This is a genomic window from Pelagicoccus sp. SDUM812003 (assembly GCF_031127815.1).
In the GTDB taxonomy this organism is placed as follows: Bacteria; Verrucomicrobiota; Verrucomicrobiia; order Opitutales; family Opitutaceae; genus Pelagicoccus.
The window spans coordinates 230,687-346,029 of record NZ_JARXHY010000005.1; the positions used below are offsets into that span (position 1 = coordinate 230,687).

Consider the following 115,343-nt stretch of genomic DNA (forward strand, 5'->3'; position numbering starts at 1 on the left):
GGACTGATCTGCGTCATCATCGCTGGCTGGACCACCGCAAACCCCACCATCTACCGAGCGGGTCTGGCCTTCCAGGCGATCGCCCCGAAAGCCAGCCGATTCAAGGTGACGTTCATCACCGGCATGATCGCCGCGGTCGCCGGCACCTTTCCCGCCATCGCCATGCAGCTGCTCGATTTCGTCGCCCTGTACGGTCTTCTTCTGATGCCCATGGGGGCCGTGATCTTCTGCGACTTTTGGCTCATGCCCAAACTGGGCCTGAGATCCAGCTTCGCCCGCGAGCGCGGTCTCGGCATCAACTGGGCGGCGGCGCTCGCATGGGGCGTGACCCTCGGCCTTTGCTGCTACTTCGTGCTCACTGGTCGCATCGGCATTTTCTTCGTCAGTCTGCCAGGCTGGTTCCTTGCAAGCGCCATCTACCTGGGCGCCAGCAAGCTGGTGCAATCCCAGTCAGCCAAAGCCCTTCGATAGCCCTCAACCGATTCACCCCATGAAGTTCGTTCTCCCCGCTGTTTCCTACCTGGCGCTCGCCACTATCTTCGTATCCACTTTGTCTTACCTTTTCGGAGCCATCGATCGCGACCTGCTAGAACGAAGCCTGCTCACCGCCACCATCGCCTGGTTCGCCACCGCCCCTTGCTGGATGGGACGCAGCAACGCGTAGCCCGCTTCGCTGATCAGTCGACCTGAGCGACGAAACGCGTAGCAGCGTTTGCGTTTTTTCAGCTCAATCAGGCGAAGAGACGGCGCTCTCGGCGGCCTATCGGAGTAGAGAGAGCGTTCTTACATTCGTAACGCAAATCTCACCTGTTTTGCGTCATGTTCACGCGGATACACGAAAACTACGCGGACACCCTTAATAGCTTGTTGCAATCGAGAACAAGGGTTTAACCAGCCACTCGTAGCATGGTCCTGCAAATGCCGTTCTAGCGTCCCTCAAGCCCCTCGCTACCGGCGGGTTAAGCGCTTCCTATCTTACTGTCAGAGTGCGCCTGCGTTGGAAATTGGAACAATTGATTTACAGCTAAAGGAAATATTCTCCCCGACTATTTTCCCCAATCAAGACCGACCAAGTGACCTATATCCCCACGCTGTTTCCGCGGCCCCAAGACCCCGCATAAAACACGCCCACAACAGACGTTCCCCGCCTACGGACGATGCTGCGTTCCCCTACCCTGTCAGGACGCCGCCCAGTCTTTCTTTATCCATAAACTACTACTCGAATGAATAGAAAAAACACCCCTAACTATCCCCGGTTTCGTACCGCGCTCGCGCTAGCATTGCTACTGCAGGCAGGTTCGACCGGCTTTGCCCAAGAGGAAGACGACGAAGAGATCTTCGAACTCTCTCCTTTTGAGGTAACCTCATCGGACGACGATATCGGTTACCACTCGGAAAACACCCTGATGGGTACGCGCCTCAACAGCAATATCGGCGACCTTGCAGCGTCGATCACGCTGGTCACCAAGCAGCAGATGGAAGACACTGCGGCGGTCGACATCAACGACGTGTTCCTTTACGAAGCGAATACAGAAGGCGCCCACAACTACACTGCTTACCACGTCAACCGCGGCTACCTTAAGGATGAAGCTGCCGGTATTTCGCAGGACAACGGTACGGTCTACTCTCACGCCACTTCCAACCGTATCCGCGGTCTCGGAGCGGCTGACACCTCGCTGAACAACTACCCGACGATCAGCAGAGTTCCGTTCGATACCTACAATACCAACTCGGTAGAAATCAACCGTGGTCCGAACTCCATGCTCTTCGGTATGGGTAGCCCAGCAGGTATCGTCAATCAGACCACCGCTTCCGCTATCATCGGCCAGGAGAGCTCGGAAATCAGCGCTCGCGTGGACAGCTTCGGTGGCTGGAGAGCAAGCGCTAGCCACAACCAAACCATCATCGAGGACAAGCTCGCCGTATTCGTGGCAGCCCTACATGATGAGCGTGGTTTCGAACGCAAGCCTTCCTACGACAAGACCGATCGTCAGTACCTCGCTTTCAGGTTCCAGCCAGCTGAGAACACCACCTTCCGCGCTAGCTTCGAAAACTACGAAAACGAGAGCCGTCGCCCGAACACCATCGCTCCTCGCGACACCATCACACCATGGCTCCAGTCCGGACGCCCTGTATGGGACAGCCGCCGCAAGATGATGGTCTATCTCGACAGTGGCAAGGAAGTCGGCCCGTACCTCTTCAATCGAGACGGCTGGGACTCCGAAACTGGGCCCTACGCAGGATACTCGGACGCCAACGTTACGAATCCAGACGGCGCCTACTACTATGGAGACAACGACCTCTGGAGAACCGATTCCGCACTATTCATTGGCACAATTGGTCCGATGTCTGGAACCGCTACGATTCATGTTCAGCCAGACGGAACATACTCCGCGCGTGAAACGAATCTCTGGCGGGATCGCCCTGCGCCAGCTGATGTCGCTGAGGCCAATCTAGACGCCTACTGGAACACGCGTGAAACGCGCATGATGCAGACTATCGTTCCTTGGACGGACGAGTTCTATCCAGGCGCCAGCACCATGAACCCCTTCTACCCAACCGGTCTCATCAATCCCGATGTGTACGATTGGTCCGAAGTCAATATCACCGCTCCAAACTTCCAGAGCCTCGATAACAAGACCTACAACTTCGAGTTCGAGCAAAAGCTTGCAGAGAATCTCTACTTCTCCGCCGGCTGGTTCCGTCAAGACGCTGATTCCCTCGAGAACAACCCGATCTCGAACACCAGCCCGACCACGGTCTCGCTCGACGTGAACATGTACCTGCCGGACGGTTCGGAGAATCCGAACTACCTGAAGCCGTTCATCGACGACTACCGCGCCGACGCCTTCACTCACCCTGAAGAGAACGAAACGCTTCGCGCCCAGATCGCCTACCAGTTCGACTTCACCGATAGCGACAACTGGACCAAGTGGCTCGGTCAGCATCAGCTGATGGGACTGTACAGCGACAACGAACGCAACCGCTACGGCACACGCAGTCGTATCGCCTACTTCGATGAGCCAAACGGCGGCTACCACTACGCCCACAGCCCTGAGCGTCGGGCGGAAATCAACGCCAACTACAGCCTTGGCGCCGACAACTCCGCGATCCGTCGCTACTACTACATCGGTGAGAACGCAAAGGTGACTCAAGGCAACTCGGGTATCGGAGCGGCAGGCTCACTCGAAAACTGGGGTACCGGAGGTCCAACCGACTTCAACTTCGACACCTTCTTCTGGGAAAGCGATACCGGCGGCACCTGGAGAGACGTCCCGGTTGAAATCGGAACGGCGCTTTGGTGGCCAAGCACCAGCCGCAGCCAAATCGAAGTCGAATCGACCAGCGCGGCCCTGCAGAGTCGCTTCTGGGAAAGCCGCATCGTCACTACCCTCGGATTCCGCGAAGACAAGTACGTCGGAAACTCCTACTGGGGCGGACGCGAGGAGCCAGGTTACGAAAACGGTCTTCCGATTGGTGGAACTGACTACTACTTCAACAACAACACCGGCACCGAAGAGCTCTCTGGCAGCACCTCGACCCGCGGTATCGTGTTCAAGGTCACTGAAAACATCAGCTTGACCTACAACGAATCGGACAACTTCAACCCGCCAAATGGAAACTCCACCGACTTCTACGGCAATCCGCTCCCGAAGCCGACTGGTGAAGGCAAGGACTACGGTATCCGCTTCAAGCTGCTGGAAAACAAGCTCCACGCCAGCTTCAACTGGTTCGAGACCACCTCGGCCAACGCTCGTGGCGTTCCAGGCGTATTCGTAGACCGCACCAACCGTATCGACTACAAGTTCATGTTCGCATGGGCCGAAAACGTCGTTCGTATCCGCGACGGCCAAGACCCAACGTCCGAAGATTGGCGCGATGGAGACATCTACCCGCTGACCGACGATCAGAGAGCTCGTATCTGGGACATCATCGGATTGGAAGAAGACTACTTCGACAATATCAACGTCCAGGGTACTCAGGACACCGAGGCCAAGGGCTTCGAGTTCCAGATGGTATACAACCCGATCCCGAACTGGACCATGAAGCTGTCCGGAGGCAAGCAGAACACTTCCTTCAACAACGTCGCTCCACAATGGGAGCCATGGGCCAGCGCTCGCGAGGCCGTTTGGGCCAACGCCACTGCGACAGATATGGCTGAATCCTACACCCTCTTCAATGGAGAGGAGCTCAAGATTCGCAACTTCTGGACCGGCACGAACTACATCAGCGAACTAGACCCGGCCAGCAACAACGGCTGGTTCACCACTGCTGACTACTACCGTCTGACCGTTACCAACGAAATCGCGACTATCCGTAACAAGGAAGGTCAGATCGTTCCAGGTCAGCGCGAATGGCGCGCCAACTTCCTCACGAACTACAAGTTCACCGACGGCAAGCTCAAGGGCTTCGGTATCGGTGGCAGCGCTCGTTGGGAAGAAGCGGCCGCGATCGGCAACTACGGAATCGTTGAGGAGGATGGCGTCATGCGCCAGCCGGACATCAGCCGTCCGATCTACGGTGACTCCGAGTTCCACGTGGACTTCTGGGCTTCCTACGAAATGCCAATCGGCGAGGACAAGAACCTCAAGCTTCAGCTCAACGTTCGCGACGCCCTCGAAGACGGTGGTTTGCAGAAGGTTGCTGCCAACTTCGACGGTTCCGTCTACGGCTACCGCTACCTCGATCCACGTCAGATCTTCCTGACGACCACGCTCGAGTTCTAGCACGATCCTCGTTTACGCACTATTGTTTGATTAGATTTGTTCATTGCCCCTCGCTTCGGCGAGGGGCTTTTTTTGTCGTCGAAATGCGTCCGCGCCGTTGCTCGGATCTTCTGCAAGGCGGCGCGCTGAACCGCCGATTTCGACTCGGCCCGATCGAGTGTCGACTCGGCGCGGCGACCTGCAGCCAGCGCAAAAAAAAGCCCGACGGTTCACGCCGGGCTTTTCGCTTATAAACTCTTATTTGGACTATCGATACAGCGGACCGTAGTTCGCGCAGGCACGGAAATCAGCGCCTTCCAGGTCGGCTGTACCAAATGCCTTCCAGCTGCTTGGCCGCAAGATGCGTTCCTCATCCACGTTGTGCATGTACACGGGAATTCGCAGGATGCTGGCAAGGGTTATGAATCGGTGGCCGACATGGCCGCTGCAGAACGCTCCGTGGTTGGCGCCCCAGCTGTTCATCACTTCATAGCAACTCCGAAACGCGCCTTCGCCTGTTAAACGTGGAGCGAACCAAGTGGTGGGCCAGGTCGGATTCGTGCGCTCGTCCAAGGCAGCGTGAGCAGTCTCAGGCAACTCAACGGTCCAGCCTTCCACAAGCTGCAGCGCCGGGCCAAGCCCTTTGATCAGATTGATCCGCGCCATGGTCACCGGCATGCCTCCTCGCGTGCAGTAGCGCGTGCTCCAACCACCGCCCGGAAAGTACTCCGTGATCGATGGATGCCAGGTGGTCGCTTTCAGACAAGCCTCCACCTCGCTGTCATCGATTTCCCAATACGGCTTCATGGTGGGGTTTCCATCCGCGTCGCTTTGCTGGCCACTGCCATCCAAGGCTGCCGGCCCCGAGTTGATGAGATGCAAGATGCCGTCGCTTGCTTTTCCGTCCAAGACATACCCCGTCACCCGCTTCACCGCCTCCGGGCTCCAGTAGGTGCGCACGTCGGCGAAGACTTGAGCGGTATTGGTGAGCAAGTGACCGAACAGCATCGTGGCTCCGTTCAAAGCATCGTTTTCGGTGGCCACGATATACGGAGCGCGCCTGCCGTTCCAATCGAAGGACGTGTTTAAGATAGCCTCCATGAAATCGCCGTTTGGGAAATAGTCGGTCCACTGGCGCTGTCCTTGAAAACCGCTCGCAATGGCCCCGTGTCCTTGGGCTTGCTCCGGAAAGCCGAGTTTCGCGAGACGAGGATTCCCCACCATCAGATCACGCGCGATCAGCGCCATCTTGACCGAATCCTGCCATTCGCTGTCGAGGGCTTCGCGACTTCTGGTTTTATCGGGCGCGTTGTAGTCGGCGCCTTCGAGGCAGTTTTCTTTCGCCCAAGCAAGAGCCCGTTCGTATTCATCCTGATCATACAATCCAACCTTCATGCGACCGGCGAACTCCGCCATGTCAATCGTCTCCACCCGCATGCCCAGATAGGACTCCCAGAAGTCGGAATCGACCATCGATCCCGCAATGCCCATGGACGTGCCTCCCATCGAAAGATAAGAGCGCCCTCGCATCAGGGCCACCGCCAGGCCTGCTCGGCAAAACTCGACGATCTTGTCCTTCACATCATCCGGAATGCAGTCGTCGCTCGCTTCCTGCACCTCCCGTCCATAGATGCCAAAGGCGGGCAGGCCCTTTTGAGCGTGGCCCGCAAGCGTGGCGGCTAGATAAACCGCTCCCGGCCGCTCGGTGCCATTGAAGCCCCAAACCGCCTTGGGCAGGGTGGGATCCATGTCCATGGTTTCCGAGCCGTAGGCCCAGCAGGGCGTGACGGTGAGTGAAACGCCGACCCGCTCCTTGCGAAAGACTTCCGCGCAGGCCTGAGCCTCCGCCACCCCACCGATGCAGGTGGGAGCGATCACGCACTGCACAGGAGAGCCGTCCGGATAGCGCAGCTCTTCACTCAACAGCTTCGCCACGAGCTCAGCCTGTTTCTGGGTTTGCTCTTCCAGGCTTTCCCGAACGCCGCCATAGCGACCATCGATCGCTGGGCGGATGCCGATACGGGGCAGATTCTGAAAAGCGTTCACGGTTGGGGATGCTTCAAGGGGCATGTCAGGAGTTTCTCAAATTGATTCGAAATCAGGAATAGTCATTCCTTGCATACCTGCCAATTTCTGATCTTTCTTGCTTTGTGCTTCTGACCAAAGGCCAACGCAGCCCCGTCGAGTTCGCGACCAAGGTCGCGGAGTCCCGGTATTTCTGCGTCCCTAGCAAACACAGCCGCGACGAGTTCGTCTACCTTGGAGGATTCGAGAAATGCGAGCGCGACTTTCTGCTGGAACGCGATACCTTTCCATTCTTAACCTTGGAGCTCATCACCAGCGGCAGCGGATCACTTTCCTTGGGGGATAGAAAACACCAGGCGAGCCCTGGCATGTGCTTCTGCGGCGGTCCGGACATCGCCTTCCAGCTTCAATCGGACAACAAGGATCCACTGGAGAAGTTTTTCATCGTCTTCGGTCGCGACGCCTTCCCAGCGCGCACCCACCCTAAAGAATTGTATCCAGGTTGCGTATACCAGGGCGTGGATCCGATGGTGCTTCGAAAATGGGGCGAGCTCATATTGGAGGAAGGCATCTCACAATCCTCGCGCTGCTCGGAAAACGTCTCCTCGCTGATCGACGTGCTTATCCGCAAGATCAGCGACGATGCTGAGGAATCGCTGCCCGCCCAAGGGACCGACGCTCTGGTCGCGAAAGCCCTACGCGTCATCGACAGCGGCTTTCAAACCATTCGCAGCGCTCAAGAGCTCGCCGACCTGCTCGGCGTCTCCCCCGAGCACCTTTGCCGCGCCTTTCGCCGCAGTCAGCACGCCACTCCCTATCAGGTGCTGACGCGGCGCAAGATGGCCCATGCCTGCACGTTGCTCAAACTCAGCCCGCTCACCATCCAGGAAATCGCCGACTCTGTGGGCTTCAGTGACGCCTTTCATTTCTCGCGGGCCTTCAAGAAGCAATACGGCATGCCGCCCAGCGGGATGCGCCGCAGTGTGAAATAGAGATCCCCGCCGAAAACAATCCCCTTCTGTATGGCGGGGCGTTGACCCGCCACTCTGGCTTGTCACCTCAATGCGGCGACCCTCAGAGCCTCATTTGCAATCGTAGTTATTTCTCGCCTACGCGACCGGCGTCACACCCTTTTTTACCAGAATGTTTCCGTACTTCGCCAACTCGCCAGTCATGACCACTGCGAACGCGCTCTTGGCTCGTTCGTAAAATGCGAAGCGATCGATTCGCTCCGGAGCCAAGGCGTTGGGATGGCTTTTTCTCACCGCGGCAAGGTAGCGCGCTTCCACCGCTGGCTCGAGCTGGTCACCCTCCACAGCGCTCATCATGGCCAGCGGGCGTTCCACGTATTGGTCCAAGGCCAGCAATGGCATTACTCCCTCCAGCAGCGCGGCGATGGGCAAGCCATCCGCCCTCAACACCGGGGGCCCCAAGCTGTGCCCGGGGAAATGGGCGTCCGCGAAGACGATTTCATCGCCATGCCCCATGCGATGCAGGGCGGCCAGCAATTCGGGAGAAACGAGCGGAGAGATTCCTATCAGCATTTTGAATACAATAGCTAAAGCTAAGCTGCGCTTCGATTGGCGCTCTTGCCAATCAACCGCTGGGCGAAGAAGCCGTAGAGAGCGATGATCACGAAGCAAACCAAGGGCAAGACGAAGGAAACGCGAACCGACTCCAGCATACGCCCCCCGATCTCCATTCCCTCGCCATCGATCAAGGCTCCCTGCCAATTCGGCATGAGAGCTCCCCCCACGATCGCGAAGATCAGGCCTGCCGAGCCGAGCTTGGCGTCATTGGGCGTCAGCCCGTCCAAGGCGATGCCGTAGATGGTGGGAAACATAAGCGACATGCATCCCGAGACGCCCACCAGACAGTAGAGGCCCGGCATTCCATGAAGAAAGATGGCTCCGAGAATCAAGCAGCAGGCGCCGACGGCCAAGCAGCCGAGCAGCAAGCCAGGCTGCAGGAAGCGTAGCAAAAAGGTGCAGATGAATCGGCTGGTGAGAAACAGCACCATGGCCACGATGTTGTAGTTTTGCGCTTGGGCCGCAGACAGTCCCACCAAGGTCATCCCGTAGTGGATGATGAAGGTCCAGCACATGATCTGCGCCCCGACATAAAAGGTCTGGGCGACCACTCCTCCGAGATACCTGAAGTTGCAGAGATGCCGCACAAGAGGACCGAGGGCCAACTGCTCCTTCTCCTCGCCCATGTCAGGCAGTTTGGATACAGCGAAAATCGCGAAGATGATCGCCACGACGCAAGCGATGGCGATGTACGGCATGGTGACGACGCCCAAGTCGTGCGACACGATTTCCTGATAGGCTTCCGGGTTCGCTTGGGTGAAGGTTTCCCACGCCTCGTTAATTCTTCCATCAACCTCGCTAGGCAGCATTTCAGCGTACTCCGGGTGGGCTTCCCGTTCCACGTTTCGAAATTCCGCCACCTGCAGGCTGGGCAGCACGAACATGCTCGCGACCACCATGCCGGTGAGCGAACCCATCGGGTTGAAGGCTTGGGCGAGGTTCAAGCGCTGCGTGGCGGTGCGGGAGTCTCCCAAGGCCAAGACGTACGGATTGGCGCTGGTCTCCAGAAACGCCAGCCCGAAGGTCAGCACGTAAAAACCCACCAGGAATACGTTGAAGCTCATGAAATGGCTGGCCGGCAAGGTCAGCAACGCCCCGATCGCGTACAGACCCAGGCCGATCAGGATGCCGGATTTGTAGGAGATTTTACGAATCACCAAGGCCGCTGGGATGGCCATGGTCGCGTAGCCCCCGTAAAACGCCCGCTGCACCCAGGCGCTTTGCTCGTTGCTGATGATGAAGATCTCCTTGAAGGCCCGCACCAAGGGGTTCGTCACGTCGTTGGCGAAGCCCCATAAGGCGAAGAGCGTGGTGACCAGGATAAATGGGTAGATGAATTGGGCAGGCACCACGCGAGGCTTAGCTGCAGTTTCTGCGTCAGGACGAGGCGGAGGGGCGATCGACATATCGGTATTTCGGGGCTTCTTGGTGGTAGGGAAAAGGGACTTTCGCGATCCCAGCGGGATGCTGCGTCGGGGCGAGGGCGAAAAGCGGGGGGTCCTCCGCGAGGGCAACTGGGAAAACGATTAAAAAAAAGGGGGGGCGACGCTCCATCAAGACTATCCGAATTGCCCCGCGAATGGAATAGCCGCTTTTGACCTGGGCATGGACAAATTTGCTTCCGCGAGCTTTGCGCCATTATGTAGAAGAATGCCCCGATAGGCGCTATCCGCTCTTGCCAAACGAAGAAACTCGCTGCATTCGTTGCCGCTTTTGCCACCAAGGACCATCCATGAAACGCAACGACGACATTCGCAACATCGCCATCATCGCCCACGTCGACCACGGGAAAACCACGCTCGTCGACCGGCTCATGCAGGAAGGCGGAGTCTACCGCGAAAATCAAGCGGTGGCGGAGCGGGCCATGGACTCCATGGACTTGGAGCGCGAAAAAGGCATCACCATCAAGGCCAAGAACACTTCCGTGCACTGGCGTGGCAAGACCATCAATATCGTGGACACCCCGGGGCACGCCGACTTCGGCGGCGAAGTCGAGCGCGTGATGAAGATGGTGGACGGCGTGCTGCTACTGGTGGACGCCAAGGACGGACCGCAGGCTCAGACCCGTTTCGTGCTGCGCAAGGCCCTCAGCCACGGGCTCAAGCCCATCGTGGTCATCAACAAGCTGGACCGCGAACACGCCGACCCGCACCGCGTGCACGACCTGGTGCTGGAGCTCTTCCTCGCTCTCGACGCGGACGAGGACCAGTTCAACGCTCCCTTCATCTACGGCTCCGCCAAAAACGGGTTCGCGGTTCGCGATCTTGACGACGAGCGCAAGGACATGACTCCACTTTTCGAGACCATTCTCGAACACATTCCCGCCCCCGAAGCGGACACCGACGGCGAGTTCAAGATGCTGGTTTCCAACATCGACTGGGACGACTACGTAGGCCGCGTGGCCATCGGCAAGATCCTCAGCGGCAAGGTCGCGAAAGGCAACACCATCTACCGCGTGAAGGAAGACGGCTCCCGCGAGCGCATCAAGGTCACCAAGGTGTTCGAATACAGCGGCATGGCCTCCAGCGAGTCCATCGAGGGCTTCGCCGGCACGATCGTGGGCGTGGCGGGATTCGAGGAAGTGGATATCGGCGAAACGCTCTGCAAGACCGAATCCCAGGAGCCCCTTCCCTTCATGGAGATCGACCCGCCGACCATCATGATGCAATTCGCGGTCAACGATGGTCCATTGGCAGGCCGCGACGGCAAGCTTGTCACTTCCCGCCAGATTCGCGAGCGCCTGATGCGCGAGATGAAGACCAATATCTCCATCCTGGTGGAAGACGGCGAGACCAGCGGCGTGTTCAACGTTTCCGCCCGCGGCGCCATGCAGATCGCGGTGCTAGTCGAAACCATGCGCCGCGAAGGCTACGAAGTGCTGGTTTCCCGCCCCACCGTCATCACCAAGAAGGTCGACGACGTGACTTGCGAGCCGTTCGAAACCCTCTGGATCGAGCTGCCGGAAGACTGCATGGGCGGCATCATGGAAAACCTCAACAACCGCCGCGGCATCATGACCAACATGGAGACCCGCAACGGCATCGTCTTCATCGAGATGGAAATCCCCACCCGAGGCATCATCGGTTTCGAAATCGACCTGGTGAACGCCACCAGCGGACACGGCATCATGTCGCATCTTTTCCTCGAGTACCGCCCCATGGTTGGCGAAATCGTCACCCGCAAGACCGGCACCCTCGTCTCCATGGACAACGGAAAAACCACCGCCTACTCGCTGGCGGCCCTGGAAGACCGCGGCAAGCTCTTCGTCGGCGCCGGGGCCGAAGTCTACGAAGGCATGATCGTGGGCGAAAACCCGCGCCAGGGCGAGATCCCGGTCAATCCGACCAAGGCCAAGCAGCTGACCAACTTCCGCTCGCAAGGCGAAGGAAAGGGCATCCAGCTCAGCCCGCCGATCCAGTTTTCGCTGGAACGCTCCATCGAATACATCGCTAACGACGAATTCGTGGAAGCGACGCCCAGCCACATCCGGCTGCGCAAGCGCATCCTCAACGCCACCCTGCGCAAGCGGGCAGCGCGCTAGAGTAGCGCAAGGCAGATTAGCTACATAGCTGCGTTCGAGAGCGACGCCGTCAGGGAAGGCGCGTCTCCATCGATTTCCATAGCGGCGTTGTCTTCGAGTGTCGTCGAGCACTCGCTCCTCGGTACTGCGAAACGCGCTCAATCCTCTGCGGCTGGGCAGGCGAGCGTCTCGCTCGACTTCGCTAACGGGAGATTTGGCGGGTCGGCGCCCCGCCCTACAGAAGGCGATTTAGCAGGTCGGCGCCTCATCCTACAGATGGCGATTTGGCGGGTCGGCGCCCCGCCCTACAGAAGTCCAAGAATCTGTAGGTCGCCGCGTCGAGGCGACATCCTACCCTAGCGGATCTCCTTGGCGATCAGGGAGTCCTCGGCGGAGTAGTTGAAGGTTTTTCCGGCATATTCCGGCGGCGGATTCTTGCGGTACCATTCCACTGATTCGGCGAGCCCGTCGTAGTAGTCGCCTACTTCCTTGTATTCGAGCTCGCTGCGAATGAGGTGGGAATCGATCTCCAGGTCCTGAGCGAAATCGCCAGGCGTTTTCATGTAGTCGGGCAACTCCTCGTCGGAAACCACACCAACGCGCCCTTCCCAGCCAAACACGGTGCCGAGGTGCTCGATGCGCTCCAACATGGTGGGCGTTTTCAGCTCCGCCACATTGTAGATCCGCTTCTTGTCGCTTACGCTGGCGGCCGCCAAGGCCACCGCTCGGGCCGCGTCCTTCACGAAAAGATGACTCCATTTCCAGTTGGCCTGGCAGGCCCCTACGATGACGTGCGGCCGCTCGTCGATCATGCGAACCAACATCGGGTAGAAGCGGCGTCGAAAGTCGTTTGGCCCATAGAGCGGCGCCAACCGCAGGATGGTGCTGGGAATGCGACAGTTTTTGATGATCTTTTCCACCGCCAGCTTGTCGCCGGAGTCTTCCTCCTTCAAGGGCGCCGTGCGCAGCGGAGAGCTTTCGTCGATCGGCACCGCCACCGAAGGTCCGGGCTCGGTTTCCCGCAGTCGGGCGTGAGCGAGATAGACGTTGGTATTGCTGGTGACGACGATCTGCGAAACCACGCCATCAAAGGTCTCCACGAAGGCACGAGCCTCGTCGGCGTTGTTGGCGGAAAGATGAATCGCCACGTCCGGTTCGAACTCGACGCACTCTTCCCGATAGAAACCCAAGGAGGCCTTGTCGCCCATGATATGCGTCACATTCGGCGCCACACCAGCGGGAGGAGGATTGTTATCGAGGAAAGCGACCTCGTGCTTGGCGTACACGAGCTCTTCGACGACTTTGGGACCGAGGAATTGTCCACTACCGATTATCAGGCACTTCATTCGCGGGGTGTCACTGTTGGAGTAATGCTTTGGTAAAGTGCAGCGGGGGGCACGCTATCGCAACTTCATATTTCCCCTTATCGACCAGCTTTCTCGTTGAATAAGGCCCCGACCCGATTATCTCCCACCAAATGGCGAAATTCCCCAAATCAATCTCCCTCATCATCTTGTCGAGCGCCTTGCTCGCTCTCCTCTCCGGCTGCGCCAAGAAGGAAACCCAGCTGCATGCCACCATCGAAACCAGCATGGGCGACATCGTGGTAAAGCTGCTCGACCAGCAGGCCCCAAAGACCGTGGCCAACTTCGTAGGCCTGGCGGACGGCACGCGATTGCTGGAGGATGGACAGCCGGTTTCCGAAGCGGAGCCCTTCTACGACGGACTGATCTTCCACCGCGTCATACCCGACTTCATGATCCAAGGCGGTTGTCCGCAGGGAAACGGCATGGGCGGCCCGGGATACACCTTCGAGGATGAGACCTATACCGAAGGCGAGCCCATCACCGGCCCCATCCCCGACATCGACACCGCGGAATACGTTTTCGAACAACTCGTGGTGCCGCACCTGCGTCAGCATCAGGGCAACAGCCCCATACCGGAAATCGCCGAGCTGTTTGGAAAACTCCGTGAAGCCCAGTCTTTCGAGCCGATGGTCGGGATGGAAATGGCGGACATCGCCAAGCCGCTCGGCTTCGAGGGCGAGCTCAAGACCCGAGGCGAGCTCATCGACAGCGTGCGCTACGGCACCCTTTGCATGGCCAACGCCGGTCCCAATACCAACGGCTCCCAGTTCTTCATCGTGACCAAGGAAGGCGGCGCCCCGTGGCTCGACGGCAAACACACCGTATTTGGCGAGGTCATCTCCGGCATGGACGTGGCTCTGGCCATCCAAAACGTGGAGCGCGGTCCCCAGGACAAGCCGCTGGAAGACGTGGTCATCAAGAGCATCAGCGTGGAAACGGTCAAAGTGAAGGTCGAGGAGCCCGAGAAGGAATAGGATCTCACCCAGGTTCGCCGCCTCAACGCGGCGACCTACAGATTTCCCCCAAACGCCGCCTCAGCGCGGCGTTCTACCCCCCTGTAGACCGGGGCGTCGACCCGGCCAATCCATCGTCAAGCCCCACCCACACGCCTGCTCGCTAGAACAGCTCGTCTCCGCGGTTCCTGTTTCGTCGCTGAAAGCGGCGGTCGATTTCCCCTGCCCCGATCTCGATAAGCGACGGGCGTCCGTCGGGATCGGTCAGAGGTTTCTGGCAGGCGAAGAGCCGCTCCAGCAGCCGGTCGAGATCCTCAGAGCGCGGCTCCTCCCGCAGGCGACGCACCTTGGCCGCAGCCCGCTTGGCGATCAGATCCACCGCCACGCCTTCCTTATCCGGCGAAAGCGAGCCTTGACGCAGCATGGCGACCAGCTCCTTGAGAAACTCCTCCGCATCCTTCTCCTCCAGCCAGGTCGGCACGCCTTCGATACGAAAGAAATTTCGCCCGAAGGGAGCCACCTCGAAGCCGAGGCGCTCGAAGAAGGGCAAGGCCTCCTCCAAGGCTGCCGACGAAACGGGATCCAGCTCCACGGGCTGAGCCAAGAGCAATTTCTGGCAGTGAACCTTGTGGGTTTCGAAGTCCGTCAAGAGCCCTTCGTACAAGACGCGCTGCTGAGCGGCCTTCACGTTGAGTAGCACCACGCCAGAGCCAGTGTCAAAAACTGCGAATTCACCCTGAGCCCACCCCAAATAGCTCCAGTTTCTTTCCTGGCGCACGGATTCCGCTTCGCTCGGCGACTCGACTTTCCGGTCCTTTCCAAGCGACGGCTGGGGGGCCGCAGGCGGCTTGTTCCCTTCCGGAGCTTTCTTCGCTGGAGCGGGCGGGTCCGATTGAACTAGGCGACGGCGAGCGGGAGGTGGCGAAGACGACGCTTTTCGGGCTGGCGTTTCGGAGGAGGTCACGTCGCGCGCCTCGTCCAGCCTCTTCGGCAGTCGCGGCGCCGCCGGCTTGGTTTCGACCCTCGTGAAGTCTCCCAAGCTCTCGGTCTCGTCCTTGAGAGCGTTCAGTATGGTCCGCACCGCGAATCCGCGAGCTTTGGCCTCCTCGCGAAAACGGATTTCCTTTTTGGCCGGATGCACGTTCACATCGACCCGCTCCGGCGCGATCTCCAAAAACAGGAACGCCACGGGGTAGCGGCCTTTGGGAATGTGACCGTAGTAGGACTCCACCAAGGCGTAGCTTAACGTCTTGTTTTCCACCGGCCGATTGTTGACGAAAAACAGCATCTCGTGGCGACTGGAGCGTGAAAAGTTCGGCTTGCCGATCAGTCCGCGCAGCCGCATCCCATCCTCCTCCGCGTCGATCTCCAGCACCGAATTCGCGATCTGCCTGCCAAAGATCGCTCCCACCCGACTCTTGAGGCTGTCCCCTGCAGCGGATTCGAACAGGATCCTCCCATCGTCCAGCAAGGTGAATCCAACATTTGGATGCGCCAGCGCGTAGAGACGCACGCAATGAACGATGTGGGCAGCTTCGGTAGCCACGCTTTTCAAGAACTTTCGCCGAGCAGGAACAGTGTTGAAAAGCTTGCTGATCGACATGCGAGTCCCTTGCGGCATGCCGCAGTCACGGGTGTGCAGCATCCGCCCCCCATCGATCAGGATCTCCGTCCCTGCCTCGTTCTCCGCATCTCGCGTCTGCATCTGAAATCTGGATACGGACGCGATAGAGGGAAGAGCTTCGCCGCGAAACCCCATGGTGGTCAGGCAGTCGAGATCTTTCGCCAGGCGGATCTTGCTGGTGGCATGGCGCTCGAGGGACAGCAAGGCGTCCTCGCGGCTCATGCCGCAGCCGTTGTCTTCGATGCGCATCAAGCTGGTGCCGCCATTGCGAAACTCCACCTCGATGCGCGTAGCCCCTGCGTCGATACTGTTCTCCACCAGCTCCTTCACCACCGAAGCCGGGCGCTCGATCACCTCGCCCGCCGCGATCTGGTTGGCTACCTGATCTGGGAGTACCTGTACTTTAGCCATCTAAGCGAAAGCGTTTCTCTTGGGTAAAACGACGTGAGCGGGAGGAGCTCGGGCCTAGCCGAGACTCTTCTTCCACTTGGCAAGCTGCTTGCGGATCTGCTTGGGACCTGGCATGCCAGCGCCTTCGCGGGCTTTCATGGCGCGCTGCAGATCGAAGACCTCCATCCAGTCGTCGCCCATCTTCGGGTGCAAAGCCTTGGCTTGATCGTTGGGAATCTCGTTCAGCGGGCAATCCAGCTTCTCGCCCAAGGCCACCAGAGCGCCGACCACGTGATGCGCCTCGCGGAACGCCACTCCCTTGTTGACCAGATAGTCCGCGAGATCCGTAGCGAGTAGTGCCGGATCGGATACGGCAGCAGCGCACTTTGCCTCGCGAAACTCCATGCCCTCGACCGTGCCGGTGAGCACGTCCAGAGAGATGGAGAGCTGATCGAAGCTGTCGAAGACCTGCGGCTTGTCCTCCTGCAGGTCGCGATTGTAGGTCAGCGGCAAGCCCTTCACCATGACGAAGAGGCTTTGCTCGTTGCCGATGATGCGGCCAGACTTGCCGCGCAAGAGCTCCAGAGAGTCTGGATTCTTCTTCTGCGGCATCAGGCTGGAGCCCGTACAAAAGGCATCCGGGAGAGAGACGTAGGAAAACTCTGACGAATTCCAGATGATCACGTCTTCCGCCACGCGTGAGATGTGAGTGGCCGTCACCGAGCAGGCATGAGCGAAATCGAGAAACAGGTCGCGATCCGCCACCGCGTCCATGCTGTTTGGGGTCACCTGCGGCTTGCCGCGAGCGTCGACGAAGCCGAGGGCCTTGGCGGTGAACTCGCGATCGATAGGCAAGGTAGTGCCCGCGATGGCTCCGGATCCGAGCGGGCACCAGTTGGCATTCTCGTAGACGCGCACGAAACGCCCGATGTCGCGGCCGAACATTTCCACGTACGCCAGCAAGTGATGAGCGACTGATACCGGCTGAGCGCGTTGGAGATGCGTGTATCCAGGTATGAATACATCCTGATTCTTCTCGGCGATGGTCAGCAAGGCCCCGAGGAGCCGTTCCAGCTTAGCCACCATTTGGCCGCAGGCATCCTTGAAGAACAAGCGAACATCCGTAGCCACTTGATCATTACGACTGCGAGCGGTATGCATCTTCGCCGCGGCGGGAGTGATCTTGGTCAGCAGCTGCTCGATGTTCATATGAACGTCCTCGAACTCCGCCTTCCACTCGACCTCGCCCTTGGCGATCCTTTTCGCCAGAACCTCGAGTCCCTTGTGAATATCGCGCAGCTCCTTCTTGGTAAGCAGGCCGATGCTTTGCAGCATCGCGGTGTGAGCCTTGTTCACCTCGATATCGTAGGGAGCCAATCGCTTGTCGAACGACACGGATTCGCCGAAGGCCAGCATCAATTCCGCTGGCCCTTTCGAAAAACGTCCACCCCAAGTTGCTTGAGCTTTCTTCGCCATGCAGCACAGGCTTCGAATCGCTCCACGTTTAGCAACAGGAAAGTTTCGCTTAACTCGCCGTGCCCGAGCTCAGTCCGTGGCGAAGCTCACCGATTCCAGGCCCGCCATCGCGCAGGCGTCCAAAACCTTGACCACGCTCTGGTGCGGCGTCTGGTCCGCGGGAGCTAGCGTGACTTTCGCCTCCGCCCCTCCCAATTCGGAGGCTTCGCGAAAGCGACTCAGCATTTTCGCCAGCTCCCAATAGCGAGCTGCGTCGGCGCCGTCGTAGGGGTAGCCATTCACCCAGGCCCGCCCTTCGGCGTCGACCTCCACCACCTGATCGTCCGGAAAATCGATCGGTTCGCTTGCAGCCACTTTAGCCGGGAGAGCGAAGCCCACGTCCGCCTCCTGCCGCTGGATGCTGGAACTGACCATGAAATAGACCAGCAGGAGGAAAACCACATCGATCATGGGGGCGATAGGCAGCTCCCCGAGGCTGGCCCGTGTCCGTTTTCCTTTGATCGATACCGCCATCGCTCTGCTCACCCCTCTCCTTGATAGGTGGCGTAAAGGTAGTGTTCCACGCCCGCCTCCGCAGCCCGCTTCATGGCCGACTTGATGTGGAGAAACGGCGTGTCCTTGGCCGCCCGGATGCGCAGTTTCGCCGCAGGCGTCTCTTGGCGAAACCGAACCAGCAGCTGGTCCAGCTCCTCCTCGGCCAACGGTTTTCCGCCCAGGAAGTAGCGCCCTTGCGAATCGATGCTCAAGATGAAGCGATGCGAAAGGTCCTTCGGCACTTCGCTGCTGGGCGATTCCGGCAGATCGAGCTCGAGCTTGCTGCCGGCCTGCGACATGGCGCTAGCCGTCATGAAGAAGACCAGCAAGAGAAACACCATGTCGATCATGGGAGCCATGGAAACGCCGGCGATGCCTCGGGAGCGCTTACGATTTCGTATCCGGACCGCCATGACAATAGCCTACCAAGGCAGCGGCTCGCCGTTGTAGTCGATGAAACGTCCGCTGTCTTCAAGCGTCAGCTTCTCGAAGCTGGCCCGCAGGGAGCTGACCGACTCCTCGACATCCAGAGCGGCTTCCTGACCGCCCATGTCCGTCTTGACCCAACCGGGATTGAAAGCCACCACCGTGATCCCCTTCTCGCGAAATCGCGGAGCCATCTGGGCCACCACCATGTTCAGACCGGCTTTGCTCGCGGCGTAGGTCCCAGTGGGGCCGCCAAAGTCGATTCCCATGCCGAAAGAGCCGAGACCGGACGAGATGTTCACTACCTTCGCCCCTTTCGCTAGCAAGGAGGCGAAGGACTGCATGACCATGGCAGGTCCCACCACGTTGGTGCGCAGGGTGCGGGTGAAGGTTTCGCATCCCCATTCCCCTACTGGCTCCGGATATAGCACGCCTGCGTTGTTGATGAGCAGATCGATGGATACGCGACGCTCCTTCAGCAAGGATACCAAGGAAGCGATCGAAACCGGATCGGTCACGTCCAAGGCGGCGATATCCACCCCCTGATGGCTTTGCTTGAGGTGCAGAAGCGCGTTGGCGGCTTCGGGTTCGCGACAGGTGGCGATCACGTAATCTCCAGCTTCCACATACTGGCAAGCCAACTCCAGGCCAATGCCGCGATTGGCCCCGGTTACAAGAATGGTTCCCATGTCGCTCACGCTAGAAAACTTCGCCTCGGCATGAAAGCATTTTCTTGGGGACAACCCTCAACTAAGCGGCTCATTTGCCCGGTACCCAAAAATCCTTCCAGCCCAGCTCGGCCGCTTGAATGGACTCCAGGCGACGACGAAGCACTGACGGCTCCAACTCCTGCGATCCGCCTGAGCTAAAGACGATCTTCGCTCCCGCGGAGCTGGCGTTTCGCAGGGCCACGGTCGACGGGAGCGTGGTGTCATCCGTCACCAACAGCAGGAGCGGCGGAGCTTCGGCAAGATCCGCGTCGATCAGCGAAACTCCGTATTTGCGAGCTTGATACAGGCTGACTGGATTCAGTTCCACCCCGATATCGATCAATGGAATGTTATCGTTGGAGAAACGCGTTATCAGTTCATCGAGTTCCGAATCCTGCAGAGCTTGACCAGCGGAAGAGAGGTCGTCGGGCAGCAATCGAACCTCGATGGTTCGATAGCGGACCACGCTGCCGGGATCGTGAGCCTGCAAGGCGAACGTCCCCTCTCCCAGCAAACGCCGTTTCTTATCGTCCGGACGCCAGGGGCTTTCCGGCTCAGTGTATTCGCAAATCAGGGCGCCGTCGATGTAGGTCTGGATGGTTTTTCCCTGCACGCGTATGCGGTAGTCGAACCACTCCCCGTCGCGAGCGGGGCTTTGCCAGGTGTTTCGCACAGCGTAGATGCTGCCGGTCATCTTGTGCTCGATGTAATTGCTCGGTCCCTCCGGGTTGGAGTTCGCGACCTGGCACTCGTACCCGTCGGCAGGCCAGCCTGCGTCTTGAAACGTAGTGTGAATGTAGATACCGGAATTCGATCCCGGCTCGGTCATCACTTCCGCGCGCAGCTCGAAGTTCTTGAAATTCGCCTCCGCGACCTCCCCGGCGTAGAACAGGTGGGAGCGATTTCCGCGCGTGACGATCGCCCCCTCTTCGATCGCCCACGAGTCGGGGTTCTCATTGGCTTTCCAGCCAGCAAGGCTCGTCCCGTCGAATAGAGGGATCCATTTCGATTTTGGCTTGGCGATGAGCGAAGTCGATGCGGCGCACAGGCAAGCAAGCAGAAGCAAGGGGAGCGATTTCATGATTTGGGGCAGGTTAGGAAAAACGATGTCAACGGTCTACTCGGAGCGAGGCAATTGCAACCTCTCAAGGCGCTGGGACGGGAAGCGCCCAAAAAAACGCCGCCTATCGGCCAAACGCCGCCTTTGCCGCGGCAAGCCCGGCCGAATAAAGCTCGACAAGCCGATCATAGGTTTCGTTTGCCGCCTCGTCGATCTCACGCTTCGCAGGGTCCGCGTCGAAGGCTGCGATGGTCTGGCGAATGCCCTGCTCGAAGCGAGTGGTCGCCATGAAATCCGGCACAAAGCGTTTTATCTTGCTGTTGTCCATCACCACCGACGTGACCTTGTCGCCCAGCAGAGTGCCCTCCATCTCAGGCAAGCAGGCGATCAGGAAATCGCTCGCGATGTGCACTAGCTTGGGTTCGTCCACCCCAGCCGCTCGGGCCGTGGCGCGGTAGATTTGATCCCAGGTTAGCACCTCGTCCGAGGTGATGTGAAAGGCGTGCCCGATCGCGGAATCGTTTCCGAGCAGCCCCACCAACCCTTTGGCGAAATCGGTGTTGTGGGTGATGGTCCACAGCGACGTGCCATCGCCCGGCACAATCACCGGTTTTCCCTTTCGCATGCGATCGACCACCGTGTAGGATTTTTCCCAACTGTTGATCGCGAGCGGGATGACGGTGTCTCCAAATGTCAACGACGGTCGAACAATGCTCGCTGGAAAGCGTCGCTCGCGAACCGCCTTCATCAGCGCCTCCTCGCAAGCGATCTTGTTTCTCGAGTAGCTCCAAAACGGGTTGTCGAGAGGCGTCGACTCGGTCACACGAAAATCCCTCACCGGACGCTGGTAGGCGCTGGCAGAGGAAATGAAAACGTAGTGGCTCGTCCTGCCCGCCAACAAATCCATTCGTTGCGCCATCTGCGACGGCTCGAAACAGACGAAGTCCACAACCGCATCCCAACGCCGCCCCCTCAAACCCTGCTGCGCCGCCGATGGGTCGTTGACGTCGCACACGATTTGCTCAGCGCCTTCGATCTCGAAGCGACGCCCACGATTGAGAACGGCGACCTCGTGCCCCTTCGCCACCGCCAACTTAACGCACGCGGCGCTGATGATTCCCGTCCCTCCGATAAAAAGCGTTTTCATGTTGAGCAGGACGATAAACCAGTTTCGGTCGTTTAGAAACCTTCTCAAACGCTCGCCCTAATGAGAACGAAGACGCTTTACACGCAGGCGGCACCTTTTAGAACGATCATACTATGAATGCGGTCTTCCAGCAGACGATCCGAGTGGACGCCTCGCACATCGACGCCAACGGCCACGTGAACAACGTCACCTACCTGCAGTGGATGCAAGACGTGGCCCATGCCCATTCCATCGCGGTTGGATACGACGATGCCAAGCTGGAGCAGATGAACGCCACTTGGTTCATCCGCTCGCACTTCGTCAAATACCACCGTCCTGCGATGGAGGGAGATACGCTGATCGCCTACACCTGGCCCAGTCGGGCTCGCCATTTCAACGCCCTGCGCAAGTACAAGTTCGTGCGCCAATCCGATGGGGCCACTATCGCCAGCGGAGAATCGGATTGGGTCTATATCGACCGCGGCACCGGCCGGCCTCGAAAGATCGAGCAGGAGATGCTGGATCGTTTTCCAATGGTGCCAGCTGAACGTGAGCCCTAAGCTCGAAGTCAAGCGACCGGAACGGAACGTCCGCAACCTCGCTCTCTTTCTAAAAACGAAAAAGCGAGCCCCCGCAAGAGGCTCGCTTTGAAAGTCTAGGCTTCGGTTCGGATCGCCGTCCCTACCAGAACACCACGTAGAGACCGATGGTCGCTACCACGACCACGACGCCCCAGAACTTGGCGATCGGGGAGGTCTCGAGAGCGATCTCCTTGTTTTCCGGCATTTCGACGGGCTTTGCCATTGGGCTCACTTTGGTGAGGATGGCGCCGACGATCAGCACGATGAAGAAGCAGACCGCCATGCGGTCGAGGAAGGCCATGGAGTCTGAGTACCACCAGCCATTGGAGACCAGCCAGGGACCAAGGGCCCACTTGAACAGACCGTAGGCCACTACATTGGTGGCTATGCCCACGGCGCCGAAATAGCGCGGCGTGCGCGGCGAGAAGAAGCCAAAGATGAAGACCGCGAGAATGCCCGGCGAGATGAAGCCCTGAAACTCTTGGATGTAGGCGAAGATGCTTCCGAAATTATCGAGTTTCGGGGCGACCAGCCCTGCCAGTATCACGAATACGACTACGAAGAACCGTCCGACCTTCACCAGCTTCGACGGATCCTTCTGTCCGGAGAACTTGGCATAGAGGTCCATCGTCGCGATGGTCGAAGCGGAGTTGAGCATGGACGCCAGCGAGCTGATCACCGCTCCACAGAGAGCCGCCAGCACGAACCAGGAGATCCATGGATACGGGCGAATCAGATTGCGTACCAAGACCGGAAAGGCGGAGTCGTAGTCGTAGCCAACGAGCTTGTTCGCCACGGTGACGCTGCTGTCCTTTTTCGTCGCGGCAATCGCGAGCTCGTTAATTTTGCTCGCGAGTTCATCCGGAGGTAGCGAGCTGAAATCGACATCAGACGCCCCTGCCAATGTGAGGTTCTTGGCAGCGGCCTTCATGGCGAGATCCGGCTGGAGTTCCACAAACGCTTCATCCACCTCGAAAACCACGCTCGCTTCCGCCGACGAAAACGTTCTCAGATTTCGCTCCGCAGCCGACTCGTGCAAGTCGCCGCTAAACAAGTTGAAAGCGAGTATCCCCGGAATCACTACAACGAAGGGAATGATCAGTTTCAAGAAGGCCGCAAACACGATTCCCTTTTGCCCTTCCGCCAAAGACTTGGAGCCGAGGGTTCGTTGAACGATGTACTGGTTCAGTCCCCAGTAGAAAAAGTTCGGGATCCACAGGCCGATCAGCAATGCTGTCCATGGAATGTCGGAGTCCTCCTTGGGGCGAACCATGTGCACCTTGCCACCGGAGCCATTGGGACCGTTTTTCGCCACGGCCTCCCCGTCCACTCCATCGTTGAGCAACATGAAGCGCTCCCATGGACCGGCCGCTTCCAGATCTTGCACCGTCGCGTTGGAGTTCGCCACCTTGGTCGCGATCAGCTCCTCAGCAGGCGTTTCCGAGAGCACGCTGAAAGCGAAAAACGCGACGACCACGCCGCCCAAGACCAAGGCCACGCCCCAAATCAGGTCGGTCCAAGCGCAGGCCTTCAAACCGCCGATGAATACGTAGACCGCCGCGAAGATGGCGATCAGCCAGCACATGGCGGTGAGATTGCTGATCACCGGAACGTCGTTGTAGTATTCGGAAACGAACTTCGCACCGGAAAAGATGACCGACGAGGTGGTCACGAACACCAGGGTCACGATGGCCGGGATGGCCATGGCCATGCGAGCGACGCCGTCGAAGCGGTATTGGAGAAATTCGGGGATGGTGTAGAGACCCGCTTTTAGAAAACGAGGCAGGAACCAGAAGGCCACCACGATCAGGGTCAAGGCAGCCATCCATTCGTAGGAAGCGATGGCCATGCCCAACCAATTGGCCGATGAGCCGGACATGCCGACGAATTGTTCGGTGGAAATGTTCGCCGCGATCAGCGAAAAACCGACCAGCCACCATGTCAGCCCGCGTCCAGCGAGGAAATAGTCGCTAGCGCCTTTTTCGCCGCTGGTGTCTTCGTCCCGGCTTTTCCAAATGCCGAGTCCGATGACGCTCACGACTCCGACAATGAATAGAGTTACTTCAAGTGCAGCCATAGTAGAGGGTATCGATTGATAGGGATACGGGGTTCTTGTTGAGGGTAGGAATGAGAAAATGCAGCCTAAGGGGAAGCGATTTAACCTTAGACCGGGCGGCATACTCTCGCAAAGCTTGGGAGAGCTGAAGGAAATTTTTTGTAGAATTTAGGTCATTTCGACGAGTTTTTGCTTCGGTGCCCGCCGGCGCCCAAATAGGCGATCGTTTCCAATCGCTCTCCGCTCACTCGATAGGCCTTGCCAAAGCCGAGCACCAGTCGCCCTTCACTGGCGCGCAAGCGAAACAAATCGAAGTCCGACAGCTCCTTCAAATATCCCATCGTCTCGCCTCCTCGCCGCTGCAAACCTGCCGTTCCTTCCAGCCAAGCCTCGCTATCGCGTTCAACCAACGCGACATCGCAATCCACCGTGAGACGCTTGCGAGCGAAGAGATTTTCCGAAGCGGACTCGTCGTCGATCATGCTCAAGCTGGCCTTGCCGCTCCGCTTGAGGTGACCGTAGTGCTTGGCGATGGCGCTGACGAAGACATAGAAGCGTCGCTCCTCGTCGACGAAGACAGGGGCGTAGCTAGCGAGGGGCGAACCGCTGGAGGAAACCGTCGCCAACTGGCAGCACCGCACGCGCTGCAGCAAGGCTTCCATCTCTTTCGCCGCCCATTCGAATTCCTTTTCCTCGTCCGTATCCATAATATCCTTTCCGCTACTCGTCGACCAGACGGCAGGCGAACAACTCGCGCCCGACGCCTGTCACCGCGGCGCCGATGGCGAAGAGCTCTCCCCCATCCTTCAGTTTTAGCTTCTTGCGCATTTCCTCGGCGCTCATTCCGCTGTTGCGCGAGATCACATTGGCTTTTCGTTTGGGAAACAAAGCCTTGGCGGACTTCGGCTCCAGCGAGCCGCGTCCTATGATTTCAAATACACGACCGGGGAAACCGCGAAAAAGCTCGTAGGACCCGTAGAGGCGGGTCCGCGGATTCAGGGCGGCCAGCCCGATTCGCTCGGAGAGCGTCTTGAAGGCGCCGGCCTTCATGATCGCCGCGTTGGGCTCGTAAAGGTAGCGCTCAGGTCGGTCGAACTTCCCTTCCAACGCGCCCTCCTCCGCAAGCGTGAAGCTCAGCGTATCGATTTCCTCGAGACTCGGGCCGATATTCACGCAGTGGATACGAGCATCCCCGCTGAACCCTTCCTCCCCAATCAAAAGCAGCTCCTTGCAATCATTTTGCACCGCTACCACATGGACCTCGCAGACCGATGGCAGCTGCTCGAGGGCTCGCGAAATGTCCAAGCCTGGAGACGCCTTAATCATGACCCGACCGGACCGAGCCAGCAAATCGCTCCAGTACTCCAGCACGTTCGGCTCGCAATCCTCCAGCGCGGAGACCTTGAGACTACGCTGGTCGCGCCGGGCAGGGTCGAGATAGGTCAGATCGTAGCGAACGCTCGGGTCGCGAAACCGCTCCAATCCCGACTCCGGGCAAACCTGCAACGTGCTTTCCAATCCGAAGACGCTCGCGTTCCAGCGTACCAGCTCCGCCAGCTCGGCATCTCGTTCGAAATAGTCCAAACGCTCGAACCGCTCCGCCAAGAAACGAGCGTCCACTCCGAAACCGCCCGTCAAATCGCAGGCCGTTTTTCCAGCCTGCACGATGCTGGCCTTGTACCGAGCCGCGATTTCCGAAGAGCACTGCTCCAGAGAAAGACTGGGAGGAAAGGCCACGCGCGGCTCCGCCAGCCACGAAGGCAGTTTCTTGCCCATTCGCTGGCGGGCCTTGATCTGCTGGGCGGCGAACTTCGGGCAGACGCCATCGGGCAGATTCTTCATCAGCACGATTTCGCTCGGCGAGCGGCCAGCGTTTTCCACGACGAAGCGCTGAAGCGTTTCCGTGACGATCTCTTGCGACATCCCGGTCAGCATTCACGTCAGGACGAGCATGCCGAGCAAAAAGACTGGCTCCGAGCGGACGGTGGTCGAAAGTGTGAACGATCTCGCCACTCGGGATCTCAAGCAAAGGGTTGCCGTATTCGCTAATCGAACTAGCTTCCCGTTTTCAGACCTCCCAATTATGAAATCTCTCCCCCTTCTAACCCTCCTCGCCTGCTTGCTTCTGGCAGGTGACGTGTTCGCTCAACGCGCAGTGCAACCCATCCCCCGCGGCACCGAATTCGAATGGATGTCCATCGCGGAGTGGTACCGCCGCCACGCCGACGACGTCGAAGCCGCCAAAAAAGGCGAAGCGGCCATCGTCTTCGCGGGTGACTCCATCACCCAAGGCTGGGAATGGGCTCCCGCGTGGGAACGCGACTTCGCCCCTCTGCAACCCGTCAACATAGGGATCGGAGGCGACAAGACTGAGAACCTGCTCTGGCGCCTGCAAAATGGAGCCACCGGATCGCTGCGTCCCAAACTGGTCGTGCTGCTGATCGGCGTTAACAATTTTCTGCACAACGACGATTCCGCCCAAGAAGTTTTCGCCGGCGTGAAAGCCAACCTAGAGCAGCTTCGCACCTCCTTTCCCGAAGCCAGGATTCTGACGCTTGGCGTCTTCCCCTACGGACAGGAGCCCGGCACCAGAAATCGCGAGCGTGTCAAGGTTGTGAATACACTGATCGAAACCCTTGCCGACGACACCGTGACCATCCTCGATATTGGCGACGCCCTGCTCGAAGACGACGGCACCATCTCCAAGGAGATCATGGGGGACTTTCTTCATCCAACGCCGGAAGGCTACGAACGCATCAACGCCGCCATCCTGCCTACCATCAAAGCGCTGATCGAAGAGAACTAACGTAGCCACATCTCCCCTCCTAGATAACTCACCGCCTACCCTATACTGTAGATGATTCAAAACCCGATTCTCCCCGGATTCAATCCCGACCCATCCATCGTGCGCGTGGGCGAGGACTACTACATCGCCACCTCCACCTTCGAGTGGTTTCCCGGCGTGCAAATCCACCATTCGCGCGACCTGGCAAACTGGCAGCTGGTCGCCCGCCCGCTGGATCGTATCAGCCAACTGAATATGATCGGCAATCCCAATTCCGGCGGCATCTGGGCCCCTTGCCTCAGCCACTGCGACGGCACGTTCTATCTCATCTACACCGACGTGAAGCAGTGGGCGGACTCGCGCTACAAGATCACCCACAACTACCTGACCACCGCCCCGACTATCGAGGGCCCATGGTCCGAGCCCATCTACCTCGACTCCAGCGGCTTCGACGCTTCGCTCTTCCACGATGACGACGGACGCAAATGGTACCTGAGCATGATCTGGGACCATCGGGTGGGCAAAAACCAATTCGCCGGCACCTTGCTTCAGGAGTTCGACGAAACCACCGGCAAACTGGTCGGGCCACGCAAAAACATTTTCCGTGGTACCGAGCTCAAACTCACCGAAGGTCCGCATCTCTACAAAAAAGACGGCTGGTACTACCTGCTCGTCGCCGAAGGCGGCACCTGGTGGGAGCACGCCGTCACCATGGCCCGCTCCAAAACCATCGACGGCCCCTACGAGGTCGACCCCGAAAATCCCTTTCTGACCTCCCGCTACAACCTCGACGCCCCGCTGCAAAAAGCGGGTCACGCCTCGCTGGTGGAAACGCAATTTGGCACCTGGTACGCGGTTCATTTGTGCAGTCGCCCGCGCAAGGAACGCCGCTGCATGCTCGGCCGCGAGACCGCTATCCAGAAATTCGAGTGGAGCGACGATGGCTGGCCACGTCTCGTTCAAGGGGGACGCGTGCCCGCAACCGAGGTCGACAACTCCGAATTCGAGGGCATCTCCTCGCCCGCCATGGACCGCAGCACGCGCCGTATCGAATTCGACACGACGCAGCTCGATCCACACTTTCAAAGTCTGCGACGACCGGTGGACTCCAGCTGGCTGGACCTCGAAGCGCGGCCGGGCTGGCTGCGCCTATATGGGGAGGAGCCGACCACCTCCAATTTCCGTCAGAGCCTGATCGCTAGGCGTATCCAAAGCTTCACCACACGCGCCACGACCTGTCTGGACTTCCAACCGGACAGCTTCAAGCAGATGGCTGGACTCGTCGCCTACTACGATACCAAAAACCACTACTATCTTCGCGTATCCATGGACGAAGGACTGGGCCGCCACATCGGTATCATCCGCTCCGACTCCGGACAGGATGGAGAAATTCCAGAGTGCGAAACCTCCCTCCCCAACGAGGGATCCGTCTATCTCCGCGCGGAAATCAAAACCGACGATCTCCAATTCAGCTACTCCCTCGACGGCGAATCCTGGCAGGAAATCGGGCCGGTTCTCGACGCCAGCATCCTTTCGGACGACTATTTCACCCTTGGCTTCACCGGGGCGTTCGTTGGACTCTGCGCCCAGGACCTGACAGGAAGGCGCGCCCCCGCGGATTTCGATTTTTTCCACTACGAAGAAATATAGCAGACCCACGTACTTAGTTGCTTGCAGTCCCATGCCCGGCGAACAGCCTGCGTGGGCATGGCTGCTCGTCCTAAGCTTTGCCTAACCCTCCTCATTGCCCTGGCGATCGCCTTGGGTGGATCCTTGATAGGGAACTACTTTCTCTTCAACAAGGCCATCGACTTCTACACCCGCGAAGCGGCCATTCGCATCGACCCAATCGACCTGAAACGGTACGCTCAGGAAAACGCCGAAGTCAGCTCGCGAGAGAAACAGAAGCCGCGCATCATCGTATTCGGCGAATCGCGGGCGAACATGTGGAGAACCGCAATCCCCGAAAATTGGGGCGACGTGGAAATCATCAATCGCGGCATTGGCGGCGAAACGACCCCTCAGATCAAGGCCCGCCTGCGGTCGGACGTGCTCGCGCTCGATCCCGACCTCGTCATCATGCAAATGGGCGACAACGACCTAAAAGCCATGGCCATGATGCCGGAACGCAAATCCGAGATCGAGCAGCAGACCTATCAAAACATCCTGCAAATCGCCCGCGCCATCCGCAATTCGGGAGCGGAGGCGCTGATCACGACCATCTTTCCACCAGCCCCGATCGAGCTGCTCAGGACGCCGCTCTGGTCCGACGAGGTCAATCCCGCCATCGACGCCTTGAACGAGCGTCTCCTGGCGCTAGACGAGCCGGCCATCACCGTGGTGGATTGCGACGTTTTTCTCCGCCAAGGCGACTACATCAAGCCGGAGTTTGCCATCGACACGCTGCACATGAAACCGGTCGGCTACCAGGCCTTGAACGAGGGCCTGGAAGAGACCGTAAAAGGCCTGCTGGCGAAATAGTCCGCACCCGCCAAGCTGCAGCCGGCCGTCACTCGCGCTCAGCTCCATTCTGTAAAATCTGGCAAACGGCCTGAAAAGCGTCGGTTTCCTTAACAAGGAAACCCTCTAGTTTCAAAATGAACGGCACTACTCAACGGCTTATAAGCCGATCGGAATCAATAGCTTGCGGAGTGTAAAAAAACTGCTAAGGATAGTGGCGCATCTGATGCATTTCTACGGCCCGAGAACGCCAGTTCTCAGTGTGCTTAGAGAAATATCATGCGTACCGCATCCATCAGTCTCTCCCTCAACAAGCTGTTCAGCCTCGCGCTCATCGGTCTTTCGCTCGTGCCCGCCCTTCGCCTCGAGGCTCAGGTCAAGTACGAGCTGATCGTTCCCGACGTATACGGCAGCCTGCCGACTCAGACCCAAATCCGCGGCAACGAGATCAACGAGCAAGGACAGACCCTGCTCAATCGCCTCGCCACCTTCGCTATTTGGGAAAACGGCAGAACCACCGCAATCGTCGACGCTCGCAGCGATTTCCCCGCCACCCTGTCCCGCCTCACCGCTTCCTCCATCAACAGCTACACCCAGGTCGTAGGCTCGAAGACCTACCTGGTTCGCGGCGAAAGCGGCATGAACTACCAGACGTTCCCCTTCTACTGGGACTCCACCAATGGGCTGGTCGACCTCGAGGACATCGGCGACCATGACGAAAACGGCGCCGGCTACACCACACTCTACGGCATCAACGAAAAGGGAGCGTCCATCGGCGTCACCCGCAGCTACCTCGATGGCGCTCCCATCGCCACCCGCGGTTTCGTGTGGTCCTTCGAAACGGGCCGCGTAGATATTCAGCCGCTCGACACGGTGGGCTTCGCGTCCTGCACCACTCCGAGCGCCATCAACGATCAGGGCACAGTGGTAGGCATCTACAACCGCTACTTCAGCGACTCCCCTGACCACTACTACGAAAATGGCTTCATCCACAGCGAAGCCTTCGGCACCCATTCGCTCGACGAACTGGACGCCGCGTTCTTCTCCACCGCCAACCACACCGCTCGCGACGTCTCGAACGCGGGCCTCATCGTCGGAGAGCGCGGGCGCGAAGCCTACGTTTACAACATGAACACTGCCCAAGGAACCGTGATCCCGGGCTTCGATGGCGGTCGCGGTCAAACCCGAGCCTACGCGATCAACGAACAGGGCGTGGTCGCTGGCTACGGTGAGGTATTCGACCAAAAGGGCAAAATCGGCTACGCTCCCCTGCTCTGGACCGAGACGACCGGATCGATCGATTTAAGCGTCTTTCTCGCCAACCAGCCGAGCGAAGCGCTGCCGCAAGGTCTCGACCTTCTCGACTGCATCATCGCTCCCAAAAGCGTCAACCAGCAGGGACAGATTTCCGCTCAGCTCAGGGCGACCAGCGGCGACAGTTTCAGTCGCGAAGTAGTGCTCACGCCCACCTCCGCCTTCAAGTGGACCGAGATGCGGCGCGCCACCGAAGACGGCAAGCCCGGCATGCTGCTCTTCTACGACAAGGCCTCGCAGCAGGATACCATCCCAGCAGCCGCGATCGGACTCGAGCTGGAGTTCTTCTGCAGCGACGATATGAAAAGTTGGCAGCCACTGGACCTCGACGGAAGCGCTATTCGCTACGTCGAAAACGACAGCTCCATCGAGCTCTTCGTACCCTTCGAGACCTGCCTCTTCATCAAGACCGGCCTCAAAGCCTCGTCCGCCACCAACAGCGTCTTCTAGAACCGAACGAGCTCCGGATTGCGCTCGCATTGGCTCGCTCGCTCTCCTAGACAGCGGGTCACACTGGTGCCGTGAAATTCCGAACGATCGTCGACATTCCCCCCCACCCCAAGCCCATCGCCCTGTCCGAACAGGGTCTGGCCCTCGGTTCGTGCTTCGCCGAATCGATCGGACAGAAGCTCCAAGAGGCGCTCTTTCCCATTTGTATCAACCCACTGGGTACGCTCTACAATCCGATCAGCCTCGCTGGACTGGTGAAACGAGCCCTCGAGCAACGTCCGTTTCAGGAGCAAGAGTTCTTCCTCTATCAAGAGCTCTGGAGACACTTCTCCATTCACAGCAACTTGGCCCGCACATCGCGCGAAGCGGCGCTTTCCCTGGCCAACCGCCAACTTTCCGAGCTCGGCCAGCGCCTTGCAGACGCCTCGTATTTGATCCTCACCCTAGGTTCCGCTTGGGCCTACTGGCATCAATCAACCCAGCAATTCGTCGGGCACAACCACCGTCTTCCGCTTGAGGGTTTCGAAAAGCGTCTTCTCAGCGTGGAGGAGATCACCGGCGAGCTCGGGTCGATGCTGGCCCATCTCTCCACTGCGAATCCGCGCCTTCGAATCATCTGCAGCGTTAGTCCCGTCAAACACACGCGAGACGGATTGCGTCAGAACAACCTCAGCAAGTCCGCGCTGCTGCTCTCCCTACATAAACTGGAGATCTCGTATCCGAATATCTACTACTTTCCTGCCTACGAAATCCTTATCGACGAGCTGCGCGACTATCGGTTTTTCCGCGAAGACCTTGCCCACCCTTCCGATGCTGCGATCGACTACATCTGGGAACGCTTTATCCAATCGTCCGTAGACGAATCGACCCACTCCACAATCCAAGAAGCGCAAGCCATACGGGCCACGTTTTCCCACCGTACCCAACATCCAGATACGATCGCCCACGCTCGCAGCCTAAACGCACTGCGAAGCCGGATCGACCGCCTCGCGGCTGCAGGGATAGATGTCGACGCGCTGCGACAAGAATTGAAGCGTTTCGAAACATGAATCCCTTGCTGCCAGAGGCAATCGCGAAACTGATCGACTGGTCTCTCGCTCGCACCACTCGATTCCACCAGCTCCCTAGCGGACTGACATATATCAAACGCGAGGACGAGTTAAGCTCCGGCGTCACCGGCTCGAAGCTGCGCAAATACGCCAGCTTGCTTCCGTATCTAGATCGGAACGAAATCAGGACCGTTGGCCTGATCGGCGGCCCCAATTCCAACAACCTCGTAGGGATCCTTCAACTACTGAAGGAAAAAGGCGTCGAGCCGCTTTTGTTCCTTCGCGAAGCGGCGGATGCAAGGAAGCGTGGAAACGCCCTTTTCCTATCGATGCTAGCCCCGCCGAATTCGATCCGACGCATCCCGCGATCCGAGTGGCAGTCCGTGGAAACCGTGGCGCAAGAACTGTTGCCCAAGGAAGCGAGCTTCCTCATTCCAGAAGGGGCTCTATGCTTTGAGGCTCTGCCCGGTGCCATGAGCCTCGCCAGCGATCTGTTGCGCAACGAAGCCGAAGACGACACCTTCTTCGAGCGCATCTTCATCGACAGCGGGACGGGCATGAGCGCCATCGGCTTGCTGCTCGGATTGAGGCTGCTCGATCCACGCTGCCGACAAAGGGAAATCGTCATCACGCTCATCGCCGGCGAAGCAGAGAACTTCTTGGAACAACTGAGGCGATTCGAGCAGCGATTCGAAGGGAAGTTCTCACTGCCTCTGGGCGAGCGACCGAAATTCGTTTTTCTCGTTCCCCCAACTGCAGCCAAGTACGGCGCTACCAATGCCAGCGTATTGCAAGCCTGCCACCGCATCGCCCAAACGGAAGGCCTATTGATGGATCCGATCTATTCGGTGAAGCACTACCTCGCAGCGGAACAGTTCCTTCATGAGAACGATCAATCAACGCCTTCCCTTTTCATCTACAACGGAGGATCTCTAGGGATTTGCGGATTTCTGGACAGGCTATCGGACTCTTTGGACGGTGAGCAATAGGAGCTCCTCCAATCCAATGCCAATCTAGAGTATCAGGCAATCCCCTACAACCGGCACGAGGGCACCGATCTTAGACAGAAACACCTAAGACCTGTTGTAATAAGATACCTGATACTTGGGTAAAAGAGTTATCAATTTGTAAATTTTTGTTCACAAACGGCTTAGGAGAGAGTAAGCTATTCTTTTGCAGAGAGATGCGCACAGACTCCAAACAACAAGGCGGGTCCCTCTTGAAACTGTTCGCTGCAGGCCTAGCCCTGGCGATCGTCCCACTGTCCCCGGCATCGCCGACTCCCAGTCAAACCGAACAGCTTAGAGATTGGCTCCCGTACCAAAACGCTCAGTTCGAGCTCCTTTTCGGCTACTATCCCGATGGTGGCGAGGATGGGGAGCCGCTCGATTCCGTCGACCTGCATCGGGCCGTAGACAAGGCGGGCCCGACCGTCACTATCCTGAGCGTCAAAGCTCCCTACGACCGGCAGTCCAGAGTTATCGGCGGTTACAATCCGCACAATTGGAAGTCCTGGTTCGGCAAATACGAAAGCAACGCTGGGCGCTTCATATTCGATCTGGGGCGGGGGCTCAAATGGGAGAGGACTTCGGGCTCAGGGCCTTCCTACCATCGCGACCCTTCAGAGTACGGCTTGGAATTCGGACAGGGCGACCTAGTGATCAATCCCGATCTACGAAGCGGTTCCGCCCGCAATCACAGCTTCGGCGCAAAGAACCAGAGCTCTTCGCTGCTGGGCCAGTCCGGACCCTTTCAGATCGAAAGCATCGAAGTCTACCGCGTACGGCGAGGGCCAGCGCCGCTTTCGGATCAACCCATGGTGTGGAACGTGACCCCTCCTGAAATTTCCCCGCCGCCGCCATCCGTTGTGGTTCCCGACGACTCCCATTTAGTCTTCGAACTACTGATCGTCACCATCAGCCTCGCCCTTTTCAAGCGCTTGAAGCGCTAGGCTCGTTCGGCTGGCGTCACCAAGCGAACTGAATGAAGCCCATCTTGCGCGATCGGCGCGGGAGACGGATGAGCCGCGGCGCTCCTGATTTGAATGGAGAGCGACTAGAAAAAAAAGGAGCGACCCTCTTTCGAGAGTCGCTCCAAATCGAATAGAAAACGGTGTATCGAGGCTAGGCTTACATCATGCCGCCCATGCCACCCATACCGCCCATGCCGCCCATGTCCGGAGCGCCGCCACCAGAAGACTTTTCTTCCGGAATGTCGGTGATCATGCACTCGGTAGTGAGAAGCAGACCTGAGATGGAAGCAGCGTTCTGCAAAGCGGAACGAGTCACCTTGGTCGGATCGACCACACCAGCCTTAAGCAGGTCTTCGTAGGTGTCGGTAGCAACGTTGTAGCCCATGTTGCCTTCGCTCTCGAGGATCTGCTTGACCACTACGGAACCTTCCACACCTGCGTTGGCGCAGAGCTGACGGATCGGACCGCTAACCGCGGTCTTGATGATCTGAGCGCCGATCGCTTCGTCGCCTTCGAGCTTGAGAGAGTCGATGGCCTTAGCGGCACGGATCAGAGCGACACCGCCACCTGGGACGATACCTTCTTCAACCGCAGCGCGAGTAGCGTGCAGAGCATCCTCCACGCGGGCCTTCTTTTCCTTCATGTCAGGCTCGGTAGCGGCGCCGACGTTGATCACAGCTACACCGCCAGCGAGCTTTGCCAGGCGCTCCTGCAGCTTTTCGCGATCGTAGTCCGAAGAGGTTTCTTCGATCTGACGACGGATCAGCTTCACGCGGCCTTGGATCTCGTTTGCGGATCCGGCGCCTTCAACGATGGTCGTGCTTTCCTTGTCGACGGTGACGCGCTTGGCGGTACCGAGATCGCTAACCTGGACGTTTTCAAGCTTGAGACCGAGGTCTTCAGTGATGCAGCGACCACCAGTGAGCACAGCGATGTCTTCGAGCATTGCCTTGCGGCGGTCGCCGAAGCCAGGAGCCTTGACGGCGCAAACGTTGAGCGTGCCGCGGATCTTGTTAACCACCAGCGCTGCGAGGGCTTCGCCTTCGATGTCCTCAGCGATGAGGAGGAAAGGCTTGCCGGTCTTCGCTACGGCCTGGAGCAGCGGAAGCAGGTCATTGAGGTTGGAAATCTTCTTTTCGTGGATGAGGATGTATGCGTCCTCAAGCACTGCCTCCATGGTCTCCGCATCGGTGGTGAAGTATGGAGAGAGGTAGCCCTTGTCGAACTGCATGCCTTCGACCACGTCGAGAGTGGTTTCGATGGACTTGGCTTCTTCGACAGTGATCGTTCCGTCCTTGCCCACCTTGTCCATGGCGTCGGCGATGATGTCGCCGATGGTGGCATCCCAATTGGCGGAAACGGTAGCGACCTGCTTGACCTCTTCGCGAGACTCGACCGCCTTGGAGATCTTGGCGAGCTCGGCGACCGCAGCTTCAACAGCCTTGTCGATACCGCGCTTCAGATAGATCGGGTTGCTGCCAGCAGTTACGTTCTTGAGGCCAGCGCGATAGACCGACTCGGCGAGAACGGTCGCGGTCGTGGTGCCATCACCAGCGGAGTCGGACGTCTTGGAAGCGACTTCGCGTACCATCTGGGCGCCCATGTTTTCGTAAGGATCGGGAAGTTCGATTTCCTTAGCGACCGTGACACCGTCCTTAGTTACGTTCGGAGAGCCGAACTTCTTGTCGATCACGACATTGCGACCCTTCGGGCCGAGCGTTACCTTAACCGCCTTCGCGAGGGTTTCCACACCGCGAAGAACGCTTTGACGTGCCTTGTCATCAAAAAGCAGTTGTTTAGCCATTGTATCTTAAAATTGGTTACGTTTTTTTGCAGTTACTAGTTTATCTGGAAGCGACTAGCTTTCGATAACGCCGAGGATGTCGTCCTCGCGAACAAGCAAGTAGACTTCGCCGTCGATCTTGACTTCGGTGCCACCGTACTTGCTGGTGAGAACGCGGTCGCCAACCTTCACGTTGAACTCGATAGCCTTGCCATCGCTGTCCTTCGCGCCAGTGCCTAGGGCGATTACTTCCGCTTCCTGCGGCTTTTCCTTGGCGGAATCCGGGATGTAGATGCCACCACGCATTTGCTCGTCTTCTTCGATGTGCTTGATAAGCACGCGATCACCTAGAGGTTTTACTTTCACTGATGTTGATGCGCTCATTTTTGAGTTTTCGGTTTGTTAGAGATTACAATTGGTTGAGCAGGCGAGACGCTGCGCGAAAACCACGCAGCGTCTCTAAATTTTGAATACTAGTCCTTCTTGTCGTCGTCGACCACTTCGAAGTCGGCGTCCACGACATCGTCTTGCTTGGAGTCCTTCTTCGAGCTGGCGCCGGCGTCGGCTCCACCTTGAGGAGGAGGCGCTCCAGCTCCGCCCATGTCCGGACCGGCTCCCGCTGCAGCCGCTTGCTGGTACAGCTCGGCTCCGAGCTTCGAGAGCTTTTCCAAGGCGGACTTGATCTCGTCCGGATTGCCCGATTCGAGAGCCTTCTTTCCGTCGGCAATCGCGCCTTCGAGAGGAGCCTTCTTATCAGCCGGCAGCTTGTCGCCCGCTTCGCCCAGCATCTTTTCCATCTGATAGATGGAGGAGTCGAGCTGGTTGCGGTTTTCCACAGCTTCCTTCTGCTTCTTGTCCTCTTCGGCGTGAAGCTCGGCGTCCTTGGTCATCTTTTCCACTTCGTCCTCTGAGAGTCCGCCGGAGCCAGTGATGGTGATTTTCTGGTCCTTGCCAGTACCCTTGTCCTTAGCGGAAACGTTGAGGATGCCGTTAGCGTCGATGTCGAAGGTGACCTCGATCTGCGGCGTGCCGCGCGGCGCGGGTGGGATACCGTCCAGGTGGAAGGTTCCAAGCACCTTGTTGTCCGCCGCCATGGGACGCTCGCCCTGCAGCACCTTGATTTCCACAGACGGCTGGTTGTCCGCGTAGGTGGAGAAGGTCTGAGACTTCTTGGCTGGAATTGTGGTGTTTCTCGGTATCATCGCAGTGGATACACCGCCAGCGGTCTCGATACCGAGCGTGAGCGGAGTCACGTCCAGCAGCAGCACGTCGCGCACGTCGCCCTTGAGCACCGCGCCCTGAATAGCTGCGCCGATGGCGACCACTTCGTCCGGGTTCACTCCCTGGTGCGGCTTCTTGCCCGCAAGCTCGGTCGCGATCTCTACCACTTTGGGCATGCGCGTCATGCCGCCAACGAGGACAAGCTCGTCCACCTCTGAAGACGACAGGTCCGCGTCGCGCAAACAGTTCTGGAAAGGAACCTTGGTACGGGCGAAAAGACTGTCTGTGATCTGCTCGAGTTTCGAGCGGGTGATCTGGATGTTGAGGTGCTTGGGCCCGGAAGCATCCGCAGTGATGAACGGAAGATTGATGTCGTAAGTTGTCGCGGAGGAAAGCGCGATCTTGGCCTTCTCCGCTTCTTCCTTCAAGCGCTGCAACGCCATCGGATCGCCCTTCAGGTCTATGCCGTTCTCCTTCTTAAATTCGTCGACCATCCAATTGATGATGGCTTCGTCCCAGTTGTCGCCACCCAGCATGGTGTCGCCATTGGTGGACTTGACCTCGAAAACGCCGTCTCCGATCTCGAGGATCGAGACGTCGAAGGTACCGCCACCAAGGTCGAACACGGAAATCTTCTCTTCCGACTTCTTGTCCAGTCCGTAGGCGAGCGAGGCCGCAGTCGGCTCGTTGATAATGCGAAGCACGTTCAGGCCAGCGATCTTGCCCGCGTCCTTGGTCGCCTGACGCTGGCTGTCGTTGAAGTACGCCGGAACGGTGATCACCGCTTCAGTGATCGATTCGCCGAGGTAGGCTTCCGCGTCGGCCTTGAGCTTGGCGAGCACGAACGAGGAGATCTGCTGCGGGGCGAAACGCTCCGTCTTGTCGCCGACCTGACACTCGATGTAGGCGTCGCCGTTGTCCGCCTTGGTTATCTTGTACGGCAGGCCGGAAGCCTCTTCCTGGACCTCGTCGTACTTGCGGCCAATCAAACGCTTGGCCGAGAAAATGGTGTTCTTCGGATTCGTGATCGCCTGCCGCTTAGCAGCCTGACCGACAAGTCGTTCGCCGGTTTTGCTGAACGCGACAATCGACGGCGTCGTGCGAGCACCCTCCGCGTTTGGCACTACGACTGGCTCGTCGCCATCCATCACTGCCATGCAGGAGTTTGTTGTTCCTAAATCTATACCTAATACACGTCCCATGACATCGCCCTGTGCAATCCACGTACCACAACCCTAAAATCAATCCGCTAGTCATTGATAATGTATGACTTAAAATTTTACATCCCCCAAACCGCCTACAGGTCGCCCTTGAAAATCCGGCCATTTTGTCTCACCCGATGTCCCACTTTTTACATTTGGCCGCCAAAATCGTGTCACGCCCGCACACCTCGTGTAAATACTCCCCCGGGCATTTGCCTCTGCGGGAAAACCAAATAGGATAGCTCAACCCGATCTATGCAAATTCCATTGCCAGAGGCGCTCCCAGTGATGGAGCTGAGTGGCACCGTTCTTCTTCCGAATACTGTGGTACCGCTCTACATTTTTGAGAAACGGTATCGACGCATGCTTGCCGACGTCCTGGCGAGCCACCGCATGTTCGCGCTGGCGAACAGCGACGCCGAAGCCACGTATCCATCGAAAGAGGACAAGACCCGTCTCCTAAGAATCGCGACCGCTGGCATCGTTCGCATGAGCGCCCTAAATAGCGATGGCACTTCCACGCTCATGCTTCTCGGGGCGAAACGAGTCGCTATCGAAGCGAATCTCTCATCCGCGCCCTATCCGCTTGCCAGGATTTCCGAAGTTCCGAGCCAAGGGGCGATTCCTACCGAAGCGGCCGAGTTCTTGAAAAGAAGGCTTCTTCGACTGCTCTCCAAGCTCGAGGAGTTGAGCGGTCTGGAACGGAATTCCATGATCGAGATTTGCCAGGCGGCTCCCGACCTCGAGACCATGGTACACCTCGCCATGCAATGCGGCTGTCCCAGCTCGTTTGTGAATCAAAGGCTTCTCGAGACCCGCGATCTAGCAGCCCGAGTCGACATCGCGCTGCGCTATTTCGAGCGGCAGATTTCCTCGATCCAGCTGAACTCGGAGGCGAGCAAGCCATTCGGTTCCTCCGGGACCATGGAAAACTGATCGACGTATCGCCTCCCCCGGCCGCTTCAGCGCGACGATCAGGTCTTCAAGTGCGGTCGCTTGCGCGACAAAAACGCCGTCACTTCAGCCAGCGACCGAGTGTTCAGCACGCTCTCAGCCGTAAGCCAGCCTTTACGGGCGGAGTTCACGCCGGCTTCCACAAACTGAAAATGTTCGGTCCGATGCGCGTCGGGGTTGATGCTCGTGATCAACCCCTTTTCAGCGGCCCGCCTCCAGTAGCGCCAATCCATATCGAGCCTGCGTGGATTCGCGTTGAGCTCGACGACAACATCGTTGGCTATGGCCGCGTCTATGATTTTGGATACATTGGCCTTATAGCCTTCTCTTCTGAGAAGAATGCGGCCCGTCAAATGGCCCAGCATCGTCGTGGCCGGATGCTCGATCGCCTTGATGATGCGCCGGGTGATCTCGTCCTCTGGCTGCGTCATGGAGATGTGGATGGAGGCGACCGTGTAGTCCAATTTCATCAACACGGACTCATCTAGATCGAGGCTGCCATCGCTCAGAATATCGCACTCAACTCCCGAAAAGACGCGCGCGTCGTAGCGTTTGCTCGCATTCAGCTTCCGAATGCTTTCCAGCTGAGCGAGCACCCTATCTTCGTCGAGTCCGTTGGCTTGAAAGCTGGCTTTGGAGTGGTCGGCGACGCCCCAATACTCCCAACCTAGCTCCTGAGCGGCGGCGGTCATCTCCTCCAAGGTATTGCGTCCGTCGGACGCGGTGGTGTGATTGTGAAACGCTCCCTTAAGCTCGCTCGCTTCGAGAAGCTTTGGAAAACCGTCGCCCTCCGCCGCTTCCAGTTCGCCCATGCCCTCGCGAAGCTCCGGCGGGATGTATTCCAGATCCAACAATGCGAAAAGCTCCTTTTCCGAAGCCGCGCTTTTTCCGTTGTCGAACGACTCTTCCTCCACCGGCTTCAAGCCCCACTCGCTCAGGCTAAGCCCTCTGCCAAGCGCTCGCTGACGCATCATCACGTTGTGATCCTTGGATCCAGTGAAATGGTGCAAAGCGAAAGCGAACTGCTTGGGAGGCACTACCCGCAGATCCGCTTGCAAACCGTTTTCGAAACGCACGCTAGACTTGGTCTTGCCCGCGGCGGTGACCTCTCTCACCCCCTCCTGCCCGACGAACCAATCCATGATCGGGGCGGGGTCGTCCGAGCCAACGATGAAATCCAGGTCGCCCACCGTCTCCCGCTTGCGACGCAGGCTGCCCGCATGGGAAGCTTTCGCCACCTGCGGCAGCTTTCGAAGCCCTTCGAGAATGGGCTCAGCCACCTGAAAAGCGTCCCACCAAAGATGACGTTTCCCGTACGCTTCGCGATTGGCGATTCCCTGAAGTATCTTTTCCTCCGACTTCTTGCCGAAGCCTTTCAAGGCTGCGACCTTGCCTTCCTCGCAAGCCAGTTTGAGCTCTTCGACCGACGTCACACCCAGCTCCTTGTGAACCGCCTTGATCTTTTTCGCTCCCAGGCCAGGTATTTCCAGCATGGATACAAGGCCCGGCTCCACGGAGGCTTTGAGCTTCTCGTAGAACTCCAACCGACCGCTGGTGTAAAGCTCGGAAATCTTCTGCACCAAAGCGTCGCCAAAACCGGCGACTTCCTTCAACCGGCCGTTTTCGACGAGCTCCCCCAAATCTCCCTCCAGCGTCTCCAGCTTTCTGGCTCCATTCTGGTAGGCGCGGATCTTGAACGGGTTCTCCCCTTTCAACTCCAGCAAGGTTCCGATCTCGTTCAATACGTCTGCTATGTCGCTCTTGTTCATTCGATGTCCTCGGTTTGCCGCTGCAAGGATCGAGCTTCTAGCTGGCCGCCGACGACTGCAAGTCCGCAAGTATGGGCTTGCCCGCTTCGTTCCTCGGGATCCGCTCCAATCGAATCCACACTTTCGGGATCTTGAAGCTAGCCAGCTCCTTCATCAGGGACTCGCGTATCGCCTTTTCCGTTACAAACGCAGCTTTCGGCACGTAGGCCAAAGCGAGCTTCTGCCCCCACTCCACATCGTCCATTCCGAACGCGACTGCGTCGCGAACGAGATCCGTACCTTCGACAGCGAGTTCGATCTGACGCAGGTTCACCTTCTCCCCACCGCTTATGATGACGCGATCGATGCGCCCCAGCACAGTGAGATTTCCCTGCTGGTCGAAGCGTCCCAGATCGGAGGTCACGATGGCTGGCTCGCGCTTGGATGGATCCTCTCCTGCGTATCCGCGAAACAACGACCCGCCACCGATTCGTATCCGCCCGATTTCGCCTGGGGCCACACGTTCGCTCGGGCTTTCCTCCGCCACAATGTCGATTCGAGCATGCGGCAACGGTTTCCCTTGGCTGAGCTCTCCTTTCAGAAACTGGGAGGGAAGCAGCGTCGCCACCTGGGCCGCGGTCTCCGTCATGCCGTAGGTGGGAGCAAGCGGGATCCCCTTTTCCCGACAGTCCTCCAATAGCCCGACGGGAGCTGGGCCGCCCCCGACGAAGATGGCGCTGTAGGAGCGCAGAAGGTCGCGCTTCGCCTCATCGCGCATCACGCGTTCGAGCTGAGTGCTCACCAACGAAAGAAATCGATTTCCATGCGGGACCGAGAGCAGGCAGCGATGCGTCTCCTCGAAGGACTCCAATCTGCCAAAAGCGATCTTACCAACAGTCAGCAAGGCTCGAACCAGCTGCATGAAGCCACTGACATGATAGAGCGGCAACACGCAATGAGCGGCCATGCCCGCGCAATTCATGTGCTGCTGAAATCCGTAGGTCGCGGCTGCCAGGCTGCTCCAATCGTGTATGGCAAAGCGGATACGCCCTGTGGTTCCACCGGTCGGAATCATCACCCGGAGCTTGTTGGCTCCCATCTCGATCCGCTCGCCGCCGGGCACGCCCATGGGTACGGGCTCGCTCGCGAAGCTTCCCGATCGGAATTCCCCGATCAGGGCATGCGGTCTCGCGATTCGCATCGCCGTATCCAGTTCTCCACGACCCCAGGTCGGATTGAAGAGATAAAGATCCACCTCATGCCGACAAAAGGCCAGAAAAAGGGCGGAAAACGCTTGCGGGTCCACCAGTTTCAAGGCGATGCGAGGCCGGGTGACCGCCCCGCCAAGGCTTCGATCGACCCATTCGGCCGCGGCAGCGAACTCGTTTTTCCATGAGGTTTCGAACTGCGGAAAAAGCCCGCCGCCGGATTCGAAGTCGAGAAGTCTGTCTAGATCTGGTTCCACAAGCGTTCGAGTGAATCGATACCCGGCAGATCCCCATTTTGCAAGAAGGGTCCCAACGCTAAACCAACGTTTCTATCCGCGAACAGTTTCTCCACTCCAAATCCCAGAGCGCGGCGCTGGCTGGCGTTGCGGATGGCGAAATCGATCGCCGCCCCGGCGCCCACCATGGTTTCCAGCGCGGAAGAGAATACGCAGTCGCAGTCTCCCTGGCCCAGCTCCTGACGCAGGTCTTCAAAGCCGCCGCTCAGCGAGGCCTTGACCACGAAGACGCCCGGCCATTGCTCGTCGCGCCATCGCTTGAGATCGTCCACCGAGCAGACCGATTCATCCAAGGCGATCGCGGTGGGGAAGTCGCCCGCGAGCCGCCGCATTTCCTTCTCTTGCCCCTTGGGCAGCGGCTGCTCGAGAAACTCCACCGGCAGCTCCGACACCGCCTCCATCCACGCCCGAGCCTGGGACAGAGTAAGGGACGCGTTGGCATCGAGGCGCAGCTGCACGCTTTCGCCGGCCAGGTCGATCACCCGCTCCAAAGCTCGTCGCTCCTCCAAAAAGGATCCTTTGCCGATCTTGAACTTCAGACAGCGGTAGTGCATCGCGAGGCGTTGCTCCAGAGCTTCGTTCGCTTCCAGGTCGCTCATCAGCCCGCACACCGGCCACGGTTTTTCCAGCTTGGGCCGATCGCCCTCCCTCTTCAGGAAATCGATAGCGCTTTCCAAAGCCCAGCGGAGGCAGGGGCAGCCAGCCAGCTCTCGCGATTGAAGCTGCTCGACCGACACTCTCTCACCGAGGGCCTGAGCCGCGGCGAGGGCCGAGACGAAGCTCTCCGAACCGAAGGACGGGATCGGAGCCGCTTCCCCAAAACCGACCCGCCCATCGCGGTCCTCCATCCGGACCAACAAGCCCTCTCGCGTGGCGAAGCTCTCCCGCGCGTTCGCGAACGCCTTGGCGAACGGCCGCCGATACGCCTTGTAATCAAAACGATACATAGAAGCGACGATTTGATTTTCCTCCCCCGGCGAAGGCAAAATATTTCACCCGTAGCGATCAAAATTCTTGATTCAAAACACCCCCCTCCCTATGCGGGACTATGGCAACTCCAAGTCCAGAAGAGTTTAACGAGAACAACTATTATCTCCACGCGGACGTATTTTTCGATGCCCAGAAAGGGACCGCGCTCACCTACGACGACGTTTCGCTGGCCACCAACTATTCGGAAGTCCTGCCGCGCAACGCCTCGCTTGCCACGAAGCTTTCCGATCGGCTGAAGCTCAATCTCCCGATCCTTTCCTCGGACATGGATACCGTCACCGAGTACGAGATGGCCATCAACATGGCCCTCTGCGGCGGGATGGGCCTGATCCACTACAACATGCCGCTCAAGGAGCAGGTATCGCAGGTCACCCGGGTCAAGTACCACATCAACGGATTGCTGCCCAACCCGATCACCATCCCCGAACACCTCTACGTGGGCGACGTGCTGGCCATGATCGAGGAAAAAGGCTACAAGTTCCGCACCTTCCCGGTGGTCAACAGCAAGGGACAGCTCACCGGCTTGCTCAGCAGCCGAGTGGTCAAGGAACGCTATCGCCACCTCAGCTTGAAGGAGGCCATGGATACGGGCGAGACGGTACACACCATCAATCAGAAAGACATCCTGCACGACCCGATTTCGGTGGCCGACGCCTTCTTCAGCAAGCACTTGGGCATCAACAAGCTTCTGGTGGTCGACGACGACATGAAGCTGAAGGGCCTAGTCTCCCTCTCCGACATCGAGCGCATCATGAGCGACTCCCAGTCGGTGCTGAAACCGGCTCGCGATTCCGACTTCCGCCTTCTGGTCGGCGCCGCCATCTCCACTCTGCGCAAGGAGGACGGCAGCCTCGACAAGGACGCCATCGCCGAACACGTCACCAATCTGGTAAACGAGCGCGTGGACGCCATCGCCGTTTCCACCGCCCATGGCCATAGCGCCGGAGTGGGCGATTCGGTGAAGTTTCTGCGCGAGCAATTCAAGGATCTCACCATCATCGCGGGCAATGTCACCTCCGCCAGCGGCGTGGAGTACCTGGCCGACTGCGGAGCAAACGCCATCAAGATCGGCCAAGGGCCTGGCTCCATCTGCACCACCCGCGTAGTGGCCGGCGTAGGCATCCCGCAGCTCAGCGCCCTGTACGTGGCGGCTCAGGGAGCGAAGAAAAAGGGGGTTCGCATCATCGCCGATGGCGGCATCACCAAATCCGGTGACATCGTGAAAGCTCTCACCCTCTCCGACTCGGTCATACTCGGCGGCATGCTGGCCGGCTGCCGCGAGGCGCCTGGCGAGATCATCGAGATCAACGGCAAGCTCTATAAGCAGTACCGGGGCATGGGCAGCCTAAGCGCCATGAAAAAAGGCTCCGCCTCCCGCTACGGACACGACAAGAAGGACACCACGCGCAAGCTCACCGCGGAAGGCATCGAAGGCATGAAGGAAGTGCAGGGATCCGTCGTCAACACCTTGGCGGAGCTGGCTGGCGGCATCCAATCCGGCATGGGCTACTTGGGAGCCTCCAGCATCGCGGAGCTGAAGCAGAAGGCGCGCTTCGTGCGCATTTCGAGCGCCGGCATGAAGGAATCCGCCCCTCACGACGTGATCGAAGTCTCGACTCGCAAATAGCGACGCTTCCGGAAATCAGGTTTCACACGAAAGGCGAGATCCGAGGATCTCGCCTTTTTTCCTACACAAAAAAAGAGGTTCGAAGACGAACGGCGTCGCTAAAGCTTGGCCTTTTCTCCATCCGGCTTGGCGACCTTCGATCGATAGACTTCCTTCCAGACCGCCCGCATCACCCAGAGGCCAAAAAGGCAAGGAGCGAGGGAAATCAGGGCGCTGGTGAAATCCGTTGGTCGGATGAGCTCCAGACTGGTTGGGATGATCATGAAAAACGCGAAACGCGAGCACCAGATCGCTCGGGCGTTCAAGCGCTCCGGAGAGCCCTGCACCTCAACCTGCTCCAGCTTCGGCTTGAGGCGGCTCGCCATGTGGCGAAAGTATCGCGCATAGAAAAACGCGTAGAAAATCCAGATTCCTCCCCAAAGCCAATTCGACTCCGCTATCCCATTCGTCTCGTTCATATCAGCTCGTTTGATAAGGCCTGCGCTTCGCGGAGCGACCCAGCAGGAGAGCGCTCCGTACAAACAACATCGGCTACATAGCTAAGAACCTAAGCGCTAGGCTTTGTTCCGCCCTCCCCATCCTGCCCGGCCGCTCGAACTTTTTGCTGGAACCGTCCCTCGCCCCTCGCCAACGTTCCGCACATGCAATCCTCTCAGGAAGAAGTTCTAGACATTTTCAAGCGTACCAAGGCTCTGCTCCAAGGGCATTTCATCCTCCGCTCCGGCCTACGCAGCGAGTACTTTTTCCAATGCGCCCAAGTCTGCCAGCACATGAGCGAAGTCACGCGCCTGATCGAATTGCTCAGCCCGAAACTCAAGGATCTGGAGTTCGAAACCGTGCTGGCTCCCGCCATGGGGGGGCTGGTGGTCGGACAGGAAGTCGCTCGTCAGTTCGACAAGCGCTACATCTTCGTGGAGAAGGTTGACGACAAGCTGGAGCTGCGTCGCGGCTTCAAAATCGCGGATGGCGAGAAAATCCTGGTGGTGGAGGACGTGGTGACCCGCGGCGGCCGGGCCAACGAGGCGGTGGAAATCGTGAAGCGAAACGGTGGCGAGGTGGCCGGCATCGCCGTGCTGGTAGACCGTAGCCAGGGCAAGGCCACCTTCGACGCTCCTCTGATTTCACTGCTGGAAATGGGATTTCCGACCTACGACCCGGACAACCTTCCCGACCACTTGAAGGACGTGCCTGCCGTCAAGCCAGGCAGCTAGCGGCGCTCAAAAGCGACAAGGAACAGCAGACGCGAGCGGCAATCTCGAGCCCTGCTCCTCAACCTCCCTCCGATCTTCCAAAAGCTCCGTATCCACAATCTGGATTCGGAGCTTCGTATTGCTGGTCAGATGCGTATGATGACGCCGCCCGAACGAGGCGGTGGCGGAGGTGGAGTCGGATAGCGGTCTCGCGATTCGCGGTCGATATCGTCCAAGCTTCCATGATCGAGGGCGATGAATGCTCCTCCGTGCTCGTAGGTCAGATCGTGCATCAGCTTGGCGAACTTCAAGCCTGACTGCCCGAGGAACATGCCGCCTGATTGGATCACATTGGGAAAGCCGATCGCGTTGATGCGGGCGATGCGGTTGCCCTCCTTGTCCTTGTTGAGCTTGCGAATCTCCGCGATCACCGGCTCCGGCTTGCCAGTGAACTCGTCGCCGAAAACATAGATGCCAAACTTCAAGTCCTCCGCGTTGGGATCGTAGAGCGTGCGAATGGCGCGCTTGATGCCGGGCACCGGGTTGCTCTCGCTCTCGAAGGGATAGAGTCGGACTTGACGCACCATGGCCTCTCGCATCTCGGGAGAATCCTGCAGCCAGCGACCGCCCATGCGCGATCCCATGATAAAGTGCCCGCTCGCATCCAGAAGCTGGATACCTTTCACCTCTGGGTAGGAAGTGATGACTTCCTCGAACTTTCGCACCACGTGAGTGCGGATGAGATTGGTGCTGGTTTCGCGCATGCTGCCGGAGGTGTCGATGACGAAGGCGATCACGTTGCTCTCCACCGGCACGCCGATCGGCGTGGGCTGGATGACCTTCTGCTCGATCTCCGGATCGGTTTGCATCACCGCCATTTCCTCCTCGAGCGACTCGAGATCGCTCACGAACAGCTCCTTGGCCTTTTCCTTGTCCGAGATCTGCTGCCTCAGCTTCGCCAGCAAGGCGTCAAGCGTCTGGCGATCGCGCTCCAGGCGCTTGCGCTTGGTCTTTTCCAAATCGAGCATCACGTTCAGCTCGTCCTGCTTGATCTGGTAGTCCGCCAGCTTGAGCTTACGCTGCAGGACCGTGTTTTCCAAAATGCGCTGCAGCTTGTTGATCTCCCGAGTCTGCACGCCCATGGAAACGATAAACAAGAGGATGATCGCTCCGAAACCGCAGCAGATGCAGTCCAGAAACGACAAGCTGAACACCTCGGTCTTTCTTCTGCGCTTCATAGGTCAGGCCAGTTCTCCGCTGGGCTAATCATGGCCCCGCCCGACGAGTTGGCGAGTCTCCAGAAATGCACTGCGGAACCCGGGTCGGGCATCAGCGGATACATGATAGTGTTGACAGGCAGCCTCAGCTGCAGGGCGTTCTGAGCGGCCCGAAGCATCGCTACGCGGTCCTCGTAGACGATCTGCCCTCCAGACGGATATTGCTCGGAAAGCGTGGGCAATCCGTCGCAGATGAGCACCAAGCGGTCCGGCTCGATCGGCAGTTCGTTCACGATAGCGAAGGCCTTCTCAAGATTCGCTCCGTCGGTTGGGGTGATGTCGTCGATGGCGTTCAGGACCTCGACCGTCAAATCGTTGTCCATGGGGTCGAACCAGTCGCGGCCGAATCCGGTTTCCAGGGGCACCAGGTCCCGGTTGAAGAAAATGATCTTGTAGCGAGCCCCTTCCTTCATGTTGGCGATCAGCCAGCGCAAGGCCAGTTTCACCCGCTTCCACTTCGGGGCCTCGCGACGCTCCTTATCCGATTTGCTGGAGTAGTCGACCGCTTCAGCGATGGTGTCCGCGGTCATACCAGCGGAGGCCTCCACCAGAAACAGCACATGGTCTCCGAGGATGTCGAAACCGGTCAGGTACTGGCGGCGCACCGGATTGGGAATCGGTATCGGCGCCTTCTCCTCCTGCGTGGGCATGTTCTCCTTCTCATCGATCAAGCGACCGATTTCGCCCTCGATAGCGGCCAGCTGCTGCAGCAGCAGCTTCAGCTTCTCCTCAAGCTCCGTTTGCAGCTTCTCCTTCTCGGTGAGCCGCGCCCCGGTATCCTCGTTCTTCTGGCGGGTCGAGGCCAAGGTGAGCTTGAGGTCCTCCAGCTCCTTGTCCTTCAGGGCGATGTCGTTGTCCATCTCCCCGATCACCTCCATGATCTGAGCCTGCAGCTTCTCCATCACATCGGCGCGACGGCTAGCGGTCAGCACAAACAGCAGCAGCACCGCTCCGAACCCGCAGCAGATGCAATCGAGAAAGGAGAGGCTGAAAACTTCGGTGTCTTTTCGCTTGTGACGCATTCAGTCGATTCGAGATGTAGTCAACTATTGGAGACAGTGAATGAGCAGCAGTTGCTTGCGCCTGCCCGGCAGGGCGACCTCCAGCGAGTCGCCGGCTTTCAAGGTCGAGATCGACACCGCCTCCACGATGGTGCTTTTCGACTCCGCGAGCACCCAGCGGTCCTCCTCCGGCTTCAGTCGACACAGCTCCGCGGGCGATGGCGTCAGGTTGCTCTCCACCACCAGGTCGAAGGATTCGGACTCTCCGAAACCGATGATGAACTCCTCCTCGCCTAGCTCGTAGGCCAAGCCGTCGCAGACGATGTGGGTGGGATTGAGCGACTTGCCCTGGCGCACCAGTCGAATGGCTCCGATGGGCACGATCGAGGCTCCCGCTTCGCCATCCTTGCCGCTCGGCGCTTCCAGCACGATGCCGGTTTCCACGCGGACGTCTTCGATGGACTCTGGCACCGTCCAGGATTTGCCGAGATTGGCCGCCCCGAAAGCGGCGCTTTCCGCTGGCAGCTGCTTGACCGCTCCGACCCCCTGGGCCGCGATCGCTTCCTTCAGCCCGTGCACCGCCGCCGCCCGCTCGGAGAGCAAGATCTGCACCGGACCTTCACCGGCCCCGAAGTCGTTGATCGCTCGCAAAAGCATTTGAGCCAGCACCTTGACGTAAGGAGCGAGATCCATGGCCGCCAGGTCCCTCGTGATGGTCATCTGGCGGGATTTCTCGCGGGTGGAAACCTCCAGGCTCGCTTCGCCGGACTTGCCCAAGTGGAAAAGCATGTCCCGCGTCTGGGAGTGAAACGCCTGCTCGATGCGACGATCCTCAGTGATGTCGAACGAGGTATGCTTGAGAAAACGGTTGGCCAAGGCGTGCACGAACTTCTCCTGCATCTTGCTGAAGCCGTGCTGTGGCTGACGGGAGAAGTAAACCCGTTCCAACCCGTAGTGCTTGTTGAATACAGTGATGTGCGTAGCGTGGAGCAGCAGGTCGATGTGAAACAGGCGCTCGCCTTCCGCCACGTTCCACAGCCCTTCGCTGTACAAAGAGGCGGCTGCCATGTCGACCACGCCCGCCACGGGAATCTGCAGGTCCTTCAAGATGCCGAGCAGGATGCCGATGCGCTGGGCCGCCAGCTCGTTGTCCTCCATGTAGTGCCCGGGCACCGCGATGATCACTCTCTCGATGTTGGAATCGTCCTCCCTGATGCGCTCGACCAGCTTGGAAAAGAAGTGGTAGGCGATCTGCGAATACGCGGTGCGGGTTTGGTTTCCTCCGAAACTCGTCGCCTGCAGCGAGAGATCGTCGATGAACGAGGAGTTCACTCGACGCGGGTAGACCTGCCCCAGCTCCTGCGCTTCCGAGCCGAACACCAGACCGTCGCCAGCCGAACCCGAAAACGCGTAGGCAGGCAGGCGCTCCGTGCGGTCGCCGAGCTTCACGGTACGCGACGAGCCGTCATCTTCAATCAGGACGCCATGCACGCCCACGTCACTAAGTTCCAATCCTAAAGTGGCCATCGGTTTTGAAAACGTTTAGACTCTTACGAGTAGGTGATCGGGCTATCCTCGTTCTCCGGAGTCTTCATCAGGCCGATGATTCGCTTGGTGGCGAACTCCTCCAGATCGATCAGCAGCTTCTCCTGCTTGGATTGCAGCAGGTGAACGAAGAACATCAACACGATGCTCAGCAAGAGAGCGATCAAGGTCGAGTTGAAAGCTAGACCCAAGGCCGCCGTCACCCCTGAAATGTCGCCTCGGATGGCTTCGTCCGCCAACGCCAGCGCCTCGCCGATACCGCGAACGGTGCCGATAAACCCTACCGAAGGGATGGCCCAAGCGATGTAGCGCACCAGCGACAGCTCCGACTCCAGCTGGTCGTAGGCCATTTCGGTTCGCTGCTGGACGGCGTGGGATGCGTCCTGGATGGAGCGCGTCGAATCGAAGCGGTGCAAGGCGGACAGAATGACGTCCGGCAGGATCTTGTCCCTCAGTCGCCCGTTGCGCGACACCTCGTTGCCCAGCTCCTTGTAGTGGGCCAAGGCCTCGTCGGGGAGGATGCGCTCGCCTTTGGTGATTCTCAGAAACTGGAAACCCGTCACGCTTCGTTCCCCGTAGATGCGCAGAAACTTGTAGGAGATGATGATGCAGGCCCAAAGCATCAGCATGAGACAGAACATCTGCTCCATGTCCTTCAAGATCATCACCACCGAACGGTTAGCGACGATGGGCTGGTCCGGATTCTGGCTAGCTTCCACCCTGCTGGCGATCTCGATGTCCTCCGCGATGGGCCATACGTAGTAGCGGTAGATCGAGCCGACGAACAGGATCGAGAAAATCAGGCCTAAGGTTAATACGATAAACTCACGGGAAAAGAACCCTTTTTTCTTCATACGATACTTGGATAAAACGGATTATGCTGGCGGGAGTTGGGAGCGATTTCCGGTCGAAGCCTGACGCGCGTTCGCAGTGGATAAAGTATACGAAATATGAATCAGGATAGTTTCATTGAAATTCCGTAGGAATGAACTCATTGTTTTAACCAGAGAACGCTAAGCGCCCGCAAAAAAAAGTTTCGCGGGAATCCAATCAATACTCACTCACCGTAGTTTACAATAGCATGAAGCGGAAGAACGCCATTTTAACAACACCTGTCGCCATTCTGGCCCTCGCGGCCCTCGTTTTCAACACTGGCTGCGCCGGACCAGCCGCTTCCAAAACCGTCAAGGGCGGCGCCATGGGCGGCATGGTAGGAGCCGCAGGGGGAGCCATCGCTGGCGAAGACGCGGCCGGCATCGCCACCGCGGGTCTCGCTGGAGCGGCGGTGGGAGCCGTCATCGGCGGAGTCGCCCAAGCCCGCGAAAACAAGCGCCAGGACAACCTAGCCCAGCAACGCGCCTACAACCAGGCCATCGCCATGCAGAAGCGAGCCCAGGAAAAGGAGAAGGCCGAACTGAAAGAGGAACTTGAGATCGCCGAAGGTTTCAGAATCACCCAGGAGGAGATCGACGAAATGACCACTCGGGCTGAAGCCGCCGAAGCGGAGCTCGCCCAGCTGCAAAAGCGACGCGACGCCGCCATCGAGCGCAAGCGCACGCTTGAAGAGCTCGAGGAGCGCGAGCAGGAAGCCCTCGCCGAAGCGGCTCGCCTCGAACGCGAGCTGGCCGAGCTGGAAGGCGGCGAATCCACCGCTTACAACGAAACCACCACCGAGGAGATCGATAACACTCCTCAACTATAGAGCTTATAACAAGAATCCAACGCAACGAAGCGATTGAAGTCCGATGAATAGCAAAGCCAAGATTTTCTGCCGAGCCGTGGCGGGCTTGGCTCTCGCATTGTTCCTGCACGGTTGCTCCACAACCTACGAGATGCAGGTCGACGCCATCAAAAACCCCGTGCCTGTAGCGCCCGACGCCGATTCCTACGTGATCGTGCCGCGCGACCCCTCGGTCGACACCAACGACCTCCGATACAAGGAAACGGTCAACTGGATCAAAACCGCTCTTTCCGCCAAAGGGATGTACGAAGCGCTCGACCCGCTGGAGGCGGACATGGTGATTGAAGTCGACTACGGCATGGAGGCCCCTCGGCAGGAGGTTACGGTGGTGGAGGAACCCGTCTACCGCACTCGCCGCGAGCCAGGCACCTACGTCACCCGCTCCGTGCGCGACCCCGAAACGGGGAAGGTGCAGACCATTCGCATCTACGTCCCTGGCCGCGCCGTTTCCGAGCTGATCGGCTACCAGGAACGGGCCATCACCCGCATCGTCAACGAAAAGTACCTCGTGCTGACCGCGAAGGAGAACACCCTTGGGGAAGGTGGAGACAAGGCAGCGCAGGAGCTCTGGAGCGTCACGGTGACAAACGAGGACGAAAGCAACGACTTGCGCGAATACCTGCCGATCATGGCCTCCGCCGCGACGGACTACATCGGCGAAGACACTCAGGACGGAAAGACGGTTCGCCTCAAGAGCGACGACGAGGTCGTGGCTTTCGTCAAGAAAGGTCTCGCGAAGGAACGCCTCGAAAATACCCCGCCGCCAGCTTCACTATAGACGACACCGAATCGGGTTTGTATCCAAGCTTTCGATTCCTCTCGGCTATCTCGAAGATCAGCCTCCAGGTACGTATCAGGCACCTCCATCCATGCCAAGCCGAGTGCTTGGGGTCGTACATGTGCGTCGGTTCAGAGGTCAACCCGTTGAGCTCGATCACGCGTATCCCTTCGCCTAGACGCAGCGCTTCAGCTGATGGAACCCGAAGGTCATAGCGGCCGAAATGAAAGCCCTCCACCGGCGCCGTAAACCGATCGACCTCGTCGCGTAACCGCTCCGTGAGCAAGTGAGCGCCATCCAGAAACAGGGCTCCGCGACAATGCGTTCCGACCGAGGCCAGCCAGAAGCGCTCGCCAGCCGCTACGATTTCAGCTAAGCGCGCCTCATATTCGCTCAAGAAGAAGGGCGCCATGCGTACCGCTCTCGGATCCTTGAGGATCAAGGTCTCCAAGGTCGACTCGCCATCCCCCGTGACATAGGTCATACGCTTGTCGGTGATGGAGAAGATCTCGCCCTTCTTCCGGTCGGGGAAACGAAAGTAAAACACTCCGTACTCGCTTCCTGAAACATATTCCTGCGCGATCGTATCCTCTTTCTGATTACGCAAGAACGCCTCAGCCTCGATCCGGTCCTTCACGATGGTCACTCCCTGGCCGCGCTGGCCGACGTCCGGCTTCAGCACCACGGGAAAACCTAGGGACTCCGCCTCCATGAAGTCATCGAGCGCCTTCAGTCGAGCCTGGATCGGCTCGGCAAGCGACAGGATCGAAAACCGGGCCACCGGTACGCCGAAGCGTTGCAGGTGGGTCAAAATCTGCCCCTTCGATTCGTAGACCAGTCCGCTCGCCGGCATGCAGGGATTGACGATTGACGGCAAGGTCAGAGATCGGTGTCTCACCATTCGCCAAGCGATGTAGGGAAGGATCGGCCCGTAGACCGCCCAGACCGGCCAATATTCCCAGCGAATCAAACGCTGGAACTTGCAGACCAGCAAGCGGCGCCCTTTCCAAGTGATACTCGCCACCAACAGCCTGCTTCCAAATACGAAGAGCAGCAAGAACAGCACCACTCCGAGCCAGGCCCAGGCTCCCATGCCCTCCACCAGAGCCAGTACTGGCTGCCCAAAAACGAACGACAGACCGACCAGGATCGGCGTCCAAATGCTGGCGGCCACCAGCAGGGCGAAGGCGAAACGCCAAAACCCTATTCTCAGAACGCCTGCGGCGAAATAGGTGGGCACTCGGCTGCCGGGGAAAAAACGAGTCAGAACCACCAGCATAATGCCTTTCTTCTCGAACCAACGCATCCCGCTTCGCAGCTTGGTGGGTGACGCGAGCCGACGCAGCCCGGGCAGTTCCAGCGCCCGCGCTCCCAAGAAACGTCCGATGAGGTAGATGCCTAGATCGCCCACGAAGATTCCCAGCAAGCAACCGGCGATCGCCACCCAAAGCGAAACGGTTCCAGCCGAAGCGAGCAGTCCCCCTCCAATGCAGGCGAGGTCTTCGCTCGCGAAGGTGGCGATGCCCAATAAAAGCCCCCCCATCCAGTGAGCGATCGGCTGAACCTCGACCGCGGAAAACGAAACTCTGTCCTCATCGCCTCCTTCACCCGACCTGTCTTGAAAACCGGATACGAACGCCTCAACTCCAGCTACCGTTTGCTCCAGACGGTTTCCACGCGTCACCTTCAGCGTAGCGGCGTCTGGCCGGACCGCCTCCACCGCGCGAAGAAAGGAAGCCCGACCCAACTGCGGTGGACGGGCGCGAATCGCTAGCAAAGGCAGGTCGCTACGCTCCAAAAACCTCGAGCTCGCAAATAGATCCGCATCATGGATACGACGCCACCGGTCATCTCCCCAACCAGATCGATCCAAGAATCCAAAATCGGGCGCGACCCACTCAGCCAGCCATGTGGCCGCTCGAGCGAACGTTTTCAGAGCGGCGTTCAAGGCGCGATCGCCCAGCAGCTCCGCCTGAGGCGGTAGCGGGGCATCCACCAACACGATCGATCGGAGCTCTTCGCTCGAGGTCTCGGCGAACGCGGTCGCCTCCGCAGCGCCATACCCGATCCCCACCACGCTTACGCTGGCCCACTGCCCGGCGCCTGGAACCTCAGCGTCGCTCAACTCGGATGGGCTCCACTGCTCGCCCAGAAACGAGCTGGCCGAGATCCAATCGGTAGGACCGCCACCGGACCCGTTTCCTCTGGATACCAGACGCGAAGCTCGTGCTTCGTCAGGGGAAAACACGATTATCAAATGACGTGCCGGCGAGACGCTCATCGAATCCATCGCAAACGAATTCGCCTCATCCCAAATGCCCGACCACTCAACGAGATGGGAAAGCAATAGGACGGATAGATAGATAAGCAAGAGCTTGCTTTTCATAGACGGAACCAGTGCCGGACCTCCCTTATTCTCGCAGCTCAGGGGCTGCGCGCTCGAGCTCCATCTCCTGCCCGCCTTCGAAACCGTCAACCTCGAACGGACGCGTTTGCAGCCTCATCAGAGTCGAAGTCTTCCGTATCGAAACCATGGTGACACATTGGGTTTCAGATTCCTCCCGTCTCATGAGCGGATTGTAGGCCGAACTCGGATGAGCCGTGTCGAAATGATAGGATATTCGACGTCTCAGGGAGCAGAGGCTGGCATCGTCGCCGCAGATCTCTATGTATCTGTTTTTTCGGTACGCCTCTACTTCCTCCGTTTGAAACGAGGAGGTAGTGAGAAATCGGATATCGCTAGCAAGGCGAACGATCCGACACCCATCCCATGAGAGTACGACCGAATTCCCCAAGGACATAAGCCCTAAGAGAAACGGCTTGTATGAATCCAAGTCCAGACTCCGCAACCATCGCTCCGCCCCCGGCAGGCTGGCCTGCTGGCAGCAGCCAATGGTCAGGTCTCCCCTGCTCCGACCTCCGGAAAAACGCTTTCGCTGCAAAGCGAGCTTTGCCGTAGCCCCGTAGTTGTTGAGCAGAAATGAGCACAATCCAGCTTCGTTCGCGCAGAGCCACGTGCCGCCGCCCTGTGGATCGCGAGCGAAGAGCAGTTTCCCGTTTTCCGATTCGTGCGCGGCGAGCGCCTCGGCTTCAGGGCGGATCTTTCGCTCGTCGCGATTGAAGCAAAGCGTCGCCTCGGTCGCCGATACGCTCCACGATGCGGTGCACATCAGTTTCCAACCGACTTCAGGTATTTCAGGGTCGAAGGCGCCACGCCGAAGGACTCGTCCGGAAAGATTCCCAGCATACGGCTCGCGATGGCGATCAACGCGTAGTGATGAACGGTGTGCGATACCAGAAACTGCAACTCCCGTCCCACGGAGGACTTGGAGTGCACGTCCTCGCCTTCCGTCGACGCGCTCACTTTCACCCTGATAGCGCGGCCGATATCGAGCTCCAACGAGCTAAGCTGATCGCGAACGCGCTCCAGAACCTGCAGGCTCAACTCTACGCTTCGCTCCTGATTCGTGTTTCGCACCCGAGCGTCATAATCGATCAACCCCGAATCCAGCCCCTTGACGAAAGACAAGTAGTGGTCGAGCACGTGTCGAAAGTGAACTCCGATGCCCGAACCGTAGCTGGCCGGATCGCCCGCCACAAAACTTTGGTCATCGTGGCGTGACAGTAGAGTTCGTCCCTGTTCCAGGAGTTCGCAGTTCGCGAGGATCAGATTCATACAAAAATAGGGGGATAGCCAAACCACAACTAAGACAGGGACCCCTTGAGTAAACGCTCTTTTTGAGAAAATTCCGCTCTCCCCTTCGAGCTCGCTTCTGGGAACGCCAAACGCAGCTGCACTGGACCTAGTTTCAACGATTCAGTCGGACAGGCGCCTGCATTTTGGCGAGGAAACGCTGCCTGGGAGCGAAGACAGCGCAGGGCGCGTGACCGCGCTGTCGCGTTTTCCACACCTCCCGTAGATACTTGGCTAGCAGCATAAAATGGCTTTGACCTCGCGACGCCGCTAAGCAATCTACGCCATTGCTCACGAGCAGTCACCGACGTTCCGCAGCCCCCTCATGCTTTGAGATCCTCCGACACAGAGCCACCCTCTCCCCGCCCCTCCCCACTTCACGCGTCCCCGGAACAGTCCGGCGAGACCTCCCTCCACTCCGTCGCGCTGCGCGGGCTTCCCGAGAAATTGCGCCACGCCCTTAAGACGGAGCTCGAAGAGACGCATCACATTCGCTGCGATTCGACCCCAAGCGACAAGGTCCAGCTGGCCTGCCTTTGGACGGAATCGCGCCACCCGCCCTCCCTCTATCGCGAAGGGGTCGACTGCATCGTGCTGGGCGAGTCCATTCCCTTCACGGAAATCAGCGCCTACATCGAAATGGGGGCTCTCGGGGTCTACGACCTGAGGCTGGTCCCAATCAAGGTCGCCGCGGAGTTGATCAAGTCCCACCTGCGTTCGCCTCGAAAAAAGGCCCCGCAGACCACCACGCCTTCCTCCCGGTTCGCCATCCTGGAGTGGGACAGGGATTTTCGCATCGCTCGCTGGTCCGACGACGCTGAAACGCTCACCGGCCTCTCCCGCAACCAAGCGCTCAACCGCAGCATCGGCGAATGGCTCATACCGGAAGAAGAGATCGGGCCCTTCATCGCCAGTTGCCATTCCGTCATCAAAGGAGAGCTGCCGGAATTCAAAGGGCAATGGAATATCATCACCGCCGACGAACAGACCCTACCCACCTTCTGGAAAGTCGTGCCAAAGGACCATCGAGCCCAATCCTTCATCGGCATTTTCGAGCTCGCTAGCAGCGCCGAGCTCTCGCCGCGGGCCACCCCCCTGTCTCCCCACACTGGCCCGGACGCGACCCCGCCGGTCCACGACGAGCTGCCGGATCTGCTCACCGAGGCCTTCGCCCAAGACTCCAAGGTGGAATTCCTCGCGACCGCGGTGGAACACCTCGCTATCGGCGTCTACGTCACCGACGAGACCGAAGACTGCGTCTTCACCGTGTGGAACAAGGAGATGCAACGCCTCTTCCAAAAGAAGAAATCAGAGGTTCTCGGCAAGCGACTTTCCGAGGTATTCACCGACCCACTACTCCGCTCCGTGCTCAGCGAGGTCGCTCCACCTCGCACCCGAAACCGCGCCATCATTCCCCAGATGGCGACCCCCAAGCGACCGGACGCCCACTTCATCGCCGACATCAACAAGACCGTGCTCTTCGACGATTCCGGCGCCAAGAGCTCGATCGTCGGCGTGGTTCACGACGTGACCGACCGCATCAAGTCGGAAAACCGCCTGGTCGCGGCCTTCAACGAGTTGGAAGCCTCCAAGGAAAAGCTCGAGCAGAGCAACCTGGAGATCCGAAAAGGCATCGAAAAAGCCAAGAAGCTCGCCGTCGCCGCCCAGTCCTCCAACAAGGCGAAATCCTTTTTCCTCTCCAATATCAGCCACGAGCTGAGAACGCCGCTCAACTCCATCATCAGCCTCACCCACGCGCTGCTGGAAAAGACCTTCGGTCCGCTCAATCCCATCCAAACGGAAAACATGGAGATCGTTTCCGACAGCGCGCGACACCTGCAGGCGCTGATCACCGACATCCTGGACCTCTCGAAAATCGAGCTGGGAAAACTCAACCTGAAGATCGCCCGAGCGAACGTCGTCGAAATCGCCCAGTCATCCATCCGCATGGTGGAGCAGCAAGCCGCCCTCAAGGAAGTCACCTGCAAGCTGGACAATCGCGCCGCCATCGATCTCATCGACGCCGACTCCAAGCGACTGCGTCAGATCCTGCTCAACCTCCTGGTGAACGCGGTCAAGTTCACCCGCCCGAAAACGCAGATCACCCTGGAGATCGACTCGCCACCGGGCAGCAACTCCATCTACTTCACGGTGCGCGATCACGGCATCGGGATCCAGGAGTCGGATTTCCACCGCATCTTCTCCCCGTTTACCCAGCTCGACGACTCCCTCGCTCGCCAGTACGAGGGCACCGGTCTCGGCTTGGCCATCGTGTCGAAACTTGTGGAACTCCACGGTGGAGGGCTCCGGGTGCAGAGCAGGCCAAACGAAGGGGCCCAGTTCCGCGTCGAGCTGCCCTGCGCTCAGCACGAGGGAGCTCCACCCGGGGAATCCTTGCCGACTCTAGCCGAGATCGCCCTGAAATCGAAACGGGTCGACAACCTGGTGCTGATCGTCGACGAAAACGACCGCAGCACCGCCCAAGCGCTCGCTGCCTCGAGAGCCAATCCTCAACTGACCACCGTGGCCGCCATGCCAAACGAGATCTCCGCTTACCACGACCAGATCGCCCCGAAGGCCATCATCGTGGACCTCAGCACGCTCTCCAGCCACGGCCACGACTGGATGCAGATCTCCCGAGCTCTGCCCAGCTGGAAAAACACCCATTGGATCGCCACCTGCTCGCTCGATATCGCCACCAGCCACGAGTCAGCCAAGCAGCATTCCTTTCACGAATTTCGCTGCAAACCCCTCAAACAGGAAACATTCGCCAACCTAATCCCTAGCTGAATCCCCCCCACGAGACCATGCCTTTAGGAGCGATCAATACGATCCTCGTCGTCGACGACAACCTCGGAGCCCGCCGCTCCATCGAAGCCCTGCTATCACACGAGTCCTACGAGATACTGCTGGCCGAAAACGGCCTCTCGGCCATCGAAATCGCCAAGGCTCGCACCCCGGACATCATCCTGCTCGACGTCATGATGCCCGGCATGAGCGGCTTCGAAGTCTGTCAGGAGATTCGCCGAGACCAGCGCCTATCCGAAATACCGATAATCATGATCACCGCCTTGGACGACGAGGAGTCCATGATCCAAGGCATCGAAGCGGGAGCCGACGACTTCCTCCCCAAGCCGATCAGCAAGATAGAGCTGCGCTCCCGCGTGAAAGGCATTCTCCGCCTCAATCGCTTTCGAAAGCTCTGCGACGAGCGCCAGAAGTTCGAACTGGTGGTGCGCCAGTCCAATTTCGGGTACATCGTAATGAATCCGCAACTACAGATTCTTTTCGCGAATCCCGCCGCTCGCAAGTTTCTCGCCATCCCGGAGCCCAGCCCGAGCAATCTCGACTTTTTCGACATCGCTTCCGATCAGTACGCCGTCCAGCCGCGCGACGCCAAGCAACAGCTTCTCGGATCCACCTCGCTTCCCGATCCTCCACCGTTCATCCTCGTCAAATCAAACGTCATCGACGGGGAGTCCCAATGGGTGCAGGCGACCGTGCAATCGCTGGGCTCCGCCTCCTCGAACCAGCTGCTGCTCAAACTCGAAGACATCACCGAGAAGATCATTTCCTTCCAGGAAAAGCACACCTTCTCCCGCATGATATCCCACAAGCTGCTGACTCCGCTCAACGCCCTCAAGGCGGCGAGCCAGCTGATGGACACCTTCAAGGGCGAGAGCGCCCAAGGGACGCGATTGGACAAGGTCCTGGACCTGCAGCGCCAGGGCATCTCTCGTCTCGAGTACGACGTGCAATCCATTCTGGCCTTCCTCGAAAGTAGTTCCCACGCGAATACAGACCATCCTCGTGCTTCCGTCGGCGAAACCCGCGAGCTCATGAACCGCATCGCGGAAAACCCGAATTTCGACCTGAGCCTATCGATGGATGACACCACTGATGAAGCTCCTCGGATCGGCATCTCCATCCACGCGTTCGAAGCCTGCGTGCGCGAAATCGTGGAAAACGCCATAAAATTCAAGAACGGTCCGCGAGCTCGCATCAACTGCTTCGTGGATACGCTATCGAGCCCTGAGGTGGTGACCTACCGCTTCCAAAACAACTCAAAACCGCTATCGGAGGTCGAGCTTGCCAACGTCTGGAAACCCTACTGGCAAGCGGATCGCTACTCGACTGGCGAAATTCAAGGCATGGGTCTCGGACTCTCGCTTATCGCCACCAACGTCTGGTCGGCTGGCGGTACCTGCAAAATCGAAAACTGCCCCATTGGAGACGGCGTGCAGCTGTCGCTCAGTTTCCCCATCACCAAATGATTCCACACCCCACTCTCTACGCCTTCGCTGGCTGTCGCGTCTTCCTAGCTGCGACAGCCGCTTTTGTTTCCGCCCTCGCCGCCGTGGCGGAAACGCAGCTGGAAAACGCGGGCGCCGCGCTCGACTTCGAGGATAGCGACATCGTGGTCTCCAAAGCGGGCGACCCGATCCTGCGACTGATATCGATCCGATTCGACTACCACGACCCGATATCCATGCGCCTGGTCTCCCGCGACGAATCAAGCCTCATCCTAGAAGCCCTCTATCCCTCCGCCGTCGAATTCAACAACGACCCGAACGACCAAACGCCGCGCCCGGCCACAATCGAAATTCGCGAAGTCCCAGGTGGATTTCGTATCCACAGCTCCCCTACCTGGGCCGACCAATGCACGCTCGTCCTACAGGATCTGGGCGATCACTTCTTCGGTCTCTCCGAGCCGCTGCAGCCCGACAACCAAAAGTCGCCCGACCTTCGCGGCTCCTCCATACGCGTGGAAGTCGCCAGCGAAGGGCAAAGCATCGTGGAAAACTACGCTTCCGCCATGTCCTCCTTCTACTTAAGCTCCTTCGGCTACGGAGCGTTTTTCGACACCTTCGCTCGCGGACGCTACGACTTGGCGGTCAACGGAGCGAATCGCATCCACCACGATACAGGGGAGCTCGATTGGTATCTGTTTTTTGGCGACGATGGCGTCGAGGTGCACCGCCACTACTTCGCTCTGATCGGAGATCCTAAGCCGCTCCCCCTTTGGGGACTAGGACCGGTCGCCTGGAGGGATCAAAACGACGGCGGTTCGAAGGAAATCCTCGGCGACATTTCCCGCATGAGCGACCTGCGAATCCCCCTCACGTCGTGGTTCGTGGACCGCCCCTACAGCGACGGCCACCACGCATGGTCCGAGATGAACTTCAGCAAGTCCTTCGCCCACCCAAAAAAATGGATACAAACGATCCGAGAAGATTTCGGCCTCGAGTTCATGACCTGGACCTCGACCGCTATGTTCGGCAGCGAACGTTTTCCCAAACACCTCGCTGGAGCCTTCACCTACCTCGACCTCAGCCACCCGGAAACGGTCGAGCAGTTCCAAAGCGAACTGGCGAAAAAGCAGTACGCGCACGGCGTCAAGGGCCACAAGATGGACCGGGCCGACGAAGTGTTTCCCTTGTACGAGCATTGGCATGACAGATCCATCGGTCCTGCCGAGCGACGCAACCGCTACGTGTACCTCTTTACCAAGGTTCACCATGAAGCCCTTCAAGAGGCGTGGGGCGACGACCAGGTCAACTTCGCCAGAGCAGGCATACACCGAGCGCAGCCCTACCTGAGCGCCTTGTGGGGCGGCGATCCGCGATCGAACTGGCAGGGCCTGCAGTCGAATATCGCAAACGGCATCCGCTGCTCCTTCATGGGCTTTCCTGTCTGGGGAACCGATGTGGGCGGCTACCTCGGAGAGGGATTCATCGATGAAGAGCTCTACATTCGTTGGCTTCAAGCTGGCAGCGTAAACGGCCTATTCGAAATCAAGCTGGATGGGGCTGGCGGCGACGGCGAGGATCGGATGCCCTGGCGCTACGGCAAGCGGCTCCAATCGGCTTTCAGGACGGTATGCGAAGAACGCATGAGCATGCTCCCCTACTTGTATTCAATTTCTCACAACGCCCGCGAAACTGGCGCCGTCATGCAGCCCATGGCATACCGTCACCTCGACGATCCTCGAACCTACGCCATCTGGGATCAATTCTACTTCGGTCCCAATATTCTAGTGGCTCCTGTGCTCGAAAAAGCGGTCAAGCGATCGGTCTACTTCCCCGCAGGGACTTGGATCGACTTCGACGACCCAAGCCAACGTCTCCTTATAGACACGCCTCAGCGGATTGAGGTCGACGCTCCTCTTGGCAAACTCCCTCGCTGGATAAAAGCCAACAGCATCCTTGTCACAGGAGACGTCTACCAAGGAAACGCCAAACGCTGGCAAGACCGGAGGGAACCGCGCCTGACGATCAAGGCTTTTCCAGGAATAGAGGGAGAGTCATGCTTATTCGAATACATCGATCCGTTCGACGAAAACGCAAAGAAACGCATCACCCTCGAACGATCCGAAAACAAGGTTCGCGTGACTGCCCCTTCCATCGCCTGCCCTGTCACCGTAGAGATTTACGACCCCGCAGAGAATGGGAAGCCAGTCGCCTTCAGCTTGGAAGGACCTATCGATGTCAGTTGGGAGCTGCGATGAAACGCCTCGCCCTCCTCGCATTCGGAATCTGGCCCCTGTTCGCTACGGCCGAGCCAGAGGATCAGCCCCCAATAGATCGCGAGGCGTTGGTCAGTCGACACAATCCGAGCCTGGACCAAGCGGATACGCTGTCCGCCCTCAGCCTCGGAAACGGGGCTTTCGCGTTCACGGCGGACATCACCGGACTCCAGAGCTTTCCAGAAGCCTACGCGCAGAACGGGATTCCTCTCTCAACTCAGTCCGAATGGGGCTGGCACAGTTTTCCCAATAGCCAGGGCTACCGGATCGAGGATACCTACCGGGATTTCGATACCTACGGCCGGCCTGTTCCGTATCCATACGACCAGCACAGCGACGCTGGCCAATGGTTGCGTGGCAACCCCCACCGAATCGGACTCGGAACCATAGGACTGGAGATCGTCACATCGGAAGGCGCCATCGCGAGCCTGGACCAAATCGAGGCGATCGACCAAAAGCTGGATCTTTGGACCGGTACGCTCACGAGTCGCTTCGAAGTGGAAGGCGATCCCATAGAGGTCGTCACCGTTTGCCACCCCGACAGCGACACGATTTCAGCGGAGATCTCTTCGCCGATGCTCGCTAGCCAACGCCTTCGGGTGAGCCTGCGCTTCGCCTACGGAAAGAGCGACTGGGGAATTGTACCGGAAGACTGGATGCGCCCGGACAAGCACCAGAGCAAACTGAGAGGAGCAACCATCCTTCGAACGCTTGACGAAACCGCCTATCAGGTGAGCGTCGAAGGAAACGGTAGACTAAAACGGGAATCCGCCCACCGGTTCAGCTATGCCAATCAACAGGACAGCCTTTGGTTCTCCATTCGCTTTTCAGCCGAACCTGATGCGACGCCACTCCCCTCATTTCCGGAGTCTCGCCAGGCGAGCGCCACCGAGTGGAGCCGTTTTTGGACTTCCGGAGGAGTCGTCGACTTGTCCGGCAGCGCCGATCCACGAGCCGCCGAGCTGGAGCGCCGTATCGTGCTTTCGCAGTACCTCACCGCGATCCAGTGTCGAGGCTCGCTTCCACCCCAGGAAACCGGGCTCACCTTCAACAGCTGGTACGGCAAACCGCATCTGGAGATGCACTGGTGGCATGCGGTTCACTTCGCCCTGTGGGATCGTATCCACGTCGTCGAGACTGCTCTCTCATGGTACGAGAAAATCCTCCCCAAGGCCCGTTCGATCGCGAGCTTGCAGGGCTACGCGGGCGCCCGGTGGCCGAAAAACGTCGACGCCGAGGGAAATCAGGTTCCCTCCACCATCGCGCCGCTTCTGATCTGGCAGCAGCCGCACCCGATCTATTTCGCTGAGCTTTGCTATCGCCAGAACCCCTCGTCGGAAACGCTGCTGCGCTACCTGAAAATCGTGACAGAGACAGCCGACTTCATGGCCGACTACGCCCACCGCGACTCGGAAAGCGGAGCCTACCACCTCGGGCCGCCGCTAATTCCCGCCCAGGAGAGCTACGACCCGCGAGTCACGCGCGACCCGCCGTTCGAACTCGTCTACTGGCGCTGGGGACTCGAGACCGCTCAACGCTGGCTCGAGCGGCTCGGGAAGCCTCGCGCATCCAAATGGGATCAGGTGCTGGATGATCTCGCCCCGCTGCCTCTCTTCGAAGACCGATACGCCACCGCGGAGGGCGTTTGGAACCCGAAAGACCATCCCTCAGTGGTCGCCATCAAAGGCATGCTGCCAGGCAAGACCGTCGATGATCAGCGGCTTGAGCGCACCCTTCGCCATGTGATGGATACCTATGACTGGCAGCACACCTGGGGATGGGACTACCCCATGATGGCCATGACCGCCGCTCGCCTCGGCGAACCCCAGCTGGCCATCGAAGCGCTTTTGCTCGACGTGCAGAAGAACACGTATTCGCCCAATGGACACAATTTTCAAGAGCCCGAAAACCTTCGCATCTACCTTCCTGGAAACGGAGGACTTTTGACAGCGATCGCCATGATGGCAGCCGGCTGGGACGGAGCGCCAGAAATCCATGCCCCTGGCTTCCCGCAGGATGGGAGTTGGAAGGTAAGCTGGGAAAACCTGCACCCGATGCCTTAGGCGATCAAATGGCGCTCCTGCGTCGTATCGTTTATTCGAGCCAAATTGCAGGCGCATCGAAGTGATGACCGTTGAACCCAATACCTGGTCGAAACTGCACTGGATTGCCCAGCGATTGGATACGCGGTCCGGCGCCGTTTCCGGTGGAGCAACGCTCAACCCTAACACGAAAAAGTCTATGAACACACTCGAAGCGATCGAACAACGCCGTTCCGTCAAACACTACGATCCAAACTTTCAGATCCCAGAGACGGACCTGACTAAAATCCTGGAGTCCGCCATCAAGGCTCCCACGTCCTACAACATCCAAAACTGGCGCTTCGTCGTCGTGCGCGATCCCGAAACCAAGACGCGCTTGCGGGCCGCAGCCTGGGATCAGGCTCAAGTCGAGGAGGCCTCCGCGGCCATACTCATCTGCGGCGATCTCAAGGCCCATAGCCGCGATCCCGAGCGCTACTGGGAAAACGCCCCAGAGCAAGTACAGGACATGCTGGTTCCCATGATCGGCGACTTCTACGAAGGCAAGGAGGAGGTTCAGCGAGATGAGGTGATGCGTTCCGCCGGTCTAGCCGGCCAAACCATCATGCTCGCCGCAAAAAGCCTGGGATACGACACCTGCCCTATGATTGGCTTCGATCCCGAGGCCTTCGCAGAAATCATCAATCTCCCCGAGGACCACGTCATCGGCATGCTCGTGGTCGTCGGAAAAGCCAAAGAGCCCGCTCGCCCGCGTGGCGGCCAACTTCCCCTGGAGGAAGTCGTATTTCACGATTCCTTCTAAGCGAAGTCCGGAGTCGACGGCCCCAAGGCAGGGAAAGCGCCAAGGGTATGGCTAAGAGAAAATCGCGAAACTTTTCTCTTGCCAAGGGGCGAAATCGTTGCCGTTTTAGCGACTCTATTTTGGGGCCGTAGCTCAGTTGGAAGAGCGCCTGCATGGCATGCAGGAGGTCGTCGGTTCGATCCCGATCGGCTCCACCACTCCGATTTCCGCCGCTTCTCGCAAGCGGCTTTTTTTGCGTATTGTCCTCAGGCAAGACGCGAGGGACGGAGGGAAATCGAGCTCAAGAATCCTTGCGATTCCCGAGGGATTGGCTGATGATTCCTAGAGAGCTCCTTCCCTGTCCATCCCTCCATTCGATGCTCCGCAAGTTCGTTTCCTTCTGCCTCGCCGCCCTCGCTTTGCTGGCCATGACTGCGTGCGGCCCCACCGGCCAGCCGGAAACCGTTTCCTGGCGTCTGCAGACCCACTCCTATCGAGGAAGCGTCGACTTCGCGGCTTTGCAAACCTTTGCCGAAAACGTCGCCAGAATGTCCGAAGGACGTTTCACGATCTCCATCCACGAGGGAGGAGAGCTGGCAAACGGGCCCGACATCTTCCGCGCGGTTTCGGACGGTAGGATCGAGATGGGAAACGGCTGGCCCAACTGGTGGTCCGGTCAGCATCCCGCCTGGGCGGTCATGAACGCAGGGCCGTTCGACTTCATGAATCTGGACGCGTCGATGATGTTTTTCTTCGAAGGGAAAGGTACCGAGTTGGCCAACGAGCTCTCCCTCCCTCTGGGCGTGATCTGGAGACCTGCTTGGTGGTCAGGCATGGAGTTTGGGCTGCTTTCGAAAACGCCGATCTATGGTCTCGACGATCTCGAGGGAAAACGCATGCGCTTCGGGCCGGGGCTACCCAGCGAGGTCATGGCGGAAGCCTCCGGAGCCTACACCATCCCGCTCGTGCCTCAGGAAATCCTGCCTGCGCTGAGGGATGGCAGCATCGAAATGGTCGAATGGGCGAACCCAAGCGGCGTGCTGGATCTGGGAATCCACGAGGAATGCCGCTACGCCTTGATTCCCGCCATTTGGCAGCCGTCCGTGCTGTCGGATTTTCTCATAAACGAGGAAGCGTATGGCCGCCTTTCTCCCGACCTACAGCAGATTCTGGAATCCGCCATGCGCGACTTCTCTTTGAAAGCGACGCTCGAATCAAAGCTATCCGATTTCGCGGCGATCGAAAGCATGAAGGAAATGGGCATGGAGCTAAACGTCTGGAGCGACAGCGACATTCAGCGCTGGCGCCGGGCGAACGACACCATCGTCGAGCGCTATCGTCGAGAGGACGAATTCTCAAAACGCCTCATCGATGCGAAACAAGCCTTCAAGGCTCGTTACGATTCCTACTACGAATTCTATCAAGCGTATGAGTAGCCTCGGGACGTCTGCAGATTCATCGAGCGAGGCGCAGGAACCGCAAGGGCTCGACTTCCGCCTCAAGGGCTCTTCGCTTTCGCACCGCCTTCTGCTGGCGCTCATCCTCATCACGCTGGCCACCATGGCCATCTTCGTTTGTATACGCTATTTCATTACGATAACTTCGCTTGAGAAGGACCTCGCGACACGCGCCGAAAACATAGCCACTCGCATCGCGAACTCCGTAGCCCCATCGGTTTGGGACATCTATCGCAAGAGCTACGATAGAGCATTTTCGCAAGAGGTGACCAACGCAATCCTGGAAGCCGAGTTTCGCGACCCCTACCTGAAAGGTATCGTGGTGTATGGAAATTTCGGGCACGTTTTCATGGAACTCTACAAAGACGCGTCGGGCGAACTGGTCTCGAACAAGGACCTTCTCGAACCGGACGCCGACCTGGAAGGCAGCTACAGCGCCTACGTCGCGATCAAGAACGCTTCCATGACCACTGGCAACGTGCGCGTGTTCCTCAGCTCGGACCCGTCCGCCAAGCTGATCCGCGACACCTTGCTCATCGAAATCGTGCAGGCTCTAGTGATCGCCACCCTCTTTGTAGTCTTCCTCTTTTTCGCGATTCAAAAGGTCCTCATCGCCCCGCTGCGCGAGCTCCAGCTGGCGGACGCCGAGCTGAAGCGGGCCAATCAGCGATTGGAAACCGCGAACAAGGAGCTCGAGGAGTTCGCCTACCGATCCTCTCACGATCTGAGATCTCCGCTGGCCTCCTCGATCGGCGTCATCGGACTGACCAAAGAGCTCATTCACGAAAACGAGCTGAGCGAAGCTTTGGACTGTTTGGAAAAAGTGGATACGGCCCTAAACAAGCTTGATCGACTGGTTCTCGACATTTTGCAAATGACCGAAATGGAAAACATGGAGGATCGAGGAGAGCTGACCGACCTCACTCATCTCGTTCAGGAAAGTATCCAAAGCGTGGAACATTTGAAGGAGAGCAAGCAAATCTCGTTCGAGATCGACATCGAGTCCGAGCCGCTGAAGCTGCACCGAATCCGCCTCAGAAACATTTTGGACAACCTGCTCTCCAACGCGGTGAAGTACTCGGACGTCCAAGAGCCCCTCAGTCGCATTCGCCTATCCGCAAGAACCGAAAACGATCAGCTGGTCCTGAAGATCGCCGACAATGGACTAGGGATTCCTGAGCCGTATCGTAAGGACATTTTCACCATGTTCACGAGGTTTCACCCTAGGATTTCACGGGGAAGCGGACTCGGACTTTATTTGGTGAAAAAAAGCATTGAGCGTATCGGCGGAACCATACACTACGCCCCTTTGCCCAAAGGCTCATGCTTCACTCTGAGCATTCCCATACAAAACCAAGGCGAGGATTGATTTGAAAAAGGTACTCATAGTCGAAGACGATTCCGTCGACCAATTTCTGGCGCGGAAGGTCATCAACCGCGAAAACCCCGAGGTGCAGTGCGAATTCGCAGACGATGGAGACGAGGCTCTCGCTATCCTCACCTCGTCCAACCCGACTCCCGATCTGGTCTTGCTGGACATCAACATGCCCGGAATGAATGGCCTGAGCTTTCTGGAAGCGTACAACGCTCGGCTCGATGCCTCATCTTCGGTTCCGATCGCCATGCTCACCTCCTCCGATCTCGAGTCGGATCGGCAAAAGGCCCTCAGCTTCAGCAATGTGATCGAGTACCTCACCAAGCCGATCACCTGCGAAAGCTGGAAGCGGCTGCGCGACTCGTTTCGCGGCATGTTCAACGACTAGCGCCTCAAATCGCTCCGGATCTGCCCGAGCCGGCCGCCCCAACGCCTACTCCTGCACGAAGGTGAACGGCACGTCCGAGTAGCCTACGTTGTCGGGCGGAGCATCGAAAATGCGCAGCTTGCGGAAGGACTCCATGACCTTGCGGTCGTAAACCGGATCGCCGCTCCCGCGCACGAGCTTCACATCCGAAATGTGTCCTCCCCCTGAAATGTCGCAGCTCACCACGGCCCGCAGCGGCGTGCCGGGTATGGGGTGCCGCTCGACCATCCGTTTCAAAGCGGCTCGTAGACGGGCCAGGTAGTTGGCCACGGTCTGCTGATCGGACACGCTCATGGAGGATACGTCCACGCCGGGGATGCTCTTCAGCCCTAAGTCGTTCAGGCTCTTTTGAAGCTGCTGCAGATCCTTGCTCAAGTCGATGCGTGGAGCTGAGGTGGGGCTGGGCTTGGCGCGAACGTTTTTCACTTCATCTCCATGCATCCTGCGAAAATCCTCCAGCGACATCCTGGGCGTCTCCACAGGCTTGGTTTCGACCGGCTTCGGCTGCTCCACCACCGGTCTCCGCTCCACTACCGGCTCTGGAATCTCAACCGGCACCAGAGGGCGCTCCGGCAATACGATCTCGTCCTCGGTCGGCAGATCTATCTGTTCGCTTCGGTACTGGATCGGATCGATAGGCGTCAAGGGCGTCTCCTGAGCGTATCCTCCGCTTGGAGGCGAGACCAGTTCGAACACCAGCTCCTCGGGATCCTTTTCCGGAGAAACCAGCCCTAGAATCGCGAATACGATCACGGCGACCAGGTGGGCGCTGGCGGAGAAGACCAAGGGTCCCCTCTGCTCGTAGAACATGTTCGCTAGCCTGATCTCTTCCATCCTCGCCCCTTTCTCGGACTACTCCTCCGGTCGCGTGACCAGGTTGATCTTGGACAACTTATACTCCTTCAGCAAGTCGAGCAAGCGCACCACGTTCTGGTAGCGCGTGTCCGCATCCGCTCGGATGCTCAGTACCGGCGGTTTGCCCATGCTGGCGAAACGAGCGAGCTCCTGCTCCAGCTCGGGCTCTCCGATCAGATTGCCGTCCACGCGATAGCCGTCGTTGACCACCACGATGTCCACATTGTCCGGCTGAGCCTGGGCCTTGCTTGGACTGGCCACCGGAAGGTCCACTTCCATCACCTGCTCCTTCTCGATAAGCGGCGTACTGATCATGAAGATGATCAGCAACGCGAATCCCAGGTCGATCAACGCGGTGACATTGAGCTCCGAATTCGGCTCCAGAGAGCGTTTTCTATGAAAGGATCGAGCCATCAGAATTCAGCGTTCACTCCTCGCAACCGGGCTATCGGCTTTCCAGCTCGATCACGTCCGCCAGGGCGCTAGCGAAGTTCTCCAGCTCCGTCACCAAAACCTTGGTACGCGATAGCAGATAGTTGTATCCAAAAACCGAAGGTATGGCAACGCACAGGCCAGCGACCGTGGTGAGCAAGGCGCCTGAAACGCCCGGAGCTAGGTTCTGCAAGGTGGCGGAGGACTGCAGCCCGATCGATCCGAAGGCGTCCATCACCCCCCACACCGTGCCGAGCAATCCGAAGAACGGAGCCCCGGAAACGATGGTCGCGAGAAAGACCATGCTCGACTCGTAGGAAAGAGTCTTGTTGGCCAGGGCACGCTGCAGGGCGTTTTCCACGTGCTCCACCCGGGCCGCTCGAAGCTGCTCCGAGGACTCGCCGTTCTTTGCTTTGATGCGTTGATAGGCCTCGATGGCATCCGAGTAGAGAGCGGCGTAAGGAACCTGCCGCGGCGCTTTGAAGGTGCCCGGCGGATTGAGTATCGACGGCTGACGATGCAGCGACTGCTCGAATCCGAGATTGAGCAAGCGGAGCTTCTTGAGCTCCCAATACTTGCCGATCATGACCGCCCAGGCGCAGATGCTGAAAAAAGCGAGGGCGAGAATGATGCATTTGCCAGCCAGGTTGCTCTGGCTGAAGTAGGTGAAAAGGCTTGCGGACTGGGCGATGAGCACGGGGAAGGAGACGATAACGGTTAACCGATGGAAGGCCGACTCCTGTTTGAACGCAAGCGCGGCGATCCGTTCAACAAATTTCACTCATTGCGCGAAAAATGCCGATCGGGAACGAGGAGCGGGGCGATTCGGCAAGCCATCGAGCCAATTTGCGGCCAATGCCAGGTCCGCTCTTCCAGAGGCGCACAAATCTAGTTGCGCTCGCCTCCATAGGGGAATTTATTCGCCCGCATTCTTCACTACCTCACGTTATGGACTATCGCCAACGAGCACTACAGGAACTCTCGGAAAAACGCAGCAAGCAAGCTGGCAAGCGCGTCCTCGTCGGATTGGATGGATTTGTGGATACGATCCTCCACCTCGTTGCCAAGCGTACTGGCAAAGGGGAAGACTTCACCCGCATGGACACGATCTCCGACTTCGGAGCGCGCATCAACGCGGCCGCCGGCAAAAGCACCAACATCGAGATGTTCCCGAAGATGGAGAAGCTGGGAGGAAACGGCCCCATCATGGCCAACGCCATGGTCGCGGCCGGCTACCCGCTTCGCTACATCGGCTCGCTAGGCAATCCGAACATCCATCCGGTCTTCCAGGATTTCGCCGCCAAGACCAACGCCCTCTCCATCTCCGAACCCGGTCTGACCAACGCCATCGAGTTCACCGACGGCAAGATCATGATGGGCATCACCAAGTACCTCGAAGACATCACCTACGATGCCATCGTCGAGGCCATGGGCGAAGGAGCGCTGCTCGACGAGCTCTCGCGCTGCTCCATGATCGCGCTCGTCAACTGGACCATGATCCCGAACATGACCCAGATCTTCGAAGACCTGCTTTCCAAAGCCCTGCCAAGCCTGCCGCCGCTCGATGGCGGACGCTCCTTCTTCTTCGACCTGGCCGATCCTGAGAAGCGCTCCACCGGCGAATTGGTGAACGCCTTGCGCGTCATCGGAAAATTCCAAAGCTTCGGCAATGCGGTGCTCGGGCTCAATCTGGCGGAAGGCCAGCAGGTCAGCAGAGCCTTCGGCATCCAGGAAACAGGGGAAGACGCGGAATCGCTCCAGGCCATGGCAGCCGCGATACGACGCGAGCTGGGTCTCAAAATGGTGGTGGTGCACCCGAAGGAACGAGCCGCGTGCGCCACTAAGGATGGCGAATGGTGCGTGGAAGGACCTTACGAACCCAATCCAAAAATCACCACCGGAGCAGGCGACCATTTCAACGCCGGCTTCATGAGCGCCCAGCAGCTCGGCCTTTCCCCGGAAGCCTGCCTCACCGTCGGCGTGAGCTTCTCCGGCTTCTACGTCAGAACCGCTAAGAGTCCGAGCCTAAACGATATCGACAGCTTCCTTCGCAACTGGTAAGGGCATTAGAAATATGACTGACGCGGAAACCTTGACCGGAAAACTGTTCACATTCGAAGGCTCCGAAGGGAGCGGCAAGTCGACCCAGATCGACCTGCTCGCGGAAGAGCTCACCGGCATGGGCCACGAAGTGGTGGTCACCCGCGAACCTGGCGGCACCGTGATCGGCGAGGAGATTCGCCATCTGCTGATCCATAGCTCCAGTGGCCAGAACATGACACCGGAAACCGAGCTGCTGCTCTTCGCGGCGGCTCGCGCTCAGCTGGTACGGGAGCTGATCCTGCCGGAGCTGCAAAAAGGCTCCATCGTGCTTTGCGATCGCTTCCTCGACTCCACCACCGTCTATCAAGGAGCGGCCCGCAGCATCTCCAGCGATCCGGTGGCCTACATCAACCAGTTCGCCGTCGGTCCCGTCACCCCTCACCTCACCTTCATCCTGGACGTGCCGGCGGAAGAATCCATTCGCCGCGTGAAGCGCCGCGTGACCGACCTTCCCGACCGCATGGAGCAGGAGAACATCGACTTCTACAACAAGGTGCGCGAAGGCTACCTGCTGCTGGCGCGTTCCCTGCCCGAACGCTACTACGTGGTCGACGGCACCCTTTCGCTCGAGGAGAATCGCGAGGACATCCTCAAAACCGTTCTAGACAACCTCTAGGAAGCCCGTCACGTACCGACGCGCGCTCAAACTCACGGTGACTGAGATCCAGGCCCCAAGCGACCCGAAAGCTCTGATCGACAAGGCCATGGCCGAAAACCGGCTGGCTCACGCCTTGCTGATCCACGGGCAGAACCTCGCTCAGGTGGAACGTTTCGCCATCGAGCTGTCCTGCCGCCTGTTGGGCGTGTCGGCAACTCCCGAGCAACTGGAGGAAAAATTGTTTCGACACCCGGACGTCTTCACCCTGCGCCCCTCCAAGAAATCGCGCGTCATCTCGGTGGACGACACCCGCGAAGCGATCCGAAACATCCAGCATTCCCCGCAGGCTGGCGAGCGCAAGGTAGCTATCATCTTCGAAGTCGACCGTTTCAACACCAGCGCCGCCAACGCCTTTCTTAAAACGCTCGAAGAACCCCCGCTCAATACCACCATACTGCTGCTGACGACCCGTCCGCATTCGCTGCTCGCCACCATCCGCAGCCGCTGCCAGCTCTTTCGCCTCCCAACCGGGCTGGCCACCTTCGACGATCCCACCGCTCAGGAATGGCTCGCCGCCTACCGTCAATGGCTCTCCGACCTGCTCACTGGACAACCAGGCGGCAAGCAATGCATCCCGCACTTCATCATCGGCGCCTACGGGTTGGTGGAGCGCTTCTCCCACATCATCCAAACTTTGGGAAAAACCGCCTGGAAAGCCCAATCCGAGAAGCTGCCGGAAGACATGAGCGACGACGAACGCATCGCTCTGGAATCGCGTATCAGCATTTCCATACGACAGGACTTTCTAGCGGCAGTCGAGTCCTCCACCGAACAGCTCGCCCGCGAGAAGCTCTTCGACGACAGCTCGGTTCCCATCAAGCTGGTCGAGTCGGTCGAAGCCTTGGAAAAAACCACTCACCTGCTACGCCTGAATATGAAAACCGAAGCCGTGCTGGAGTCGTTTCTCCTGCAGGCCCTGCGCATCTGGACCGCCAAAGGCTGATCGCTTCATCCTCCCCGACACCTCGCGACCGATGCCGGATCAGGCCCCCTACGAACGCAGGGACTCGCCGCAGACGTGGCAATACCGAGCTCCTACCCGATGCTCCACCTCCCCGCAACGCTTGCAGGCGCCCTTGGCCCCCTCCCGTCGCTGGTCGCGAGCGGCCAAGGTCAACTCCGCGGTCACGATCCCCGTTGGCACCGCGATCACCCCATAGCCGATGATCATGATCAGCGAGGCGAACACCTGTCCCAGCGCGGTTTGCGGAGAGATGTCTCCGTAGCCCACCGTGGTCAAGGTGACGATCGCCCAGTACACGCTCTTGGGAATGCTGGTGAACCCATGCTCCGGCCCCTCGATCAGGTACATGATGGAACCAAGGATCAGTACCAGAGTGAGCACGAAGAAGATGAACACCACGATCTTGCGTCCGCTGGCCCAGATCGCCCGGTAGAGCAGATTCGCCTCGCCCACGTAGTTCACCATTTTCAGCACCCGAAAGATGCGCAGCACCCGCAAGGCCCGAAACAGCATCAAATAGTGCGCTCCAGGGTAGATCAGATCCAAATAGGTAGGCAGGATGGAAATGAAATCCACGATGCCGAAAAAGCTGAAAATGTATTGTAAGGGCTTTTTCGATACGTAGATCCGTACGATGTACTCCAGGGTGAACAATACCGTAAAGCCCCACTCCAGCGCGTACAGGCTGGGACCATAGCTCGCCCGAATGCTGCGCACGCTCTCCAGCATCACCACGACCACGCTCATCGAGATCGAGACGATCAGCAGCACGTCGAAAAGCTTCTCCCCGAACTCGTTCGAATGGAAAATGATCCGTCTGCAGCGCTCCCTGAACGCCGACCAGTGATCGGGCGTGGACTCGGTCTCGGGCATGCCTCCCACCAAAGCCGATTCACAGCCGAGCACAACGTCTTATTTTCATCTGTAAACACCCGCCCCAAACCGGAGGGGCCCGAGTCCGCCCCGCCGCTTCGTCCCCTAGCGCCTTCTCCTCAGAACGCCCCGATATGTAGGCAACTTTGCAGCGCCACGCCTTGCTCCAGACCGAAATCTGGACTACCTTTTTCGAAAGGCTGAGGCAGCCACGAGAACCACGAAGAAGATCCCTGTCGCATTCGTTTCTTTCTCTAAAAGACGTCGAGCGTGCCGTCGTCTTCTCTCGTACGCGGTTACCCCATACCTCTCACCTAAAACGCTTATTGCACACATCGAAAGGGGGACACTATGTTTAGCAAACGAAGAGTCGACGCTCTCGTCGCAGGAGCCGGCCCGGTCGGCATGATCGCAGCGCTTACTCTGGCCCGAAACGGAGTCGATACCACCATCGTCGACGGCGAGCGTCGGGCCTGCACCAGCAGAAACAACCTGATCATCCACCCGCAGACCCTGCAGCTGCTCGATCGCCTCGGCTTCGCGGAGCGCGTCATCGAATCCGGATACCGCATCAATACGGTACTTCTCTACGACGACACGCAGCCACGCGAAACAGTCGAGCTCAACAGCCTGCCCATCGCCTTTCCCTACGCCATCTCGATTTCCCAATCGGACCTCGAATACGTGCTGGAAGACGAGCTATCCCAAGCGGGCGTTCAGATCCTCTGGGACCACCGCGTCTCCTCGCTCGAGCACGACGAGCAAGGCGTCTACGTCGAAGTCGATCGCTACGGGGACCGAGGGACCGGCTACGCCGTTTCGCACACCGAACGCACCATCGAACGCACCTTCCACTACCAGACCAAGCTGCTCATCGCCGCGGATGGATACAACTCGCTCATACGCCGATTCACCCATCGCAAAAGCGCCTTGCTCGGCCAGGACCAATACTTCGTGTTCTTCGAATTCGAAACGGATATGGATCCCAACCACGCCATGCGGCTGAGCATCCACAACGACCTCGCCACCGCCCAGTACCCGATGCTCGACGGCATGGCTCGCCTCGCCTTCCAATTCGAAGGCCTCACCCTGCCGTCCGAAAACCGAAACAAGGAACGCAGCCTGCTGCCGGACCGCGAGCAAGTGCCTGAGCTGCTCGACGATCAGCACTTCAAGGAACTGATCGACCGTCGGGTGCCATGGATAACTGGATACATCAACCGCATACGCTACCGGGCGGCGGTGCCGTTCGAAAAACGCTACCTGATCGATCCCTACCAGGATCGCATTTTCTTCATCGGCGACGCGGCCCGCCAGTTCGGCCCGCTAGGCAGCCTGAGCCTCAACCTCGGCATGCAGGAAGCGGAAACCGTGGCCTGCGAATTCACCCGGGTGCAGGAATGGGCCAAGGAAGGACAGCTGCGCCTGCGCGAGCTGGGACGAGACATGACTGCTCACTGGGTCAACATGGCGGACATGGATAAGAACTCGACCCCCATCGACATGTCCGACCTCTGGATCGCCCGCAATCGAGCTCGCATCCTGCGGGCTCTGCCCGCGACCGGCCACGCCCTGGAAAAGCTGGCCAGCCAGATGTTCATCCATCTGAAACTTGGAGAGCTCGCCGAGGCATAGAAGCGAGCTCGCCACCGCTAGGTAAGAGCGGCGCGTCCCCAGCGGGCGCGCCGCAAACCGTTTTCGTCCTGAGGCGAAGCGCCAGTCGCTAGTCGACGAAAAAATTGGTTCGCAACCAGGAAGCTCGTTTCTACCGTCAGGATTGTGACCGATACCGAATCCGCTCTCGCCCAATCCGTGCGCGAACGCCAGCAAACGCTGCTTCACACCACCCAACGCTTCTTTGGAAAAACCCCGATACCGAAAGCGATCCGTCAGGCCTTTCTGGATACGCCGCGCCATCGCTTCGTGCCGCGCTTCTATTCCTCGAGGCGCGGATCATGGATCGAACTCTCGCGAAGCGACCTGAAAGACCACCTGGACGAGCTCTACGCGGACCATCCGCTGTCCATTTTCCGCGACGAAAACGGCCGTACCCTATCCACCATCTCCCAACCTTCCCTCGTCCTCTACATGCTGGATCTGCTGGAGCTCGAACCCGGGATGAGCGTTTTCGAGCTCGGCGGCGGAAGCGGATGGAACGCAGCCATGCTGGGTCGACTGGTGGGAAGTCGTGGCCGCGTCCTGAGCGTGGAGATCATCGAGGAACTCGCTCGCAGCGCTCAAGCATCCATCGACGCGATGAACCTGCCGCAAGTCACCATCGCCGCGGGCGACGGCAGCCAAGCTCTCGCGGAGGACGCGCCCTTCGACCGGGGAGTCTTCACCGCAAGCGCCTGGGACCTGCCGAGCTGCTTTTTCCAGCAAATCGCTGCCAACGGCCTGCTGCTCCTAGTGGTGAAGATCCAGCCGGGTTGCGACCTGCTGGCCCTGCTTCAAAAATCGGACCATGCCCGTTTCGATAGCAAACTCCACATGCCTTGCAGCTTCGTCTCCGTGACGGGTTCGTGCGTGGTTCCTGAATACGCTCCAGTGCCAGAAGCGCAGTTCGCCGAACTCGGAGCTCCGCACGAGGTCAGCTGGGCCCAAATGAAGATCCCGAGCGAAGCGATTTCGGACTTCATCGCCTTCGCCCGCATCGCGCACGATTGCCAGCGCTCCTACCTGATCGACGATCCCGATCTCGGCTTCGCCGAGGAGTTCGCGGGAATCGAACGATCGCGCGGTGGCAGTCTCGCCCTCTTCAACGAAGACCGAGTCCTGAGCTACGGCGAGGAAGAGGCGTTGATCGCCCTGCGACGCGCTGGCAAGCGCTGGATGAAAGCCGGCCAGCCGAATTTGGAGGATCTGAAGCTCAGCATCCTGCGCCACGACGAATCGCCCGAACTCAGCAACGACCAATGGCTGGTCAAACGGGGGCAAAGCCAGCTGCTCTGGAGCCTCTAGACAGTTTGCGCCAAGCACGGCGCAGCGGCTTTACTCTCTGACGAAGCGTTTAGACGAAACGCGACGATCATGAGCCGAAGTCTTCGTGGCCGCGTCTCTCGTGCGCGCGCTTAGCCCAAGAGATCCATCTGCGAGTCCTTCAAGAGATCGAAGGTCTTCAGGGTGCGCAGCAATTGCAGCAGCTGAGACTTCTCGTAGATCTGCTTCGTATCCACCCGATCGATCAAGTCCAGCAGGATCGATTTGAAGGAAAAGATCCCATCCACCCCCTTCGACTTCAAAAGTTCGATACACTGCGAGCGGTGCGGCTCCTGCGTTGGGAAGACCGGGGCGAGCAGGATCTTCTTGGGAGGAATCTTCGTTCCGAAGGTCACTCCCTTGTCGTAGGCGAACCACTTCTCGACCTTCTTGGCCACATGAGACTCGAGGTAGCGAAGAATGTCCGAACCGCTCGACATGCTGGCGAGCGCCGCCTTTTCGCCGTACCAGCCTCGCACGCACACGATGGCGCTCTCCAAGTAGCGAAGCTCGCTGGAAAACAGCAGGAAGTTCGGCTCCCGCCCGCCCGGGACGAACACCATGTTGCGGATGTACAAGTCCAACCCCTCGTCGCCCGATTTCTTGGACTGCGGACGCGACTTGCGCAGCGGACGCGCCATGAACCCGTTTTGCTCAAGGTATTCTCCTACCAGAATCTCGTCGATCGACCGCATGGTTTAGCCTGAGCTAAACCCTTTTCAGTCAACGAATCCAGCTTTTAAACCGCTCCGCAATCCCGCCAGATTCGACAGATCTGATCCATGTCCGCGGATTCGATCGTCTCCGCCTGGCCAATACGTCGCATCACTACGAAACGGATCACCCCTGCTTTCACTTTCTTGTCGAGGCGCATGGCGTTCATCAGCCGATCCACCGAAAGCGGTTTGCTGAGATGGGTCGGCAGCTTGTGGGCAGACACCACTCTTCGGATACGGTCGATGTCGCTCTCCGGGATGAATCCCAAGGAGCAACTGAGCATCGCCGCCGCCACCAGTCCGATTCCGATCGCCTCGCCGTGCAGGTATTCGCCATAGCCAGCCACGTTTTCGATGGCGTGTCCAAAGGTGTGCCCGAGATTCAGCAGGGCTCGGCCTCCGCTGGCGGCGGTTTCCTTCTCGTCCGCATTCACCACCGTAGCCTTGATTCTGCAGTTCCATTCCACCACCTCTTCCAAGCGCTCGTCCCGAGCGTTTAGGATGGAACGCGCTTCCAGCAACTGAAAGAGCTTCGCGTCGGCGAGCATGCCGTGCTTGATGATCTCCGCCATACCGGAAGCGAACTCCCGCGGCGGCATGGTCTTCAGCAGATCGATGTCCGAGTACACCGCAATCGGCTGGTGAAACGCGCCGACCAGGTTCTTGCCAGCGGAAATGTTGATGCCGGTCTTCCCTCCGACCGAGCTGTCGACCATTGCCAAAAGCGTAGTGGGAATCTGGATAAAGCGAACGCCGCGCAGAAAGGATGCCGCAGCGTAGCCAGCGAGATCGCCTACCACGCCGCCGCCGATGGCGAGAACCACGCCGCCTCGGTCCAACTTGTTTTCCGCCAGAAAATCCAGTACCTTTCCAAAGGTCGCCAGGCACTTGCTGGTCTCGCCCGCGGGCACCACCTTCACCGCCGCCACCGCTTCGATCGCCTTGAAAAACTCGGGCTGGGCCGCGTAGACATTGCTATCGGTCACCGCGGCGACCAGGCTATCCTTGGCCTTCAACTCGGCCACGTGCTCCAGCAAAGCGGAGCGCAAGCTTCGACCGACATGGATCGGATAGGTGGACTTAGCGGTTTCGACGAAGACCTTTCTCGGGGACGACACGGTTGTATTCAAATTTCTGATTTGCGGCTAGTTCGCGTGAATCAGGTCCATCAACGTTATGTCGCCATCGCCCAATCCAAGCTGTTCGGAAAAGGCGAGAATCTTCAGCTGTTCAGGCAAGGGAGCAAACCCATTTTTCGCTCGGTGAGCATTGATGCGCTCGCTCATCAGGGCGTCGAGCATCACCGGATTGTCGCTCATCACCACCACCGGCTCGGACACCGTGTAGAGGGAGTTGAAAATCGGACCGCCCACGTATTGGTAGCGCTCCAAACTGGCAATGTTCAACACCCAGGTCTCCCGCAATTCCGGGATGGCCCCCATCTCCGCCACCGCGACCGGGGCAGTGGCCGGGCTGTTGAGAAAGCGCGTGGTGTTGCTGGCGTTCCAGAGCGTGGCGTTGGTCAGAGCCCCATTGATCCCCAAAACCGGATGATCCGAGTAGCACGGCAGGTTTATCCAGAAGTCGACCTCGTGCAGCAAGGGCACCGGGAGGTAGCTCTTGCGAGCCAGTTCCTCCTCGTTTTTCGCTGGAAAGGGATTCTCCTTGGCCACGTTGATCCAGTAGCTGGCCGACTGAGCTGGCAACGGGCTGTCGTAAAACCACTTTTCATGATAGTAGCGACCGGTATCGAGCGCGCGCACGTAGGTCTGGTTGAAGAAATAGGAGCGAGCGCTCAATGGCGGCAGAAAGCCGGATTCGCGCAGCTTGTTGGCGTCCGAGCCGATGATGAAAATATCCGATCTGGCGTAGCCGCGCTTGATCAGCGACTGGATCACCGCCTCCACCAAAGCGGAAGGGGTGCTCAATCCCGGCCCGGAATCGCTGTAGACCTTCAGGCCAACCCGTCCCTTTTCCCCTTTCTCGATCTGCTCCCCGCGCGACTGCTCGAAAAGCTGCATCATGTCCTCCACCGCCTCCGTGTATTCGAAGAGGCTGAAGCTATCGATCTCGTACTCGAAAACCCGATTGGACGGCACGGGCGGCTGGTTGGCGAAGATGCTGAAATCGTCCTGGCCCTGCAGCGACTTGATGACCGCCAACACGGCGAGAATTCCGACTATCAGCAGCTCGACTCGGAAGTAGCGTCCTAGGCCGAAGGCCCAATGGTTGGAAAAAGGGGATTTCACACGTACGAATGACTTAGCAGATTGAATAACGAACACATCCTGCCCCTAATTGAGGGCAGGATCAAGCTTCCGAAAATCGAGGGACACGCATTGTAAATAAAAGTTGTCAAAATTCCTCGCCAATCGTTACAACCCTGCAAACGGTGAAAGCCGAAGTCTCGTGCACGCTTCTCCGAACGCCCGTTCCCGAATGTCATCCTCTTTTTCCTCCGTAAAATCACGCATCGCGCTGCTGCTACTGCTCTGCTTCGCCGCGCTCTTCCAAGGCTGCGCCAGTCGGGAGGAACGCATCCAGAAGATCCAGTCCAAGGCCAACGAAGCGCTCTTCGAAAACGAGCCAGCTCGAGCCATCGACATCCTGCGCGATGGTCTAGACACCTTCGCCGACTCCAACGAACTGCGCATCGACCTGAGCAAAGCCCTGCAGAATCAGGGATCGAACGAGGAAGCGGTCGCTCTGCTGGAAGCCGCGGTCGAGCAAAACCCGGAACAGGATCAGCTCTGGGTGCAGATCGGCGAGCTGCACGCCCAGATGGGAAACAGCGACAAGGCCATCCTCGCTTTCGAGGCCTACCTGAAGAACAACGGCAGCGATTTTCTAGCCTGGAAAGCCCTCACTCAGGAGTACGAGAAAAAGGGCCTGACCACTCAGGCCATCAAGGCCGCCTCTCGTTGGAACGAAATCACCCCTTCCTCGCAACCGGCCTTGAAGCTTGGGGAGCTCTACCTGCTCAGCCGCAACATTCCGCAAGCTCGCTCCTGGTTCGGTCAAGCAGCGGCCTACGAGGACAACTACGCCTCGAAGGAGGCTCTCGCCGAGCTGATCAAACTGGAAACCAGTCTCAAGCAGCTCCAGCAAGCTAGCAACTGGCTGCGGACCTACCAGCAACGCTATCCAAACGATCTCAACGACCCGCGAATCAGAGAGTCGCGCAACGTCATCGAGAATTGGATACGAGCCAGAGAGGAAATCACGCGAGCCGCCCGCGAGCTCGAACAGGAGCGACGCGAATTGGAAGAGCGCAACCGGAGCGATCAACGCCAGCAGGCCGAAGAGCAGCAGGACGTGGCGAAAACGCTTCAGGACTTCGAGGAGACGGAGGAGCCGGAGACAGCCCCGAGCCAGCAACAGCCGAGCGCAGCCACCGCTTCCACCTCCGAAAAGGCTCCTGAAGCCCTCTTCGGCGACGACCAGCCGACCGCCGCTCCGGAAAGCCAATCGCAGGATCGGCCCGATCTGCCCGCAGAAGTTCAGCTCAGTCCCTACGAGGAAGCCATCGCGGCCCTCGAAGCGCAGGACTATTCCAACGCCATCGCCCTTTTCTCCGATCTGCTGGTGGACGATCCCGACAACGCGGAAATCTGGTATCAGCTCTCCAGAGCCTACTACGGCCGCGGAGACTGGTATGACGCGGAAGCCACCATCCTCGAGGCCAAGCGACGAGCGCCTCGATCGGAAACCATCGCCTACCAGTACTTGATGACGGCGCGCAAGACTCAGAATACCACCCGCGTGCTGGAAGAGATCAAGGCCACCCGTCTGCTTTTTCCACGCAGCCCGGCCATCGCATTGATCCTCGCTCAGACGCTGCGCGACGCCAACGCGGCGAAATCCGTGGTCTCCGCAGCCTATCGCGACTTCCTCTCCATCGCGAATCGCAACGATCCCGGCTACCGCGAAGCGAATCAATACTTGCAAAGCGGAAACTGATCTGGATTCTCCCGCCCTGCTCTGGGAAACGCGCCTTGCGGCATACGTCCCTTTACCCATATGCCAGCCATCAAGCACAGCAGCATTCGCGATCTGAAGGAGCGCATCAACATTTACGATGTCGTTTCGCGCGAAGTCACCCTGAAGAAGGCTGGCTCGGAGTACAAGGGACTCAGTCCCTTCACCAACGAAAAGACGCCGTCGTTTTACATCTCCCCAGACAAAGGCCTCTACAAATGTTTCAGTTCCGGCAACGCAGGCGACGTCATCACCTTCGTGATGGAGACCGAGCGACTGACCTTCACCGAAGCGGTGGAGGAGCTGGCCAAGCGCTTCAACATCGAGCTGGAGTACGAGGACAACGGACGCCCCCAGGAGGACCGCAGTCTGCGGCAGGAGCTTTTCGAGCTGCACGAGCTGGCCACCGACTTCTACCGCGAGCAATTTCTGGCTACCGACAAAGCTGGGGAGTGGATTCGCGACTATTGGGTGGACGGAAGAAAGTTTTCCCTCGAAGTAGCGGAAGAGTTCCGCATCGGCTTCGCTCCCACCAATGGCATCAAGCTGGGCGAGCTGGTGGCCAAGAAACGCTTCTCCAAGGAAGCCATTGAGGCTTGCGGACTCTTCTACACCAAGCGCGGCGTGGACCCGCGCTACATGGGCTATCGCTTCCGCGGCCGCCTGATGATCCCCATCCGCGATCACCAAGGCCGCGTCACCGCCTTCACCGCCCGCCAGCTGGAAATCACTCCTCAGGACGATCCCAGCCGCGAAGCGAAGTACATCAACTCGCCTGAGACGCCCATCTTCTCCAAGAGCCACCTGCTCTTCAACCTCGACCGAGCTCGGCTGGAAGTCGGCCCGGACAAGCCCTTCGTCATGGTGGAGGGGCAGCTGGACGCCATTCGCTGCTGGAGCGTAGGGCTCACCACCGCCGTCGCACCGCAAGGCACCGGCATCACCGAGTCCCAGCTACGACTGCTCAAGCGCTACGAGACCCAGCTCATCGTGCTGCTCGACGGCGATTCGGCCGGCCAAAAGGCCGCCTTGCGCATGCTTCCGCTCGCCCTGAGCCAGGGCGTTGAAGCGATCTTCATCCCCCTCACCGACAAGGAGGATCCCGACGACATTTTCCGCGAAGGCGGCCGAGAGGCTCTCGATCTGCTGCTGGAGCGAAAAATGCAGCCCATCCCGTACGCCTGCGCCGCCATCGCCCCGTCCTCCACCCAGCTCACGCCGCAAGGCAAAGCCAAGGCCGCCCGCGAGCTGTTCGCCATCATCGACAAGGCCGACTCCGAATCCGCCAAGGTGGAATTCATCAAACAGGCCGCTGCCGAACTCGACCTAGATCCGTACGCGATCCTCTCGGACTTTCGCCGCTACCAGCAAGGACAGGGAGCTCCCCGAAGCGCCCCGCTCGCCCGCTCGTCGCCACAAGCGGCGCCGGAGGTGAAACCAAATCCCGAACCAAAACGAAAAAGAGCTGTCTTATCCGTCGAACGCGATTTGTTCGCGCTTTGCTTGCTGGAAGGGGAAATCGGAAGCCAGATCGCGCAGGTGGTGAATCCGGAGTGGATCGATACCAGCCTGCCCGAAGGGGAATTGCTCAACTTCACCTTGAACGAATTCCTTCACGACATGTGGAATGGGCCCGAATCCCTTAACGATCAGCTGGAAAAAGCCGAACTTAAGGCGCTCGCGTCCGATATCTACTTCGGCGCCAAGGCTCATGAAAACCCCGAACGATTTGCCAACGAAGCGCTCAAGCGACTGGTGGCCAAATTCGTAGAACGGAAGACCAAAGAATTAAAACTTGAAATCGGAAGAAAACAGGCAACCAATGACGCTGCCGTATTTTCCCTACTCGGAGAACTATCAGCGCTCAACCAACTGAGGCACAAGCCGCCCCAGGTTGGTAATCTGCTTTCATAAGACAGCACCAGACTCAGCAACATGCCACGCAAGAAGAAAAGCGACGAAGAGAAAAAGCCTAGCTTAAGCAAGCATCAGGTGAACGAGCGTATCCGTTACCTGATCCGCCAGTCGAAGGAGCAAGGCTACCTCACGCACAGCGACATCAATGAGGCGCTTCCAGAGGGGGTCGACAGCCAAGACGAAATCGATAACGTAATCTCGATTCTGCAGAATCTGGAAATCGACATTCTCGATCCCGAGGAAGTCGACAATTTCAAGGCCAAGCAAGAAGAGGCGGAGGAAGAGCAGACCAAGAGCAGTCAGCACGACATCTTGGACGATCCGGTCCGCATGTACCTCAAGCAGATGGGCCAAGTGCCCCTGCTGACCCGCGAACAGGAGGTCGAGATCTCCAAGCGCATCGAAAATGCCGAGCAGAAGGCTCAGGAGGAGCTATTCTCCGTGGCCCTCATGGCCGAATTCACCATCGATCTGGCGGAGAAGCTGCTCAATCGCGAAGAGCGATTCGACCGCATCGTCATCGACAAGAAGATCGAAAACCGCGAAGCCTACTTCCAGGAACTGCCCGTTCTCATCGAGAAGAGCAAAAAGACCTACAGCCGCATGATGGCCACCTGGGAGGAGCTCGAAGCCACCGACGACGCGGAGGAGAAAAAGAAGCTGCGCTCACGCTTCCGCAAGCAAGAGAACACCTTGCGGGCCTACTTCCCAAAATTCTTCTTCAAGCTGAAAGTCTTCGAAGAGCACATCGACGACGAAGTGAGCAAGGACCTCACTTTGATCAACTCCATCTTCCGCAAGCTGGACCGGGCCAAAAAGCCCAAGACGCAGCGCGACGCCCTGATCAAGGTGGAGCCGCTGCAAGACCAGCTCGAAGAGCTGCATACCCGCTACCGCCTGGAGCCAGACAAGCTGCTCAAGCTCATCGCAGACGTCCGCAGGCACCTCAAGTCGGCGCACAAAGCCAAGACCGAAATGGTGGAAGCGAACCTGCGCCTGGTCATTTCCATCGCCAAGAAATACACCAATAGAGGCCTTTCCTTCCTCGACCTGATTCAGGAAGGAAACATGGGCCTGATGAAAGCGGTGGAAAAATTCGAGTACCGCCGGGGCTACAAGTTCTCCACCTACGCCACGTGGTGGATCCGCCAGGCCATCACCCGCTCCATCGCGGATCAGGCCCGCACCATCCGCATCCCGGTCCACATGATCGAGACCCTGAACAAGGTGATGCAGGTACAGAAGCAGCTGCTGCAGGAGTACGGCCATGAGCCTACGCCAGAAGAAGTTGCGGAAGAGATGGCCCTGCCGGTGGAGCGCGTGCAGACCATCATGAAGATGGCCCAGCAGCCGATCTCGCTGCAAAGCCCGGTCGGCGACGGCGACGATACCAATTTCGGGGATTTCATCGAAGACAAGTCGGCGGAAAACCCATACGACCAAACCGCCTTCAGCCTTCTTCGCGAAAAGATCATCGACGTTCTGGACTCCCTCACGGAGCGCGAACGCCGCGTGCTTTCCCTCCGTTTCGGATTGGTCGACGGATACAGCCGCACCCTCGAGGAAGTGGGCAAACAGTTCAAGGTCACCCGTGAGCGCATTCGCCAGATCGAGGCCAAGGCCCTGCGCAAGATGCGCCACCCTACCCGTATTCGCCAGCTGCACGGCTTTTTCGAAAACGAGCAGTTCGACGGTCCCAACACCTTCCTCTCCGGTTCCGAAGAGGGAGGCGAAGCGAAAAAATAATCTCAACAGAGGGCGGCGAGCGACTCCGCTAATAGTCTTTACACTCGTTGCTCGCCGCTATTCAAAGGACATCAGATGCATACATCAAACGCAGTGCTCGCTATCATGAACATGGGATGGCCGGAAATCACGATCGTCATCGTGATCTTCATTCTGCTTTTCGGAGCAAAGAAGCTTCCCGAGCTCGCCCGTGGCGTCGGCAAATCCATCAAGGAGTTCAAGAAGGCCACCAGCAACCTCGAAGACGAGGTGCGCAGCGCGATCGACGAGGATAACTCCAAGCCGAGCACCCCGCCCGCTCAACCCAAGAAGGAAAACGCCAGCCAAGTCGAAAACAAGTAGCCTTGGACGAAGAAACGAGCCAGCAAGCCGACCTTTCATTTCGAAGGCCGGCTTTTTTTGTAGTCCGAGTTCCCCTACATCTTTACGAGAAACACCTCTTCGCGAACACGAATCTGCTTTACGAAAGATCCCAAGGCCTCTCCGCCCTGGAAACACCGAAAATCCCCCCACGCATTCAAATTTGCATTTGCTTAGCGGGCCGTTTAAACGCTTGCTTCGAAACGTCCTTTTATTGAGCATCTTAGCTATCCATGTGGCGCAAACTTCTCGGTCTCTTCTCCAACGACATCGGCATCGACTTAGGAACGGCTAACACCTTGGTCTACTCCAAAGACAAAGGCATCGTTCTGCGGGAGCCGAGCGTGGTCGCCATCCACAGCGCCACCCGTCGCGTGCTGGCCGTTGGTGACGAAGCGAAGAAGATGCTCGGGCGCACGCCAGGCAACATCACCGCCATCCGCCCCATGAAGGACGGGGTCATCGCGGACTTCGATATCACCGAAGCCATGCTGCGCTACTTCATCAAGAAAGTGCAGACCGCCAAGATCATCCCGCCCCGCGTAGTCATCGCCATCCCCTCAGGAATCACCGAAGTGGAAAAGCGAGCCGTGAAGGAATCCGCCACTCACGCCGGAGCTCGTGAAGTCATGCTTCTCGAAGAGCCCATGGCAGCGGCGATCGGCGTGGGACTGCCCGTCGAAGAGCCGGCCGCCAACATGATCGTGGACATCGGAGGAGGCACCACTGAAGTGGCCATCATTTCCCTGGCCGGCGTAGTCTACGCAAAGAGCATTCGCGTCGGGGGCGACGAGCTCGATGCCGCCATCATCAACTACATGAAACGCGCCTACAACCTTCTCATCGGCGAACGCACCGGAGAAGAAATCAAGCTGCGCATCGGATCGGCCGCTGTATTGGACGAAGAAATGACTCTGGAGGTGAAAGGTCGAGACAGCGTAGCCGGCTTGCCCAAGACCATCATGATCTCCTCGCAAGAGATTCGCGAAGCCTTGCACGACACCGTGAGCGCCATCGTGGAGGCGGTTCGCAACGCTCTCGAGCGCTGCCCTCCAGAGCTATCGGCTGACTTGGTTGACCGCGGATTCGTGCTAGCGGGAGGTGGAGCTCTGCTGCGCAACATCGATCGCCTGCTATGCGAACGCACCGGACTGCCGGTCACCATCGCCGACGATCCGCTGTCCGCTGTCGCCAATGGCACCGGAGCGGTGCTGGCGGAACTGAACGACCTGCTTCCTTACGTCACGAGCAATGCCAAGGACTAAGGTATCCAATCGTGCGCTACACCCGTAACGACTAGGCCTGCACCTTGTACAAGAAGCGACTCAGCCAGTTCAAACCACTTATCGTACTTGGCGTCGCCCTCACCGTCTGGCTGGTACTTCCTGTATTCGTAAAAGCCTTCCTCAAGGCTGGCTTCTACGAGTTTCAGGCGCCAGTGGCCGTAACCAGTTCCTACATACGCGACCTGCAGGATTTCTGGGCCGCGCGAACGAAATCCAAGAACGAGCTCTACGAGGCCGGACAAAGCCTAGCTCGACTCAACGCGGCCTACGAACTCGCCGCGTTGGAGAACTCCAGTCTGGAGAACGAAATCAAACGGCTGGAAAACCTGCTGCAACTTCCCTCGCGCCCAGATTTCCAATACGAAATAGCCCGCGTAGTGGAGCGCGATTTCAACGCTTGGTGGCAGCGCATCACCATTCGAAAGGGACGAGACTACGGCATACCGGTAGGAGCCCCGGTCGTTTTCATTGGCGGCGTCGTGGGCCGAGTGCGCGAGGTGCACGCCTACACTTCGGTGGTCGATCTGATCAGCAATCCCCATTTGCGCCTCGCGGTTGTGATCGAGGGTGACAATCGCCCCCTCAGCTACCGCGGCGGAGGAGCCCAGAGCTTCGCTCAACCGATCGGAATCGCGCAGTACGTCCCAGTGGATATCCAGATCGAGGATACAAGCAATCTACCAAAACTCATCACCTCCGGCATGGGCGGCGTCTACCCCGCCGGGTTGCGCGTCGGGGAGATCCGGCGACTCCGACCAGGAGCAGGCGGCATGTTCTACGACGGCGACGTGCAGCTCGATCCCCGCCTCACTTCGCTCACCGAAGTCGCGGTGATGATACAGATCCCGCCCGAGCAATGATATCGTTTTCCAATCATCGCTGGCTGATCGTGACGGTTGTGCACTACATAACCCTCTTCTTCCTCTCTCAGCTCAACTACTACCTGGCGCCGGTGGGCATTCAGTTGATCGCGCTCGGCATGCTCATCTCCTTCAGCGCCTTCGAACTCAATTTCCAGCATGGCTTTCTTTCGCTGGTGCCGATCGCATTCTACCTCGACAGCAAGATGCCCCTGCCCTTCGGCTTCGTTTTCATCCTCACCATCAGCCTCTTCACCATAACGCACGTCGCTCGATCGCGCGTACGGCGCGAGGTCAACGCGTCCGCTCTGATCACCTCTCTCGCCCTCAACCTGGTCGTGTTCGGCGCCTATACCGTGGGAACCGCCAGATACCTCAGTCTGGAGGGCCTTCATTTCGGCCCATTCGCCTTGAACATTTTCGCAAGCGCCTTGGTCATAGCCATACTGAACAGGCTCTTCTTCCAGGTTCAGACCGGCACCCTCGCCATCTTCGGAATCAACCTTGCAGAAGAGCAAAGAGCGGCTCGATGAACTCCGAAGAAAAGATGAAATACCAAGGACGGCTGCTGCTGTTCTATGGTCTTCTCGCCCTGATGATCAGCACCTTGCTAGCCGGCGTGGGGTATCGGCAGCTCATCGAGACCGCTGAGTATTCCGAGCAAGTGAAGGTCCAGAATCATCGTAGAATCATCACTCCGGCCCCACGCGGAAACATATACGATCGCGAAGGAAAGCTGCTCGTGGGCAACAAACCGAAGTTTTCCGCCGTGGTCTACCTCTCCGATGCCGGCGTGCGGTCCGCCTTTCGCCGCGAGTATCGGACTCTGGTTCGCGACTACCGAGAGCGAAAAGAGAAGTTCAAAACCGATTTCCTGCAGAAGAAAGCCCGAGCAAACGTCATCCAAACCTACCTGGACGACGTCAATCGAATGCTGGCGCGGGAGGAGGAGGTCAATGTGGAGAAGGTCTCCGCCCACCTGAACTACAATCCGCTGCTGCCCTTCCCCATCATTTCGGACCTCACGCGCGAGGAGTTCGCCATCCTTCTGGAGTCTCTCCCCATCGAATCGCCCGTGCAGGTCTACGTCTCCAACCAGCGCCATTACCCCTACGAATCGACCGCTTCGCATACCCTCGGCTACGTGTCCTCCACCGTGCTGACCGCCGACGAAGGCATGCCCGGCGAGGAGTTGACCACCTTTTCCGAGAAAGGCACCTTCGGACGCTCAGGCGTGGAACTGCAGTATGACGAAACTCTGCAGGGAGAAATGGGGCTGGAGATTTGGGTCGTCGATCCACTAGGATTTCAGGTCGAGAGCATCCAAAAGACCTACCCCACCAAGGGCTCGGACATCCAGCTTTCCCTCGATATCGATATTCAACGAGCCGCCGAAGAAGCGTTTAAGTACCCCGACCGCGCCAGTGGAACGTGGAAGGAAAACGTCGGAGCCGCAGTGATGCTCGACGTGCACACGCTCGAGGTCCTGGCCATGGTGAGCAAGCCGGACTACGACCTAAACGATACAATGCCTTTCATCAGCACCGAGATCTACGAGAAGATGAAGGAAAACAGCGGCTTGCAAAACCGAGCGCTTCAAGGGCTTTATCCACCTGGCTCCCCTTTCAAGCTGGTCACCTCGATCGCGGCTCTCAAGGCCAACACCATAACCGGCGAAACCGAACACTTCTGCCCCGGCTACTACCAGTTTCCCACCGGGGCCAAGCAGTACTGCTGGAAACGCACCGGACATCAGGAACACATTCTTTGGGAAGCCATTCGCGACAGCTGCAACGTCTATTTCTACCTCACAGGTCTAGAGACAGGGGTCGATATCATCAGCCGCGAGGCGATCTACATGGGACTGGGCGATCCCACCGGCATCGACCTTCCACACGAGACTCAAAGCATGATTATTCCCACCAAGGAGTGGAAGAAGCGGCGCTTCAACCAATCTTGGTATCCAGGCGACGCCACCAACCTGGCCATCGGCCAGGGCTACACCCGCGTCACTCCGCTGCAAATGGCGGTGTTCGTATCCAGTATCGCGCGACGCGAAGTAGTGACGCGCCCCAGCATCCTGAAACTCACGCCGCAAGAAGCAAACAACCGCCCGCCTCCCAAGCCACTAGGCCTCACCGACGAGCAGTATCGGATCATACTCGACGGCATGATCGGCTCGGCCGAGCAAGGAAGCAGCCAGCGCATCCAGGTCGAGGGACTTTCTACTGCCGCCAAGACCGGTACCGCCGAAGTCGCCAAAGAAGGCGGCAAGATCGAGCTGGCCTGGATCGTGGGCTTCGCTCCGGTGGAGAACCCGCAAGTCGCCCTAGCGGTGATCATCGAAGGGCAGGACCTGAACCGCGACTTCTTTGGCGGCGTGCACGCTGCCCCAATCGCACGGGCCATGCTGAAAGCCTACGTCGACAAGAACCCGCACCTCCTGACGCCGGAGCCTGCAGCTAGCGAAGTCGGCGCGCAGCCTTGAAGACGAGACGCGGATTCGGCCACATCTCCTTGGCTCCAAACCTCAAGCGCTGCAGATCGTAAATAACCTTTCGGGCGAAATCGCTTTGGGCGCCAGCAAGCTCGATTCGCGAAAGCAGCTTTCCCGCCTTGCGCCTGATCGGGTCGCCACGGCGGAAAGGAGCCAGCACGAGCTCGCGAAGATTGAGAGCCATGTTTCTTTGTATCACAAACGCGGCTACAAGTAGGCTAGCGAGGAAACACATGTAGAGGATGCGCCAAACGCTCCAAGGAGCGGTCGCCCACAAGTACAGGTACTCGCCCACCTTCACTGCCCAGTTCTCCGCGACCTGCATGTAAGCAAGAAAGAAATCCTTGAGCTGCACCGCGGCTTCGCGCTGCGTCGCTTCGTCGTAATTCACGATGCGGCGATACCAAAGCAGCCTCAAGCTGTCCAGAAACGCAGAGCTATTCGCCTCGCCATACTGCTGGCTGACGGGTTGGGTAGCCGACTCCAAAGCAGGCATGTACGAACCTGGAGTCGGGTCGACGCGTATCCATTTTCCCTGACCATCAAATATCTCCGCCCAGGCGTGAGCATCGGCGTTTCGTACCATGAAATAGTTTTCATACGGGTTCCAGGTCCCACCTTTGAACCCGGTGACAACACGAGCGGGATAGCCCGCGGCTCGGGCCGTCAATACAAACGATGCGGCAAAAAACTCGCAGTGGCCAGGCAAGTCCGATTGCGCCCAGCGGGCTACCGGATCGCTGATTCCTCCCGACTGCTTGGGCAGAGATACCGTCATGGAATAGCGATGCTTGTCCCACAAATAGATCGACGCCTCACGGGCGAATTCCAGAGGCGAAAGCGCACGGCCGTCCGCGACTTCCTTGGCGATGCCTTCGAACACCGAGCGAGCCCCTTCCTCTTCCGGCATGGCGAGCAGCGTTTGCGGATAGTTTCCGTATCCTCGACGATTCTCCTGCGACAGCAGCTTGGACAAAAAGCGCGGATAGGAATTCGCGGGCACATCCGGAACCGTGCCAGAAAGATCGACGCCTTCGATCTGATAGGAAACCATCTTGGTGTTGATGTCCTTGAACGCGAAGGAATGCATGTGCGGCCCCACGGTCAAATCGCTCAGGCTGTCGACCGTCATGTGCTCGAAAGTCCCAATCACCGGAAGGTAGCGACTCACCTCGGGCTCCAGGAAAAAAGTCCATTTGTCACGATCGATGTTGCTGGGAGCCTGGGCAAAACGGCGATCCGGCCAGTATCGAACCGAATGATACGGCGATGCCAGCGGACTGTTCTGCAGCTCCACCAAGTCTGGCGACAGACTGAAGGCCCCGTTCTCGTACTTATCCAAAGCCAGCATGCGCCAGTACGGCTCCACCGGCACCTCAGCATTCTCCGGCACATCGACACGCAGAGCTATGCTGTTGTCGTTCTTGATATCCGTCACCTCTCCCAGTTCGACCCGATCCGTGAAGCCGGAAAGCGTCTGCTTCGACTGCATGTTGAACAGGTTTACCTTGTCCTCCATGTCGATGCGAGGGATGGCGAGGAAAACGATCGCGGCGAGGAAGCTCATCGAAGCGAACATGATGATCGCCTGCAAAATGAAACTTCCCTCGAGGGTCGAGCGCAGAGCTTTGCCAGCGTTGAGGCGATTCTCGCTGCGAATCCTCTCTAGCAATTCGTAGTCGCCCTCCGCCTTCATTTCCAAAGCGGTGTTCACCACCAGGTAAGCTACGGCCAAAGCGGCGAATGCGAGTAGTTGTATTCCAAATACAAGCGTCGCCGTGAGGACGCCGGTCATTATGATCAAAAACAGGCAAAGCAGCGCCAGCTGCATCTCTTCCCGACGTTTGTTGTGGTTGAGGCAACGAAACAGGATCAGCCAGGTATTCAGGTCCAGCAAGGCGGGGATGGTGTCCTTCGAAATGACATTCACCATCACCAGGGGAATGATGGCGATCGCGTATCCCTTCCAGACGACCTGAGGCACTTTCGCGATCAATGCCGGACGAAACAAAGCGAAGATGATCACCGTGGTAGAAACGATCGCGGGGATACGATTGTATCCATTGATATTGAACAGCGTAGTGATGCATACCAGGCCCATCAAGGCGCCTAGCATCCATTTCAGCGTCACCAAATCCTCGATACTATGCCTGGGCGATTTGGATTTCATTGAGATAGGCTCCAACGCCTTCCTTCTGTATAGGTTTGAAGACGATCCGGTTGGGCTCTCTAGCCGCGAATCTAGGCTTCTCTTTCGAGCCGAACGGTGCCAAGTCCGCCAACGCATCGAAAAAGGACTCCAGATCGCTCACGCGCTGTATGCGGATGCTTGGCCCGCCTGCGATCTGACAGTGATTGAGCTTGCTCTCCAGAAACAGATCCTCCGCCAGCGTCGCCGCAAGCGAGCACATCTTTTCGAAGACTTGCTCGTTCCCCCAAAGGTAGTCAGCAGGATCCACTAGGATATCGAACATCGCCTGCGTCTCGGCCGCGTTCTGCTTCACGATGAGTCGTCCTTGCTTCGCGGATACCTTCCAATGAATCGACCGAAGGGCGTCGCCTTTTTCGTAGAGTCGCAAGCCGATCAGCTCGCCGGAAGCGCCTCGCTTTTGCGAGCTCCTCCCCTGAAGGGCTCCCGGCACGCTCGCGTCCCGGGTTCGCGAGTAGTTGATCCGACGCGGCCAAACGATGATTTCCTTTTCGCATTCCCCTGGGAGATACTTGGAGAGGAAGCCAAAAGGGAAGCTCGAGACCACGTTTTCGATTCTTATGCGGGTTCGAACACGCTTCTCCGGCTTGAAGCGCCAAGATAGCGTCTGGCTATCGCCAGGATTCAAACGCTCCTTCAAATACAGACGCTTGTTCTTCTCCGTCGCCTCGCTCGCCAGACCAAATGAAACGCAAAACAAGGGAAAGCGCTGTCGCGCGTTTTCCACTACGATCGACGCAACGCCCTCCTCGCCCACGCGAAAAGTCGTGCTGGTTTCAAGTCGCCAGCGGGCGCTCAGAAGGTTTCCCCAGCAAATGACGCCGCTCAAAATGAGGGCCGAAATGAGCAAAGCCAGGGCGGCGAAGAGAATGTTGTTCACCGTATTGTAGGCGGCGAGCCCGATAGTCAGCCCGATGAAGATCAGCAGCATGCCGGACGCGGTGGGAACCACTTTGTGCCCCTTGGGAGGCACCACCTGCTCGTACAAGGTCCTCGCCAGCGAGCGTCGGCGACGAGAGACCGCCGGTCCGTGCCAGTCGAAACGCTCCTCTGCAACCTGAACCGCCATGGGCTAGGACTATTTCGGTTGCTCCACCGCCGCCAGTAGACGGCTTAAGATACCCTCCACCATGCGGCGTTCCTCCATGGCATCCGACGAGGAGCGGCGCAGGTTGAGTCGGTGCACCATGACTGCGGGAGCCACTGCGAAAACGTCGTCCGGCATCACGAAATCGCGACCGTGATAGAGGGCGCGAGCCTGAGAGGCCGTTTTCAGAGCGATGCTGCCACGAACGCTCACCCCAGCCTTGAACTCGCTTTCCGTGCGCGTGGCGGTGATGAGCTTGAGCATGTACTCCAGCACGCTCTGTTCTACAAACACCTTGGAAACGGTCCGTTGCACCGCGATGATCTCCTCTTCCTCGATCACGTCCGGCACCTCGAATTCGTCGTAGCTCGGGTGGCCGCTGGCCAAGATCTCCAACTCGCTTTCCGGCGAGGGATAGCCCATTTGGAGACGCATCAAAAAGCGGTCCATCTGGCTCTCCGGCAAGGGGAACGTGCCTTCGTAGTCCACCGGGTTTTGAGTGGCGATCACCATGAACGGCGTGCCCACCTCGTAGGTTTCGCCATCGATGCTCACCTTTCCATGGTCCATCACTTCCAGAAGGCACGACTGGGTCTTGGGCGTGGCGCGATTGATTTCATCCGCCAGCACCACGTTGGAAAAGATGGGTCCCGGCTTGAAATGGAAACTGCGGTCACGCTCGTCGTAAATGGAGACTCCCGTGACGTCGGTCGGCAGCAAGTCGCTGGTGAACTGGATTCGTTTGAAATCGGTGCCCATGGCCTTGGCTAAGCAATAGGCCAAGGTTGTCTTGCCCACTCCCGGCAAATCCTCGATCAAGACGTGGCCACCGGCAGCCAAGCATATAAGCGCCTGATCGATAACGTCTTCTTTGCCTTTGATACGGCTGCGCATGACCTCGCGAAGCCGTGAGAGGGTCTTTTGCGCGTCGCTCAATGCGTTTGCCGGAAGAAATTCGCTCATCATAACATCCTAGGAAATAAAGGGTTAACCTGCCATTAGGCGCTTTGGAGTATCGACAGCGGAGCGCTAATATTTACTCCCATTCCTACGAATTCCCGTTTCCCCACCCGAGCAAAAAGGAGCCGCCTTCTCTTCTTGCAGCTATGTGATTTCACGCGCCCATTCTAAGCTCTGGTCAGCAAATAGTCTACCAGCAGGCGAAGGAAATCGTCGATCCTGGCCTGATTGCTCGCCACCAAGGCTTGAAAGGCATCCAGGGACAACTCCTGCTCGCTCACGCCGTGGGCGAAGTTGTCCACCATGCAAAAGGAAGTCACCTCCATACCGCGTTCCAGCAGCAGATCCGCTTCGTTCGCAAAGGTCATGCCGACCACATCGGCGCCCAGCATGCGGATCGCCCTCACTTCTGCTCGCGTCTCGAAGCGCGGCCCGCGCGTCTGCAAATAAACCTTGTCGGTGAGAATCGGCTCCTGGCTCGCCGCGGAAATGCCAACCAGATGAGGATTGGTAATCACCGGGGCGAAGGCGCTCATGCGATCGTCGACGAAAGTCTGGGGGGAAAAGCTGATGTAGTCGGAGCAGGATACCATGGCGCCTGGCTTCAAGCTGGGATCCACCGAACCGACGGAGCTCAGGGTGATGACGCTTTTCACGCCTAGGGACTGCAAAGCGGCCACGTTGGCCCGGTGATTGATGCGATGCGGCGGCATGGCCCGCTTGAATCCATGACGATTCAGCGCCACCAGTCCTTCACGCTGCTTCACAACCACCTCGCCATACTCGGTTTCGACCTCGGCTTCGTCCCACTCCGAGAAGACTTTCGAATGGTTGATACTCGTTCCGCTAATTACTCCGGCATTCATGGGCCTAGAAAACCCTAGCAAGGAGCTTCAGACAAACTCCAATCAGCGGAAAGTCGGATGCGCGCAGCTTTGTTGGACTTCCAACGCTTGCTTTTCCGGAATCGTAAGTCATAAGTTCCCCTTCTTCGACGAGGCCCCCTCGACGAACGAATGTTTTAAACAAGAAAGAAAATGACGACTGATATCATTGACATCAACGCGCGCGAAATCCTCGACTCTCGCGGCAACCCAACAGTCGAAGTCGACGTAGTACTCGCTTCCGGCATCATCGGTCGCGCCGCGGTCCCTTCCGGCGCCAGCACCGGAGAGCACGAAGCCCTCGAGCTTCGCGATGGCGACAAGGCTCGCTATCTCGGCAAGGGCGTGAGCAAGGCAGTTGACAACATCCACAAGCTCATCCTGCCGGAGCTCGAAGGTCTCGACGCCTGCGACCAGGTCAAGATCGACAAGACCATGCTCGAGCTGGACGGCACCAAGACCAAGAGCAAGCTCGGCGCGAACGCCATCCTCGGCGTTTCGCTCGCCACGGCCAAGGCAGCCGCTCAAGCTTCCGGCCTCGAACTTTACCAGTACATCGGCGGCCCGAACGCCAAGGTGCTGCCCGTTCCGATGATGAACATCATCAATGGCGGCTCTCACTCCGACGCCCCGATCGCGTTCCAGGAGTTCATGATCCGCCCCATCGGCGCTCCTTCCTTCAAGGAAGCCCTCCGCATGGGAGCTGAAGTCTTCCACGCTCTGAAGGCCATCTTCAAGAAGCGCGGACTCTCCACCGCGGTTGGCGACGAAGGCGGTTTCGCCCCGACTCTCGACGGCACTGAAGACGCTCTGGATTCCATCATCCAGGCCATCAAGGACGCTGGCTACAAGCCAGGACGCAAGGAAGACGGCGGCGAGGTTTCTATCGCTCTCGACTGCGCTTCCTCCGAATTCTGCAAGAACGGCGTGTACGACTACACTCTCTTCGAAGGCGAAGGCGCTGCCAAGCGCAGCTCCGACGAGCAGGCGGCTTTCCTCAAGGAACTCTGCGACAAGTACCCGATCGACTCTATCGAAGACGGTATGGATGAAAACGACTGGGACGGCTGGGTAGCTGTTACCAAGCTCATCGGCGACAAGGTCCAGCTCGTTGGCGACGACCTGTTCGTCACCAACGTCGACTACCTCTCCAAGGGCATCAAGCTCGGCGCCGGCAACTCCATCCTGGTGAAGGTCAACCAAATCGGCTCCCTCACCGAGACGCTCGACGCCATCGAGATGGCTCACCGCGCAGGTTACACCTCCGTCACGTCCCACCGTTCCGGTGAAACGGAAGACGCGACCATCGCAGACCTCGCAGTGGCGACCAACTCCGGCCAGATCAAGACCGGCTCCCTCAGCCGCTCGGACCGTATCGCCAAGTACAACCAACTCCTCCGCATCGAGGAGCAGCTCGGCGAAAACGCGATCTACGCGGGCACCCTTCTCTAGCCGTTCACTGGCAGATCGATTTCAAAGCCCGATGCCATTTAGGCATCGGGCTTTTTCATGTCCGGACATCCGTGATCGCGGGGCGAGCCGAGCCGGTCAAAGGCCTGTAAATCGCTCGATCAGGTTAGCCTTCGGGCAGGGCGTTGGCTAATGTTCAGGCGAATCTTGGCGAACGAAGAGGCAACAGTTTCGCCCTCGAACCCAACCCCGAATCCCCTATCATGAAACGTTTCGCTATCGCCGCTGCCCTTGGCTTTTTCACTCTCCTAGCAAACGCGCAAACGGTCTTCACCGTGAGATCGGACGAGAGCGACAATGACAATCGCCGGGAATACGAGCGCAAGGCGCTGGAGCTCGCTCTGGAAAAGACCGTGAGCGACTTCGGCCCCTACAGCCTCGTGACCACGGACGAGCGCCTCAACGAAAAGCGCTCGCTCAGCGCCGTGGAAGAAGACAGCTACCCGAATTTCTTCATCAAATCGAGCATCTCGAACGAGATCGTGAGCGCGTACGGCTTCGTTCCCTTTCCCCTCGATCGCGGGATGGTCGGCTACCGAGTCGCTTTCACATCGGAAGCCGTCAAAGAGAAGCTCGCAAGCGTCGAAAGCCTCGACCAACTGAAGGGGTTTTCAATCCTGCAAGGTATTGGCTGGCTCGATACGGAAATCCTACGCCCGCAGGGCTTCACGGTGATCGAGGGCTCCTCCTACGAAGGCATGTTTCAAATGGTCGCTCGCGGACGAGGCGATCTTTTCATGAGAGGGACGAGCGAGCTGCTGGACGAATGGAACGCTCACCAAAACGTCCCCGGACTGGCATACGACGAATCGGTGGCCCTCTACTACCCGCTCCCTCGATTCTTTCTGACCAACAAAAAGAACACCGACGCCATCAGGCGCGTCGAAACCGGTCTGAAAAGAGCCTACGAGGACGGATCCTTCATCGAGCTCTGGAAACAGCACAATCTGGAAAGCATCAACTTCGTGAACCTGAAGGACCGAAAGATCTTCCGTATCGAGAATCCGCTTATCGACAAAGTGGATACTGCCTACGAGCAATACATCTTCGATCCCTCTAAGGAGTAGTCAAAACGCGTCGCGAACCGCCTGCGGCGACGATTCAGCATAGACGCGCCGGACCATTGCCCTAATCTGGGGCGAAATGGCGAATCGTTTCTTAAACCGGGTATTGGGCAAAGGTCGACTGGTCCTGAACGCGACTCCCACCCTCTACCATTGCGAGCCGATCTGGAGCTGGCAGGTGGACCCGTTGCCTGACCACGCATTGCTCCTCATCCTCGGCGGTCGCGGAGAGATCCACATCGACCAAGGAACGCATCCTCTCCGCCAAGGCGTTTGCTTCTTCATTCGCCCCGGAGCTCACGTCGAAGCCCAGCAAAACCCAAGCTATCCGCTCTTTCTCTTCATCGCCCGTTTCGACCTGCTCGACGAACACGAAACCCAGCGGCCTCCAGACCTCTCCGAGGAGCCTGCGGACAGTCTTTTCATTCGCAATACGCGCAGCTTGGAAACCCTGGCGGAAATCATCGCAGGCCGCTCGACCAACAGACCATGCGATGATCCACTCACCGAAGACGCCCTCAACATGCTGATTCGGTTGCTGGTCGAGGAAGCGTCGCGGCACTCCGGTCACTTCGACGCTCGAGCCTACGAAGCGCTTCGGGCGATCGAGAACGACCTCGCTCGAAAATGGACCATCAAGGAACTCGCTCAGGAAGCGGAGCTCTCGCCTTCCTCGTTCGCCCGAGCGTTCAGAAACATGATGAACGAACCTCCGATCCAGTACCTGATCCGACGCCGCATGGAGGAATCGAAACGGCAAATCCAGCAATCGTCCCTTTCCATCGAGGAAATCGCCATCAATCTTGGCTACAACGACGTTTCCTTCTTCAGGGAACTCTTCACCCGCCGCATCGGCCACTCTCCAGAGTCCTTTCGCGAAAACCGCGGCTTCTGATGCGGCTCCCGTTCCCATAGAGACTATCTATGCCAATCATTTCACATCAACCCCTTCGAGGCCGAGCAAGGTTCTTGAAGACCTACGCCTAAATCCATTTATAACAAGCCACTATGAGCGACAACGCAGTACTCCTCGTCAACCTGGGTTCGCCCGATTCCACCTCGGTCTCGGATGTGCGCCGCTATCTTCGTGAATTTCTTTCAGACGATCGCGTTCTAGATTCTGCGAAGCCGATCCAACAATTTGTATTGAACTGCTTCATACTTCCAACACGTCCCAAGAAATCCGCCGAAGCATACTCGACCATTTGGCAGGACGAAGGCTCTCCGCTCATCATCACGAGCAAGAACCTGCAGACGCTGCTGCAGGAAAAAGTCGAACCTAAGGTCGAACTCGCCATGCGCTACGGGAACCCATCCATACCCGACGCCATCGAGAGACTGAAGGATCAAGGAACCAAGCGGCTGTTTCTCATACCGCTCTATCCGCACTACGCGATGTCGAGCTATGAGACTGTGGTCGTGAAAGTCATGGAGGAGGTCGCAGAGCGGTATCCAGAACTCAACGTCACGACCTTGCAGCCCTTCTACAACGACCCGGCCTATATCGAGTCGCTCTACAAAAGCGCAAAACAGTATCTAGATGGCGGATACGATAAGCTTCTGTTCTCCTATCATGGCATCCCGGTCCGTCATCTCAACAAAGCGGATTCCTCCAAGGCGCATTGCAATATCGTTCCAGATTGCTGCCACACCTGCAGCCCGGTTCACAGCACCTGCTACCGCCACCAATGCATCACCACGAGCGAGCTTTTCGTAAAACGCGCGAAAATCCCGCAAGACAAGTACATGATCTCCTTCCAATCCCGCCTCGGTCGCGAGCCATGGCTTCAGCCCTACACGGATGAGACACTGGAGAAACTCGCCAAGGACGGGGTGAAGAAAATCGCCGTCATGACGCCCGCTTTCGTATCCGACTGCCTCGAGACCTTGGAGGAGATCGCAGAAGAAGGGAAGGAAGCTTTCCTCGAGGCGGGCGGCGAGGAGTTCGTGATGATTCCGTGCCTGAACGAACACCCTTCCTGGGTGCAGTTCCTGGCGGATAAAACCATGGCCTGGCTCAACGAATAATGCGGCCTGCTACTCGTCAGCGGTCGGGATATTGATCTTCGCCGCAAGAAACGAGGCATTTGGCACTAACCATGCCACGTGGCGCCTATATTGAACGCGACTTAAAAGGATGCAGCCATCGCTGTCATGCTACGTACCAGCTGATATAGCATCTAGAGTCGTAGAACGTTTCAGTATCCATTTTATGAACACAAAAAAAGCCACGGAGCAAACCGTGGCTTTTCGTTGTAAATATAAAACAGACGTTTTAGGCGGCGTCTTTTTTGCTTTTAGACTCCGACTTCTTGAAGGTCGGCTTGCGTTTGCCAAGCACCACATCTCGGCTGATGACCACTTCGTCGACATCGTCCCGCTCAGGCACTTCGTACATGACCTCGAGTGTGAGGTTCTCCATGATCGAACGCAAAGCCCGCGCCCCGGTTCTCAGCTCGATGGCTTTTTCGGCGATCGCTTTGATTGCCCCTGAAGTGAAGGTCAGCTTCACGCCGTCGATCGCAAAAAGCTTGGCGTACTGCTTCACGATCGAATTCTTGGTATCCAGAAGGATGTGCTCGAGGTCTTCCACGCTCAATTGCTCGAGCACGGAAACCACTGGCAGACGACCGATAAACTCCGGAATCATTCCAAACTTCACCAGATCCTCCGGCTCGACCTTTTTCATGATCTCCTCGCCGCTAAGGTCTCTGGTGGTCGACGATCCAAAACCGAGGGTGCTGCCTCCTGAACGCTTGCGGATGATTTCATCCAAGCCCACAAACGCTCCGCCACATACGAAAAGGATCTTCGAGGTGTCTACTTGAATGTACTCCTGGTTCGGATGCTTGCGTCCCCCTTGCGGCGGAACGTTGCAAGTAGTGCCTTCCAGAATCTTCAGCAGAGCTTGCTGTACCCCTTCTCCGGATACATCGCGTGTGATGGACACGTTTTCCGTCTTGCGGCCTATCTTGTCGATTTCGTCCACGTAGATGATGCCGCATTCGGCGCGCTTGACGTCGTAGTTGGCCGACTGAAGCAAACGCAAAACGATGTTTTCCACATCGTCGCCCACGTATCCCGCTTCGGTGAGCGTGGTCGCGTCGGCGATGGCGAAAGGAACATCGAGAATGCGGGCAAGGGAACGGGCGAGAAAGGTCTTTCCCGAACCGGTCGGCCCGACTAGCAGGATGTTGCTCTTCTCCACTTCCACATCGTCGTACTCCGAGGTGGAAGGGATAAGGGATCGTTCGTTTTCGCCCTTGGAATCTTCCGACTTACCGAGATCGAACCCGAGGCGCTTGTAGTGGTTGTAGACCGCTACCGACAAGACCTTCTTGGCGTGATCCTGACCGATGACGTACTGATCAAGCACCGACTTGATTTCCGTCGGTTTGATCAGATTGAAGGCCGGCTTCTCCTCGGAAGAGCTTTCCTCGCCGCCCAGTTCGCGTTCGATGATGGTCTTGCACACCGAAACGCAGGCGTCGCAAATGTACACGCCCGGGCCGGCGATCATCTTGCGTACCTCCGACTGCGACTTTCCGCAGAAGGAGCAAAGGGTCATGCGTGAGGATTTTGCCATAGAAATCGGTTTTGGAGCTAAGCGGAATCGCTCCTACTTGGCTTCCGGCTTGTTGTTCCCGTAGTAGACGTGGTCGATGACGCCGTACTCGAGAGCTTCCGGAGAAGTCATCCAATAGTCGCGATCGGAATCTTTCTGGATTCGCTCGACAGACTGGCCAGTTTTCTCCGCCAGTACAGCATTCAACGTTTCGCGCCAGCGAATGATTTCCTTGGCTTGGATGGAGATGTCGGAGGCTTGACCTCCCGCTCCGCCCGATGGCTGGTGAATCATGACGCGGCTGTTCGGCAACGCGTAGCGCTTGCCTTTGGTACCACCCGCCAGCAGAATCGTGCCCATGCTGGCCGCCATGCCGATGCACCAGGTGGAAACCTCGCAGCTGAGAAAGTTCATGGTGTCGTAGATCGCCATCCCGCTGGTGACGCTGCCGCCAGGGGAGTTGATGTAGACATTGATGTCCTTTTTCGGGTCTTCCATCTGCAGGAAGAGCAGCTGGGCGATGATCGCGTTTGCGATCTCGTCGTTGATCGGCGTACCGATAAAAACGATGCGGTCCTTGAGCAAGCGGGAGTAGATATCCATACTCCGCTCGCCTCGGCCAGTGTTCTCTATGACGTTTGGTAGATAGTAGGGCACGTTTGAAAGTCCTAAAAGATTATCGAGTGGAATCGCAGCGGGGCTCCTCCCCGGCTATTCACCGTCCGAGACCTTAGCCTCGTCCACTAGGAATTCAAGCGTCTTATCATAGAGCAGGGACGCTTGGATGCGTCGCACTTGCTCCTGGTCCTTGCGCAGCTCCTTGGCGACCGCTTCCGGCTTCTTGCCCGACTGATAGGCCCGGTTGATGATGAAGCGGCTGATATCCTGGTCCTCGACCTTGATGCCCTCCTTCTCGGCGATCTGGGTGAGGATGAGCTGGAGCTTGACGGCTTCCTGCGCGGCGGCGCTGGCTTCCTTGTGAATCTCCTCCTTGTTCGCTTCCAGCTGCTCTTGAGAAACGCCCTTGCGAACGTTGCTGGAAACCACTTGGCGCATGGCCATCTCAGTCTCGTAGTCGACCAGGCTCTGCGGCAGCCCCACCTCGACCTTCGCCGCAATGGCTTCGGTGACTTGGCGGCGGATGTCGGAGCGGCGATCCTGTTCCTTCTTGCCCTTGACGTAGGAGCTGACTCGCTCCTTCAGCTCGTCGAGATCCTTGACGCCCTGAGCCTTGAAGAACTCCTCGTCCATCTCGGGGAGCTTGCGCTCGCGAACTTCCAGGACCTCCACCGCGTAGACCGCCTTCTTGCCTTGCAGGGCTTCCACGGTGAAATCAGCCGGGAACTCGACCTCGATCTCCTTCTTGTCGCCGGTCTTCATGCCTTCCAAACCAGCGGACATGCCCGGGATCAAGCTGTGCTCGGAACCGATTTCCTCCCAGGTCTGCGGCATCTTAGCGTAGACCGGCTTTTCCGGAGCGATTTCAGAAATCGCGGTGCCATCGATGGTGCCTTCATGGGAAAACTTCACGTAGTCGCCCTTTTGAGAGGCGCGCTCGACAGGCGAGAATTCGGCCTTCTCCTTGCGGATGCTGTCGATGGTCTCGTCGATTTCCGCATCGGTCACTTCAGTAGACATCCCCTTGACCTCGATACCCTTGTAGTCGCTGATCTCGAATGCGGGGCGGATGTCCACCGTGAACTTGATGTCCGCGGGGCTGCCAGCCGCGATCTCCACGTCGGCCAGATCGACCACGTTGATGAGATCCAGCTTGGACTCCTTGGAACCGTCCTGATACGCCTTGGAGATGACGCGCTGGCGGAGCTCGTCGCCGATCTGCTTCGCGAAGCGCTTGCGAATCATGGTCACGGGCGCCTTGCCGGGACGGAAGCCTGGGATCTTCGCCTGACCGGCGAATTGCTTGAGCAGACTGGCTTCCTCAGCTTCGATTTCGCTTGCTTCAAAAGAAACCGCGAGGGTTTTACGGGTGTCGGTGACGTCTTGTATATCGATTTTCACTGCGTATTGCCTGTGATCTGAGTTTCGGTTTTCCGGGAAAATCGCGCACACTAGAAGACATATTTCTGCCCGGTCAACGCATTTAGAACGCTTAGCGACTAATTAAGCTACAGGGAAACCGCCCTCAGCGCGGCGAGCTTTCTCCAATTCTCGCTTGAGCGCCGCGTAAATCCTTGATCACTCTCAGCCTAGCAATGCCAAGCGCGCAGCCCAACTATCCCCTTCTCGCTATCGACACCTGCTCGAAGCTGACCTGGGTCGGTCTCAAGACCGATGCCAGCTCGCTTCTTGAACGCAGCGATGGGCGCGATCCCAGCAAAAGCCTTTTCCCGCTCGTCAGCGAAGCGCTCGATCAGGCGGGACTGCGGCTGGAAGAGCTCCGCAGCATCGTTTTCTGCGAAGGTCCCGGCTCCATGCTCGGCGCCCGGACCGCAGTCATGACGCTTCGCGCCTGGCAAGGCATCGGCATCCCAGCAGCGAACACGGTTTTCGCCTACCACAGCCTCGCCCTGGGCCAGGCTCTCTGCACTCGCAGCGCGTGGAGCGACAGCTCGGCCCTTGTCGTGAGCGACGCCCGACGCAACAGCTGGTACGGATTCCCCCATCCGAGCTCGCCCTCGTCGCAGATCGAACTTTTCGACAATGACGCGATCGAGGCTGAAACGCGCCGCCTCGTCTCCTTCCCGGAATTCGCCCGGTGGACCAAAACCAAAGCCACGTTGCACGAACTGCCCTATCGTCCCGGAGAACTCTTTTCGGGCGACGAGTATCGGGAGATCATCCGTCCAGTCGAGCAAGCCGCTCCGCTCGCCCTGAGGCCAAGCGACTTCAAAAAGTGGATACCCACGATCCATTCGGCTCAAAACGCATGAGCGGCATCGAGCAGTTCCCCCGTCGGTGCTGGGCGGAGATCGACCTCGCCGCCCTCGAACGCAACCTGAAGGCGATTCAGGCGACGCTTCCCCCGCACATCCGCTACATCGCCGTAGTGAAAGCCGACGCCTACGGCCATGGCATGCACCAAACCGTGGCTCGCCTCATGCAGGCTGGCATCGACATGTACGGAGTGGCCAACGTGGCGGAAGCCGCTACCATTCGGGAAATCGGAGGCAACGGCTGGTCCATCCTTATCCTAGGGGCAACGCTGCGCGAGGAGGCTCAGTTCCTTTTCGAATACGATCTGATCCCAACCCTCTCCTGCCCCGAAGAAGTGGCGTTCCTCGACGCAATGGCTCGCGAGCGCGGCTGCGTGCTGAAGGTACACCTGAAGATCGATACCGGCATGGGCCGACTGGGCATTTGGCACGAGCGAGCGCCCGAACTCTTCGACGCGGTGAAAGCCGCCACCCATTTGCAGCTCAACGGCATCTACACTCATTTCGCCCACGCGGAAACGGACATCGCCTTCACCGATCTGCAACGACGGCGCTTCATGTCCGCGATCTCCCAAATCGACTGGCTGCCCCTGGACGACCTCATGATACACGCTGACAACAGCGCAGGAATTACGAGTTTCACGCACGACAGCGCCTACAACGCGGTCAGAATCGGCCTGCTACAATTCGGTATAACCCCGTATGCCAAATCCTTGTTCGCAAAAGCCCAGACCTCGCCCATTTTCAGCTTCAAGACTCGCGTGTCGTTGGTGAAAACGCTGCCCGCCGGCACCGACGTCAGCTATGGCCGCACCTGTACGCTGCAGCGCGAGAGCCGCATCGCCATCCTTTGCGCCGGCTACGGAGACGGAATTCCAAGATCCCTCAGCAACAAAGGGTTAGCACTTATATCTGGTCAAAAATGCCCTTACTTGGGCCGCGTCACCATGGACCAGATAATCGTCGACGTCACCGATCTGCCACATGCCCCGGCAATCGGCGACGAAGCCTGCCTCATCGGCGCTCAAGGCGGTTCGGAGATTCTTTTGGAAGAATTCAGCGAGTGGGCGGGAACGATCTCATGGGAAATTCTCTGCTCCATAACCAAGCGAGTGACACGGATATACAAAACATCCATCGCCACGGGCTAGCTTCGGGGTAGGCAAGAACTGCAAATTGAATTGCAAAGGGAACGGTTTAGTGAATCCATGGTCCCGTTACGTACGTAGAAGCCGGATGTTCTAAAAAATTCCGTCAAAAGTCCCTTTTGCGTGCCAACAATCTCGGACGATCAAGTTGCCCCCCACTTTGATCCTATGAAACCAAACCGTACACTTATTTGCGCCTTAGCCTTGATCTCGATCTGCTCCCTTAGCAGCGTGGCCGAAGCGGAGGCGAAACCGATTTTCAAGAAAAAGGCGGTCGCCCTAGGCGACTCCCAGCAAGAGCGCGAGCTCCGCTCGGCTCTGCAGCAAATCGCTCGAGAACGAAAGCCGATCAGCAAGCTTGGGGTTGTATTGGCCAACATTCACGATTTCGACGCGACCTTGCGCAAGGAGGCCAAGGCCCGCCTGGACATGACCGATCGCCTGCAGGTCATCAGCATCGAGCCCGGTTCGATCGGCGAAAAGCTGGGCTTGGCGTTCGGCGACAAGCTCATCCAGCTGAACGAGCTCTATTTTCCACGAGGAAGCAAAGCTCTGAGCCAGATTTCCGAGCGCGACATCGCGCGAATCAATTGGGACGAGGAAATCGATATGGTGATCATCCGCGGCGGGTACGGACAGTCGCTCTCGCTCAGCGACCGCACTGCAAGCGCCGCGGCGACGCCTCCCTCGAACCAAGGGTCCGAAGGCTAGCCGAAAAACCCGATAATTCGGCTATTTACACCGGCGAGCCAGCCTCTAGGGTCAGCCTCTCTCGCTGACCCGTACCATGGCATCCCGACCCAAGAAGATCGTATTCGTCTGCACCGCGAACACCTGCCGCAGTCCAATGGCTGCAGCTCTGTTTCGCCACGCTCTCGACGCCCAGCCAGATTCGTTGAAGGAGCTGGAAGTCACATCCGCTGGCGTATCCGCCTTTCCAGGACAGGGCCCGAGCTCGAACTCCGTCCAGGCCTTGAAGAAAGTGGGAATCGAACTGAGCGACCACTGCAGCCAGCCCCTCAGCCAGGAGCTGGTGGACGATGCCCTGGCGTTCTTCTGCATGACGGAGTCCCACCTCGCCATGCTGAACTACCAAATCGAGCCTCCGCCGCCGAACGCCTTTCTCATGAGGCAATTCATGGGCGACGAGGCCGACTTGGAGATTCCCGATCCCTTCGGAGGATCGCTGGCTCAGTACGAGGCCTGTCGCGACAGCATGGTAGAGGCTATCCCTTCGCTGATCGAAGTGGTCGGGAAGATGGTCGATTCGGCAAAAGAACGCGAAGCCGAATAAGCCACAGCGACTCCCTTTCAACCGATCGCCAAATGGTAAACTACCTGATCCTCTTCCTCAAGGGCGTCGCTATGGGCACGGCTAACGTGATCCCTGGCGTGTCCGGCGGCACCATCGCCTTCGTCACAGGCATCTACACCGAGTTCATCGACGCGTTGAAGTCCTTCGACGTGACCGCCTTGAAGTTGGCCATGCGCCTGGAAGTCAAAGCGCTCGCCAAGCATGTGAACCTCGCCTTTCTGGCTCCGCTTTTCGCCGGCGTAGCCATCAGCCTCATCAGTCTCGGCAAGCTTCTGGACTGGCTCTTCAACGACTATCCCGTGCACGTTTGGAGCTTCTTCTTCGGACTCATCCTCGCTTCGGTCTACTACGTTTCCAAAAACGTGAAGCGAAAGGGCCCGAGCTCGCTGTTCTTCTTCGCCCTCGGCACAGGACTCGCGCTGGCTCTGGCATTCGTCAAACCGGCCTCCGAAAACGCCAGTTTTTTCTACGTCGCGATTTGCGGAGTGGTCGCGGTCTGCAGTATGATTCTGCCCGGACTCTCAGGATCCTTCGTGCTGATCCTGATGGGCAACTACCAACTGGTCATGCTGCAAGCCGTTCCCAATTTCGACCTGTCGATCATCCTGCCCTTCGCCATCGGCGGAGGCATCGGATTCATCGCGCTCTCGCACGCCATCTCGTTCCTGCTGCATCATTGCCACGACGCGACGCTCAGCTCGCTGACCGGCTTCATTCTAGGCTCGCTGGTCGTTATCTGGCCCTGGAAAAGCGAGGTCTACCTGACCGATGAAGGCGGCGCCATCGTGCTGAAGGAAGGCGAACATATCGTGCAGGGTTACGATTGGCTGGCGCCAAACTTTTCGGATGCCACCACTTGGATCGGACTGGGGCTGATGCTGCTCGGCATCTTGGCCGTGATCCTTCTGGAAAGAACCGCTGAGGCGCGCTGATCACCGCCTATGCGTCGCTTCCTCTTCTACGCAACAACCACTCTGGCGGCCCTATTTGCGGGAGGAGCGTATCTTTGGGACTACTACATTGGGTTCCCACGCCCCGCGCTGGAGAAGCGCTTTCCTCAAGACGTCTACCTGTACGGCACGGTTCCCCACCTCAGGCTAGCGGCGCTTATCGTATCCCATGACGAGCAACTCAAAGCCACGGCCTTCATCGCTCAAGCCCTAGCTCTGGCCATTTCCGACGCGGCCTCGCTAGACGAAACAAGCGACACCGGTGCGGATTTCGAGTGGGACCAGAGAAGCGCAGCGCTTCTGCGAGAGCTAGCTCATCACTTTCGGACCCAGCTTAGCTTCGCTTTGCTACCTCCTTCGGAGCCGGGTCAAGTCCTACCCGATCTGCTGATCGCTAGCAGCTTCTTTGGCAATGAGTCCAAGTTTCAGGAGACCCTCTACGCACTGACCACACGTCTCAGCCATGCGGATACGCGCCTTTCCTGGGAACAAACGACTTACGCCAACCGGCTCGTGCATTCGCTCGACCTTAGCCAGGTCGCGAGCATCCCCTCGCAAGATTATCATGCTTATCCCATCGAGCTATCGTGGACCATCCTAGATGGAGCTTTGTTTTTCGCGAATAGCCGAGAAGCGATCGTAGCGGCGATCGACCGCGATCTTTTCCTTCGCGAGCCCCAATCCCTCGCTGCCGATCCAGCGCTTGCGGAGCTGTCTACCTACGCCCCCGACGCCAGCGTCGTGATCCAGCTCCGCAATCCCATGGCTCTCGATTGGATCAATCAGTACGTCGTCCAAAGAGAAGCGCGCTCGCCCAGCTACCTCAGCGCCATATCCTTGCCCCGCATCTTCCAGAGTCTCGGGCTCAGCGACCTGTCGACACTGACCGCCGCCTATTCCTTCGATCAGTCGAAAGCCGTTTATCTGGGATTTCGCTACTCCGGAAGCAATGGATACTTGGGCAACCTGCATCCGATCGTCTCGCCTGACGAGCTTCCTCGAATCGATCAGCCCCGTATCCAAACTTCGGCTACTGTAGGAGTCGACCTAGGAACGTTTCTCGTCACCACGAAAAACGCGATACTCACCTCACCCGCCGCCGCTCTCGGGTATCTTTTTCTTAACTCGAAAACACCTCACTTGAACCTGACCATCCTCGACGAGCTACTGGAGAGCAGCTTCAGCGACCAGCTCAGCCTCCTGCTAACCCTCGATACGGCGACTGCTCGGAGCGACTACGGAGCCCTCACCCAATCCGTCGCTCTGGATTTCGCATTGCAAACTGATTTCGAGAATCCATCCACTGCCCAAAACCTCGTCAGATCCATCTTTAGCGAGATCGTCGATCGCTACCCGCAACAAGTCCGCTTGGAAGAGCGAGAGAGCGAAACTCGCCTGTATCTGAATAGCGACTACGATCCATCCGTCACCTCAAGCCGACTCGGCATGGCTCTGGAAGCGGATCGCCTCACGATTGGATTCGGTACGCTTCGCTCTTTCGAAACCCTCTCGGATTGGAAATCGCAAACGAGCTTCGCTGCCCCACCGCAAGCCCCAGCCCTTATCGGTTCAGGACAGACGCTCGTGGAGCAAGCGGACGCCGCGCTTCAGCGCCTTTCCATCGCCCTCTACGATCAGCTCAATCCCGGACAGCCACTGCCCGATGAGTTTTCGAACTTCGATTGGTCTCAGCTCTCACCTCTTGCAACGCGACGCGCTGGCAAGCTGATCAACGACGGCGACGGACACCTGTACTGGATCTCCGAGCAACTCTAGGCCTCTCCAAATAGTCGTACGAAGTTTTCCCTTACAACCTCTTTCAGCTCATCCATGGGCATTGCTCGAAGCTTGGAAACGAATTCGTACACTCCTTCTATATTGGCCGGGTGATTGATTTCCTCGCCGTCTTCGCCTCGCAGCGAAACCTTTCGGTATTCATCCGGCCCGGCCATGTCCGGAGCATCCGTCTCGATAAGCAAGCGATCGACGGGGACCTGTTTCCAAACCTCCCGCTGCTTGGCCTTTCGTTCCAAGGCGAAATACCCAGATACCGAAAAATAGGCGCCTAGCGCCGCGAAGGACTCCACCATTTCCGCAGAACCGCCGTAGGAGTGCAGCAGAAAGCCGCAAGAGGGCAGATCGCATTCCTCCACGCTTTCCAGCATCATGCCCCAAGCCTGGAGGCAGTGTATCGTGACCGGACGCTCTCGCTCCGCCGCAAGGCCAAGCTGCCAATGAAAGGCATCTCGCTGGGCATCGATATCGTAGTCCTTGATCCAGCGATCCAAGCCGATCTCCCCGACGCAGGCGCTTGGATCGTCGTCGAGGCGCCCGCGCAATCGTTCTTTCCATTCCGAGCTCGCTTGGGTAACGAACCATGGGTGCAAGCCGTAGGACGCTCGAGCTCGGTCAACGCTCGCGACGAGGTCCGCTACTGCCTGCCAATCCGATTCGCTGGTGCCGTTGACCACCGCGCGCCGCACCGATAGCCGCTGGTAGGACTCCTGGACTTCCTCCAAATAAGGCCCCAAACGCTCGTCCTGCAGATGGCAATGGGCGTCGTAAAAGCTCATAGGCTCGATAGGCTACGAGTCCAAGCCCGTCCCTGGCGAGCGCTCTTTTTTCGGCGCCCTGGCTAAAGGTCCGCGAGCAGCTCTTCCAGGCCAGCGAGTCCACTTTCGTAGAACTGGTCCATCTGCTCCTTCTCGTCCTCTTCGTCCTTCTTCATCAGACGTCCCTGCCAAACCACCTTGCAGCGGCCGCCCTCGGCGTCCTCCAAGCGGATTTTCGAGCGATAGCGGTAGTCCGCCCACAACCCCTGCACCGCCTGGAAATGAAACTCGTCCTGCCCATCGACCTCCCAGAATTTCTCGATCAGCTCCGTCTCACCGCCCATCAAGCGCGCTTTGCGGTAGAGAAGCCCTTGCTGCTCGATGATGGAGATCTGGTCGACCCACGGATGCCAATTCACAATCAGCGCCGGAGCGCCGACGATGCGGCGTACCTTCTCCCTTTCGAAAGGAAGCGTCGCTTCAACTGTGCTGCCGATTATCTTCATGCGCTAGAGAAATGGGATGAATGCGAAGGGCCGGACGGTCTGGCCGAACGAACCTCCCCGCAACATCTATATCGGCCGAAAGACTCGAGATGTTTACTCGTATTTCCCCTGACTAGCGGGACTGCAGACGGATCTTGCTCAATCCATTGAGACGGCAAGCGTCCATCACGTTGGTCACCTGCTCCAGTGGGGTGAGGTTGTGGGCCCGGATGAGCACCGGGATCTCGTTGCTCAGATCGGAAAGTCGGGAAATCACCGCTTGAAGCTCCTCGATCTGCACCTCTTGGTTTTCCAAGTACACCGCGCCTCGCTCGTCGATGGTGATCTGGATCTTGTCGGGAAACTCGTTTTTGCCCGCCGATTCGATGTCCGGCAACGTCAGGTTCAGGGTCGTCATCTCCTTGAACTGCATGCTGACCAGGAAGAAGAAAATCAGAATGGTCAGCACGTCCATCAGCGGGATGATGTTGATGGCCGCCTTGGAGCGCCTTCGTGTCAGCAAGCTGCTCATAGATTCTTCAGCCCCATCTGCTCCAGCAAGGACTCGATCTGCACCGCATAGGTCTCCACCCGGCGTTGGAAATAGCTGTTGGCGATCAGGCAGGGAATGGCGATGCTCAAGCCCAGCACGGTTGTGGTCATGGCCAGAGCAATCCCTTTGGTAAAGGCCGACGGATCGGGCAAACCGGTGTCCATGGATACGTTGCTGAAAACCGTCACCAGACCGGTCACCGTCCCCAACAGTCCGAGCAGAGGAGCCGCTCCGATGATGATATCGAGAAACACCAGGCCGCGCTCCATGCGATTCACCTCCAGACGGGCATAGGCCTTGACCGCCGCCACGTCAGCCTTGTGCTCGTGCCAGTAGCTCAGGATGCGACCAAAAGCGGACTTTCCTCCTTCCTTCACCTTTTCGCCCGCCGTGACCCGGCCAACCAGCAGGTCCGGTAGAATGGCTGAACGTCGCAGCGAGAAGAGCCTCTCGCATATCACGAACGCTCCCACCAGTGAGCAAAGAGTCAGGGGATACACGAAGATCCCGGCGCCTTTCAAAATGTCGATCATAGCAATCTTAAGGTATCGGAGGAGACAACCAACAGGTCGCAGAAAGAAGACTGCAAAGCAGACGGCTTGTTCAACAGAAAAACCGACAACAACTCGCTGAGCGTCAAGGATTCCTAGCGAGACAGCACCACTGGAGTCTGCTCCGCCTCCACCACCCTCATGTAAAAGTCGCGCAGCTCGTCGTAGCGTTCCACCGGCAAGACGAGGTCTTCCAAGCGGAAGGTTCGGGTGTACTTGATCACGTCCTCACCCTCCTCGATCGTCGCCAAGTAGCTGCCGAAGTCGGTCTCGATGCGAATCTCCTTTTCGTACTCCTCGAGAGCGAGCTCGACCGGCAAGTAGATCGTGGCCGTCTCCTCCAGCATTTCCGCCCGCAGTCGGATCGACCGAAGGCGCTTTTCGTCAGGGAAAGGGTTTTCCATCATTCTCCCAAGGATGGCCGGCTTGAAAATCATAAGCACGTCCTGCATCCGACGGGCATAGTTCTTGAAAGCGAAATCCACGTCGAAGCGATAGCTTCGATCCTCGTCCTTGCGATCCTCCTCGTGGACGATCTTCAGCACCGGGCTGGGATTTCCACTGGCCGCGTATCGATCCGACAGCTCGGACAGGTACTCCTTTCGGTCCCGAAACCCGACCAAGCGACGCTCCTCCACCGCTGATTGCCCATACGCCACCGTTTCCACACGCCCCATGAGGATTCCGTTCGGCAGCAATTCTGCGGTCAGCTTTCGCGTGAGCCTGTTCTGCTCCGGGGAGCTCAAAGGCAGGCGCACCAACGGATCGACCCCACGCTTGCCCACCACCACCAGGCCGCCTTGGCCTTCGAAGGGAATTTCGCCAATGGGACTGTGTATCCAGGTCGGATCGATGAAAAGAATGCGCCCCAATCCATCGTATTCGCCCACCGCCGGGACGTCGACCGACTCGTCGACCTCGACCGCCGCGATGCAATGGTTGAAATAATGCGGACTGGGTAGATCGACGTCCACCATGTCGTTGTCGGTCGCGTTGAGACTCACCACATACGACTCGATCCCTACGGCCTGCAGCAGCGAGCGCAGGAGCGTCGACTTGTCCTTGCAATCTCCATAGCCGCTACGGAAAACCTCCTGCGCGGACCGAGGCGTATAGCCGCCTCCATTGCCCAGCTCCAGGGCCACGTGCTCGTAGTTCACCCCCTGGGCGTATCGGCCGATGGCCTTGATCCTCTCCCAATCGGTCTGCAGCCCCTCCGTCAGGGCGCGAGCTTTCGCCACGATTTCCGGCGATGGGACCGCCTTCGGATCGCAGACCTCCACCTCGAAATCAGCCAAGTCTCGCCAAGTGTCGAAGCGCAAGTTGGTGAATCGAGTCGAGGCATCTTGCGGAGGCAGAACCGTCGCGTACATGTGTTGAAACTTGGATACGGACGTGGGGCTCTGTCGCTCGTAGTCCTTGGACTCCACGTTGGTTTCCGTCCAGCGATAGCTGGTTCCGGAGCGGCTGCACTCAGGCTGCCCGAACTTGAAGGTTTCGCGAATCGTCCAACCCGGCGGAGTCGCTATGTGAAGGCTGGAGTACGCCACGGGAACGTTCGATTGAAACCGCCAATAGTACTGCGTGAAAACGGACGATTCCATGTACTCGTATTCAAAAGCGAATACATCCCCGCGCCTGGTATGGTTCCAACCATCGATCCGGATCGTTCGAGATTCCGTTTCCAAGGTCAGGTAGTCGGATTGCGTTATCAGCTCCTCCTCGTGGCGCTTGTACTTGTAGATCTCGCCATCCGCGTGAATCGTCCATGCCTTCATCTTGGGCCGGGTGTCGGACGATTCGTAGTAGCTGGCGATGGCCTTGGCTCGCCAACGCTCCTTCAAGTCCAGGATGCGAATCGCATAGCGTACCGTGCGCTGGATACGCCCGTTGGGCTGCACGTTGTAGAAAGCCTCATCCCACAGGACCACATAGCCAGGCGTTTCATCCTCGCGCAACGGCGGCTCCGGCAGGGCCATCGCGTTCTCCACCCAGTCCGGAAGCTTCGGCTTGGCGTTCAACGCCATCGCCCCGCAGGTCGATATCAGAAAAACGAATACAAAGCGTGTAACGCGGGCTTTAGGCATCACGAGAAAAGTGGTAGATGCGATGGAGGGATCAGCGCTGGGTCAGCTCGTCGGACCGTTTCAGCGTCAGGGTGTGGTGGTCCTGAGCCAGTAGATCATCGAAAGCGCTTTTTATGATCGGATAAGCCCGAGCGTCGTAGCGGTTTCCCATAAATTCGAAGCGGCGCGTATAGATGAGCTCGTTGCTCTTTCGGTTCAGAGAGAGTCGAGGCTCGTAGGTGTAGAAGCTCTCCACGACCAGCGGTCTTGGGGCGCTCGGCGCCTCGAGCTCGTAGCCTTCCGGCAAGCGGATCACCACTGACGACTCGT

Annotated in this window: 98 protein-coding genes and 1 tRNA gene (2 of these 99 running past the window's edge); 51 read left to right on the forward strand and 48 right to left on the reverse strand. The window is 58.4% G+C overall.

Annotation, left to right across the window (positions count from 1 at the left end; translation table 11 throughout):
• From QEH54_RS09365 to QEH54_RS09375, 3 genes are all read left to right on the forward strand, one after another.
• Positions 1-471, forward strand: the final stretch of a protein-coding gene (locus tag QEH54_RS09365; RefSeq protein WP_309018403.1) for a hypothetical protein. It extends 942 nt beyond the left edge of the window; only the last 471 of its 1,413 coding nucleotides appear in the window; its start codon lies off the left edge, out of view; it ends in the stop codon at positions 469-471.
• Positions 472-490: 19 nt separating this feature from the next.
• Positions 491-664, forward strand: coding sequence for a hypothetical protein (locus QEH54_RS09370; RefSeq protein ID WP_309018404.1), 174 nt, complete (start codon positions 491-493; stop codon positions 662-664).
• A gap of 559 nt (positions 665-1,223) precedes the next feature.
• On the forward strand, positions 1,224-4,727 hold the full coding sequence (locus QEH54_RS09375; RefSeq protein ID WP_309018405.1) for a TonB-dependent receptor plug domain-containing protein: 3,504 nt from the start codon (positions 1,224-1,226) through the stop codon (positions 4,725-4,727).
• 246 nt (positions 4,728-4,973) lie between these two features.
• On the opposite strand, the gene QEH54_RS09380 is transcribed toward QEH54_RS09375, so the two are convergent.
• The gene (locus QEH54_RS09380) at positions 4,974-6,776 is read right to left on the reverse strand and encodes an L-fucose isomerase (protein ID WP_309018406.1); all 1,803 of its coding nucleotides are present in this window, start codon (positions 6,774-6,776) and stop codon (positions 4,974-4,976) included.
• A gap of 80 nt (positions 6,777-6,856) precedes the next feature.
• On the opposite strand from QEH54_RS09380, the gene QEH54_RS09385 reads away from it, so the two are divergent.
• Positions 6,857-7,723 (forward strand): AraC family transcriptional regulator, encoded by an 867-nt coding sequence (locus tag QEH54_RS09385; RefSeq protein WP_309018407.1) that lies wholly within the window; start codon positions 6,857-6,859, stop codon positions 7,721-7,723.
• A 117-nt stretch (positions 7,724-7,840) separates the two neighbouring features.
• On the opposite strand, the gene fucU is transcribed toward QEH54_RS09385, so the two are convergent.
• A complete protein-coding gene (gene fucU / locus QEH54_RS09390) occupies positions 7,841-8,275 on the reverse strand; it encodes an L-fucose mutarotase (RefSeq protein ID WP_309018408.1) in 435 nt (144 codons plus the stop codon).
• Between the two features lie 20 nt (positions 8,276-8,295).
• Entirely contained in the window at positions 8,296-9,726 is a 1,431-nt protein-coding gene (gene fucP / locus QEH54_RS09395; protein ID WP_309018409.1) for an L-fucose:H+ symporter permease, read from the reverse strand.
• 326 nt (positions 9,727-10,052) lie between these two features.
• Here fucP and typA point away from each other — a divergent pair, with 326 nt between their 5' ends.
• A complete protein-coding gene (gene typA, locus QEH54_RS09400) occupies positions 10,053-11,861 on the forward strand; it encodes a translational GTPase TypA (protein ID WP_309018410.1) in 1,809 nt (602 codons plus the stop codon).
• 335 nt (positions 11,862-12,196) lie between these two features.
• Here typA and QEH54_RS09405 read toward each other — a convergent pair whose 3' ends face one another.
• Positions 12,197-13,186 carry an NAD-dependent epimerase/dehydratase family protein gene (locus tag QEH54_RS09405; RefSeq protein WP_309018411.1) on the reverse strand — a complete coding sequence of 330 codons (990 nt, stop codon included), beginning with the start codon at positions 13,184-13,186 and terminating at the stop codon, positions 12,197-12,199.
• Between the two features lie 131 nt (positions 13,187-13,317).
• Here QEH54_RS09405 and QEH54_RS09410 point away from each other — a divergent pair, with 131 nt between their 5' ends.
• Positions 13,318-14,181, forward strand: a complete 864-nt coding sequence (locus QEH54_RS09410) for a peptidylprolyl isomerase (RefSeq protein WP_309018412.1) — start codon at positions 13,318-13,320, stop codon at positions 14,179-14,181.
• Positions 14,182-14,323: 142 nt separating this feature from the next.
• Here QEH54_RS09410 and mutL read toward each other — a convergent pair whose 3' ends face one another.
• From mutL to QEH54_RS09445, 7 genes are all read right to left on the reverse strand, one after another.
• Positions 14,324-16,195, reverse strand: a complete 1,872-nt coding sequence (mutL, locus tag QEH54_RS09415; protein WP_309018413.1) for a DNA mismatch repair endonuclease MutL — start codon at positions 16,193-16,195, stop codon at positions 14,324-14,326.
• A gap of 54 nt (positions 16,196-16,249) precedes the next feature.
• Positions 16,250-17,650, reverse strand: coding sequence for an argininosuccinate lyase (gene argH / locus QEH54_RS09420; protein ID WP_309018414.1), 1,401 nt, complete (start codon positions 17,648-17,650; stop codon positions 16,250-16,252).
• Positions 17,651-17,719: 69 nt separating this feature from the next.
• Entirely contained in the window at positions 17,720-18,163 is a 444-nt protein-coding gene (locus tag QEH54_RS09425; protein WP_309018415.1) for a biopolymer transporter ExbD, read from the reverse strand.
• 8 nt (positions 18,164-18,171) lie between these two features.
• The gene (locus tag QEH54_RS09430) at positions 18,172-18,597 is read right to left on the reverse strand and encodes a biopolymer transporter ExbD (RefSeq protein WP_309018416.1); all 426 of its coding nucleotides are present in this window, start codon (positions 18,595-18,597) and stop codon (positions 18,172-18,174) included.
• Between the two features lie 9 nt (positions 18,598-18,606).
• A complete protein-coding gene (locus tag QEH54_RS09435; RefSeq protein ID WP_309018417.1) occupies positions 18,607-19,299 on the reverse strand; it encodes an SDR family oxidoreductase in 693 nt (230 codons plus the stop codon).
• 70 nt (positions 19,300-19,369) lie between these two features.
• A complete protein-coding gene (locus QEH54_RS09440; RefSeq protein ID WP_309018418.1) occupies positions 19,370-20,401 on the reverse strand; it encodes a DUF1080 domain-containing protein in 1,032 nt (343 codons plus the stop codon).
• Positions 20,402-20,504: 103 nt separating this feature from the next.
• Complete coding sequence (locus tag QEH54_RS09445) at positions 20,505-21,527, reverse strand: SDR family oxidoreductase (protein ID WP_309018419.1); 1,023 nt, start codon at positions 21,525-21,527, stop codon at positions 20,505-20,507.
• 113 nt (positions 21,528-21,640) lie between these two features.
• Between QEH54_RS09445 and QEH54_RS09450 the strand changes: the two genes are divergently transcribed.
• Positions 21,641-22,066 (forward strand): thioesterase family protein, encoded by a 426-nt coding sequence (locus QEH54_RS09450; protein WP_309018420.1) that lies wholly within the window; start codon positions 21,641-21,643, stop codon positions 22,064-22,066.
• A 121-nt stretch (positions 22,067-22,187) separates the two neighbouring features.
• Here QEH54_RS09450 and QEH54_RS09455 read toward each other — a convergent pair whose 3' ends face one another.
• The 3 genes from QEH54_RS09455 to QEH54_RS09465 form a co-directional block, all read right to left on the reverse strand.
• The gene (locus tag QEH54_RS09455) at positions 22,188-24,164 is read right to left on the reverse strand and encodes a sodium/solute symporter (protein ID WP_309018421.1); all 1,977 of its coding nucleotides are present in this window, start codon (positions 24,162-24,164) and stop codon (positions 22,188-22,190) included.
• Positions 24,165-24,316: 152 nt separating this feature from the next.
• Positions 24,317-24,850, reverse strand: a complete 534-nt coding sequence (locus QEH54_RS09460) for a pyridoxamine 5'-phosphate oxidase family protein (RefSeq protein ID WP_309018422.1) — start codon at positions 24,848-24,850, stop codon at positions 24,317-24,319.
• A gap of 13 nt (positions 24,851-24,863) precedes the next feature.
• Entirely contained in the window at positions 24,864-26,066 is a 1,203-nt protein-coding gene (locus tag QEH54_RS09465; protein ID WP_309018423.1) for a hypothetical protein, read from the reverse strand.
• A 160-nt stretch (positions 26,067-26,226) separates the two neighbouring features.
• Between QEH54_RS09465 and QEH54_RS09470 the strand changes: the two genes are divergently transcribed.
• The 7 genes from QEH54_RS09470 (at position 26,227) to QEH54_RS09500 (ending at position 34,152) form a co-directional block, all read left to right on the forward strand.
• Positions 26,227-26,949 (forward strand): GDSL-type esterase/lipase family protein, encoded by a 723-nt coding sequence (locus QEH54_RS09470; RefSeq protein WP_309018424.1) that lies wholly within the window; start codon positions 26,227-26,229, stop codon positions 26,947-26,949.
• A gap of 51 nt (positions 26,950-27,000) precedes the next feature.
• Positions 27,001-28,578, forward strand: coding sequence for a glycoside hydrolase family 43 protein (locus QEH54_RS09475; protein ID WP_309018425.1), 1,578 nt, complete (start codon positions 27,001-27,003; stop codon positions 28,576-28,578).
• A 57-nt stretch (positions 28,579-28,635) separates the two neighbouring features.
• Complete coding sequence (locus QEH54_RS09480) at positions 28,636-29,409, forward strand: GDSL-type esterase/lipase family protein (RefSeq protein WP_309018426.1); 774 nt, start codon at positions 28,636-28,638, stop codon at positions 29,407-29,409.
• A 258-nt stretch (positions 29,410-29,667) separates the two neighbouring features.
• Complete coding sequence (locus QEH54_RS09485) at positions 29,668-31,152, forward strand: hypothetical protein (protein ID WP_309018427.1); 1,485 nt, start codon at positions 29,668-29,670, stop codon at positions 31,150-31,152.
• Between the two features lie 71 nt (positions 31,153-31,223).
• Positions 31,224-32,201 (forward strand): GSCFA domain-containing protein, encoded by a 978-nt coding sequence (locus QEH54_RS09490; protein WP_309018428.1) that lies wholly within the window; start codon positions 31,224-31,226, stop codon positions 32,199-32,201.
• Positions 32,198-33,190 carry a hypothetical protein gene (locus QEH54_RS09495; RefSeq protein ID WP_309018429.1) on the forward strand — a complete coding sequence of 331 codons (993 nt, stop codon included), beginning with the start codon at positions 32,198-32,200 and terminating at the stop codon, positions 33,188-33,190. Before QEH54_RS09490 ends, QEH54_RS09495 begins: the two co-directional genes overlap by 4 nt.
• A 230-nt stretch (positions 33,191-33,420) precedes the next feature.
• Complete coding sequence (locus QEH54_RS09500) at positions 33,421-34,152, forward strand: TLD domain-containing protein (RefSeq protein ID WP_309018430.1); 732 nt, start codon at positions 33,421-33,423, stop codon at positions 34,150-34,152.
• A gap of 178 nt (positions 34,153-34,330) precedes the next feature.
• On the opposite strand, the gene groL is transcribed toward QEH54_RS09500, so the two are convergent.
• The 3 genes from groL to dnaK all read right to left on the reverse strand — a co-directional run bounded on the left by groL (position 34,331) and on the right by dnaK (position 38,379).
• On the reverse strand, positions 34,331-35,977 hold the full coding sequence (gene groL, locus QEH54_RS09505; RefSeq protein WP_309018431.1) for a chaperonin GroEL: 1,647 nt from the start codon (positions 35,975-35,977) through the stop codon (positions 34,331-34,333).
• A gap of 54 nt (positions 35,978-36,031) precedes the next feature.
• Positions 36,032-36,340: a co-chaperone GroES gene (locus QEH54_RS09510; protein WP_345785646.1), complete on the reverse strand. Its 309-nt coding sequence runs from the start codon at positions 36,338-36,340 to the stop codon at positions 36,032-36,034.
• An 89-nt stretch (positions 36,341-36,429) separates the two neighbouring features.
• Positions 36,430-38,379 carry a molecular chaperone DnaK gene (gene dnaK, locus QEH54_RS09515; RefSeq protein ID WP_309018432.1) on the reverse strand — a complete coding sequence of 650 codons (1,950 nt, stop codon included), beginning with the start codon at positions 38,377-38,379 and terminating at the stop codon, positions 36,430-36,432.
• Between the two features lie 255 nt (positions 38,380-38,634).
• Here dnaK and QEH54_RS09520 point away from each other — a divergent pair, with 255 nt between their 5' ends.
• Positions 38,635-39,315 (forward strand): LON peptidase substrate-binding domain-containing protein, encoded by a 681-nt coding sequence (locus QEH54_RS09520; protein WP_309018433.1) that lies wholly within the window; start codon positions 38,635-38,637, stop codon positions 39,313-39,315.
• A gap of 38 nt (positions 39,316-39,353) precedes the next feature.
• On the opposite strand, the gene polX is transcribed toward QEH54_RS09520, so the two are convergent.
• From polX to menC, 3 genes are read right to left on the reverse strand one after another with little or no spacing between them, the layout of a single operon-like run.
• Positions 39,354-41,102: a DNA polymerase/3'-5' exonuclease PolX gene (gene polX / locus QEH54_RS09525; protein ID WP_309018434.1), complete on the reverse strand. Its 1,749-nt coding sequence runs from the start codon at positions 41,100-41,102 to the stop codon at positions 39,354-39,356.
• A 37-nt stretch (positions 41,103-41,139) separates the two neighbouring features.
• Complete coding sequence (locus tag QEH54_RS09530) at positions 41,140-42,546, reverse strand: AMP-binding protein (RefSeq protein ID WP_309018435.1); 1,407 nt, start codon at positions 42,544-42,546, stop codon at positions 41,140-41,142.
• Positions 42,531-43,532 (reverse strand): o-succinylbenzoate synthase, encoded by a 1,002-nt coding sequence (gene menC / locus QEH54_RS09535; protein WP_309018436.1) that lies wholly within the window; start codon positions 43,530-43,532, stop codon positions 42,531-42,533. Before menC ends, QEH54_RS09530 begins: the two co-directional genes overlap by 16 nt.
• A gap of 101 nt (positions 43,533-43,633) precedes the next feature.
• Between menC and QEH54_RS09540 the strand changes: the two genes are divergently transcribed.
• On the forward strand, positions 43,634-45,202 hold the full coding sequence (locus QEH54_RS09540) for an IMP dehydrogenase (protein ID WP_309018437.1): 1,569 nt from the start codon (positions 43,634-43,636) through the stop codon (positions 45,200-45,202).
• Between the two features lie 98 nt (positions 45,203-45,300).
• On the opposite strand, the gene QEH54_RS09545 is transcribed toward QEH54_RS09540, so the two are convergent.
• On the reverse strand, positions 45,301-45,660 hold the full coding sequence (locus tag QEH54_RS09545; protein WP_309018438.1) for a hypothetical protein: 360 nt from the start codon (positions 45,658-45,660) through the stop codon (positions 45,301-45,303).
• Between the two features lie 183 nt (positions 45,661-45,843).
• Here QEH54_RS09545 and pyrE point away from each other — a divergent pair, with 183 nt between their 5' ends.
• Positions 45,844-46,413 carry an orotate phosphoribosyltransferase gene (pyrE, locus tag QEH54_RS09550; RefSeq protein ID WP_309018439.1) on the forward strand — a complete coding sequence of 190 codons (570 nt, stop codon included), beginning with the start codon at positions 45,844-45,846 and terminating at the stop codon, positions 46,411-46,413.
• 125 nt (positions 46,414-46,538) lie between these two features.
• Here pyrE and QEH54_RS09555 read toward each other — a convergent pair whose 3' ends face one another.
• From QEH54_RS09555 to QEH54_RS09570, 4 genes are read right to left on the reverse strand one after another with little or no spacing between them, the layout of a single operon-like run.
• A complete protein-coding gene (locus QEH54_RS09555) occupies positions 46,539-47,630 on the reverse strand; it encodes a hypothetical protein (RefSeq protein WP_309018440.1) in 1,092 nt (363 codons plus the stop codon).
• Complete coding sequence (locus QEH54_RS09560; RefSeq protein ID WP_309018441.1) at positions 47,627-48,691, reverse strand: hypothetical protein; 1,065 nt, start codon at positions 48,689-48,691, stop codon at positions 47,627-47,629. Before QEH54_RS09560 ends, QEH54_RS09555 begins: the two co-directional genes overlap by 4 nt.
• 24 nt (positions 48,692-48,715) lie before the next feature.
• Positions 48,716-50,197 (reverse strand): hypothetical protein, encoded by a 1,482-nt coding sequence (locus tag QEH54_RS09565; RefSeq protein WP_309018442.1) that lies wholly within the window; start codon positions 50,195-50,197, stop codon positions 48,716-48,718.
• A 23-nt stretch (positions 50,198-50,220) separates the two neighbouring features.
• Positions 50,221-51,069: a MotA/TolQ/ExbB proton channel family protein gene (locus QEH54_RS09570; protein ID WP_309018443.1), complete on the reverse strand. Its 849-nt coding sequence runs from the start codon at positions 51,067-51,069 to the stop codon at positions 50,221-50,223.
• A 227-nt stretch (positions 51,070-51,296) separates the two neighbouring features.
• Here QEH54_RS09570 and QEH54_RS09575 point away from each other — a divergent pair, with 227 nt between their 5' ends.
• Both QEH54_RS09575 and QEH54_RS09580 read left to right on the forward strand, forming a co-directional pair.
• Positions 51,297-51,917, forward strand: a complete 621-nt coding sequence (locus QEH54_RS09575) for a hypothetical protein (RefSeq protein ID WP_309018444.1) — start codon at positions 51,297-51,299, stop codon at positions 51,915-51,917.
• 43 nt (positions 51,918-51,960) lie between these two features.
• On the forward strand, positions 51,961-52,734 hold the full coding sequence (locus QEH54_RS09580; RefSeq protein ID WP_309018445.1) for a hypothetical protein: 774 nt from the start codon (positions 51,961-51,963) through the stop codon (positions 52,732-52,734).
• Here QEH54_RS09580 and QEH54_RS09585 read toward each other — a convergent pair.
• Genes QEH54_RS09585 through QEH54_RS09595 form a run of 3 tightly spaced genes read right to left on the reverse strand, consistent with a single transcriptional unit; the run spans position 52,676 to position 56,410 of the window.
• On the reverse strand, positions 52,676-55,120 hold the full coding sequence (locus tag QEH54_RS09585; protein WP_309018446.1) for a VTT domain-containing protein: 2,445 nt from the start codon (positions 55,118-55,120) through the stop codon (positions 52,676-52,678). The genes QEH54_RS09580 and QEH54_RS09585 overlap by 59 nt on opposite strands.
• 25 nt (positions 55,121-55,145) lie before the next feature.
• Positions 55,146-55,904: an NRDE family protein gene (locus QEH54_RS09590; protein WP_309018447.1), complete on the reverse strand. Its 759-nt coding sequence runs from the start codon at positions 55,902-55,904 to the stop codon at positions 55,146-55,148.
• The gene (locus QEH54_RS09595; RefSeq protein WP_309018448.1) at positions 55,904-56,410 is read right to left on the reverse strand and encodes a hypothetical protein; all 507 of its coding nucleotides are present in this window, start codon (positions 56,408-56,410) and stop codon (positions 55,904-55,906) included. The genes QEH54_RS09590 and QEH54_RS09595 overlap by 1 nt, the downstream gene beginning before the upstream one ends.
• 348 nt (positions 56,411-56,758) lie before the next feature.
• On the opposite strand from QEH54_RS09595, the gene QEH54_RS09600 reads away from it, so the two are divergent.
• The 9 genes from QEH54_RS09600 to QEH54_RS09640 all read left to right on the forward strand — a co-directional run bounded on the left by QEH54_RS09600 (position 56,759) and on the right by QEH54_RS09640 (position 68,997).
• Positions 56,759-59,218, forward strand: coding sequence for an ATP-binding protein (locus tag QEH54_RS09600; RefSeq protein WP_309018449.1), 2,460 nt, complete (start codon positions 56,759-56,761; stop codon positions 59,216-59,218).
• A 17-nt stretch (positions 59,219-59,235) separates the two neighbouring features.
• Positions 59,236-60,702, forward strand: a complete 1,467-nt coding sequence (locus QEH54_RS09605; protein WP_309018450.1) for a response regulator — start codon at positions 59,236-59,238, stop codon at positions 60,700-60,702.
• Complete coding sequence (locus QEH54_RS09610; RefSeq protein WP_309018451.1) at positions 60,699-62,936, forward strand: TIM-barrel domain-containing protein; 2,238 nt, start codon at positions 60,699-60,701, stop codon at positions 62,934-62,936. The genes QEH54_RS09605 and QEH54_RS09610 overlap by 4 nt, the downstream gene beginning before the upstream one ends.
• Positions 62,933-65,017, forward strand: a complete 2,085-nt coding sequence (locus tag QEH54_RS09615; RefSeq protein ID WP_309018452.1) for a hypothetical protein — start codon at positions 62,933-62,935, stop codon at positions 65,015-65,017. The genes QEH54_RS09610 and QEH54_RS09615 overlap by 4 nt, the downstream gene beginning before the upstream one ends.
• A gap of 178 nt (positions 65,018-65,195) precedes the next feature.
• Positions 65,196-65,798, forward strand: coding sequence for a nitroreductase family protein (locus QEH54_RS09620; protein ID WP_309018453.1), 603 nt, complete (start codon positions 65,196-65,198; stop codon positions 65,796-65,798).
• A 121-nt stretch (positions 65,799-65,919) separates the two neighbouring features.
• Positions 65,920-65,995, forward strand: a tRNA-Ala gene (locus QEH54_RS09625).
• Between the two features lie 159 nt (positions 65,996-66,154).
• Positions 66,155-67,213 carry a TRAP transporter substrate-binding protein DctP gene (gene dctP, locus QEH54_RS09630; protein ID WP_309018454.1) on the forward strand — a complete coding sequence of 353 codons (1,059 nt, stop codon included), beginning with the start codon at positions 66,155-66,157 and terminating at the stop codon, positions 67,211-67,213.
• Positions 67,206-68,603 carry a HAMP domain-containing sensor histidine kinase gene (locus QEH54_RS09635; RefSeq protein ID WP_309018455.1) on the forward strand — a complete coding sequence of 466 codons (1,398 nt, stop codon included), beginning with the start codon at positions 67,206-67,208 and terminating at the stop codon, positions 68,601-68,603. The genes dctP and QEH54_RS09635 overlap by 8 nt, the downstream gene beginning before the upstream one ends.
• Before the next feature lies 1 nt (position 68,604).
• Positions 68,605-68,997, forward strand: a complete 393-nt coding sequence (locus QEH54_RS09640; RefSeq protein WP_309018456.1) for a response regulator — start codon at positions 68,605-68,607, stop codon at positions 68,995-68,997.
• Positions 68,998-69,042: 45 nt separating this feature from the next.
• On the opposite strand, the gene QEH54_RS09645 is transcribed toward QEH54_RS09640, so the two are convergent.
• The 3 genes from QEH54_RS09645 to QEH54_RS09655 are packed head-to-tail and all read right to left on the reverse strand — an operon-like array spanning position 69,043 to position 71,104.
• Positions 69,043-69,870: a TonB family protein gene (locus QEH54_RS09645; protein WP_309018457.1), complete on the reverse strand. Its 828-nt coding sequence runs from the start codon at positions 69,868-69,870 to the stop codon at positions 69,043-69,045.
• 18 nt (positions 69,871-69,888) lie between these two features.
• The gene (locus tag QEH54_RS09650) at positions 69,889-70,305 is read right to left on the reverse strand and encodes a biopolymer transporter ExbD (protein WP_309018458.1); all 417 of its coding nucleotides are present in this window, start codon (positions 70,303-70,305) and stop codon (positions 69,889-69,891) included.
• Between the two features lie 31 nt (positions 70,306-70,336).
• Complete coding sequence (locus QEH54_RS09655) at positions 70,337-71,104, reverse strand: MotA/TolQ/ExbB proton channel family protein (protein WP_309018459.1); 768 nt, start codon at positions 71,102-71,104, stop codon at positions 70,337-70,339.
• A 167-nt stretch (positions 71,105-71,271) separates the two neighbouring features.
• Here QEH54_RS09655 and QEH54_RS09660 point away from each other — a divergent pair, with 167 nt between their 5' ends.
• From QEH54_RS09660 to QEH54_RS09670, 3 genes are read left to right on the forward strand one after another with little or no spacing between them, the layout of a single operon-like run.
• A complete protein-coding gene (locus QEH54_RS09660; RefSeq protein WP_309018460.1) occupies positions 71,272-72,384 on the forward strand; it encodes a PfkB family carbohydrate kinase in 1,113 nt (370 codons plus the stop codon).
• Between the two features lie 13 nt (positions 72,385-72,397).
• Positions 72,398-73,042 carry a dTMP kinase gene (tmk, locus tag QEH54_RS09665; protein WP_309018461.1) on the forward strand — a complete coding sequence of 215 codons (645 nt, stop codon included), beginning with the start codon at positions 72,398-72,400 and terminating at the stop codon, positions 73,040-73,042.
• 37 nt (positions 73,043-73,079) lie between these two features.
• Complete coding sequence (locus QEH54_RS09670; RefSeq protein ID WP_309018462.1) at positions 73,080-74,027, forward strand: hypothetical protein; 948 nt, start codon at positions 73,080-73,082, stop codon at positions 74,025-74,027.
• Between the two features lie 48 nt (positions 74,028-74,075).
• Here QEH54_RS09670 and QEH54_RS09675 read toward each other — a convergent pair whose 3' ends face one another.
• Complete coding sequence (locus QEH54_RS09675; protein ID WP_345785648.1) at positions 74,076-74,921, reverse strand: ion transporter; 846 nt, start codon at positions 74,919-74,921, stop codon at positions 74,076-74,078.
• Between the two features lie 351 nt (positions 74,922-75,272).
• On the opposite strand from QEH54_RS09675, the gene QEH54_RS09680 reads away from it, so the two are divergent.
• Together QEH54_RS09680 and QEH54_RS09685 are read left to right on the forward strand one after the other, a co-directional pair.
• Positions 75,273-76,556: an NAD(P)/FAD-dependent oxidoreductase gene (locus QEH54_RS09680; protein ID WP_309018464.1), complete on the forward strand. Its 1,284-nt coding sequence runs from the start codon at positions 75,273-75,275 to the stop codon at positions 76,554-76,556.
• Positions 76,557-76,700: 144 nt separating this feature from the next.
• Complete coding sequence (locus QEH54_RS09685; RefSeq protein WP_309018465.1) at positions 76,701-77,882, forward strand: protein-L-isoaspartate O-methyltransferase; 1,182 nt, start codon at positions 76,701-76,703, stop codon at positions 77,880-77,882.
• Between the two features lie 110 nt (positions 77,883-77,992).
• On the opposite strand, the gene QEH54_RS09690 is transcribed toward QEH54_RS09685, so the two are convergent.
• Genes QEH54_RS09690 through QEH54_RS09700 form a run of 3 tightly spaced genes read right to left on the reverse strand, consistent with a single transcriptional unit; the run spans position 77,993 to position 80,865 of the window.
• Entirely contained in the window at positions 77,993-78,595 is a 603-nt protein-coding gene (locus QEH54_RS09690) for a hypothetical protein (RefSeq protein ID WP_309018466.1), read from the reverse strand.
• 44 nt (positions 78,596-78,639) lie between these two features.
• Positions 78,640-79,734, reverse strand: coding sequence for a 3-dehydroquinate synthase (gene aroB, locus QEH54_RS09695; protein WP_309018467.1), 1,095 nt, complete (start codon positions 79,732-79,734; stop codon positions 78,640-78,642).
• A gap of 27 nt (positions 79,735-79,761) precedes the next feature.
• Positions 79,762-80,865, reverse strand: coding sequence for a hypothetical protein (locus QEH54_RS09700; protein WP_309018468.1), 1,104 nt, complete (start codon positions 80,863-80,865; stop codon positions 79,762-79,764).
• Between the two features lie 190 nt (positions 80,866-81,055).
• On the opposite strand from QEH54_RS09700, the gene QEH54_RS09705 reads away from it, so the two are divergent.
• The 8 genes from QEH54_RS09705 (at position 81,056) to QEH54_RS09740 (ending at position 91,251) form a co-directional block, all read left to right on the forward strand.
• The gene (locus QEH54_RS09705) at positions 81,056-82,576 is read left to right on the forward strand and encodes a tetratricopeptide repeat protein (protein ID WP_309018469.1); all 1,521 of its coding nucleotides are present in this window, start codon (positions 81,056-81,058) and stop codon (positions 82,574-82,576) included.
• Positions 82,577-82,636: 60 nt separating this feature from the next.
• Positions 82,637-84,508, forward strand: a complete 1,872-nt coding sequence (dnaG, locus tag QEH54_RS09710) for a DNA primase (RefSeq protein ID WP_309018470.1) — start codon at positions 82,637-82,639, stop codon at positions 84,506-84,508.
• 21 nt (positions 84,509-84,529) lie between these two features.
• On the forward strand, positions 84,530-86,257 hold the full coding sequence (rpoD, locus tag QEH54_RS09715) for an RNA polymerase sigma factor RpoD (RefSeq protein WP_309018471.1): 1,728 nt from the start codon (positions 84,530-84,532) through the stop codon (positions 86,255-86,257).
• Positions 86,258-86,332: 75 nt separating this feature from the next.
• The gene (locus QEH54_RS09720) at positions 86,333-86,599 is read left to right on the forward strand and encodes a twin-arginine translocase TatA/TatE family subunit (RefSeq protein WP_309018472.1); all 267 of its coding nucleotides are present in this window, start codon (positions 86,333-86,335) and stop codon (positions 86,597-86,599) included.
• A 251-nt stretch (positions 86,600-86,850) separates the two neighbouring features.
• Positions 86,851-87,882, forward strand: coding sequence for a rod shape-determining protein (locus tag QEH54_RS09725; RefSeq protein WP_309018473.1), 1,032 nt, complete (start codon positions 86,851-86,853; stop codon positions 87,880-87,882).
• 44 nt (positions 87,883-87,926) lie between these two features.
• Positions 87,927-88,763 carry a rod shape-determining protein MreC gene (gene mreC, locus QEH54_RS09730; protein ID WP_309018474.1) on the forward strand — a complete coding sequence of 279 codons (837 nt, stop codon included), beginning with the start codon at positions 87,927-87,929 and terminating at the stop codon, positions 88,761-88,763.
• Entirely contained in the window at positions 88,760-89,296 is a 537-nt protein-coding gene (locus tag QEH54_RS09735) for a hypothetical protein (RefSeq protein ID WP_309018475.1), read from the forward strand. Before mreC ends, QEH54_RS09735 begins: the two co-directional genes overlap by 4 nt.
• Positions 89,293-91,251, forward strand: a complete 1,959-nt coding sequence (locus tag QEH54_RS09740; protein WP_309018476.1) for a penicillin-binding transpeptidase domain-containing protein — start codon at positions 89,293-89,295, stop codon at positions 91,249-91,251. Before QEH54_RS09735 ends, QEH54_RS09740 begins: the two co-directional genes overlap by 4 nt.
• On the opposite strand, the gene QEH54_RS09745 is transcribed toward QEH54_RS09740, so the two are convergent.
• The 4 genes from QEH54_RS09745 to QEH54_RS09760 form a co-directional block, all read right to left on the reverse strand.
• Positions 91,226-93,430 (reverse strand): transglutaminaseTgpA domain-containing protein, encoded by a 2,205-nt coding sequence (locus tag QEH54_RS09745; protein ID WP_309018477.1) that lies wholly within the window; start codon positions 93,428-93,430, stop codon positions 91,226-91,228. The two genes, QEH54_RS09740 and QEH54_RS09745, sit on opposite strands and share 26 nt — an antisense overlap.
• The gene (locus tag QEH54_RS09750; RefSeq protein ID WP_309018478.1) at positions 93,405-94,538 is read right to left on the reverse strand and encodes a DUF58 domain-containing protein; all 1,134 of its coding nucleotides are present in this window, start codon (positions 94,536-94,538) and stop codon (positions 93,405-93,407) included. Before QEH54_RS09750 ends, QEH54_RS09745 begins: the two co-directional genes overlap by 26 nt.
• 9 nt (positions 94,539-94,547) lie before the next feature.
• Positions 94,548-95,522 (reverse strand): MoxR family ATPase, encoded by a 975-nt coding sequence (locus QEH54_RS09755; protein ID WP_309018479.1) that lies wholly within the window; start codon positions 95,520-95,522, stop codon positions 94,548-94,550.
• Between the two features lie 161 nt (positions 95,523-95,683).
• Complete coding sequence (locus tag QEH54_RS09760) at positions 95,684-96,382, reverse strand: MTAP family purine nucleoside phosphorylase (protein ID WP_309018480.1); 699 nt, start codon at positions 96,380-96,382, stop codon at positions 95,684-95,686.
• A gap of 171 nt (positions 96,383-96,553) precedes the next feature.
• Between QEH54_RS09760 and eno the strand changes: the two genes are divergently transcribed.
• From eno to hemH, 4 genes are all read left to right on the forward strand, one after another.
• Positions 96,554-97,852, forward strand: coding sequence for a phosphopyruvate hydratase (gene eno, locus QEH54_RS09765; RefSeq protein ID WP_309018481.1), 1,299 nt, complete (start codon positions 96,554-96,556; stop codon positions 97,850-97,852).
• Between the two features lie 221 nt (positions 97,853-98,073).
• Complete coding sequence (locus tag QEH54_RS09770) at positions 98,074-98,937, forward strand: hypothetical protein (protein ID WP_309018482.1); 864 nt, start codon at positions 98,074-98,076, stop codon at positions 98,935-98,937.
• A 76-nt stretch (positions 98,938-99,013) separates the two neighbouring features.
• Positions 99,014-99,829 carry an AraC family transcriptional regulator gene (locus tag QEH54_RS09775; RefSeq protein WP_309018483.1) on the forward strand — a complete coding sequence of 272 codons (816 nt, stop codon included), beginning with the start codon at positions 99,014-99,016 and terminating at the stop codon, positions 99,827-99,829.
• Between the two features lie 113 nt (positions 99,830-99,942).
• The gene (gene hemH / locus QEH54_RS09780; RefSeq protein ID WP_309018484.1) at positions 99,943-100,962 is read left to right on the forward strand and encodes a ferrochelatase; all 1,020 of its coding nucleotides are present in this window, start codon (positions 99,943-99,945) and stop codon (positions 100,960-100,962) included.
• A 247-nt stretch (positions 100,963-101,209) separates the two neighbouring features.
• Here hemH and clpX read toward each other — a convergent pair whose 3' ends face one another.
• The 3 genes from clpX to tig are packed head-to-tail and all read right to left on the reverse strand — an operon-like array spanning position 101,210 to position 104,518.
• Positions 101,210-102,520, reverse strand: coding sequence for an ATP-dependent Clp protease ATP-binding subunit ClpX (gene clpX, locus QEH54_RS09785; RefSeq protein ID WP_309018485.1), 1,311 nt, complete (start codon positions 102,518-102,520; stop codon positions 101,210-101,212).
• Positions 102,521-102,553: 33 nt separating this feature from the next.
• Complete coding sequence (locus tag QEH54_RS09790; RefSeq protein WP_309018486.1) at positions 102,554-103,156, reverse strand: ATP-dependent Clp protease proteolytic subunit; 603 nt, start codon at positions 103,154-103,156, stop codon at positions 102,554-102,556.
• A 54-nt stretch (positions 103,157-103,210) separates the two neighbouring features.
• Positions 103,211-104,518, reverse strand: a complete 1,308-nt coding sequence (gene tig / locus QEH54_RS09795; protein WP_309018487.1) for a trigger factor — start codon at positions 104,516-104,518, stop codon at positions 103,211-103,213.
• Between the two features lie 194 nt (positions 104,519-104,712).
• Here tig and QEH54_RS09800 point away from each other — a divergent pair, with 194 nt between their 5' ends.
• From QEH54_RS09800 to QEH54_RS09825, 6 genes are all read left to right on the forward strand, one after another.
• Positions 104,713-105,390: a hypothetical protein gene (locus QEH54_RS09800; RefSeq protein WP_309018488.1), complete on the forward strand. Its 678-nt coding sequence runs from the start codon at positions 104,713-104,715 to the stop codon at positions 105,388-105,390.
• Positions 105,354-106,544 (forward strand): alanine racemase, encoded by a 1,191-nt coding sequence (gene alr, locus QEH54_RS09805; RefSeq protein ID WP_309018489.1) that lies wholly within the window; start codon positions 105,354-105,356, stop codon positions 106,542-106,544. The genes QEH54_RS09800 and alr overlap by 37 nt, the downstream gene beginning before the upstream one ends.
• Before the next feature lie 165 nt (positions 106,545-106,709).
• Positions 106,710-107,252, forward strand: a complete 543-nt coding sequence (locus QEH54_RS09810; protein WP_309018490.1) for a hypothetical protein — start codon at positions 106,710-106,712, stop codon at positions 107,250-107,252.
• Positions 107,253-107,328: 76 nt separating this feature from the next.
• Positions 107,329-107,835, forward strand: a complete 507-nt coding sequence (locus QEH54_RS09815) for a low molecular weight protein arginine phosphatase (protein WP_309018491.1) — start codon at positions 107,329-107,331, stop codon at positions 107,833-107,835.
• Positions 107,836-107,867: 32 nt separating this feature from the next.
• The gene (locus tag QEH54_RS09820) at positions 107,868-108,788 is read left to right on the forward strand and encodes a DUF368 domain-containing protein (protein ID WP_309018492.1); all 921 of its coding nucleotides are present in this window, start codon (positions 107,868-107,870) and stop codon (positions 108,786-108,788) included.
• Positions 108,789-108,797: 9 nt separating this feature from the next.
• Positions 108,798-110,582, forward strand: coding sequence for a hypothetical protein (locus tag QEH54_RS09825; protein WP_309018493.1), 1,785 nt, complete (start codon positions 108,798-108,800; stop codon positions 110,580-110,582).
• Here QEH54_RS09825 and QEH54_RS09830 read toward each other — a convergent pair.
• The 6 genes from QEH54_RS09830 to QEH54_RS09855 all read right to left on the reverse strand — a co-directional run.
• The gene (locus QEH54_RS09830) at positions 110,579-111,379 is read right to left on the reverse strand and encodes a TatD family hydrolase (RefSeq protein ID WP_309018494.1); all 801 of its coding nucleotides are present in this window, start codon (positions 111,377-111,379) and stop codon (positions 110,579-110,581) included. The genes QEH54_RS09825 and QEH54_RS09830 overlap by 4 nt on opposite strands.
• A 62-nt stretch (positions 111,380-111,441) precedes the next feature.
• Positions 111,442-111,864, reverse strand: coding sequence for an SRPBCC family protein (locus QEH54_RS09835; RefSeq protein ID WP_309018495.1), 423 nt, complete (start codon positions 111,862-111,864; stop codon positions 111,442-111,444).
• A 112-nt stretch (positions 111,865-111,976) separates the two neighbouring features.
• The gene (locus QEH54_RS09840) at positions 111,977-112,375 is read right to left on the reverse strand and encodes a biopolymer transporter ExbD (RefSeq protein ID WP_309018496.1); all 399 of its coding nucleotides are present in this window, start codon (positions 112,373-112,375) and stop codon (positions 111,977-111,979) included.
• Complete coding sequence (locus QEH54_RS09845; RefSeq protein ID WP_309018497.1) at positions 112,372-112,929, reverse strand: MotA/TolQ/ExbB proton channel family protein; 558 nt, start codon at positions 112,927-112,929, stop codon at positions 112,372-112,374. Before QEH54_RS09845 ends, QEH54_RS09840 begins: the two co-directional genes overlap by 4 nt.
• Before the next feature lie 113 nt (positions 112,930-113,042).
• Complete coding sequence (locus QEH54_RS09850; protein WP_309018498.1) at positions 113,043-115,034, reverse strand: DUF3857 domain-containing protein; 1,992 nt, start codon at positions 115,032-115,034, stop codon at positions 113,043-113,045.
• 31 nt (positions 115,035-115,065) lie between these two features.
• Positions 115,066-115,343, reverse strand: partial view of a DUF3857 and transglutaminase domain-containing protein gene (locus QEH54_RS09855; protein ID WP_309018499.1) — the end only. It continues 1,690 nt past the right edge of the window; the window shows 278 of its 1,968 coding nt (coding positions 1,691-1,968); its start codon lies beyond the right edge, outside the window — the gene reads right to left on this strand; the stop codon is at positions 115,066-115,068.

Coding starts and splice junctions, on each gene's coding strand:
- QEH54_RS09370 (WP_309018404.1), top strand. CDS start 491: ATGAAGTTCGTTCTCCCCGCTGTTTCCTACCTGGCGCTCGCCACTATC.
- QEH54_RS09375 (WP_309018405.1), top strand. CDS start 1,224: ATGAATAGAAAAAACACCCCTAACTATCCCCGGTTTCGTACCGCGCTC.
- QEH54_RS09380 (WP_309018406.1), bottom strand. CDS start 6,776: ATGCCCCTTGAAGCATCCCCAACCGTGAACGCTTTTCAGAATCTGCCC.
- fucU (WP_309018408.1), bottom strand. CDS start 8,275: ATGCTGATAGGAATCTCTCCGCTCGTTTCTCCCGAATTGCTGGCCGCC.
- fucP (WP_309018409.1), bottom strand. CDS start 9,726: ATGTCGATCGCCCCTCCGCCTCGTCCTGACGCAGAAACTGCAGCTAAG.
- typA (WP_309018410.1), top strand. CDS start 10,053: ATGAAACGCAACGACGACATTCGCAACATCGCCATCATCGCCCACGTC.
- QEH54_RS09405 (WP_309018411.1), bottom strand. CDS start 13,186: ATGAAGTGCCTGATAATCGGTAGTGGACAATTCCTCGGTCCCAAAGTC.
- QEH54_RS09410 (WP_309018412.1), top strand. CDS start 13,318: ATGGCGAAATTCCCCAAATCAATCTCCCTCATCATCTTGTCGAGCGCC.
- mutL (WP_309018413.1), bottom strand. CDS start 16,195: ATGGCTAAAGTACAGGTACTCCCAGATCAGGTAGCCAACCAGATCGCG.
- argH (WP_309018414.1), bottom strand. CDS start 17,650: ATGGCGAAGAAAGCTCAAGCAACTTGGGGTGGACGTTTTTCGAAAGGG.
- QEH54_RS09425 (WP_309018415.1), bottom strand. CDS start 18,163: ATGGCGGTATCGATCAAAGGAAAACGGACACGGGCCAGCCTCGGGGAG.
- QEH54_RS09430 (WP_309018416.1), bottom strand. CDS start 18,597: ATGGCGGTCCGGATACGAAATCGTAAGCGCTCCCGAGGCATCGCCGGC.
- QEH54_RS09435 (WP_309018417.1), bottom strand. CDS start 19,299: ATGGGAACCATTCTTGTAACCGGGGCCAATCGCGGCATTGGCCTGGAG.
- QEH54_RS09440 (WP_309018418.1), bottom strand. CDS start 20,401: ATGAAATCGCTCCCCTTGCTTCTGCTTGCTTGCCTGTGCGCCGCATCG.
- QEH54_RS09445 (WP_309018419.1), bottom strand. CDS start 21,527: ATGAAAACGCTTTTTATCGGAGGGACGGGAATCATCAGCGCCGCGTGC.
- QEH54_RS09450 (WP_309018420.1), top strand. CDS start 21,641: ATGAATGCGGTCTTCCAGCAGACGATCCGAGTGGACGCCTCGCACATC.
- QEH54_RS09455 (WP_309018421.1), bottom strand. CDS start 24,164: ATGGCTGCACTTGAAGTAACTCTATTCATTGTCGGAGTCGTGAGCGTC.
- QEH54_RS09460 (WP_309018422.1), bottom strand. CDS start 24,850: ATGGATACGGACGAGGAAAAGGAATTCGAATGGGCGGCGAAAGAGATG.
- QEH54_RS09465 (WP_309018423.1), bottom strand. CDS start 26,066: ATGTCGCAAGAGATCGTCACGGAAACGCTTCAGCGCTTCGTCGTGGAA.
- QEH54_RS09470 (WP_309018424.1), top strand. CDS start 26,227: ATGAAATCTCTCCCCCTTCTAACCCTCCTCGCCTGCTTGCTTCTGGCA.
- QEH54_RS09475 (WP_309018425.1), top strand. CDS start 27,001: ATGATTCAAAACCCGATTCTCCCCGGATTCAATCCCGACCCATCCATC.
- QEH54_RS09480 (WP_309018426.1), top strand. CDS start 28,636: ATGGCTGCTCGTCCTAAGCTTTGCCTAACCCTCCTCATTGCCCTGGCG.
- QEH54_RS09485 (WP_309018427.1), top strand. CDS start 29,668: ATGCGTACCGCATCCATCAGTCTCTCCCTCAACAAGCTGTTCAGCCTC.
- QEH54_RS09495 (WP_309018429.1), top strand. CDS start 32,198: ATGAATCCCTTGCTGCCAGAGGCAATCGCGAAACTGATCGACTGGTCT.
- groL (WP_309018431.1), bottom strand. CDS start 35,977: ATGGCTAAACAACTGCTTTTTGATGACAAGGCACGTCAAAGCGTTCTT.
- QEH54_RS09510 (WP_345785646.1), bottom strand. CDS start 36,340: ATGAGCGCATCAACATCAGTGAAAGTAAAACCTCTAGGTGATCGCGTG.
- dnaK (WP_309018432.1), bottom strand. CDS start 38,379: ATGGGACGTGTATTAGGTATAGATTTAGGAACAACAAACTCCTGCATG.
- QEH54_RS09520 (WP_309018433.1), top strand. CDS start 38,635: ATGCAAATTCCATTGCCAGAGGCGCTCCCAGTGATGGAGCTGAGTGGC.
- polX (WP_309018434.1), bottom strand. CDS start 41,102: ATGAACAAGAGCGACATAGCAGACGTATTGAACGAGATCGGAACCTTG.
- menC (WP_309018436.1), bottom strand. CDS start 43,532: ATGTATCGTTTTGATTACAAGGCGTATCGGCGGCCGTTCGCCAAGGCG.
- QEH54_RS09540 (WP_309018437.1), top strand. CDS start 43,634: ATGGCAACTCCAAGTCCAGAAGAGTTTAACGAGAACAACTATTATCTC.
- QEH54_RS09545 (WP_309018438.1), bottom strand. CDS start 45,660: ATGAACGAGACGAATGGGATAGCGGAGTCGAATTGGCTTTGGGGAGGA.
- pyrE (WP_309018439.1), top strand. CDS start 45,844: ATGCAATCCTCTCAGGAAGAAGTTCTAGACATTTTCAAGCGTACCAAG.
- QEH54_RS09555 (WP_309018440.1), bottom strand. CDS start 47,630: ATGAAGCGCAGAAGAAAGACCGAGGTGTTCAGCTTGTCGTTTCTGGAC.
- QEH54_RS09560 (WP_309018441.1), bottom strand. CDS start 48,691: ATGCGTCACAAGCGAAAAGACACCGAAGTTTTCAGCCTCTCCTTTCTC.
- QEH54_RS09565 (WP_309018442.1), bottom strand. CDS start 50,197: ATGGCCACTTTAGGATTGGAACTTAGTGACGTGGGCGTGCATGGCGTC.
- QEH54_RS09570 (WP_309018443.1), bottom strand. CDS start 51,069: ATGAAGAAAAAAGGGTTCTTTTCCCGTGAGTTTATCGTATTAACCTTA.
- QEH54_RS09575 (WP_309018444.1), top strand. CDS start 51,297: ATGAAGCGGAAGAACGCCATTTTAACAACACCTGTCGCCATTCTGGCC.
- QEH54_RS09580 (WP_309018445.1), top strand. CDS start 51,961: ATGAATAGCAAAGCCAAGATTTTCTGCCGAGCCGTGGCGGGCTTGGCT.
- QEH54_RS09585 (WP_309018446.1), bottom strand. CDS start 55,120: ATGAAAAGCAAGCTCTTGCTTATCTATCTATCCGTCCTATTGCTTTCC.
- QEH54_RS09590 (WP_309018447.1), bottom strand. CDS start 55,904: ATGTGCACCGCATCGTGGAGCGTATCGGCGACCGAGGCGACGCTTTGC.
- QEH54_RS09595 (WP_309018448.1), bottom strand. CDS start 56,410: ATGAATCTGATCCTCGCGAACTGCGAACTCCTGGAACAGGGACGAACT.
- QEH54_RS09605 (WP_309018450.1), top strand. CDS start 59,236: ATGCCTTTAGGAGCGATCAATACGATCCTCGTCGTCGACGACAACCTC.
- QEH54_RS09610 (WP_309018451.1), top strand. CDS start 60,699: ATGATTCCACACCCCACTCTCTACGCCTTCGCTGGCTGTCGCGTCTTC.
- QEH54_RS09615 (WP_309018452.1), top strand. CDS start 62,933: ATGAAACGCCTCGCCCTCCTCGCATTCGGAATCTGGCCCCTGTTCGCT.
- QEH54_RS09620 (WP_309018453.1), top strand. CDS start 65,196: ATGAACACACTCGAAGCGATCGAACAACGCCGTTCCGTCAAACACTAC.
- dctP (WP_309018454.1), top strand. CDS start 66,155: ATGCTCCGCAAGTTCGTTTCCTTCTGCCTCGCCGCCCTCGCTTTGCTG.
- QEH54_RS09635 (WP_309018455.1), top strand. CDS start 67,206: ATGAGTAGCCTCGGGACGTCTGCAGATTCATCGAGCGAGGCGCAGGAA.
- QEH54_RS09645 (WP_309018457.1), bottom strand. CDS start 69,870: ATGGAAGAGATCAGGCTAGCGAACATGTTCTACGAGCAGAGGGGACCC.
- QEH54_RS09650 (WP_309018458.1), bottom strand. CDS start 70,305: ATGGCTCGATCCTTTCATAGAAAACGCTCTCTGGAGCCGAATTCGGAG.
- QEH54_RS09660 (WP_309018460.1), top strand. CDS start 71,272: ATGGACTATCGCCAACGAGCACTACAGGAACTCTCGGAAAAACGCAGC.
- tmk (WP_309018461.1), top strand. CDS start 72,398: ATGACTGACGCGGAAACCTTGACCGGAAAACTGTTCACATTCGAAGGC.
- QEH54_RS09675 (WP_345785648.1), bottom strand. CDS start 74,921: ATGCCCGAGACCGAGTCCACGCCCGATCACTGGTCGGCGTTCAGGGAG.
- QEH54_RS09680 (WP_309018464.1), top strand. CDS start 75,273: ATGTTTAGCAAACGAAGAGTCGACGCTCTCGTCGCAGGAGCCGGCCCG.
- QEH54_RS09690 (WP_309018466.1), bottom strand. CDS start 78,595: ATGCGGTCGATCGACGAGATTCTGGTAGGAGAATACCTTGAGCAAAAC.
- QEH54_RS09705 (WP_309018469.1), top strand. CDS start 81,056: ATGTCATCCTCTTTTTCCTCCGTAAAATCACGCATCGCGCTGCTGCTA.
- dnaG (WP_309018470.1), top strand. CDS start 82,637: ATGCCAGCCATCAAGCACAGCAGCATTCGCGATCTGAAGGAGCGCATC.
- rpoD (WP_309018471.1), top strand. CDS start 84,530: ATGCCACGCAAGAAGAAAAGCGACGAAGAGAAAAAGCCTAGCTTAAGC.
- QEH54_RS09720 (WP_309018472.1), top strand. CDS start 86,333: ATGCATACATCAAACGCAGTGCTCGCTATCATGAACATGGGATGGCCG.
- QEH54_RS09725 (WP_309018473.1), top strand. CDS start 86,851: ATGTGGCGCAAACTTCTCGGTCTCTTCTCCAACGACATCGGCATCGAC.
- QEH54_RS09735 (WP_309018475.1), top strand. CDS start 88,760: ATGATATCGTTTTCCAATCATCGCTGGCTGATCGTGACGGTTGTGCAC.
- QEH54_RS09740 (WP_309018476.1), top strand. CDS start 89,293: ATGAACTCCGAAGAAAAGATGAAATACCAAGGACGGCTGCTGCTGTTC.
- QEH54_RS09745 (WP_309018477.1), bottom strand. CDS start 93,430: ATGAAATCCAAATCGCCCAGGCATAGTATCGAGGATTTGGTGACGCTG.
- QEH54_RS09750 (WP_309018478.1), bottom strand. CDS start 94,538: ATGGCGGTTCAGGTTGCAGAGGAGCGTTTCGACTGGCACGGACCGGCG.
- QEH54_RS09755 (WP_309018479.1), bottom strand. CDS start 95,522: ATGATGAGCGAATTTCTTCCGGCAAACGCATTGAGCGACGCGCAAAAG.
- QEH54_RS09760 (WP_309018480.1), bottom strand. CDS start 96,382: ATGAATGCCGGAGTAATTAGCGGAACGAGTATCAACCATTCGAAAGTC.
- eno (WP_309018481.1), top strand. CDS start 96,554: ATGACGACTGATATCATTGACATCAACGCGCGCGAAATCCTCGACTCT.
- QEH54_RS09770 (WP_309018482.1), top strand. CDS start 98,074: ATGAAACGTTTCGCTATCGCCGCTGCCCTTGGCTTTTTCACTCTCCTA.
- QEH54_RS09775 (WP_309018483.1), top strand. CDS start 99,014: ATGGCGAATCGTTTCTTAAACCGGGTATTGGGCAAAGGTCGACTGGTC.
- hemH (WP_309018484.1), top strand. CDS start 99,943: ATGAGCGACAACGCAGTACTCCTCGTCAACCTGGGTTCGCCCGATTCC.
- clpX (WP_309018485.1), bottom strand. CDS start 102,520: ATGGCAAAATCCTCACGCATGACCCTTTGCTCCTTCTGCGGAAAGTCG.
- QEH54_RS09800 (WP_309018488.1), top strand. CDS start 104,713: ATGCCAAGCGCGCAGCCCAACTATCCCCTTCTCGCTATCGACACCTGC.
- QEH54_RS09810 (WP_309018490.1), top strand. CDS start 106,710: ATGAAACCAAACCGTACACTTATTTGCGCCTTAGCCTTGATCTCGATC.
- QEH54_RS09815 (WP_309018491.1), top strand. CDS start 107,329: ATGGCATCCCGACCCAAGAAGATCGTATTCGTCTGCACCGCGAACACC.
- QEH54_RS09820 (WP_309018492.1), top strand. CDS start 107,868: ATGGTAAACTACCTGATCCTCTTCCTCAAGGGCGTCGCTATGGGCACG.
- QEH54_RS09825 (WP_309018493.1), top strand. CDS start 108,798: ATGCGTCGCTTCCTCTTCTACGCAACAACCACTCTGGCGGCCCTATTT.
- QEH54_RS09830 (WP_309018494.1), bottom strand. CDS start 111,379: ATGAGCTTTTACGACGCCCATTGCCATCTGCAGGACGAGCGTTTGGGG.
- QEH54_RS09835 (WP_309018495.1), bottom strand. CDS start 111,864: ATGAAGATAATCGGCAGCACAGTTGAAGCGACGCTTCCTTTCGAAAGG.
- QEH54_RS09840 (WP_309018496.1), bottom strand. CDS start 112,375: ATGAGCAGCTTGCTGACACGAAGGCGCTCCAAGGCGGCCATCAACATC.
- QEH54_RS09845 (WP_309018497.1), bottom strand. CDS start 112,929: ATGATCGACATTTTGAAAGGCGCCGGGATCTTCGTGTATCCCCTGACT.
- QEH54_RS09850 (WP_309018498.1), bottom strand. CDS start 115,034: ATGCCTAAAGCCCGCGTTACACGCTTTGTATTCGTTTTTCTGATATCG.